The sequence below is a fragment of the Bacillus sp. BSL6 genome (genome assembly GCF_052928345.1).
The window spans coordinates 1-115,343 of sequence record NZ_JAVGCW010000008.1 but is presented as its reverse complement, the minus strand read 5'-3'; the positions used below and the strand labels follow the sequence as shown (position 1 = coordinate 115,343).

At 35.0% G+C, this 115,343-nt stretch carries 93 protein-coding genes, 16 tRNA genes, 2 rRNA genes and 2 pseudogenes (1 of these 113 running past the window's edge); 25 read left to right on the top strand and 88 right to left on the bottom strand.

Translation table 11 applies throughout. From position 1 onward, the window contains the following. The 6 genes from RCJ96_RS22500 to RCJ96_RS22475 all read right to left on the bottom strand — a co-directional run. Nucleotides 1-349, bottom strand: partial view of an amino acid ABC transporter permease gene (locus tag RCJ96_RS22500; protein ID WP_074607396.1) — the 5' portion only. 308 nt of this gene lie to the left of the window's left edge; only the first 349 of its 657 coding nucleotides appear in the window; its start codon is at nucleotides 347-349; its stop codon lies off the left edge, out of view. A gap of 62 nt (nucleotides 350-411) precedes the next feature. Further along, on the bottom strand, nucleotides 412-1,242 hold the full coding sequence (glnH, locus tag RCJ96_RS22495) for a glutamine ABC transporter substrate-binding protein GlnH (RefSeq protein ID WP_000916480.1): 831 nt from the start codon (nucleotides 1,240-1,242) through the stop codon (nucleotides 412-414). A gap of 12 nt (nucleotides 1,243-1,254) precedes the next feature. Then, nucleotides 1,255-2,049 (bottom strand): amino acid ABC transporter ATP-binding protein, encoded by a 795-nt coding sequence (locus RCJ96_RS22490; RefSeq protein WP_270795597.1) that lies wholly within the window; start codon nucleotides 2,047-2,049, stop codon nucleotides 1,255-1,257. A gap of 70 nt (nucleotides 2,050-2,119) precedes the next feature. Beyond that, the gene (locus tag RCJ96_RS22485; RefSeq protein WP_000387150.1) at nucleotides 2,120-3,580 is read right to left on the bottom strand and encodes an alanine/glycine:cation symporter family protein; all 1,461 of its coding nucleotides are present in this window, start codon (nucleotides 3,578-3,580) and stop codon (nucleotides 2,120-2,122) included. A gap of 157 nt (nucleotides 3,581-3,737) precedes the next feature. Beyond that, complete coding sequence (locus tag RCJ96_RS22480; RefSeq protein ID WP_074607399.1) at nucleotides 3,738-4,709, bottom strand: phosphotransferase enzyme family protein; 972 nt, start codon at nucleotides 4,707-4,709, stop codon at nucleotides 3,738-3,740. Between the two features lie 23 nt (nucleotides 4,710-4,732). Then, nucleotides 4,733-5,419, bottom strand: coding sequence for a CPBP family intramembrane glutamic endopeptidase (locus tag RCJ96_RS22475; RefSeq protein ID WP_074607401.1), 687 nt, complete (start codon nucleotides 5,417-5,419; stop codon nucleotides 4,733-4,735). A 149-nt stretch (nucleotides 5,420-5,568) separates the two neighbouring features. Between RCJ96_RS22475 and gerKA the strand changes: the two genes are divergently transcribed. The 3 genes and pseudogenes from gerKA (at nucleotide 5,569) to gerKC (ending at nucleotide 9,262) form a co-directional block, all read left to right on the top strand. After that, complete coding sequence (gerKA, locus tag RCJ96_RS22470) at nucleotides 5,569-7,071, top strand: spore germination protein GerKA (RefSeq protein WP_074607403.1); 1,503 nt, start codon at nucleotides 5,569-5,571, stop codon at nucleotides 7,069-7,071. After that, entirely contained in the window at nucleotides 7,052-8,158 is a 1,107-nt protein-coding gene (locus RCJ96_RS22465) for a GerAB/ArcD/ProY family transporter (RefSeq protein WP_074607406.1), read from the top strand. Before gerKA ends, RCJ96_RS22465 begins: the two co-directional genes overlap by 20 nt. Beyond that, nucleotides 8,139-9,262, top strand: a pseudogene (gerKC, locus tag RCJ96_RS22460) (spore germination protein GerKC). Before RCJ96_RS22465 ends, gerKC begins: the two are co-directional and overlap by 20 nt. Before the next feature lie 45 nt (nucleotides 9,263-9,307). Here the strand turns inward: gerKC and treC are convergent. The 3 genes from treC to treR form a co-directional block, all read right to left on the bottom strand. Then, a complete protein-coding gene (gene treC / locus RCJ96_RS22455) occupies nucleotides 9,308-10,969 on the bottom strand; it encodes an alpha,alpha-phosphotrehalase (RefSeq protein WP_416504384.1) in 1,662 nt (553 codons plus the stop codon). A gap of 13 nt (nucleotides 10,970-10,982) precedes the next feature. Next, complete coding sequence (treP, locus tag RCJ96_RS22450) at nucleotides 10,983-12,410, bottom strand: PTS system trehalose-specific EIIBC component (protein ID WP_270795540.1); 1,428 nt, start codon at nucleotides 12,408-12,410, stop codon at nucleotides 10,983-10,985. 138 nt (nucleotides 12,411-12,548) lie between these two features. Continuing rightward, a complete protein-coding gene (gene treR / locus RCJ96_RS22445; RefSeq protein WP_270795539.1) occupies nucleotides 12,549-13,259 on the bottom strand; it encodes a trehalose operon repressor in 711 nt (236 codons plus the stop codon). 448 nt (nucleotides 13,260-13,707) lie between these two features. Between treR and RCJ96_RS22440 the strand changes: the two genes are divergently transcribed. After that, nucleotides 13,708-15,105 (top strand): amino acid permease, encoded by a 1,398-nt coding sequence (locus RCJ96_RS22440; protein WP_000448464.1) that lies wholly within the window; start codon nucleotides 13,708-13,710, stop codon nucleotides 15,103-15,105. Nucleotides 15,106-15,136: 31 nt separating this feature from the next. On the opposite strand, the gene RCJ96_RS22435 is transcribed toward RCJ96_RS22440, so the two are convergent. The 3 genes from RCJ96_RS22435 to RCJ96_RS22425 form a co-directional block, all read right to left on the bottom strand. Next, entirely contained in the window at nucleotides 15,137-16,840 is a 1,704-nt protein-coding gene (locus RCJ96_RS22435; protein ID WP_074607413.1) for a putative bifunctional diguanylate cyclase/phosphodiesterase, read from the bottom strand. 459 nt (nucleotides 16,841-17,299) lie between these two features. Next, complete coding sequence (locus RCJ96_RS22430) at nucleotides 17,300-17,638, bottom strand: cobalt transporter (RefSeq protein WP_416504382.1); 339 nt, start codon at nucleotides 17,636-17,638, stop codon at nucleotides 17,300-17,302. Between the two features lie 30 nt (nucleotides 17,639-17,668). Beyond that, on the bottom strand, nucleotides 17,669-17,905 hold the full coding sequence (locus RCJ96_RS22425) for a hypothetical protein (protein WP_416504399.1): 237 nt from the start codon (nucleotides 17,903-17,905) through the stop codon (nucleotides 17,669-17,671). A gap of 183 nt (nucleotides 17,906-18,088) precedes the next feature. Here RCJ96_RS22425 and RCJ96_RS22420 point away from each other — a divergent pair, with 183 nt between their 5' ends. From RCJ96_RS22420 to RCJ96_RS22410, 3 genes are all read left to right on the top strand, one after another. Further along, nucleotides 18,089-19,618 carry a cardiolipin synthase gene (locus RCJ96_RS22420; RefSeq protein ID WP_416504381.1) on the top strand — a complete coding sequence of 510 codons (1,530 nt, stop codon included), beginning with the start codon at nucleotides 18,089-18,091 and terminating at the stop codon, nucleotides 19,616-19,618. Between the two features lie 127 nt (nucleotides 19,619-19,745). After that, on the top strand, nucleotides 19,746-20,639 hold the full coding sequence (locus RCJ96_RS22415; RefSeq protein ID WP_416504380.1) for an ATP-binding protein: 894 nt from the start codon (nucleotides 19,746-19,748) through the stop codon (nucleotides 20,637-20,639). Nucleotides 20,640-20,642: 3 nt separating this feature from the next. Beyond that, nucleotides 20,643-22,526 carry a vWA domain-containing protein gene (locus RCJ96_RS22410; protein WP_074607423.1) on the top strand — a complete coding sequence of 628 codons (1,884 nt, stop codon included), beginning with the start codon at nucleotides 20,643-20,645 and terminating at the stop codon, nucleotides 22,524-22,526. Nucleotides 22,527-22,566: 40 nt separating this feature from the next. On the opposite strand, the gene RCJ96_RS22405 is transcribed toward RCJ96_RS22410, so the two are convergent. The 3 genes from RCJ96_RS22405 to RCJ96_RS22395 all read right to left on the bottom strand — a co-directional run bounded on the left by RCJ96_RS22405 (nucleotide 22,567) and on the right by RCJ96_RS22395 (nucleotide 25,302). Beyond that, complete coding sequence (locus tag RCJ96_RS22405) at nucleotides 22,567-22,989, bottom strand: NUDIX hydrolase (protein ID WP_029437435.1); 423 nt, start codon at nucleotides 22,987-22,989, stop codon at nucleotides 22,567-22,569. Between the two features lie 112 nt (nucleotides 22,990-23,101). Further along, entirely contained in the window at nucleotides 23,102-24,067 is a 966-nt protein-coding gene (locus tag RCJ96_RS22400) for an L-threonine 3-dehydrogenase (RefSeq protein WP_000723139.1), read from the bottom strand. A 44-nt stretch (nucleotides 24,068-24,111) separates the two neighbouring features. After that, on the bottom strand, nucleotides 24,112-25,302 hold the full coding sequence (locus tag RCJ96_RS22395; protein WP_000095906.1) for a glycine C-acetyltransferase: 1,191 nt from the start codon (nucleotides 25,300-25,302) through the stop codon (nucleotides 24,112-24,114). Between the two features lie 213 nt (nucleotides 25,303-25,515). Between RCJ96_RS22395 and RCJ96_RS22390 the strand changes: the two genes are divergently transcribed. Further along, nucleotides 25,516-26,247, top strand: coding sequence for a class I SAM-dependent DNA methyltransferase (locus tag RCJ96_RS22390; RefSeq protein WP_416504379.1), 732 nt, complete (start codon nucleotides 25,516-25,518; stop codon nucleotides 26,245-26,247). A gap of 31 nt (nucleotides 26,248-26,278) precedes the next feature. Here RCJ96_RS22390 and RCJ96_RS22385 read toward each other — a convergent pair whose 3' ends face one another. The 3 genes from RCJ96_RS22385 to RCJ96_RS22375 are packed head-to-tail and all read right to left on the bottom strand — an operon-like array spanning nucleotide 26,279 to nucleotide 29,172. Further along, complete coding sequence (locus RCJ96_RS22385; protein WP_061131300.1) at nucleotides 26,279-27,100, bottom strand: ABC transporter ATP-binding protein; 822 nt, start codon at nucleotides 27,098-27,100, stop codon at nucleotides 26,279-26,281. A gap of 12 nt (nucleotides 27,101-27,112) precedes the next feature. Continuing rightward, on the bottom strand, nucleotides 27,113-28,171 hold the full coding sequence (locus tag RCJ96_RS22380; protein WP_000760066.1) for a FecCD family ABC transporter permease: 1,059 nt from the start codon (nucleotides 28,169-28,171) through the stop codon (nucleotides 27,113-27,115). Beyond that, on the bottom strand, nucleotides 28,168-29,172 hold the full coding sequence (locus RCJ96_RS22375; RefSeq protein ID WP_416504378.1) for a FecCD family ABC transporter permease: 1,005 nt from the start codon (nucleotides 29,170-29,172) through the stop codon (nucleotides 28,168-28,170). Before RCJ96_RS22375 ends, RCJ96_RS22380 begins: the two co-directional genes overlap by 4 nt. A 172-nt stretch (nucleotides 29,173-29,344) precedes the next feature. On the opposite strand from RCJ96_RS22375, the gene RCJ96_RS22370 reads away from it, so the two are divergent. Beyond that, nucleotides 29,345-30,310, top strand: a complete 966-nt coding sequence (locus tag RCJ96_RS22370; protein WP_001010263.1) for an ABC transporter substrate-binding protein — start codon at nucleotides 29,345-29,347, stop codon at nucleotides 30,308-30,310. A 381-nt stretch (nucleotides 30,311-30,691) separates the two neighbouring features. Next, nucleotides 30,692-32,077, top strand: coding sequence for a peptide MFS transporter (locus RCJ96_RS22365; protein WP_000338322.1), 1,386 nt, complete (start codon nucleotides 30,692-30,694; stop codon nucleotides 32,075-32,077). A 41-nt stretch (nucleotides 32,078-32,118) separates the two neighbouring features. On the opposite strand, the gene RCJ96_RS22360 is transcribed toward RCJ96_RS22365, so the two are convergent. Both RCJ96_RS22360 and RCJ96_RS22355 read right to left on the bottom strand, forming a co-directional pair. After that, entirely contained in the window at nucleotides 32,119-32,298 is a 180-nt protein-coding gene (locus RCJ96_RS22360; protein WP_000382683.1) for an acid-soluble spore protein H, read from the bottom strand. A gap of 191 nt (nucleotides 32,299-32,489) precedes the next feature. After that, entirely contained in the window at nucleotides 32,490-32,777 is a 288-nt protein-coding gene (locus tag RCJ96_RS22355) for an ArsR/SmtB family transcription factor (protein ID WP_000081427.1), read from the bottom strand. Nucleotides 32,778-33,612: 835 nt separating this feature from the next. Between RCJ96_RS22355 and RCJ96_RS22350 the strand changes: the two genes are divergently transcribed. Beyond that, nucleotides 33,613-35,232: an L-lactate permease gene (locus RCJ96_RS22350; RefSeq protein ID WP_000109110.1), complete on the top strand. Its 1,620-nt coding sequence runs from the start codon at nucleotides 33,613-33,615 to the stop codon at nucleotides 35,230-35,232. 39 nt (nucleotides 35,233-35,271) lie between these two features. On the opposite strand, the gene aspA is transcribed toward RCJ96_RS22350, so the two are convergent. From aspA to gloA2, 3 genes are all read right to left on the bottom strand, one after another. Then, nucleotides 35,272-36,705 (bottom strand): aspartate ammonia-lyase, encoded by a 1,434-nt coding sequence (aspA, locus tag RCJ96_RS22345; protein WP_416504377.1) that lies wholly within the window; start codon nucleotides 36,703-36,705, stop codon nucleotides 35,272-35,274. A gap of 162 nt (nucleotides 36,706-36,867) precedes the next feature. Beyond that, entirely contained in the window at nucleotides 36,868-38,166 is a 1,299-nt protein-coding gene (locus RCJ96_RS22340) for a hemolysin family protein (RefSeq protein WP_000353305.1), read from the bottom strand. A gap of 107 nt (nucleotides 38,167-38,273) precedes the next feature. After that, entirely contained in the window at nucleotides 38,274-38,660 is a 387-nt protein-coding gene (gene gloA2 / locus RCJ96_RS22335) for an SMU1112c/YaeR family gloxylase I-like metalloprotein (RefSeq protein WP_001027459.1), read from the bottom strand. 91 nt (nucleotides 38,661-38,751) lie between these two features. On the opposite strand from gloA2, the gene RCJ96_RS22330 reads away from it, so the two are divergent. From RCJ96_RS22330 to RCJ96_RS22320, 3 genes are all read left to right on the top strand, one after another. Next, entirely contained in the window at nucleotides 38,752-39,930 is a 1,179-nt protein-coding gene (locus RCJ96_RS22330) for a NupC/NupG family nucleoside CNT transporter (RefSeq protein WP_416504376.1), read from the top strand. A 260-nt stretch (nucleotides 39,931-40,190) separates the two neighbouring features. Beyond that, nucleotides 40,191-41,207 (top strand): LCP family protein, encoded by a 1,017-nt coding sequence (locus tag RCJ96_RS22325; RefSeq protein WP_416504375.1) that lies wholly within the window; start codon nucleotides 40,191-40,193, stop codon nucleotides 41,205-41,207. A 234-nt stretch (nucleotides 41,208-41,441) separates the two neighbouring features. Continuing rightward, a complete protein-coding gene (locus RCJ96_RS22320; protein WP_000777348.1) occupies nucleotides 41,442-42,704 on the top strand; it encodes a VanW family protein in 1,263 nt (420 codons plus the stop codon). 47 nt (nucleotides 42,705-42,751) lie between these two features. Here the strand turns inward: RCJ96_RS22320 and RCJ96_RS22315 are convergent, their stop codons facing one another. Continuing rightward, the gene (locus RCJ96_RS22315; protein ID WP_076869640.1) at nucleotides 42,752-43,024 is read right to left on the bottom strand and encodes a hypothetical protein; all 273 of its coding nucleotides are present in this window, start codon (nucleotides 43,022-43,024) and stop codon (nucleotides 42,752-42,754) included. 15 nt (nucleotides 43,025-43,039) lie between these two features. After that, complete coding sequence (locus tag RCJ96_RS22310) at nucleotides 43,040-43,558, bottom strand: RNase A-like domain-containing lipoprotein (protein ID WP_000822717.1); 519 nt, start codon at nucleotides 43,556-43,558, stop codon at nucleotides 43,040-43,042. A gap of 397 nt (nucleotides 43,559-43,955) precedes the next feature. On the opposite strand from RCJ96_RS22310, the gene RCJ96_RS22305 reads away from it, so the two are divergent. After that, complete coding sequence (locus tag RCJ96_RS22305; RefSeq protein ID WP_074609054.1) at nucleotides 43,956-44,504, top strand: TVP38/TMEM64 family protein; 549 nt, start codon at nucleotides 43,956-43,958, stop codon at nucleotides 44,502-44,504. A gap of 63 nt (nucleotides 44,505-44,567) precedes the next feature. On the opposite strand, the gene RCJ96_RS22300 is transcribed toward RCJ96_RS22305, so the two are convergent. The 3 genes from RCJ96_RS22300 to RCJ96_RS22290 form a co-directional block, all read right to left on the bottom strand. After that, the gene (locus RCJ96_RS22300; RefSeq protein ID WP_416504374.1) at nucleotides 44,568-46,268 is read right to left on the bottom strand and encodes a M4 family metallopeptidase; all 1,701 of its coding nucleotides are present in this window, start codon (nucleotides 46,266-46,268) and stop codon (nucleotides 44,568-44,570) included. A gap of 167 nt (nucleotides 46,269-46,435) precedes the next feature. Further along, nucleotides 46,436-46,564: an NprX family peptide pheromone gene (locus RCJ96_RS22295; protein ID WP_000726843.1), complete on the bottom strand. Its 129-nt coding sequence runs from the start codon at nucleotides 46,562-46,564 to the stop codon at nucleotides 46,436-46,438. A gap of 1 nt (nucleotide 46,565) precedes the next feature. Beyond that, nucleotides 46,566-47,837: a tetratricopeptide repeat protein gene (locus RCJ96_RS22290; RefSeq protein ID WP_416504373.1), complete on the bottom strand. Its 1,272-nt coding sequence runs from the start codon at nucleotides 47,835-47,837 to the stop codon at nucleotides 46,566-46,568. Nucleotides 47,838-48,037: 200 nt separating this feature from the next. On the opposite strand from RCJ96_RS22290, the gene RCJ96_RS22285 reads away from it, so the two are divergent. Then, nucleotides 48,038-49,501: a nicotinate phosphoribosyltransferase gene (locus RCJ96_RS22285; RefSeq protein WP_416504372.1), complete on the top strand. Its 1,464-nt coding sequence runs from the start codon at nucleotides 48,038-48,040 to the stop codon at nucleotides 49,499-49,501. A gap of 203 nt (nucleotides 49,502-49,704) precedes the next feature. On the opposite strand, the gene RCJ96_RS22280 is transcribed toward RCJ96_RS22285, so the two are convergent. From RCJ96_RS22280 to fdhF, 7 genes are all read right to left on the bottom strand, one after another. After that, nucleotides 49,705-52,071: a heavy metal translocating P-type ATPase gene (locus tag RCJ96_RS22280; protein WP_416504371.1), complete on the bottom strand. Its 2,367-nt coding sequence runs from the start codon at nucleotides 52,069-52,071 to the stop codon at nucleotides 49,705-49,707. Between the two features lie 24 nt (nucleotides 52,072-52,095). Beyond that, a complete protein-coding gene (locus RCJ96_RS22275) occupies nucleotides 52,096-52,473 on the bottom strand; it encodes an ArsR/SmtB family transcription factor (protein ID WP_000918377.1) in 378 nt (125 codons plus the stop codon). A 266-nt stretch (nucleotides 52,474-52,739) separates the two neighbouring features. Next, nucleotides 52,740-54,155 carry an amino acid permease gene (locus RCJ96_RS22270; protein ID WP_001284877.1) on the bottom strand — a complete coding sequence of 472 codons (1,416 nt, stop codon included), beginning with the start codon at nucleotides 54,153-54,155 and terminating at the stop codon, nucleotides 52,740-52,742. Between the two features lie 103 nt (nucleotides 54,156-54,258). Beyond that, nucleotides 54,259-55,392, bottom strand: coding sequence for an alanine dehydrogenase (gene ald, locus RCJ96_RS22265; protein WP_001219742.1), 1,134 nt, complete (start codon nucleotides 55,390-55,392; stop codon nucleotides 54,259-54,261). Nucleotides 55,393-55,760: 368 nt separating this feature from the next. Next, nucleotides 55,761-57,632, bottom strand: a complete 1,872-nt coding sequence (locus RCJ96_RS22260) for a glycerophosphoryl diester phosphodiesterase membrane domain-containing protein (RefSeq protein ID WP_416504370.1) — start codon at nucleotides 57,630-57,632, stop codon at nucleotides 55,761-55,763. Between the two features lie 155 nt (nucleotides 57,633-57,787). Beyond that, the gene (locus RCJ96_RS22255) at nucleotides 57,788-58,270 is read right to left on the bottom strand and encodes a DUF1641 domain-containing protein (protein WP_001040528.1); all 483 of its coding nucleotides are present in this window, start codon (nucleotides 58,268-58,270) and stop codon (nucleotides 57,788-57,790) included. A gap of 12 nt (nucleotides 58,271-58,282) precedes the next feature. After that, a complete protein-coding gene (gene fdhF, locus RCJ96_RS22250; protein ID WP_327923666.1) occupies nucleotides 58,283-61,219 on the bottom strand; it encodes a formate dehydrogenase subunit alpha in 2,937 nt (978 codons plus the stop codon). Nucleotides 61,220-61,519: 300 nt separating this feature from the next. On the opposite strand from fdhF, the gene fdhD reads away from it, so the two are divergent. Both fdhD and RCJ96_RS22240 read left to right on the top strand, forming a co-directional pair. Beyond that, nucleotides 61,520-62,326 carry a formate dehydrogenase accessory sulfurtransferase FdhD gene (fdhD, locus tag RCJ96_RS22245; protein ID WP_000529215.1) on the top strand — a complete coding sequence of 269 codons (807 nt, stop codon included), beginning with the start codon at nucleotides 61,520-61,522 and terminating at the stop codon, nucleotides 62,324-62,326. A 225-nt stretch (nucleotides 62,327-62,551) separates the two neighbouring features. Beyond that, the gene (locus RCJ96_RS22240) at nucleotides 62,552-63,058 is read left to right on the top strand and encodes a GNAT family N-acetyltransferase (protein ID WP_074609044.1); all 507 of its coding nucleotides are present in this window, start codon (nucleotides 62,552-62,554) and stop codon (nucleotides 63,056-63,058) included. Between the two features lie 357 nt (nucleotides 63,059-63,415). Here RCJ96_RS22240 and RCJ96_RS22235 read toward each other — a convergent pair whose 3' ends face one another. After that, on the bottom strand, nucleotides 63,416-63,538 hold the full coding sequence (locus RCJ96_RS22235) for a hypothetical protein (RefSeq protein ID WP_001068392.1): 123 nt from the start codon (nucleotides 63,536-63,538) through the stop codon (nucleotides 63,416-63,418). A 329-nt stretch (nucleotides 63,539-63,867) separates the two neighbouring features. Between RCJ96_RS22235 and RCJ96_RS22230 the strand changes: the two genes are divergently transcribed. From RCJ96_RS22230 to RCJ96_RS22220, 3 genes are all read left to right on the top strand, one after another. Further along, on the top strand, nucleotides 63,868-64,539 hold the full coding sequence (locus tag RCJ96_RS22230; RefSeq protein ID WP_446699845.1) for a response regulator transcription factor: 672 nt from the start codon (nucleotides 63,868-63,870) through the stop codon (nucleotides 64,537-64,539). Nucleotides 64,540-64,604: 65 nt separating this feature from the next. Next, nucleotides 64,605-66,068, top strand: a complete 1,464-nt coding sequence (locus RCJ96_RS22225; protein ID WP_416504369.1) for a HAMP domain-containing sensor histidine kinase — start codon at nucleotides 64,605-64,607, stop codon at nucleotides 66,066-66,068. 146 nt (nucleotides 66,069-66,214) lie between these two features. Then, nucleotides 66,215-66,727, top strand: coding sequence for a GNAT family N-acetyltransferase (locus tag RCJ96_RS22220; protein WP_000351212.1), 513 nt, complete (start codon nucleotides 66,215-66,217; stop codon nucleotides 66,725-66,727). Nucleotides 66,728-66,761: 34 nt separating this feature from the next. Here RCJ96_RS22220 and pdxR read toward each other — a convergent pair whose 3' ends face one another. Then, complete coding sequence (gene pdxR / locus RCJ96_RS22215; RefSeq protein WP_416504368.1) at nucleotides 66,762-68,162, bottom strand: MocR-like pyridoxine biosynthesis transcription factor PdxR; 1,401 nt, start codon at nucleotides 68,160-68,162, stop codon at nucleotides 66,762-66,764. 120 nt (nucleotides 68,163-68,282) lie between these two features. Between pdxR and RCJ96_RS22210 the strand changes: the two genes are divergently transcribed. Together RCJ96_RS22210 and RCJ96_RS22205 are read left to right on the top strand one after the other, a co-directional pair. Continuing rightward, the gene (locus tag RCJ96_RS22210; protein ID WP_416504367.1) at nucleotides 68,283-69,209 is read left to right on the top strand and encodes a DMT family transporter; all 927 of its coding nucleotides are present in this window, start codon (nucleotides 68,283-68,285) and stop codon (nucleotides 69,207-69,209) included. Between the two features lie 115 nt (nucleotides 69,210-69,324). Beyond that, nucleotides 69,325-69,858, top strand: a complete 534-nt coding sequence (locus RCJ96_RS22205; RefSeq protein ID WP_416504366.1) for a DUF4871 domain-containing protein — start codon at nucleotides 69,325-69,327, stop codon at nucleotides 69,856-69,858. Between the two features lie 44 nt (nucleotides 69,859-69,902). Here RCJ96_RS22205 and RCJ96_RS22200 read toward each other — a convergent pair whose 3' ends face one another. The 14 genes from RCJ96_RS22200 to RCJ96_RS22135 all read right to left on the bottom strand — a co-directional run bounded on the left by RCJ96_RS22200 (nucleotide 69,903) and on the right by RCJ96_RS22135 (nucleotide 83,059). Then, on the bottom strand, nucleotides 69,903-70,640 hold the full coding sequence (locus RCJ96_RS22200; RefSeq protein ID WP_270795522.1) for a C39 family peptidase: 738 nt from the start codon (nucleotides 70,638-70,640) through the stop codon (nucleotides 69,903-69,905). A 13-nt stretch (nucleotides 70,641-70,653) separates the two neighbouring features. After that, on the bottom strand, nucleotides 70,654-71,475 hold the full coding sequence (locus tag RCJ96_RS22195) for a transporter (RefSeq protein WP_074608292.1): 822 nt from the start codon (nucleotides 71,473-71,475) through the stop codon (nucleotides 70,654-70,656). A 206-nt stretch (nucleotides 71,476-71,681) separates the two neighbouring features. Continuing rightward, on the bottom strand, nucleotides 71,682-72,932 hold the full coding sequence (locus RCJ96_RS22190; protein WP_416504365.1) for a sensor histidine kinase: 1,251 nt from the start codon (nucleotides 72,930-72,932) through the stop codon (nucleotides 71,682-71,684). Then, on the bottom strand, nucleotides 72,929-73,600 hold the full coding sequence (locus RCJ96_RS22185) for a response regulator transcription factor (protein ID WP_416504364.1): 672 nt from the start codon (nucleotides 73,598-73,600) through the stop codon (nucleotides 72,929-72,931). The genes RCJ96_RS22190 and RCJ96_RS22185 overlap by 4 nt, the downstream gene beginning before the upstream one ends. A 212-nt stretch (nucleotides 73,601-73,812) precedes the next feature. After that, nucleotides 73,813-74,517: a metallophosphoesterase family protein gene (locus RCJ96_RS22180; protein WP_416504363.1), complete on the bottom strand. Its 705-nt coding sequence runs from the start codon at nucleotides 74,515-74,517 to the stop codon at nucleotides 73,813-73,815. A gap of 400 nt (nucleotides 74,518-74,917) precedes the next feature. Beyond that, on the bottom strand, nucleotides 74,918-76,294 hold the full coding sequence (locus RCJ96_RS22175) for an ABC transporter substrate-binding protein (protein WP_416504362.1): 1,377 nt from the start codon (nucleotides 76,292-76,294) through the stop codon (nucleotides 74,918-74,920). A gap of 21 nt (nucleotides 76,295-76,315) precedes the next feature. Further along, nucleotides 76,316-77,137 carry a carbohydrate ABC transporter permease gene (locus tag RCJ96_RS22170; protein ID WP_000635931.1) on the bottom strand — a complete coding sequence of 274 codons (822 nt, stop codon included), beginning with the start codon at nucleotides 77,135-77,137 and terminating at the stop codon, nucleotides 76,316-76,318. Further along, entirely contained in the window at nucleotides 77,134-78,066 is a 933-nt protein-coding gene (locus RCJ96_RS22165) for a carbohydrate ABC transporter permease (protein ID WP_416504361.1), read from the bottom strand. Before RCJ96_RS22165 ends, RCJ96_RS22170 begins: the two co-directional genes overlap by 4 nt. Next, a complete protein-coding gene (locus tag RCJ96_RS22160; protein ID WP_416504360.1) occupies nucleotides 78,066-79,163 on the bottom strand; it encodes an ABC transporter ATP-binding protein in 1,098 nt (365 codons plus the stop codon). Before RCJ96_RS22160 ends, RCJ96_RS22165 begins: the two co-directional genes overlap by 1 nt. Then, on the bottom strand, nucleotides 79,160-79,726 hold the full coding sequence (locus RCJ96_RS22155; protein ID WP_000472011.1) for a glycerol-3-phosphate responsive antiterminator: 567 nt from the start codon (nucleotides 79,724-79,726) through the stop codon (nucleotides 79,160-79,162). Before RCJ96_RS22155 ends, RCJ96_RS22160 begins: the two co-directional genes overlap by 4 nt. 306 nt (nucleotides 79,727-80,032) lie before the next feature. Beyond that, nucleotides 80,033-80,713 (bottom strand): GNAT family N-acetyltransferase, encoded by a 681-nt coding sequence (locus RCJ96_RS22150; protein WP_416504359.1) that lies wholly within the window; start codon nucleotides 80,711-80,713, stop codon nucleotides 80,033-80,035. Between the two features lie 147 nt (nucleotides 80,714-80,860). Further along, complete coding sequence (locus RCJ96_RS22145) at nucleotides 80,861-81,730, bottom strand: ankyrin repeat domain-containing protein (protein WP_002035701.1); 870 nt, start codon at nucleotides 81,728-81,730, stop codon at nucleotides 80,861-80,863. Between the two features lie 436 nt (nucleotides 81,731-82,166). After that, nucleotides 82,167-82,670 carry a nitrous oxide reductase accessory protein NosL gene (locus RCJ96_RS22140; RefSeq protein ID WP_416504358.1) on the bottom strand — a complete coding sequence of 168 codons (504 nt, stop codon included), beginning with the start codon at nucleotides 82,668-82,670 and terminating at the stop codon, nucleotides 82,167-82,169. A gap of 134 nt (nucleotides 82,671-82,804) precedes the next feature. Then, nucleotides 82,805-83,059, bottom strand: coding sequence for a hypothetical protein (locus RCJ96_RS22135; protein WP_074608280.1), 255 nt, complete (start codon nucleotides 83,057-83,059; stop codon nucleotides 82,805-82,807). Between the two features lie 252 nt (nucleotides 83,060-83,311). Between RCJ96_RS22135 and RCJ96_RS22130 the strand changes: the two genes are divergently transcribed. After that, a complete protein-coding gene (locus RCJ96_RS22130) occupies nucleotides 83,312-84,616 on the top strand; it encodes a CitMHS family transporter (protein WP_416504357.1) in 1,305 nt (434 codons plus the stop codon). A gap of 43 nt (nucleotides 84,617-84,659) precedes the next feature. Here RCJ96_RS22130 and RCJ96_RS22125 read toward each other — a convergent pair whose 3' ends face one another. The 7 genes and pseudogenes from RCJ96_RS22125 to colA all read right to left on the bottom strand — a co-directional run bounded on the left by RCJ96_RS22125 (nucleotide 84,660) and on the right by colA (nucleotide 94,614). Beyond that, complete coding sequence (locus RCJ96_RS22125; RefSeq protein ID WP_074608277.1) at nucleotides 84,660-85,352, bottom strand: response regulator; 693 nt, start codon at nucleotides 85,350-85,352, stop codon at nucleotides 84,660-84,662. Further along, complete coding sequence (locus RCJ96_RS22120) at nucleotides 85,352-86,962, bottom strand: ATP-binding protein (protein ID WP_446699844.1); 1,611 nt, start codon at nucleotides 86,960-86,962, stop codon at nucleotides 85,352-85,354. Before RCJ96_RS22120 ends, RCJ96_RS22125 begins: the two co-directional genes overlap by 1 nt. Nucleotides 86,963-87,113: 151 nt before the next feature. Then, complete coding sequence (locus tag RCJ96_RS22115) at nucleotides 87,114-87,974, bottom strand: methyl-accepting chemotaxis protein (RefSeq protein WP_371746605.1); 861 nt, start codon at nucleotides 87,972-87,974, stop codon at nucleotides 87,114-87,116. An 81-nt stretch (nucleotides 87,975-88,055) separates the two neighbouring features. Continuing rightward, nucleotides 88,056-89,090 (bottom strand): annotated as a pseudogene (locus RCJ96_RS22110) (HAMP domain-containing protein); the annotation flags it as partial. 236 nt (nucleotides 89,091-89,326) lie between these two features. Beyond that, nucleotides 89,327-90,907, bottom strand: a complete 1,581-nt coding sequence (locus RCJ96_RS22105) for a flotillin family protein (protein WP_416504354.1) — start codon at nucleotides 90,905-90,907, stop codon at nucleotides 89,327-89,329. Nucleotides 90,908-90,919: 12 nt separating this feature from the next. Next, complete coding sequence (locus tag RCJ96_RS22100; RefSeq protein ID WP_000242434.1) at nucleotides 90,920-91,468, bottom strand: NfeD family protein; 549 nt, start codon at nucleotides 91,466-91,468, stop codon at nucleotides 90,920-90,922. A 248-nt stretch (nucleotides 91,469-91,716) separates the two neighbouring features. Continuing rightward, nucleotides 91,717-94,614 carry a collagenase ColA gene (colA, locus tag RCJ96_RS22095; protein WP_416504353.1) on the bottom strand — a complete coding sequence of 966 codons (2,898 nt, stop codon included), beginning with the start codon at nucleotides 94,612-94,614 and terminating at the stop codon, nucleotides 91,717-91,719. Nucleotides 94,615-94,882: 268 nt separating this feature from the next. Between colA and opuD the strand changes: the two genes are divergently transcribed. Then, the gene (opuD, locus tag RCJ96_RS22090; RefSeq protein ID WP_000591594.1) at nucleotides 94,883-96,433 is read left to right on the top strand and encodes a glycine betaine transporter OpuD; all 1,551 of its coding nucleotides are present in this window, start codon (nucleotides 94,883-94,885) and stop codon (nucleotides 96,431-96,433) included. 103 nt (nucleotides 96,434-96,536) lie between these two features. Here the strand turns inward: opuD and RCJ96_RS22085 are convergent, their stop codons facing one another. From RCJ96_RS22085 to RCJ96_RS21940, 30 genes are all read right to left on the bottom strand, one after another. Beyond that, nucleotides 96,537-97,403: a GNAT family N-acetyltransferase gene (locus tag RCJ96_RS22085; protein ID WP_416504352.1), complete on the bottom strand. Its 867-nt coding sequence runs from the start codon at nucleotides 97,401-97,403 to the stop codon at nucleotides 96,537-96,539. A 156-nt stretch (nucleotides 97,404-97,559) separates the two neighbouring features. Beyond that, nucleotides 97,560-100,670, bottom strand: a complete 3,111-nt coding sequence (locus RCJ96_RS22080) for a leucine-rich repeat domain-containing protein (RefSeq protein ID WP_446699843.1) — start codon at nucleotides 100,668-100,670, stop codon at nucleotides 97,560-97,562. A gap of 129 nt (nucleotides 100,671-100,799) precedes the next feature. After that, complete coding sequence (yhbH, locus tag RCJ96_RS22075) at nucleotides 100,800-101,975, bottom strand: sporulation protein YhbH (protein WP_000503513.1); 1,176 nt, start codon at nucleotides 101,973-101,975, stop codon at nucleotides 100,800-100,802. A 446-nt stretch (nucleotides 101,976-102,421) separates the two neighbouring features. Beyond that, a complete protein-coding gene (locus RCJ96_RS22070; protein WP_000353280.1) occupies nucleotides 102,422-104,317 on the bottom strand; it encodes a PrkA family serine protein kinase in 1,896 nt (631 codons plus the stop codon). A gap of 393 nt (nucleotides 104,318-104,710) precedes the next feature. After that, a complete protein-coding gene (locus RCJ96_RS22065; RefSeq protein WP_416504783.1) occupies nucleotides 104,711-106,780 on the bottom strand; it encodes a sensor domain-containing protein in 2,070 nt (689 codons plus the stop codon). Nucleotides 106,781-106,907: 127 nt separating this feature from the next. Further along, nucleotides 106,908-107,396: a tRNA (uridine(34)/cytosine(34)/5-carboxymethylaminomethyluridine(34)-2'-O)-methyltransferase TrmL gene (gene trmL, locus RCJ96_RS22060; RefSeq protein WP_000538147.1), complete on the bottom strand. Its 489-nt coding sequence runs from the start codon at nucleotides 107,394-107,396 to the stop codon at nucleotides 106,908-106,910. Between the two features lie 58 nt (nucleotides 107,397-107,454). Then, nucleotides 107,455-108,342, bottom strand: coding sequence for an amidase domain-containing protein (locus RCJ96_RS22055; protein WP_416504782.1), 888 nt, complete (start codon nucleotides 108,340-108,342; stop codon nucleotides 107,455-107,457). A 44-nt stretch (nucleotides 108,343-108,386) separates the two neighbouring features. After that, on the bottom strand, nucleotides 108,387-109,529 hold the full coding sequence (gene queG / locus RCJ96_RS22050; RefSeq protein ID WP_000345218.1) for a tRNA epoxyqueuosine(34) reductase QueG: 1,143 nt from the start codon (nucleotides 109,527-109,529) through the stop codon (nucleotides 108,387-108,389). Between the two features lie 198 nt (nucleotides 109,530-109,727). Beyond that, nucleotides 109,728-109,801 (bottom strand) — tRNA-Gly (locus RCJ96_RS22045). Between the two features lie 115 nt (nucleotides 109,802-109,916). Beyond that, the gene (locus tag RCJ96_RS22040; RefSeq protein ID WP_000842719.1) at nucleotides 109,917-110,570 is read right to left on the bottom strand and encodes a DsbA family protein; all 654 of its coding nucleotides are present in this window, start codon (nucleotides 110,568-110,570) and stop codon (nucleotides 109,917-109,919) included. 188 nt (nucleotides 110,571-110,758) lie between these two features. Further along, the gene (locus RCJ96_RS22035) at nucleotides 110,759-111,535 is read right to left on the bottom strand and encodes a transglycosylase domain-containing protein (RefSeq protein WP_000664707.1); all 777 of its coding nucleotides are present in this window, start codon (nucleotides 111,533-111,535) and stop codon (nucleotides 110,759-110,761) included. Between the two features lie 486 nt (nucleotides 111,536-112,021). Then, complete coding sequence (locus RCJ96_RS22030; RefSeq protein ID WP_074608259.1) at nucleotides 112,022-112,483, bottom strand: NUDIX hydrolase; 462 nt, start codon at nucleotides 112,481-112,483, stop codon at nucleotides 112,022-112,024. A gap of 121 nt (nucleotides 112,484-112,604) precedes the next feature. After that, complete coding sequence (locus tag RCJ96_RS22025) at nucleotides 112,605-113,324, bottom strand: YebC/PmpR family DNA-binding transcriptional regulator (RefSeq protein ID WP_000532946.1); 720 nt, start codon at nucleotides 113,322-113,324, stop codon at nucleotides 112,605-112,607. 332 nt (nucleotides 113,325-113,656) lie between these two features. Beyond that, nucleotides 113,657-113,738, bottom strand: a tRNA-Leu gene (locus RCJ96_RS22020). 10 nt (nucleotides 113,739-113,748) lie between these two features. Then, nucleotides 113,749-113,819 (bottom strand) — tRNA-Cys (locus RCJ96_RS22015). A 14-nt stretch (nucleotides 113,820-113,833) separates the two neighbouring features. Beyond that, a tRNA-Gly gene (locus tag RCJ96_RS22010) sits at nucleotides 113,834-113,908 on the bottom strand. Between the two features lie 5 nt (nucleotides 113,909-113,913). Then, nucleotides 113,914-113,988 (bottom strand) — tRNA-Gln (locus tag RCJ96_RS22005). 63 nt (nucleotides 113,989-114,051) lie between these two features. Then, nucleotides 114,052-114,127 (bottom strand) — tRNA-His (locus tag RCJ96_RS22000). A gap of 19 nt (nucleotides 114,128-114,146) precedes the next feature. Beyond that, a tRNA-Trp gene (locus tag RCJ96_RS21995) sits at nucleotides 114,147-114,220 on the bottom strand. A 7-nt stretch (nucleotides 114,221-114,227) separates the two neighbouring features. Beyond that, nucleotides 114,228-114,311, bottom strand: a tRNA-Tyr gene (locus tag RCJ96_RS21990). A 10-nt stretch (nucleotides 114,312-114,321) separates the two neighbouring features. Further along, nucleotides 114,322-114,397 (bottom strand) — tRNA-Thr (locus tag RCJ96_RS21985). 18 nt (nucleotides 114,398-114,415) lie between these two features. Continuing rightward, nucleotides 114,416-114,491 (bottom strand) — tRNA-Phe (locus RCJ96_RS21980). Nucleotides 114,492-114,500: 9 nt separating this feature from the next. Beyond that, nucleotides 114,501-114,576, bottom strand: a tRNA-Asp gene (locus tag RCJ96_RS21975). A 3-nt stretch (nucleotides 114,577-114,579) separates the two neighbouring features. After that, nucleotides 114,580-114,656 (bottom strand) — tRNA-Met (locus RCJ96_RS21970). Nucleotides 114,657-114,680: 24 nt separating this feature from the next. Then, nucleotides 114,681-114,756, bottom strand: a tRNA-Val gene (locus RCJ96_RS21965). A gap of 5 nt (nucleotides 114,757-114,761) precedes the next feature. After that, a tRNA-Glu gene (locus RCJ96_RS21960) sits at nucleotides 114,762-114,836 on the bottom strand. Nucleotides 114,837-114,853: 17 nt separating this feature from the next. Continuing rightward, a tRNA-Ser gene (locus tag RCJ96_RS21955) sits at nucleotides 114,854-114,945 on the bottom strand. A 2-nt stretch (nucleotides 114,946-114,947) separates the two neighbouring features. Further along, nucleotides 114,948-115,022 (bottom strand) — tRNA-Asn (locus RCJ96_RS21950). A gap of 8 nt (nucleotides 115,023-115,030) precedes the next feature. Further along, nucleotides 115,031-115,146, bottom strand: a 5S ribosomal RNA gene (gene rrf / locus RCJ96_RS21945). 100 nt (nucleotides 115,147-115,246) lie between these two features. Continuing rightward, nucleotides 115,247-115,343 (bottom strand): 23S ribosomal RNA (locus tag RCJ96_RS21940); the annotation flags it as partial.

Genomic DNA, 115,343 nt, shown 5'->3' with positions numbered 1-115,343 from the left:
GGCCTTTCGCGACTGATAAAATACCAGCGCGAATGACTTCCGCAATAAACGCTGCAGTATATACCGTAAGCGTAACTGTTCCTGCTACAAAACCATTTAAAGTAATTCCTACTACAGGTAAAGCGAAATAAAATATAAAGGCAATTAATACGAGCGGAATATTTCTTACAAATTCTACAATAGCAGCTCCCAACCAATTTAAAATACGAATCGGTGCAATACGCATTACCGCCAAAATTACTCCTAAAATAAAGCTTCCTATTAATGCAAGTACACTAGACATAACTGTATACTTAAAGCCTTCTAAATACATATCCATGTTATTCGTTAATATAGAAAAATCAGGCACATACTCTCCCCTCTTTCTTTACAAGAAGAGGATGAGTACTCTCATCCTCTCACTCTTACTATCTACTTTTCTGGTTTTTGTCCAATCCATTTTTCATACAGTTTATCGTATTCCCCATTCGCCTTCATATCTTTTATCAAGCTATTAATCTCTTTCGTTAAATCATCTGCACCTTTTTGCACTGCAATTCCGTACGGCTCATCCGTAAAAATTTTCCCGACAACTTCATAATTCGAATCTTGTTTTGCCATACCGTAAAGAATTGCATTATCTGTCGTTAACACATCACCTTTTCCTGCTTTTAACGCTGTAAACGCCTCACTGTAATTTTCAAATTCTAATACAGTCGCTTCCGGTGATTTTTGGCGAATGTTATTTGTCGATGTTGAACCTTTTACTGCTAACACTTTTACGCCCTTTTTCACATCATCAATACTTTTAATATCGCTTCCTTTTTTCACGAGTAACGATTGCCCTGCTTTAAAGTATACATCTGAAAAATCGACCTCTTTTTTACGTTCTTCTGTAATTGTCATCGTGGCGATAATTGCATCAATGTCACCATTTTTCAGGAGTGGAATACGTGTTTTAGACGTTACCTCTTTTAATTCTAATTTCTTTTCATCTCCAAGAATTTTTTTCGCAAGCGCCTTTGCAACATCAACATCAAATCCTTCTACCTGCCCTGTTGAAGGGTTTTTCAATCCAAATAAGTTCGTATCATTCTTCACCCCAACTACTAATTTCCCGCGCTTCTTAATTTGCTCAACAGCCCCGCCTTGCTTCGTATTCGTTTCTTTCGCCTCATCTTTTTTACTTCCGCATCCAGCAACGACAAGTACGAATAAACATGAAAATACGATTAACGTAAACAACTTTTTCATTTTAAGCATAAAATTCCTCCTTTAATGATTTAACACTCGACTTAAAAATAAACGTGCTCTTTCTTGTTCAGGGCTCGCAAAAAATTGCGCCGGTGTTGTATCCTCAATGATCTTGCCATCATCCATAAATAAAATCCGATCAGCTACTTCTCGTGCAAATCCCATTTCATGCGTGACAACGACCATCGTCATCCCTTCTTTAGCTAGCTTTTTCATAACATCAAGTACTTCCCCGATCATCTCTGGATCAAGAGCAGACGTAGGCTCATCAAATAGCATAATTTCCGGCTGCATCGCAAGTCCTCTAGCAATTGCCACCCTTTGCTGTTGTCCACCAGATAATTGATGTGGATATACGTTAGCCTTCTCTGGAATTCCTACTTTCTCTAAATAAAACATCGCTGTTTTTTCTGCTTCCTCTTTTGAAATTTTATTTACTTTAATAGGTGCTAGTGTAATATTTTGAAGAACCGTTTTATGTGGATATAAATAAAAATGCTGAAAGACCATCCCAATATTTCGGCGTAATTCATTCATATCTGTTTTTGCATTGTGTACCTCTGTATTTTGTACAATTAACTCTCCATCTGTAATTGTCTCTAGCTGATTTATACAACGAAGCAACGTGCTTTTTCCTGATCCTGAAGGCCCAACAACTACTACCACTTCACCTTTCTTCACTTGCACATTAATATCTTTTAACACTTGAAAGTTGCCATAATATTTATTTACGTTACGAAACTCTATCAACATACTCCCCCCTTCCCCTAACAAAGCATGTACATTCTTTTTATATTCAAAAATAGGCAAAAAAATAACTTACAGCCTCATTTTGTCCATAAAAAAAGCAAAGGGATTTCCCCTTTGCTTTTTCATTTCTATTCCATTAAGATACTTCTTCTTTCTTATCTTTTCCGTATTCATGTTCCCAGAAATCAGCATTTTTAATTCCTAATGGCCCTGGATCGAATACTGGATCTTTTCCTTCTTTCTTCTGCTTTTCATAATCCTTTAATGCAACTAATGCAGGTTTTTGTAACAATAAAATCGCAATGATATTTACCCATGCCATAATTCCTACACCGATATCACCTAAAGCCCAAGCCGTTGCTGCTGTTTTTATACAGCCGTAGAATACAGCACCTAAAAAGACAAATTTTAGTACCATAGACAACCAAGGGCGGTCTTTATCACGGTTTAAGTACGCGATATTCGTTTCTGCAATGTAGTAATACGCCATAATTGTTGTAAATGCAAAGAATAGTAACGAGATTGCAACGAAACCGTTTCCAAATCCAGGGAAAACAGATTCTACTGCTGCCTGTGTATATCCCGGTCCTGGCTGTGCACCATTTAATTTATTTACGATAAAGTTTTTTCCGCTTGCATCAAATACGTTATACATGCCTGTAATAATCATCATAAATGCTGTTGCTGAACAAACAAATAATGTATCAATGTAAACGGAAAATGCTTGCACTAAGCCTTGCTTAGCTGGATGTGATACTTCCGCTGCTGCTGCTGCATGTGGTCCAGTTCCTTGCCCTGCTTCATTAGAATAAATACCACGTTTTACTCCCCAAGAAATTGCTAAACCGATAATACCACCAAATGCTGCTTCTAATGCAAACGCACTTCTTATAATTAACATAAATGCTTCTGGCAGTTTTTCAATATTCATAGCGACAATAACACAAGCTACTAAAATATACCCAACAGCCATAAACGGTACGACAACTTGCGCTACGTTAACAATTCGCTTTACTCCACCGAAAATGATAAGAGCTAATACGACTACTAATAAAGCACCTGATAATGAAGTGTTAATTCCAAAAGCCGTTTCTAAACTTACAGCAATACTATTTGCTTGCACACCTGGTAGTAAAAGCCCCGTTGCAAGAATTGTCGCTGCAACGAATACTAATGCATACCATTTAACCCCTAAACCTTTTTCAATGTAATAAGCAGGTCCACCGCGAAACTGTCCTTGATGTTTCGTCTTATATATTTGTGCGAGTGTTGATTCTACATAAGCTGACCCTGCTCCTAAAAAGGCTACTGCCCACATCCAAAATACAGCCCCTGGTCCACCGAAGGCAACCGCTGTAGCTACCCCAGCGATATTCCCTGTCCCAACGCGCCCTGATAACGAAAGTGCTAACGCTTGGAATGAAGAAACACCAGCCTCTGATTTTTCTCCTTTAAATGTCAGCTTCACCATTTCTCCTACATGCCTTACTTGTAAAAACCTCGTTCGAATAGAAAAATATAAACCTGCTCCTAAACATAAATAAACAAGTGCTGGACTCCAAACAATATTATTTAACCAATTTACGAAAGCTTCCAATATTCCTCCTCCTTTTTATCAAGAATATTCAGAATATATAAAAATTATAAGTGTATACCGAACCTATGACAATATTATTTTAATAAAACAAACATATTTTTGTATAAAAAAACAAAGTATACATTTATTTTGTATACTTTGTTTTGAACAAAATGTATTATATATTCACAATTGATTCTTCGCTTATAATTCTTTCATATAACTCTTCACATAATTTTTGGAAGTTATCTGGCATATCTTTCCCCTTAAACTTCTTTTGGAGTGTGCCGTATAGACCTATGTCACGCAAACGTAAAAATAGTGGTAATGATTCATACCAACTATCCGCCAGTCTGTGCTCATACTCATAGCCTTTCCGTAACACTTGTAGCTGTTTACGAGCAAAATCTGTCTTCTCTTCCGCTGTCCACGGTGTAAATAGAACAGAGTAATAAAGAACCATCGCTAAATCATGTATAAAGTAATTATAAGCCGCATCATCAAAATCAAAGATCGTTAGCTCTTTACCATCATAATGAAAATTGCCTGGATGAATATCCCCATGCATAAGGCCGAACGTTTCTCTTTCAATTGGAAGGGCCTTTATCTCATCCATTAATACCGCAGCGATCTTTTTCACTTGATCATTTTCTAATTCATTAACAATCCCACTCTCATCTTCTTCCCACGTATCACGGTAGTCTGTTTTAGGATAATCCATTGTAAGGCGATGCAGTTGTCCAATCGCTTTTCCCCATGCTTCAAAGTAAGCGTCTCCCCAATAAGACGATTCCGCTCCTTTTACTTGCTCACCTTTTGCATATGTAAATAAAGAAGCAAAAAAGAAAGTCCCATCCTCTGCTACGATTTCTTCTACGAGATTTCGAGACGTTGAATAAAGAGGTCCTGCTACCTTTGCCCCATTCTCCGCAACATATCGTAAAAAATCTAGCTCAGCTTCGACTTCTTTTTTAGAACGATGAGAAGAGTGGGTTAAACGCAATACGTAATCTTCACCACGATCACCCTTTGCCTTAAAAATATAATTCTCAAAATCTCCAAGTGGCTTTTCTTCCACTGTTACATGAAACAAACTCGCTGCTCTTTTTACAATCTCTTTCGTAAAAACACGTTCTACAGCTATTTCCATATGTATCCCTCCTATATATCTTCTTAATTCGACATAAATGTTAAAAGTACTGCTATGAAATTGAATAATACGTGTGCAATCATAGCTGATAAAATAGAATTTGTTTTCTCATATAACCATGCAAATACTACTCCACTCAAAAAATTCACCGGTAATGTGTTATATGTAGGGATATGGACAACGGTAAATATTATGGAACTAATAAACATACCGCTCCATATGCCATATCTATTACGAAAAAATGTATAAAAAACACCTCGATATAAAATCTCTTCATAGATTGGTGATATAATTGCTGCTCCAATTACGGCGATACAGAATGAATAGATTGATTTATCATTTTGGACCGTCTCCGTTTTACTATTTTCAAAGGAAATACCCATTTTCTCCATTATCACTAATACAGCAATACTAGCTACAATTAAGAAAATAACCGCTCCAACTGTCCATAAAAGATCTTTCCATGAAAGCTTCCGAATTCCAATATCTTTCCACGAGAGTTTATATCTTTTGATACAAAAAAGATAAACTACAGTAGTAAATATCACTGCCATTATAAAGCCCATTAATACTCCAGCATATAGTGAGTTACCTATTACTTCTAAAATATATTTATAAAAAAGGGATTCGACAGTTACTGGAACAATAACAAATACAAACATAAATAAATATAAAACTTCTTTCCATCCCCACATATACCTCAAAGTCATTTATATCATCCCCTATATCCTATTTTCTATAGTATAAAAGATGACGTAACGTAACTTTCAAGCTACTTTGTCAAAAATAATCCAAGCATAAATTTCTCACAAAAAGCAAAAATTAACAGGAGTAACTTTATCTAAAAGAGGTGGAAATTATGACAGAGCAAAAAGAACAACAAGAGAGTACGGGCCAAAAGCATATGTTTCCATCACTTCCGGAAAACATTAATTATATCGAAAATAAGCTCTGTCACTCAGACGATATAAAAAAATTAGATCTCCCTTTTCAAAACGGAAAAGGAACAATTTTATATATCGAATCTTTAGCAGACCCAAATTTGATTCACCAATTAGCTCTTGAGCCTTTATTAACTCGGTCGGATTTGTCTTTAGATAAAGCTTTTGCCACATTAAGTATGAAGAAAGAAACAAATTTAAATTACGGTGTGCAACTTTTATTACAAGGCAAATCATTATATTTTCATGAACAAGTCGACAGTTTTTGTATTTTCGAAACAGCTTTATCTTTAAAGAGAGATATAGCTGAGCCTGATAATGAAGGAATTGTGCGCGGTCCACATACTGGTTTTGTAGAAGATTTAGCAACTAATTTAACTTCGATCCGTAAGCTCATAAAAAGCCCAAATATCGTCGTTAAATATTTCACACTTGGTGAAGAGATGCACACGAAAGTGGCAATTGCTTATATGCAAAACATAGCGAATGACGATTTAGTTACAGAAGTAAAAAGAAGATTAGAAACGATTAAGACAGATGCACTTATGCCTCCAGGATATATACAAGAATTTATAGAGGATACGTCTTTCTCACCCTTCCCGCAGCAATTAAATACAGAGCGTCCAGATAGAGTCGCAGCTAATTTAATGGAAGGACGAGTTGCTATTTTATCTGATGGAGATCCAACAGCGCTCATCGTTCCTGTTACATTATTTGCTTTCTATCAATCACCAGATGATTATAATAACCGCTGGATTGTCGGTTCTTTCGTCCGAATGATTCGCTTAGTGAGTTTCTTGATTGCTTTTCTCTTACCAGCTATATATATCGCAACCGTAGCCTTTCATCCTGATGTATTGCCACTTGAACTTGTGTATACAATTAAAGCTTCATTAGAGAAAGTACCTCTTCCTCCTATTTTCGAAGCCCTCTTAATGGAGCTAATTTTCGAGTTATTGCGGGAAGCTGGTATTCGCTTGCCGAGCCGAGTTGGACAAACAATCGGTATTGTAGGCGGTTTAGTAATTGGTGATGCGATTGTAAAAGCTGGACTTGTTTCTTACACAATGATTATCGTTGTAGCTTTAACTGCAATCTCATCTTTTCTCGTTCCATCAAACGATATGAGTTCAGCTGTTCGAATTCTTCGTTTTCCATTAATGCTCCTTGCTGCCATATTTGGATATGTAGGAATATCATTCGGTCTCATTATAACTTTCGTTCATTTGTGTCAGCTACATTCATTTCATACACCATATCTTTCTCCTGTTGCACCAATGCGGATTAAAGATATGAAAGATTCTTTTGTAAGACTACCAATTTGGTCATTTTGGGAACGACCACATGATCCAAAACCGAAAAAAATGCAACGACAACATGTAACGAGAGAGGAGGAGGACGGTGACAAACACGCAAAGTAAAATTTCACTTGTTCAATTTACCTTTTTCGTTATTCAATGCCAAATTGGGGTCGGTATACTCTCTCTACCGAACCGTCTTCATCCGATAGCAAAAGGTGGTGGATGGATTTCCGCTCTCATCGCTGGGCTTGCAATTCAGCTTATTATTTTACTTATGTGGCTTTTCTTAAAACGATTTCCTGATGCAGATATGTATGAAAGTGTTTGTATGCTATTTGGTAATACGTTTGGAAAACTATTAGGCTTTGCTTATGTTTTTTATTTTACTCTTATCGGTATGACGGTTATGTTAAACGCTTGTAATGTCATTAAAGTATGGGTTTTGCAAGCGACCCCTTGGTACGCAATTCTCTTACTATTTACGATAGCTTGCTGCTATATAGCCTATAATACGTTTAAAGTTATCGTACGATTTTATGTCATGGCTTCTATTCTCATTTTGCCCATGGCTCTTTTAATTGCACTAGGGTTTTCACGAGCTGATTTTTCTTATATTTTTCCAATTACAGAAGCCGGATGGTGGAATATTATTCAAGCATCAAAAGAAACAATTACAGCTATGTATGGTTTTGAAATTATTCTTATCGCTTTCCCAAAAGTAAACGGGAGTTCTGTAGCCAAACTAAAAGCAATTTCTATAGCTAACGGATTTGTAACCCTTTTTTATGCTTTTACTGTTTGGATTTGCTTTATCGTATTTAGTCCAAAACAAATTGAGCTTATTCCAGAACCAGTCGCTTACTTATTACGCTCCTTGCATATCGGGATTATAGACCGAACTGATTTACTATTCATACCAATTTGGATGATAACAGTTGTAGCTTCTATCGCTAGTTATTACTGCGCTGCTTCTATAGGAATTGGACATATATTCAATCTTGCTAATCATAAAAAGGCTGTCCCAATCGTTGGTATTATTGCCTTTAGTGTAGCTTTATTTATCGATACACCTGAAGAATTAAAAGTAATTGCAACTTTCACTGATAAGTTCACGTATATTTTCATCGTTGTCCTCCCTCTTTTATTTCTACTTTATTCAGTAATAAGAAATAAGAAAGGAGAACAGTATGTTCAAAAAAAGAGTTAAACTACTTTTTATATTATGTACTAGTGCATTCCTTTCTGGCTGCTGGGATCAAGAACCATTAAGAGAAGCAAGGTTAGCTTATAGTATTGGATCTGATATTACGGAAGAGAATAAACTCCAGCAAACAATTGAGCTCGTAAAAAGTTCAAGCGGAGAACAAGCTTCATTCGAGAATGAAATACATTCTGCAACCGGGCATAACATAAGAGATACGAGCGATGCACTGAAAAAAAATGTAACGGGAAATATTCGTTATTTCAAATATGGTGTTCAATTACTAGGAACCAAAATTCTAAAAAAAGGTGTACTACCTTATTTAGATGTCAGCTTTCGGGACCCAACAAACCCAACTGCTTTAGTAAAACTTATTGCAGTAGATGGTGAAACATCCGAGATACTAGAAAAAAAGAAAGTAGGAAATTTACTAATTGGAGATTTTCTAAAGAAAAAAGTGAAAAGCTTAGAAGATATGAGTGTATTTCCAAAAGAAACTTTAGAGACAGCTGCTACAAAAATGTTAGATCCCGGTAAGGACTTTACCCTCCCTTCTATAAAAATAAAAGGAAAGGAAGTAATTACAAACGGATTAGCTTTATTTAACAATGATAAATTAACTGGACATTTACCTTTGAAACAATCTGTTTTATTCGTGTTATTAACCGGAAAAATGGGAACAAGTGCCCGTATAACTCAAAAACTTACTAGCGATGAATCCGAGAAGACATCTGACTATTTAACAATGGAAGTGAGCAATCGGAAATTAAAACGAGATTTAAAAATAACAACAGATAAAAAAGGAAATGTTTATGCTCATATTAAGCTTCAGTTAAAAGTTATAGCGCTTGAAGCTCCAAGAGATAACCTTTATAAAATGGATGAAAGAAAAAAGCTAAATAAAGAATTATCGAAGCAACTTACAAAAGAAGCGAAAAAAATAACAAATAAACTACAAAAGGCAAATTGTGATGCTTTTGGGATTGGTAGACACCTTATCGCGTATCACCCTGATTTATGGAAGAAAAAAAATGGAATAAAGATTATGCAAAAGTAAAGTTTAAACCAGAAGTAGACGTAAATATTTTGTATAGTGGTGTCTTAAAATAAAAGGTTGAAAATAAAAGGTTGTATGCCACGCAGGCATACAACCTTTTATTTCGTATATCGATATACAATTGATTCGTATGGTCTTAAGTTAAGTTTTGCAATATCCTTACTGGAATCTTTATAATTCGACAGAAGTACTTCTTGTTTCATTCCATCTAATTGAACATGAGCTGGTACAGAATACGTTATTTCTTCTCTATAGAAGTTATTGATAACAAGTAGCACTTCACTCTCTGTAGTACGAGTATATGCCCAAATTTTAGGATCATTTTCATCCAAAATAGCATATTCTCCTTCTGTAATTACATTATACGTTTTTCGAAGTTCGATTAACTTTTTATAATGATAAAATACAGACTCTTTATCTTCTAGTGCCTTCTCTACATTTATTTCTTTAAAGTTTTCAGCCACCGAAATCCAAGGTGTACTTGTCGTAAAACCACTGTTCACCTCTTCATTCCACTGCATTGGAGTTCGGGAGTTGTCACGAGATTTTTGTTTTAAAATCCCAATAATCTCTTCTTTTGATAATCCTTCTTCCAGCTTTATATCGTATATATTTAACGATTCTACATCGCGATATTGCTCAATAGACTCGAATTTAGGATTCGTCATACCGATTTCTTCACCTTGATAAATGTAAGGTGTCCCCTGCAACATATGCATAGCTGTCGCTAACATTTTCGCAGATTCATTTCGGTACTCTTTATCATCACCAAAGCGTGACACAATACGAGGCTGGTCATGATTACACCAGAATAACGCATTCCATCCCCCGCCCTTTTGCATTTCAATTTGCCAATTAGACATAATCTCTTTTAATTTAATGAAATCAAAATCAGCCTTCGTCCACTTATCACCATTCGGATAATCAACTTTTAAATGATGGAAACTAAACGTCATACTTAATTCATTACGCTCAGGGTTTGAATATTTAATACAATTATCAATTGTCGTAGATGACATTTCTCCAACTGTAATTACCTCTTTCCCTTCAAAAACATTTCGGTTCATTTCTTGTAAATATTCATGAACACGTGGGCCATCTGTATAATATTTACGGCCATCGCTTGTCGCCGTACTTCCATTATCATTTAAAAACTGTTGATCTTTTGAAATTAAATTAATAACATCTAATCGGAATCCAGTTACCCCTTTATCAAGCCAAAAGCGCATCATATCATATACTTCTTCACGAAGTTTTTCATTTTCCCAGTTTAAATCTGCTTGTGTCTCATCAAATAGATGTAAATAATATTGCTCTGTCTTCTCATCATATTTCCAAGCAGACCCACCAAACTTAGATTGCCAATTATTTTTTTCATCACGCCAAATATAGTAATTACGATATGGACTATTTTTATCTTCCTTCGCTTCTTTAAACCACTTATGCTCCGTCGAACTATGATTTACAACGATATCAAGCATAATTTCAATGTTACGTGCTTTTGCTTCTTCTAAAAGCTCTTCAAACTCTTCCATCGTTCCGTAAGATGGATCAATATTGTAGTAATCACTTACATCGTATCCATTATCATTTTGTGGCGATTGGTATATCGGTGTTAACCAAATATAATCTACTCCGAGTTCTTTTAAGTAATCTAGTTTTTCTGTAACCCCTTTTATATCACCGGTTTCTTTATTGTAATAGCTATTAAAGCTCTTCGGATAAATTTGATAAACTACACTTTTATGCCAATCCTTCATGTTTAACTTCCTCCTACTTCTGTTTTACTCTTTTTGCAAATAACCACGTTAACGTGAATGGGATGACAACTGCGATAACCATTCCTACAATAAACATTGGAATCGATTTCGGAATGATAGAAATAAATGCTGGTAATCCACCAATTCCGATAGCAGGTGCTAATACACCATTTAATGTAATGAATATCGCCGCCACAGCCGATCCGATAATCGCTGCATAGAACGGGAATTTATTTCGTAAGTTTACACCAAACATAGCTGGCTCTGTGATACCGAAATATGCCGAGATTGCTGATGTCGATGCCATACTTTTATCATTTTGATTTTTAGAAATCCAGAACATCGCAAGTGCCGCACTACCTTGCGCAATGTTAGAAAGAGCAATCATTGGCCAAATGAATGTACCACCGTGTTGTGCAATTAATTGTAAATCGATAGCAATAAACATATGATGCATACCTGTAATTACAAGTGGTGCATACAATGCTCCAAATAATACTGCTCCAACTACTGGTACTGTTTCATATACACCTACTAATCCTACTGTTAATAAATCTCCAATATGACGTGTAACCGGACCGATAATTCCTAATGCTAATACACCTGTCACAACAATTGTTGTAATTGGTACAACTAATAATTGAATTGCATTTGGTATATGTTTCTTTAAAAAGATTTCTACTTTACTTAATACAAATGCTGCTACTAAAACAGGTAAAATTTGTCCTTGATATCCTACCTTCTCAATTTGGAACAGTCCTAAAATATTGAAGTACTCAATCTTTTGACCATCTAAACCAGTCGCTGCTTTTCCATAGTCCCAGGCATTTAATAAGGCTGGGTGCACAAGCATTAATCCCATAACAATCCCTAGTATTGGACTACCACCAAAACGCTTCGTTGCTGACCACCCGACAAGTGCCGGTAAGAATACGAATGCTGTATTGGCCATCATATTAATTAAATCCCAAAGCCCGCCTAAGTTTGGATACACATCTAATAAATTTTTCCCATCAAAAAATAAGTCCTTTGCGCCTAATAGATTGTTAATACCCATTAGTAAACCAGCTGTTACGATTGCTGGTAATATCGGCATAAATACATCTGAAAATACTTTTACAAACCTTTGAGCTGGATTTAACTTTTGGTTTCCGGAATCTTTTACGTCAGCTACTGTCGCTTCCTTCATACCTGCAAGCGTTATCAATTCAGCATATACTCGATCAACATCTCCTGGACCAATTACAATTTGAAATACCCCAGCGTTATGAAACGCTCCCTTTACTAATGAAACAGACTGCAATTTATCGTTATCTATTTTACTTTCATCTTTTAAAGCGATACGGAGTCTCGTTACACAGTGCGCAGCTTGTTCAATATTGTCTTTCCCACCAATATACTGCAACACTTCCTCTGCTGTTTTACGATAGTCTTTCCCCATATTCCCGTCCCTCTTTTCTTTTTTTGATACCGTTTACAATTACATATTAACTCGTATATATAAGTTAGTCAACACTCGTATATATAAGTTTGTAATTTTTTTATAAAAAAAAGAGATGAAACATTTCGTTCCATCTCCTTATTTTCTCCGCGCCACATCCGAAAAATGAAAAATATCTAAGCGGTGACGTGATTCTGTATATTCGAACTGACTTCCATCATAAAAATGCGTAAAGTTTTTCACGACAACAACATAGTCTGTTCCATTTAAATCTAAATACTTTCTATCGTCCTCTGTACATGGTTGCACTTCAATTACCCTCTGTGAGTAACTAATAGGAAGACCTAGTTCTTTCTCAATATATTTATAAATGGACCCTCCTGCAATTTCACTCGTTAATCCAGGGATATGTTCTGATACAAAATGATTAATATCCAAAATTACTTTTTCTCCATCAATATTTCGTACGCGTTTAATATGATCTATTTCTGTTTTCTCTTTCACATTTAATAGCTTTGCAATCTCTTTTGTCGCTTTTATTTTCTCCATTTCCACGACTTCTGTAATACAATGGCGCCCTAAACGTTCATTTTCTTCTTGGAAACTTACAATGCCACCAAAGTTGAATTCAATGTTTTTACGCTTTAAAACAAAAACACCTTTTCCGTGTATTTTTTGAACATATCCACGTTCTTGTAATAAATCCACTGCTTTTCTTACAGTACCACGGCTCGCTTCATACTGTTTCATTAATTCAGTTTCTGATGGGATTTTGCATCCCTCTTTTAATTGTTTATTATCAATAGACTTGCTGATTGCTGTATAAATTTGTTCATACTTACTCATCATCTACAATAGCCCCTTGTCACCTTCTAATTCTATATGTATTATAACATGCTACACTCTTCTGCCAATCTCTCACTTATTTTCCAGTATAGGAAAAATAAAGGTAAATATTTAATCTCTAAAACGTATTTTTATAAAAATTTTTATATTTTTCTTTTCATTCAAAAAAACATGTAGTATACTAACTTCAAAATCAGAGGAGAAAGGGAGCAAAGAACTATGCTTACTTATACAACAATTGTAGTTACATTTGCACAAAAACATCATCATCATACGTAACCCTTGAAACCTAGCGGAAAAATTACGCGTAGGTACAAGGGTTATTCCCGTTGTACCTACGTTAGGCGAAGAGCCATGTAGGTATTTTTTATCTACATGGCTCTTTTTTATTGCCAAAAAGCTAGTAAAAAATGATGTTTAAGCAAATCTTACTACAAAGGAGTTAACAAAAATGGAAACGAAAAAATGGGGATTATGGGTTTTAACAGCTTTTGTTATCGGGAATATGGTTGGCGGTGGCGTATTTATGCTCCCAGCGAATTTAGCACAAGTATCAGGTCCAATGGGTTCTACACTTGCATGGAGTATTACAGGACTTGGCGTATTTATGATTGCACTCGTATTTGGAAATTTAGCAATCCGAAAACCAGAATTAAAAGCGGGGCCACAAAGCTATGCTCAAGCGATGTTCCCTTCAAAAAAAGCGGGTAAAGTTGCAGGCTATAGTATGGCATGGGGATATTGGGCTGCGAACTGGGCTGCAACAGCATCTGTTATTATTTCCTTTGCTGGATATTTATCAACATTCTTTCCAGTTTTACAAAGTAAGCAAATTCTCTTTTCAACGAACGGATTTTCACTAGAACTTGGAAAAGGATTAACGTTCCTCGTATGTAGCCTTATGTTATGGGGAATTCAATATATTCTTTCTCAAAATATTGATCGTGCTGGAAATATGAATCTTCTTGCTACTATTGCAAAAATTATTGGATTTACAATGTTTATTGTAATCACATTATTCATTTTCAACGCCTCTAATTTCGGAGACGGGCAAACATTTATGAATGAAGCAGGACAATCAATTTCGTTAGGTGGACAAATCAATTCAGCTGCTATTGCAACACTTTGGGCATTTATCGGTATTGAATCGGCTGTCATGCTTTCTAATCGTGCAAAATCTCAGCGTGATGTTAAAAAAGCGACTATTTTCGGATTAATTATCGCTCTTCTTATTTACATGTCAATTACGCTACTTACAATGGGAGCTCTCTCTCAAGATGCTTTAAAAGACTCTCAAAAACCATTAGTAGACGCATTAAATTTAGCAATTGGCAATAAAGGCGCATATATAATGGCTTTACTTGCACTTGTATCTTTATTTGGATCTACAGTTGGCTGGATCGTTGTTAGTTCAGAGGTTCCTTATCAGGCAGCAAAAAATGGGCTTTTCCCTAAATTTTTCGCGAAAACAAATAAAAAAGGTAGTCCTTCAAAATCATTATTTATTACAAATGTGATGACGCAAATTTTCTTATTCTCAACGATTTCTGGTACCGTATCAGAAGCTTATAATTTCGCTATCGTTGTAGCAACATTAGCTTATTTAATTCCATACCTTGTTTCTACGCTGTACCAATTCAAATTAGTTATTACAGGAGAAACGTATGATATAATGCCTGGCTCTCGAATAAAGGACGGCATCATTACTACATTAGCATTCATATATTCTATTTGGGTTATCAAAACGGGAACTGCTGATTTAAAAACGTTCTTCTTAGGAATCGGATTGTTCGTATTAGGTCTTATTCTTTATCCTGTACTAATGAAAGACTCACAAAAAATGAATTAAAAAAGGAGAAGCTTCTGGCTTCTCTTTTTTATTAGAAGTCTATAATTAACTTTTCCTTTAACTCTGCTACAGATAAAGGTTTTGCATAATAAAATCCTTGTACATAATCACAGCCCATCGATTTTAATAAGCTTTCTTGCTCTACTGTCTCTACCCCTTCAGCAACTACTGCTAAATGTAAGCTATGGGCAATTTCAATAACAGATTTTACAATCGTTCGCTCTGGTTGTGCATGATCATAATGAAATTCACGAATAAAATTACGATCAATTTTTACTATATCCAGCGGTAGTTGTTTTAAATAATATAAGGAAGAATAGCCTGTTCCGAAATCATCTAAAGCAATTAAAATACCCATATTTCTTAATTCTTGTAATGTAGCAATAATATAATCAAAATGACGAACAGCAATGCTTTCCGTTATTTCTAAAATTAAACGATTTGCAGGAAATCCAGTTCTCTTTAAAATGCTACGTACAGACAAAATAAAACGTTTCTGCATTAATTGTTGTATAGATAAATTCACAGATAACTTTAATCCTTCTTGATAATTTGGTAATGTTTTAAATAAGCGACACGACTTTTCTAATACCCAATCTCCTAATTTTATAATAAGTCCTGATTCTTCAGCTATAGGGATAAATTCACTTGGGGAAATAGGCCCTTCTTCTGTCGTACAACGTACTAAAGCCTCGATACCAGTATATTTCTTCGTTTTCAAATCAATAATAGGCTGCAGTGCCACATCTAACTCTTCATCACGAATTGCCTTTTGCAAAGCAAATTCAATTTTCATTCTACGATTTATTTTCGCACGTAACTCATCTGTAAAGAAACACGCTGCATTTCTTCCCTGTTCTTTCGCACTATACATAGCTAAATCTGAATTCTTCAATAGAGTTTCTACATCTTGTCCATCTTGCGGATATGAGCACAGTCCTAGACTAGCTGAAATGTATACTTCATGACCTTCAAGTATAAATGGCGCCTGAAAGCATGACAACACAGATGTCGCTAGCTGCCTCATCTCATCTTGTGTATGATTTTTTGTTAACAACACAAATTCGTCGCCACCCAGCCTAGCCAGAACATCTTTCTCTCCTAGCACATAATGCAACCGTGAAGCAACTTCGCTTAAAAGTAAATCTCCTATCATATGACCTAGCGTATCGTTTACTAATTTAAAACGATCCAAATCAAAATAAATCATACCAAACTCTCTTTTATCTGCAATTAATTCGTTAACAGTCGTTATTAATTGTAAACGGTTCGGTAAACTCGTTAAAGCATCATGATACGCAAGCTCCCTATAACGACTTTCGCTTAACCGTAACCTCTGTTCTGCTTCTTTCCTACTACTAATATCATTTCGAATCGCAATAAATTGATATGGCTCTCCTTTTTCATTTAAAAATGGAACAATTGTTGTTTTAACCCAATAATATGTACCATCTTTTGCTTGATTTCGAATCTCACCTCTCCATACTTTTCCGCTCAAAATACGCTTCCATAGCATTTGAAAAAATGTTTTCGGGTGATATCCTGAATTTAAAATACGATGATCTTTCCCTATTAACTCTTCTCTTGTATATTTGGAGATTTCACAAAACTTATCATTTACATATGTAATAAGACCCTTTCGGTCTGTAATCGCAACAATTGAAGACTCATCTAATGCTAACTTTAAATCTCGCAATGAAGATTCATATAATGCATGACCTCTTTGTTCTAGCATGCGCATCTCTCCTTGCTTCCTATCTGACTAAAACATAACTTGTTTCTTTTTATAGAAATAGAGATATTTCATTTCCTAATAATCGTCCTTTACATAAATCAAATTTTGAAATATGTCGATTAAAATAACATAATATTATTTGTAATAAAAAGCAATATAATACCGTTTCAATTATACATAGCAGTTTCTTATAGCTAACTCTATACAACTCTTCAAGAACATATATATAAAGTGAAACTTTAATCAGTGGGGAGTGTTGATCTCCGCCTAACTTCCTTGCTTCCGCTGAATTTCGAGGTGGGGGGCTTACTGCCTTTTAATGCGGGATAAATTAAAATTATTATATATGTTTTTTGAATTATAATAACAAAATATTAACATATTTTCACCTTAATTTTGGAAGTATTTTATAAATAAATACCGTATTAAACAAAAAAAGAGGATAGCCTCTTTTTTTGTTTAATACGGATATGTTGTTTGTTGATACCCCGGATATGGTGTTGGATATGGAACTGGATATGGCGCTGGATAAGTTACTGGGTACGGTGCTGGATAGTATCCTCCACCTGCTGCACCCGTTAATGCGCCAGCTGTAAGCCCACCTAACACACCTCCAGCAAAACTTCCAGGGAAAAATCCACCGCCCCATGAGCCTCCACCCCAGCCCCATCCACCTCCGTGATGATGGTGGTGGTAATCATGGTGATTGTGCCCTCCATGGTGGTGATGTCCCCCATTATGATGGTGACCTCCATGATTATGACGATAATACAATCCGTTATTTTCTATATAATTCATATTTCCCCTCTCCTTCTCCATTTTCTCATCTTAATAGGTATTGTAAGAATAATATGGATCTTGTTGGTAACCTGTATAATAAGAATAATCCGAGTAATACGGATAACCATATCCACCATAACCAAATCCAGGGCTGAGTAATGCTCCTGCTACAAACTCTGGAAAGAAACCTCCACCAAAAAATGGTGAATGTCCAAAACCACCATGAAAACCTCCGTGACCGAAACCACCACCGTGACCAAATCCTCCAATTGGACGACCGTACATTTTATTCACCTTCCTTTTCTCTTTAAAAACGTAACAATACACTGTATGTAGGACAAATGCGGAAAGTATGGGGAGATACCTACATTTTGTAAAAAATAGAAAACACTTTATAATAAAAATGTCACAGTACATCTGCTATTTAGGAAATCTATATTGAGGAAAGATTAGAGGAATTATATAGAAATGAAGAAACCTATCATCCAATTACTATTAATATTTACAATTGTATCTATCGTTCTTTTCCTATTAAATACATCTTATATTTCGTTATATACATTTGTCGGCGTTCTCTGGTCCATCACAATTGTAGGAATTTCATTCGTTATTTTTATCGAAAATAGATCTCCTCAAAGTACCTTAGCGTGGTTTTTAGTATTAGCACTTCTTCCCGTTATAGGTGTGCTTTTATACTCTATTTTCGGGCGTAGCCGTTGGAGAAGAAAAAAGCATCTCCATCGTTCAGAAGAGCAAAGAAAGTTATTCCGTGAAATATTAGAAGGAAGACGACTAGAGTTATCACTCAAAGTCCCATTAAGTGAACGCTCTGTCCATTTAACAGAAGTCGTACAAAAATTTGGAGGCGGGCCTGCAGCAGATAGAACAACTACCAAACTTTTAACAAACGGAGATCAAACATTCTCAGAAATTTTGCAAGCGATCGAGCAAGCAAAACATCATATACATATTCAATACTATATTTATAAATCTGATGAGATTGGTACAAAAGTCCGGGATGCTTTAATAAACAAAGCAAAAGCTGGTGTTATTGTACGCTTCCTTTATGATGGATTAGGAAGTAATACGTTAAGAAGACGCTTTTTAAAACCTATGAAAGAAGCTGGGATTGAAATTGTTGAATTTGATCCTATTTTTTCAGCTTGGTTACTTGAAACCGTCAATTATCGTAACCACCGTAAAATCGTCATTGTAGATGGAGAAATCGGTTTTACTGGAGGACTTAACGTCGGTGATGAATATCTTGGCCGTTCAAAAAAGTTTCCCGTTTGGCGTGATAGTCATTTAAAAATCGAAGGAAAAGCGTTATATAAATTACAAGCAATCTTTCTAGAGGATTGGCTCTATGCATCTAGTGGATTGAATACTTATTCTTGGGATCCATTTATGAATAGACAATACTTCCCAGGTAAAGAAATTTCAAATGCAGAAGGTGCTGTGCAAATTGTAGCGAGCGGGCCAAGCTCAGATGATAAGAGCATTCGTAATACGTTATTAGCTATTATGGGTTCTGCAAAAAAATCTATTTGGATTGCTACACCATATTTTATTCCAGATCAAGAAACTTTAACATTATTACGTTTAAGTGCAATATCTGGCATAGATGTACGCATTTTATATCCTGGTAAAAGTGATAGTATTATTAGTGATCAAGCATCCCAGTCCTACTTCACTCCACTTTTAAAAGCTGGTGCCTCCATCTATAGTTATAAAGATGGCTTTATGCATGCAAAACTTGTACTTGTTGATGATAAAATCGCAACAATCGGAACAGCAAATATGGATGTACGAAGCTTTGAATTGAATTATGAAATTATTAGCGTACTGTATGAATCAGAAACTGTTCATGATATTAAACGTGATTTTGAAGAAGACTTTAAGCATTCCACTGAAATTAAATGGAACGCTTTCCAAAAGAGAAGTATCAAAAAACGAATATTAGAATCTTTTATGAGGCTCATTTCTCCTTTACTATAAGCAATCAATGTATTATTGATTGCTTTTTCTTTTATATTTGTCCCCTCTCCTTTTCTTTGCATACCATATTAAAACAAGTTATCATAAGATGTATTACTTTATGAAAATAATGTTAGGTGGGACATACATGTTAGAACAATTTCATATACATGCTGATTTAAACCAGCAACTTTCTACAATTCACGAAAAGAATAAACAAGAAGCTGGTGAAAATGCACATTTGATCGGTACAAAAATATATAAAGCATCTGATAATAGCATTATCGAAGATGCCATTACAGCACTTCTTCTTGGCAAAAATATTCTATTAAAAGGGCCGACTGGTAGTGGTAAAACAGTACTAGCTGAAACACTTTCTTCTTTATTCCAAAAACCAATGCATAGCATTAACTGTTCTGTCGATTTAGATGTAGAAGGTATTTTAGGATACAACACACTACAAACGAAAGATGGCGCATCTGAAGTTACATTCGTTAACGGTCCTCTTATGAAAGCAATGAAGAACGGCCATTTCCTATATATTGATGAAATCAATATGGCAAAACCTGAAACTTTACCACTTCTTCACGGTGCATTAGATTACCGTAAAATGATTACAAATCCATTTACACAAGAAGTTGTATACGGTGATAATGAGTATCGTGTAATCGCAGCAATTAATGAAGGCTACGTTGGAACAAGTGAACTAAACGAAGCGTTAAAAAACCGTTTCGTTATTATTGAAGTTCCTTACATCCAAGGTGATACATTAAAAGAACTATTATTAGCAGAATCAAAACTAAAAGATGTTGCAACAATTGAAAAGTTCGTTGCATTTGCAAGCGATCTTATGCCTTTAGCTCGTGATGGCCGCGTAAGTGAAGAAGCAGCAAGTATTCGTGGCATTATCGATGCATGTGATTTAGGTGTATATATTCCCGTTATGCGTGCAATTGAACGTAGTATTATCGCAAAATTAAACGATGAAACAGAACAAATGACTGTCCGTGAATTAGCAGAAAGTTATTTCTTTGAGGGATAATTCATGAGACAAATTTTTAGTGACAAAAAAATTGATGCGTCGCTGTTTCTACAAATGGAAAACTTAATGTATGCCCTTCTCAAAGAAGATGATGCCTACCTTGAGTATGGCTATAAAGCATACTACGACGAAATTGAAAAAAAGGTTGTCATTAGTCACTTTTGGGATGATCGAAAAGAAGAGGATACAGTAATCGGATTAAAAAGCGAAGTGTTTTTAAAAGCACTTGGTAATAAACATTACTCGGACATGACTTTAATTCGTTCTTATGCAATTGAATTGCAAGAATCACCCTTAAAAAAGTTTTTAACACAATTATTTGTTCTATTAGAAGATTTACGTGTTGAGGAAATCGTAAAAAACTTACGCCCTGGCACAAAGCATGTTTTTAAAAGAAGAAAAGAAATGTATCGCAATTACTTTAGCTCACAAAATGAAATCAATCGCGTTCGTAACTATCACGGTGATCGTCTATTTTGTCTATGCTATCTTTCATTAACGAGCGATAAATATGAAATGTTTAATAATGAATATTTCGAGCAAATTGAAGCTATTTTGCATGAAACATTCCAAGCTCGTAATACGGAAGATATTATGTATATCGTTGAGAAAATTCGCTATCGTTTAGAGGAGCTTCTTGAAAGTGATATGCTGAACAATTATTTCGGACATGCACCGCTTTATTTATCTGTTATTGCAGATGAAAAAAACTGTCGCGTCGAAGATTTAGCAAACGATGATACGCAGCTCATAGATGACGATGAAAATAAAAACAAAATGGATGAAAGCTTCTCAACATGGCATCGTGAAAATAAAAACAATGAAAACGAGAACTTTTTACGCTTTGAATTAGAAAGCGGAACAAAAACAAATATGATGGGTGACACTGCTCGCGAATCAGAAGATGGTGACCAAGCACTTGGTTCTGTACAAGGTACTTCTCAAAAAAGTACACAATCTAACTTTGATGGTGCTGATACAGAAGAAGCAAGAGCTTCACACGCTTCTAGTCAAAATGATGGTGCATACGGTAAGTATAACGTTGGTGCTTCTCATACATTTAAAGAAGCTCGCAAATCAACTCCTGACGAGAAAAAGGATTACCAAGCCATCAAATCAGTCGTTAATAAAGATGTAAAAGAATTAAAGAAAATTATCGAAAAAACGATTGAAAATAAGACGAATGCAAATAGTGATAAATATTACGGAAGACTTCGTAAGAAATTCCTTCGTATTTATACTGAAAAGCAGCCGCGCATGTTTTATAAAAAAGGACAAGAATCGCAAGAGCTTGACGTTGCATTCCAACTGTTAGTGGACTGTTCTGGTTCTATGTATAACAAGATGGAAGAAACGAAAAAGAGTGTGGTCCTATTCCATGAAGCGTTGAAATCTTTAAAAATCCCGCACGCTATTAGCGGATTTTGGGAAGATGCTTCTAGTGCGAAACCTGAAGATAAGCCGAACGTTATCCATGAAGTTGTAACGTATAAAAACTCAACGTTACCAAACGTTGGTCCCGAAATTATGCAGCTTCGCGAAGAAGAAGATAACCGCGACGGATATATCATTCGTATCGTTTCTGAAAAACTTGCAAAAAGACCAGAAAAGCATAAATTCTTACTTGTCTTCACAGACGGTGAGCCTTCTGCTTTAGACTATCAACAAGACGGTATTTTAGATACGCATGAAGCTGTCAAACTTGCGCGTAAGAGTGGTATGGAAGTAATCGGTATCTTCATCGAAGAAGGCGAAGCGAAAGAAGCAACTTATCAATTAATGAAGAACATTTATAACCATCACTTCTTAGTTGCAAATCACGCTGAAGATTTACGTTTGAAGATTAAACCACTATTGAAAAAATTATTACTGAAGACGATTGAATAGAAAAAACAGGAGCGACAACGCTCCTGTTTTTTCTATTCAATCATTTTGTTTCTGGTTGAAACTTATATGGAATGGCTACTTCTAATAATGAATCGAATCCTCCATCGTAGAATGGGAATCGTTCATTTGCGATTGTTCGATCCACCCACTCTATTGCGGAAATTTCCTCTTCATCTTCTGCTATAAGTTCACCTTTTACTACACTCGCTCGGAATGTAAATAATAGTGCATGATTCCCGGATTCTTCAAAGAATTTTTCATTAATCGCAACAAGTCCACCTGCCATAGCAGTTAAACCTGTCTCTTCTTTTACTTCCCTTACTAGAGCTTCCTCTAACGTTTCAGCCTTTTCAACAGCCCCACCTGGCAATGACCAAACATTTTGTTCTACATTATGTACCATTAATATTTTATCTGTTTCTTCGTCATGTATTAGTGCATATACGACATCAACTCTTTGCATGTTGCTTCTCCCCTTTACACACAAATTAACTCATTCTATCACACTTGTAATTATTTGTATATTCCTAAAATACAAATAAAAAAGGTCGATTCCTAAGAATCGACCCTTCCTATTAATTCATCACTAACTCAGCTGTGAGCTTTTTTTTTAACTTAGCCAACATGTCCGTTGTCATTTTGTCTAAATCGTATTCTGCTTTAAAGCCCCATTCTTTCATTGCTGCTGTTGCATCAATAGAGTTTGGCCAACTATCAGCGATTGTTTGACGAGCTGGATCTACAGCGTAGTCCATTGTAAACGTCGGAATATGTTTACGAATTGATGCTGCGATTTGCTCTGGCTCAAAGCTCATTGCTGTAATATTAAATGCATTTCTATGCACAAGTTTACTTGGATCAGCTTCCATTAATGAAATGATCGCTTGTAAAGCATCTGGCATGTACATCATATCCATGTATGTTCCTTCTGCAATGTATGAGGTGTATGTGCCTTTTTTAATCGCCTCATAATAAATTTCAACTGCATAGTCAGTTGTTCCGCCTCCTGGAGGAGCTACGTAAGAAATTAAGCCTGGGAAACGGACACCACGCGTATCAACGCCAAACTTTTGATGATAATAATCACATAATAATTCCCCTGCTACTTTGTTTACCCCATACATCGTAGTAGGACGTTGAATTGTATCTTGTGGCGTATTATCTTTCGGCGTTGATGGACCGAATGCACCGATAGAACTTGGCGTGAAAAACTTACAGTTTAATTCACGAGCTGCTTCTAATGCATTTACAAGTCCGCCCATATTTAAATTCCATGCAAATAACGGATTTTTTTCTGCTGTTGCTGAAAGTAAAGCTGCTAAATGAATAATTGTATCTACTTCATTGCGCTTTGCGATATCATGTAGTTTTTGTCCATCTGTTACATCTAACGTTTCAAATGGACCAGACGTTACTACTTCACTATCTGTTTCACGAATATCTGTTGCAATAACATTTGATGCGCCGTATACATCACGAAGTTTCATTACTAGTTCAGAACCAATTTGCCCTAAAGAACCGGTTACTAGAATTTTTTTCATTTTCCCCACTCCTCATTTGCAAGCTATTCAAAAGATGTCGTTACTTAAATGATGCCCATTTCTTTCCCTACTTTTTCATACTTACGAATTGCTTCATCTAACATTTCTTTCGTATGAGCTGCTGTTGGCATATTACGAACACGTCCTGTTCCTTTAGCTACAGTTGGGAACACGATAGATTTTGCATATACGCCTTCTTCATTTAGACGTTTACTAAATTCTTGTGTTAATACTTCGTCACCAATAATACAAGGTGTAATTGGTGTTTCACTTTCTCCGATGTTAAAGCCAAGTTCTTTTAATCCTTGTTTTAAATAGCGACCATTTTCCCATAAACGATCGTGCAACTCTGTGCTTTCCATTAAGATTTCAATTGATCTCATGCAAGCTGCAGCATCAGCTGGTGTTAATGCTGTAGAGAATAAGAATGGACGTGAACGAACTTTTAACCAGTCAATTAAGTTTTGTTTCCCTGCTACATATCCACCAATTACCCCAATTGCTTTTGATAATGTACCAATTTGGAAATCAACTTTATCAGACAGACCGAAGTGCTTTACAGTTCCTGCCCCTTTACCAAGTACACCTGAACCGTGTGCATCGTCTACGTATGTCATTAAATCTAATTCTTCCGCAATCTCAACAATTTCTGGTAGTTTTGCAACATCTCCATCCATTGAAAAGACACCGTCTGTAATTACCATTAATTTATTGTAAAGTCCTGATTCTTTCGCTGCGATTGCTTTTTGGCGTAAATCTTCCATATCAGAATGTTTATAAACAATAATTTTTGCTTTTGATAGACGACTACCATCAATAATAGAAGCATGGTTTAACTCGTCTGAAAGAATCGCATCATTTTTATCCATAACAGCTGAAATCGCTGCCATATTACAATTAAATCCTGATTGATAAGCAATCGCTGCTTCTGTATGTTTAAACTTTGCAATTGTTTCTTCTAATTTAATATGCAAATCTAAAGTACCGTTAATTGTACGAACCGCTCCTGCTCCAACGCCGTACTTATGAATTGCACCAATTGCAGCTTCTTGCAAACGGCTATCTGTTGCTAATCCAAGATAGTTGTTTGAAGATAAGTTAATATATTCTTTTCCGCCAATTGTAATGATCGGTCCATTTGAACTTTCGAGCGGATCAATTACGTTATAAAGCCCCTTTGATTTTAAATCCTCTAAATTTTCTTCTAAAAATTTCGCAAGTGTTTTACTAGACATCGTGAAGCCTCCCATCGTTCATGTAAGCGAATTATTGTCTTAATAGTTCTAATAATCCCTCTACTAGCTTAACACGTTTTCAGAATTTATTATAGAAAAATAGTTTAAAGTAACCGCTTACAATTCTAGATTATATATGATTCATTACAAGAAATCTATCATTTACTTTTCATATTTGGTAGAATTAAAAAAATATGTAAGGGGGCTTCAATCATGGCATTTACTGAATCTGATGTATATAATAACGAAGCGTTTTTTGAACAATATATGAAACGAAGATACCGGGAAAATAGCCCAAATGAATCACTTGAAAAGCCAGCCTTTTTTCAACTCATTGGTGATGTGAAAGGAAAGCGAATTCTCGATTTAGGCTGCGGTGACGCAAAATTTGGCAAGGAATTATTAGAAAAAGACTGCCACTCTTACACCGGTATTGAAGGCTCCGAACTTATGTATGAAAAAGCTAAAAAACAACTAGAAAACAAAAATGGCGCCGTTCATTTTTTAAACCTCAAAGACTACACATACCCTCCTTCTACTTTTGATTTAGTAACATCTAGACTTGCCTTACATTATATCGAACATCTTACTATCATTTTTCAAAATGTGTACGAAACTTTAAAGACAAATGGAACCTTTACTTTTAGCGTTCAACACCCTGTTATTACTTCTTCATTTGAAAGCTTGCAAACGAGCGGAAAGAGAACGAGCTGGCTCGTCGATGATTATTTTAAAACGGGAAAACGCGTTGAACCTTGGATTGATCAAGAAGTTATTAAATATCATCGTACAACGGAAGAATATTTTACACTATTACAACAAGCTGGATTTACAATTACAAACTTAAAAGAAGCTACACCAGATCAAACTTATTTTCAAAGCGAGGAAGAATATGAACGTCGTTTACGTATTCCCCTCTTTCTCTTATTCTCTTGTCAAAAATAAAAAAGACGATGATTCCTCATCGTCTTTTTCTTTATCTCATTGCATGAGCAACCTCTTTACGTACACGTCTTCCTTTTCCATGTGGGATACAAAGTGGCGTCCCAAATAACGGATCCGTACTAATTTGACATTCCATTCGGAATACATCACGTACTAGTTTCTCATCCACTACTTCTTCTGGCTTACCTTGTGCATATATTTGTTTATCTTGAATGGCTACAATATTATCTGCATAACGGCATGCTAAATTTAAATCGTGTAGTACCATAACAATTGTTCTTTGTTCTGTTTCATTTAATTCGAATAATAAATCTAGCACTTCAATTTGGTGAGTCATATCTAAATAGGTAGTAGGCTCATCCAATAAAATAATATCTGTATCTTGTGCAAGCGTCATTGCAATCCAAGCACGTTGACGTTGTCCACCTGAAAGAGCATGTACATCACGCTCAGCAAATTCTGTCATACCTGTTGCTGCAAGTGCTTTCTGTACCATTTCCTCATCTTTTTCTGACCATTGCTTCAGCCATGTTTGATACGGATAACGTCCTTGCTTTACAAGTTGCAATACTGTAAGCCCTTCTGGCGCTTGCGGTCCTTGCGGTAAAATTGCCATTTGACGAGCGATTTGCTTCGTTTGCATATTTTGAATGGCTTGATTATCTAACAAAATGTCACCAGCTGTTGGTTTTAATAATCTAGCTAGTGAACGTAATAAGGTCGATTTCCCGCAACCGTTAGAACCGATAAAGATGGTAATTTCACCTTTTGGAATTTCTAAATTCAACTCATCAATAATAATTGTTTCACCGTAAGACAACGTCAAACGTTTCGTCTCCAATGCTTTTTGCATATTCATCTTCCTTTATGAATTCCGACTTTTATAAAGTAAATAAATAAAATAAGGTGCACCAATTGCTGATGTAAATACCCCTGCTGGAATTTCAAGTGGGGTGAAAACTGTACGCCCAATTAAATCTGCAGCAAGTACTAAAATTGCACCGACAATAGCCGCAACCGGGAGTAATGCACCGTATAAAGAACCAACTAGTCTTCGTGAAATATGAGGTGCCATTAAACCGACAAATCCAATTCCACCAGCAAAGGCAACTGCTCCACCAATTAAAGCTGTACTAAGTAATAACATAAATATGCGTGACTTCGTTAAAGGAACACCAAGCCCTACCGCAATATCATCCCCTAGCTCTTGCGCATTTAAATGTCTAGCAGCTATAAATGATATTACCGTTAAAATGAGAACCCACGGCGCAAGTACCATGACGTTTTGCCAAGAAGAACCATAAACAGTGCCTGTAATCCATACATTCGCTTGACTCGCTTGGTAAATTGGCGCTAACAACATAAACAAAGTCGTTGCCGCTTTCGTTAATGCCCAAAAGCCAACACCAATTAAAACAAGACTAATCGGTGATAATCCGTCATTTCTCCATGCAAATAAATATACAAAAAGTGCTACAATCGTTGCCCCAATAAATGCTGCTAACGGCATATAATGAATGCTTACAGTTAGCGCATTATTTTTATCACTAAATATAGCTAAAAATAATACCACTGCAACACTTGCACCACCTGTAATCCCGATGATATCCGGAGAAGCAAGTGGATTTCGAACGAGCCCTTGTAAAATACATCCTGCTACAGCAAGTGCGATTCCTACAAGGATAGCAATTAAAATACGAGGCATACGAAACTTATTTACAACCATATTGGACATCGCATCGCCATTTCCAGTAATCGCTTGCCATACATCATAAGGAGCAATTTTCATGTCTCCCATACCTGCACTCGCAAAAAACAATCCTATTAAAACAACTAGTAAACTGAATAAGACGAGACAAGCTCGTTTGTACATTAAAAACGAGAGCCCGCCTTTTCCTATACGAAACGGAATATACTTCTTCATTTGCTAAGCCCTCTCTTACGTGCAATATAAATAAAGAATGGAGCCCCAATAAATGCTGTCATAACCCCTACTGGTACTTCTTGTGGCATAATGACATATCTTGCTGCTATATCAGCTAAGATTAATAGTATTGCACCTAACAAACCACTATACGGTACTCTCCATCTGTGATCGACCCCAACAAGAAATCTGGCAAAATGCGGGGTAACAATACCAATAAACCCAATCGGACCGGCGACCGCAACTGAACCACCAGATAACAGGACAATAATAAGTAGTACGAATGATTTCATTAAAATCGTTCTTTGACCAAGTCCTTTTGCAACGTCTTCCCCCATCATCAATGTATTTACTTTCCCTGCCATCATAATAGATGCCATCCAGCCTATTAATAAATACGGGAATACTGATTGTAAAATTTCTAACTTTCTTCCTTGCACAGATCCGGCAAGCCAAAATAATACTTCTTCAAGCGCCTTTTCATTTAACACAAGTAATCCTTGTGTTAATGATGAAAATAACGCACTAATTGCCACCCCTGCTAATGTTAACTTAAGAGGTGTTGTCCCCTCTTTTCCTAAAGAACTAGAAGCAAATACAAGTACAGCTGCAACTGCTGCCCCTAAAAAGGCAATCCAAGTGAAAGCTGATAATGATGTCACGGAAAAAATAACAATTGCTACAACTATGAAGAAAGCAGCACCTGAATTTAATCCAATAAAATCTGGAGAAGCAAGTGGATTTTTCGTTAAAGTTTGCATAAGACAACCTGCAATGGCTAAACTAGCACCAACACTCGCTGCAATTAATGCCCTTGGTAGACGCACATTTTGAATAATAATATGTTCATTGGACCCATTAAAATGGAAAAAAGCATCTAACGCTAATTTCCAACTCGTATTTGTATATCCGAAAATAATACTTCCCCAAATACAAGTAATGACTGCAATGATCCCAACAAATAATCCAATCCATTTTGCTCGATTTGTTTTTAATAACATGCAGCGTTTCCCCTTCAATGTATAATGATACGTTGTAAGTGTATTTCAACTTAATTCTCATTGTCAACGGAAATGAGAATTATTTTCAGCCGTATGTATTGACAATCTAAAGATAAAGGCTTAATATCATGCTTGCTATTGAAAAAAATTCTCACTATGTAGGGGGTACATAATGAATTTCATGCGAAAGAAATCGTTTACAGTATTTGTATTTTTATTAGCCTTTTCACTACTTTTAAGTGCTTGTGGAAAATCAAATACGAAAGAAGAATCAAAAGAAGATACGAAAAAAGAAATGATTCCTGTGGAACATGCAATGGGTAAAACAGAAGTCCCTGCTAATCCAAAACGTGTAGTTATTTTAACAAACGAAGGAACTGAAGCTTTACTTGAATTAGGTGTTAAACCAGTTGGTGCTGTAAAATCTTGGACTGGTGATCCATGGTATCCACATATTAAAGATAAAATGAAAGATGTAAAAGTTGTTGGTGATGAAGGACAAGTGAACGTAGAAACAATCGCTTCTTTAAAACCAGACTTAATTATCGGTAACAAAATGCGTCACGAAAAAGTGTACGAGCAACTAAAAGCAATTGCACCTACTGTGTTCTCTGAAACATTACGCGGTGAATGGAAAGATAACTTCAAGTTTTATGCGAAAGCATTAAATAAAGAAAAAGAAGGCCAAAAGGTTTTAGCTGATTACGATAAACGTATGAAAGATTTAAAAGCCAAACTAGGTGATAAAGTAAATCAAGAAATCTCTATGGTTCGCTTCATGCCTGGTGATGTTCGTATTTATCATGGTGATACATTCTCTGGTGTTATTTTAAAAGAACTTGGATTTAAACGTCCTGGTGATCAAAATAAAGATGACTTCGCAGAGCGTAACGTATCTAAAGAACGTATTTCTGCAATGGATGGCGATGTATTGTTCTACTTCACATTCGATAAAGGAAATGAGAAAAAAGGCTCTGAATTAGAAAAAGAATATATCAATGATCCACTATTTAAAAATTTAAATGCAGTGAAAAATAATAAAGCATACAAAGTTGACGATGTGATTTGGAATACTGCTGGCGGTGTAATGGCTGCTAACCTACTATTAGATGATATCGAAAAACGCTTTGTTAAATAGTATTTCCTTAACCAGCTCCCCTTCTGTGGAGCTGGTTATTTTTCAATTCACTTAAATGTCACATTATTTCGTTTTGTATTTTTATTCCCAATATGTTATATTATAAAAGTAAATAGAATATATTTTCTCTATATCAGAATAAATATTTTAATCTAAATTTTCTGATTAATCACTATTTTATTTTCTTTTAGAATTCAATTATTACATTTGAAAACGCTTATCATCTCATTTTCAGGGCAAAATACAGTAACGGTCGAGGAACAATAGAAATTTTTTAGAAATTTTCTTTCTATTTCCATATAATTCTATTGACTTCTAAATATTTTGTAAATTAAAATGATTACATAAATATCCGTTATACAGGATTAGGGGGAAACAAAAATGGATGCAGCTTTAAAATTAGACAAAGCTGGAGAGCAACAATCACCAAAAAAACATCCACCAGGATTGTACTTGTTGTTCTTAACAGAAATGTGGGAAAGATTTAGTTATTATGGAATGCGTGGCCTTTTAGTTCTTTATTTAACGACTGCTGCGGTTAGTGGCGGGTTAGGATTTGATAAGGCGTTTGCAGTGCAATTATATGGTACTTTTACAGCGGCAGTATATTTCATGCCAATTATAGGTGGATGGCTAACGGATCATTATATTACAAGACGTCATGCCATTACTCTCGGCGGAATTATTATGGCAATCGGCAACTTTGTACTATTCTCAATGAATACAAAAACAGGACTATTTCTAGGATTAATACTATTAGTTATTGGTAATGGGTTCTTCAAACCAAATATTTCTACACTGTTAGGTGAATTGTATAGTGAAAATGATTCACGTCGTGACAGTGCATTTACTATCTTCTATATGGGTATTAACGTAGGTGCTTTCTTCGCTCCACTTATTTGTGGATTTTTAGCAGAAGATTTCTTTAAAACAAGCGTTGATGGCGTTATGGTTATGGGATATAAATACGGATTCTTAGCAGCTTGTATCGGTATGATTATTGGACAAATTGTTTTCAACTTATTAGCTCCTCGCTATCTTGGTACAGCAGGAACAACAGTTGTTGGTAAAAAAACAAAAAATCAACCTGCAGTCGAAAAGAAACCTTTAACAAAACAAGAAAAAAACCGCACTTGGGCAATTGTAATTTTAACTTGTTTCGTAGTATTCTTCTGGGCAGGCTTTGAACAAGCTGGTAGTTCTTTAACACTTTATACAGATAAATTTGTTGATCGTACAATTTTTGGATGGGAAATTCCAACATCTTGGTTCCAATCCGTTAATCCAGCGTTCATCGTACTACTTGCACCATTCGTATCTATGCTATGGTTAAAACTTTCTAAATCAAAGCGTGGCGATTTAAAAATACCAACAAAAATGGCATTTGGTATGATTTTACTAGGTATAGGTTACCTTGTTTTAACATTAGCGGTTCTAAAAACTGGAAGTAGTGAAGCTGATATAACTGTTAAAGCAAACTTATTATTCATCGTTATCACTTATATGTTCCATACAATTGGAGAACTATTCTTATCACCAATCGGTCTATCAATGGTAAGTGCAATTGCACCTGTTAAATTAGCATCATTACTAATGGGTGTATGGTTAGCTGGTTCAGGTATGGCTAACTGGTTAGCTGGTAAACTTGCTTCCTTTACACAATCATTAGGATACCTTGAAGTATTTGCAAGTATTGGCATTATCGTTATCGTCTTAGGACTTGTACTCCTTCTCTTCTCTAAAAAAGTTGCGAGTATGATGGAATAATACAAAAACAGACGCTTCTAAAATCAGAAGCGTCTTTTCTATTACTTCTCCTCTAAAGCCGTCACGTTCACGTGAACGCTTTCTCCAGGATTAGATACATCATACACTTGAGCAACCCCGCTCTGCTCGTCACAGCTCTCAATCCATACTGGTACGCCCTCATATGTAACGTCAATCCTACTTGAAGAAGATAAAATTTGTTTCACACGTTTTACATCCATACTACCATTCCTCCTTTTACTTGCTACACTCCTTTCTATCTTTTCTTTTCCCTTTAGAATATATTCCATATAGCAGCATGTTAATTAATAGCCTTTTCTTCCTTACATTCCAACATTTTCTCTCATGTTACCTTTCTGACAAATAAAAAAAGACGTATATCCTATACGTCTTTTTCCATAATATTCAAATTTTAAGAAAATAATGTTTTTACTACTTCACTTACTTTATCATTATGAATTTGATAATACACTTCTAGTCCTCGTCGTTCAAAGCGTACTACTTTATTTTGTTTTAATTTCGTTAAATGTTGCGAAACTGTTGATTGCGGAATTTCTAACACTTCCTGTAATTGTGTTACATTACATGTTCCACGTTGCATTAGTTCCATTACTAGGCGTAGACGCAACGGATGCGCTAACGCTCTTAACATTTGTACATCTTCTTCTGAAATATGACATTCGAATTGATTTTGGCTCATAAAGTTCCCCTCATTTTCGTTTTTATTTTCTTTTTATTTATTTATATATCTGTTCTTATATTTCCTGTTACGACATAACTTTATCAACCTATAAAGCTGAAAATTTTTTCCACCTTAACCAACAAAGAACTCAGGAAAAATTCCTTGCTGATTTTGAATATTATACTATATGATATAACGAAAAAGCAAAATAACGGACTGCAAATACTTTGCTTGCAAACGTTGTTTTATCAGGCTTTTTGTTATATTTTCACCTCATTGCAACGTGCAGTAATGATATTGTAAAATACCGTCTATAATTGATAACCTATCGTAACGTATTTGGGTTATATTTAACCTCTTTGTTACGCTAAAAGGAATTTTCAGTAAAAAGAGATATCATAACATTAAATTTTAACTTACTGCTTTTTAAATAGTATTCAATAGCTTAAACTGTGATGAAATCCTTCCTATTAAATGTATTTATTTCCCCTTTCTTACTTGATTAAATGAGGCAAGCTGTACCAACCTAGCAAATATTACATACTTCAACATACTTTCTCATATTCGATAAAAAGACGATCTCTACTAGAGAACTGTAGAATCAATAATATATAAACAACTGAAAGAAAAGAATATGCAAATAATTTATCCCGCCCACTCAAATAGACTTGGGTGGGCTTTTTGTCTACTTTATGAACAAAATGTTTCTTTTAACACTATTATGGAATAATTATACTTTTTCACGTTGACAATAGTGTTGAAGGAGAATATACTAAGCATGTAAGTTGATTGTGAATAGTTTCACAAATAATGTGAATTTCTTCACATAAAATAGATAGGAGTTGTCATTATTATGAGTACTTGGACACAAATTTATGACCCATTAAACAATATTTGGTTATCTGCTCTAATCGCAGCACTTCCAATTTTCTGCTTCATCATTTGTTTAATGGGACTAAAAATGAAAAGTTATATCGCTGGTCTTTACAGTGTGATTGTCGCTATTATTCTTGCTATATTCGTTTATAAAATGCCAGCAACAGTAGCTGTAGCATCTGCCGGATTCGGTATTTTATCTGGATTTTATCCAATATGTACTATCGTTATCGCAGCAATTTTCCTTTACAAATTAACTGTTAAAACAGAACAATTCAACATCATTCGTGATAGCATTTCAAGTATTACAAATGATCAACGTTTACAAGTATTATTAATTGCTTATTCTTTCGGTGCTTTCTTAGAAGGCGCAGCTGGTCTAGGTGTTCCAGTTGCTATTACAGCTGCACTACTTGTAGGTATGGGCTTTAACCCATTAAAAGCAGCAGGTATTTGTTTAGTAGCTAATATCGCTGGTGGTGCTATGGGTGCTATGGGTATCCCAGTTACAGTACCAGCACAATTAACTGAACTTGATGCATTAACTATCGGTCGTCAAACTGTTCTTATTTTACCATTCATTAGTATTGTATTACCTTTCTTACTTGTTTCAATGGTCGATGGAATTAAAGGTATTAAAGAAACTTGGCAAGGTATTCTTGTAAGTGGTATTTCTTTCGCAATTACTCAGTTCGTTGTAACTTACTTCTTAGGTGCAGAACTTACTAATATTTTCGCAGCCGTTGTAAGTATGATCTCTCTTGCATTATTCTTACGTGTTTGGCAGCCAAAATCTTCTACTAAAGAAGAAAAACAAGAAGAAAAAGAATCTCATACATTCAATCAAATTTTATATGCTTGGTCTCCATTCGTATTCTTAACTGCATTCGTAACAATCTTTAATTTAAAACCAATTAAAGCTTTATTTGCTCCGGATGGCGCACTAGCAAACCTAGTGTTTAACATTCAATTCCCTGGTCTTCATAACGCTGTTATGAAAACTACACCAATTACAAAAGCTGATACACCTTTCGCAGCTGTTTTCAAATTTGATGTATTCTCATCTACAACTACTGCAATCGTATTAGCAATTATCGTTTCACTTATCGTGTACCGCGTTAAAGGTAAAATGGTTAAAGAATTAATGGTTGAAACAATGAAAGAGCTAAAAGCTCCAGTATATACAATCTGTAGCGTTATCGCGTTAGCTTACGTAGAAAACTACTCTGGTATGTCATCTACACTTGGACTTGCATTCTCTTCTACTGGTAATGCATTCCCAATTCTTTCTCCAATCTTAGGATGGATCGGCGTATTCATTACAGGATCAGTAGTATCAAGTGGTTCATTATTCGCACCGCTTCAAGCAGTAACTGCAGATCAATTAAACATCGTTCCTTCTACTCTTGTTGCCTTAAACGTAGTAGGTGGTACAATGGCAAAAATGGTTTCACCTCAATCTGTAGCAGTTGCTTGTGCAGCAGTTGGACTAGTTGGTAAAGAATCTGCCCTATTTAAAACAGCAATGAAATACAGTTTAATCTTCTTAGCTATCATTAGCTTACTTCAATTAAACGCTGTATTTAATATCTTTTAAAAATAAAACACCGATCCAAATGGATCGGTGTTTTTCACATTACATCTTCTTATCCTTTAATAAAGAAGCCCCAGCAATTTCAGGATGCGTCATTTCGAATGGATCTAAAATAATATCCAATTCTTCTTCTGTCAGTACACCATGCTCTAAACATAGCTCCCTAACAGATTTTCCTGTTTCAATTGCTTCACGTGCAATGCGAGATGCTGCTTCATAACCAATATGAGGGTTAACTGCTGTAATAATTCCAACACTTTTCTCAACATATTGCTTCAGCAGTTCTTCATTTGCTGTAATTCCTTTAATACAATATTCACGGAATACACGGAATCCGTTATTCATAATGCTAATAGATTGAATTAAATTAAATACAAGCACAGGCTCCATTACGTTGAGCTCCAGTTGTCCTGCTTCTGACGCTAAGCAAATTGTATGATCATTACCAATTACTTGGAAAGCGACTTGATTAATTACTTCTGCCATAACAGGATTTACTTTACCCGGCATAATAGATGAACCTGGTTGACGAGCTGGTAATTGAATTTCCGCCAATCCAACACGTGGACCAGATGCCATAATACGAAGGTCGTTCGCAATTTTAGACATATTCATCATACATACTTTTAACGCTGCAGATACTTCTGTGTATGCATCTGTATTTTGTGTTGCATCAACTAAATGCTCTGCACCAACAAGTGGGAATCCGCTAAATGTTCGTAAGTGTTTAACCACTTGTTCAATGTAGGTAGGGTTTGCATTTAATCCCGTACCAACAGCTGTCGCCCCCATATTCACTTCATATAAATGTTGGCGAGATTGTTTAATTCTTTTTATATCACGCGCAAGCACTCTGCTATACGCTTCAAATTCTTGTCCAAGACGAATCGGAACAGCATCTTGTAAATGCGTACGTCCCATTTTAATGACGTGATCGAACTCGTTTGCTTTTGCACGGAAAGCAGCATGAAGTTCTTCCATTGTAATAAGAAGTTCTTCTAACATCATAAGAGTTGCAATATGAATTCCCGTTGGAAACGCATCATTCGTTGACTGAGCCATGTTTACATGCGTATTTGGGCTAATTTTTGCATACTCGCCTTTTTCATATCCCATACGTTCTAACGCTCGATTAGCAATTACTTCATTCGTATTCATATTAATAGAAGTTCCAGCACCGCCCTGAATTGGATCTACGATAAATTGATCATGAAATTTCCCATCAACAATTTCTTGCGCTGTCTCTGCAATTTCGTGCCCAATGTCTTTCGCTAAGTAACCAGTATCGATATTTGCAAGTGCCGCCGCTTTTTTCACAATTGCCATTGCCGTAATGAGTGACGGATGGATGCGATATCCTGTAATCGGGAAGTTTTCTACCGCACGTAATGTTTGTACACCGTAATAAGCTCTACTTGGTACTTCCTTTTCACCTAAAAAATCTTTTTCTATACGTATATCCTTCGTTGCTATCATTTTCATCACCTATACTTTTCATTCTAAATCCCTATTTAAAAAATTCGCCCTCTAAAAATACGAGTATCATTCAGAAGAATTTTTCAGTGTCCACCTTCACTATATAGTACCTCTTTTGAAAGCGCAAACATTTAATTTTCTATATATACCTTTTATAGAAAATCATTCTTCTCCCTTCTTTATTTCCACTCGTTTAATTTGATGCATATCTTTTTCCAGAACTTTAAAAGAAAAGCCGTGTTTTTCAATAATATCTCCTTCAGCAACGATTTGCTTTTGTACCATAATCCACCCACCAATTGTATCTACATCATCAGCGATTAAGTGTATGCCAAATAAATCATTTACTTCACTAATAAGCACTTTCCCCTCTACGATTTTACACCCTTCACTTATATGCTCTATAGGCGGGTGTTCATCTTCATCGTATTCATCTCGAATTTCCCCAACAATTTCTTCTAAAATATCTTCTAATGTAACAATCCCAGCTGTACCACCATATTCATCATACAACACAGCTAATGGAATGTGTTTTCTTTGCATTTGTAATAGTAAATCATGAATTGGAATATTTTCTAGCACTTCAATGACCGGCCTTGTATATGGCATAATCGAGCACTCCTCGTCCCGATTACCATCCATATAACGAATAAATAAATCCTTTACATTAACCATTCCAATGATTTCATCTTTATCTTCACCAAATACAGGATACCTCGTATATTTTTCTTGTGCGATTATTTTAATATGTGTTTCAAATGGTTCGTCCTCATATAAACCTACAACTTCCGTACGAGGCACCATAATTTCCTTTGCCACTCTATTATCAAATTCAAAAATATTATTTACATATTTAAATTCCCTTTGATTAATCTCTCCACTCTCATAACTCTCAGATAAGATTAATCGTAATTCTTCTTCCGAATGAGCAACTTCATGTTCAGAAGCCGGATGTAATCCGAATAACCCTGTTACAAGCCTTGCTGAACCATTTAAAGCCCAAATAAACGGATACATTACTCGGTAAAAATAAATAAGTGGTTTCGATAATAATAAGCTAACTTGCTCTGCTCTTTGTATGGCGAACGTCTTAGGAGCAAGTTCACCAATAACAACATGTAAAAACGTAATAACTGCAAAAGCAATAATAAATGAAACGGTACTTGCAATTGCAGAAGATAGGTGTAGTTTTAAAAACAACGGCTCTAGTAAATGTTTTATAGTCGGCTCGCCTAACCACCCAAGCCCTAAAGCGGTAATGGTAATACCTAACTGACATGCTGATAAATATTCATCTAAATTTGAAGTTACTTTTTTTGCTGCCAATGCTCCTCGTCGTTTCTCACTAACGAGTTGGTCAATACGACTGCTACGCACCTTAATAATTGCAAACTCAACAGCTACAAAAAAACCTGTTAATGCAATAAGAATGACTACCATCAGTAATTTTAAAATATCCACATATATCCTTTAGCTTTCTTAGCTAAAGTGACACCTCCTTTAAAAAAGAAGTTTCACTTTAGTTTCTTCATTTACTCAAAAGCAACCCTATATAAAATTCACCAATTTCAAACCTCATACAATTCTAACGGTAGACCGTCAGGGTCTTGGAAAAAAACAAATTTTTTCCCGGTTATCTCATCAATACGTATCGCCTCAGTTTCAACGCCACATTGACTTAAATGTTGCACGGCTTCTTCTATATTTGTAACAGCAAATGCTAAATGTCTAAGTCCAGCCGCTTCTGGGAAGCTCGGGCGCTTCGGCGGATTCGGAAATGAAAATAATTCAATTTGATACTCTTTTCCTACACATAAATCTAACTTATAAGAATCTCTTTCCTTTCTATATACTTCATTTATCGCTTTAAAACCCAATATCCTAGTATAAAAATCCTTTGACACTTCATAATTCGAACAAATAATTGCAACGTGATGCACTCTACTTATATTCATGACTTCTTTATTCCTTTCTTTACCAAAGATGCATATTCTCCCTTGAAATGAAAAACATATATAGCAGAATATCTCTTTTAGGGGGCTTACTATGAAATTTATTACTTTTTTCGTAGGACTTATCGTCGTCTTCTTCCTTGCTTATATCGCTAGTAACAATAAGAAGCATATTAAATTGAAACCTATTTTCATCATGCTTCTTATACAGTTAATTTTAACCTATTTATTATTGAATACAGAAATCGGTCTCATACTTATTCGGGTCATCTCCAGTTTGTTTACAAAACTACTCGAGTATGCTGCTGATGGTATAAACTTCGTATTTGGCGGCCTTGCCAATAAAGGTGAAATGCCCTTTTTCCTTACTGTCTTATTACCAATTGTCTTTATTTCCGTCTTAATTGGTATACTACAACATTTCAAAATACTACCATTTTTTATTCGTTGGATCGGTTACTTCCTCAGCAAAATAAATGGTCTTGGGAAATTAGAATCTTATAATGCTATCGCCTCTGCCATTGTCGGCCAATCAGAAGTTTTTATTACGGTCAAAAAACAATTAGCTCAAATTCCAAAACACCGTCTTTATACACTTTGTGCATCTGCCATGTCAACCGTATCTATGTCTATCGTAGGTGCCTATATGACAATGATTGAACCTAAATATGTAGTAACCGCACTCGTTCTCAATTTATTTAGCGGTTTTATTATCGTACTTATCATTAACCCTTACGACGTTAAAGATGACGAAGATATTTTAGAGATTAAAGGCGAAAAGCAAAGCTTTTTTGAAATGCTTGGAGAATACATTTTAGATGGCTTTCGCGTAGCTATCGTTGTCGGCGCTATGCTTATCGGATTCGTCGCATTAATTAGCTGCATTAATGATCTATTCCTCATTATATTCGGCATTACTTTCCAGCAATTAATCGGCTACATCTTTGCGCCTGTTGCATTCCTTATCGGTGTACCAAGTTCTGAAATTGTCACAGCTGGTAGCATTATGGCAACGAAGCTTGTAACAAATGAATTTGTAGCAATGATGGACCTTAGTAAAATCTCTAATAGCCTTTCTCCTCGTACAGTTGGTATTATTTCTGTCTTCCTCGTTTCTTTTGCCAACTTTTCTTCTATCGGCATTATTTCAGGTGCGGTAAAAGGGTTAAACGAAGAACAAGGAAACGTTGTTGCCAGATTTGGCCTTAAATTACTATATGGAGCTACTCTCGTTAGCATTTTATCTGCAATTATCGTAAGCATTATGTTGTAATTAGGTAAAATTTTATCATTTTCTTATCCCTATCTTTTGTATACAATAACGAATAGGTGTCTTATAAAATGAAACTTTAATCAGATTCGGCTATCCCTACTCTAATTATTAGCCCTCACCAATCGGGTATTTACCGGATAAATAATCAAGACATCTATTTTTTATACATGTACAATCGCTTTTATTTAGCGTACAATATTTTTTATGTGTTTAAATGCGCTTCTAGATGTATACACTTTGATAGTTTTAAAGGAGAAAAAATGATGAAATCCGATATGAACAAAGATACTCGAGCCAAAAAAGGACGCTCAAAGAAAAAACGTCTACTTTGGTTCCTTCTTATTCCATTACTGATTATAGCACTTGGAGCAGGGGGATACTCCTTCCATATATACAGTAAAGCAAAATCAATTTTAAGTAATGCCTATTCTGAACTTGGTCGCGGAGATAAATCCAGCAAACGTGAAAAAGCCGTTAAACCTATGACTGACAACATTTCCATACTTATTATGGGTGTTGATGAAAGTGATATTAGGGACAAGAATTATGGGAAAGCCACTCGTACAGATGCACTATTACTTGCCACAATTAATAAAAACGATAAATCTGTTAAGCTTGTCAGTATTCCACGTGATTCACGTGTCTATATTAAATCACGTGATAAATACGATAAAATTACACATGCGCACGTATTCGGTGGTGTAGATAGCACGATTGATACGGTAGAGAACTTTTTAGATGTTCCAGTTGACTACTATGTAAAATTCAACTTTAAATCCTTTATCAAAATTGTTGATTCTCTTGGTGGGATTACTGTAGATGTTCCAGTGGAGTTCACAGAACAAAATAGTAAAGATGAAGCAGATGCAGTTCACCTTAAAAAGGGACGTCAACATTTAAATGGAGAGGAAGCACTGGCACTAGCAAGAACTCGTCATATCGATAGTGATTATATGCGCGGTCAACGACAACAACTTGTTTTAGAAGCTATCGCTCAAAAAGCACTATCACTTAATTCCATTAATAAGATCGGTGGTCTATTAGACGCTGTCGATAAAGACTTAAAAACAAATTTAACTTTTGATGATATGATGACAATTGCAAAAAATTCAATGGATTCCAATTTAAAAATGGACAAAATGCAAGTAGAAGGTACTGATAAATATATAGGTGGTATTTATTATTACGTTCCAAACGAAAAAAGCGTCAATACGATTTCGACAACACTACAAGAACATCTCGGTGTTACGAATAAAAATGAACATAAAAAATTATAATAAAAAGGCTGCTAGAACTTTCTAGACAGCCTTTTTATTATAATTTTCAACATATTTTTCGTACACATTGTGACAAAAAGAGACAATTATTACAACAGTGTAACATTTTTTATAAAAACATTACACACATAGTCAAAATAATAGTATACTAGTACGTACATAATGTTATTTTCATCATTTTTATACAAAAAATGTAATACATATATTTATACAAAAATTTCTGGGGGGAAATAAATGAAGCTAAGTAAAATACTGATCGGTTCTGCAATTGCTGGAGGCATATTACTTTGTGTTGGCGGTGTTGGCGGATATCAATATGTATCCAAACTAAATAATCAATTAGATACTACTGCATTACCCAATACTACATTTGAAGGTATTTCTCTCGATGGAAAAAATAAAAAAGATATTCAAGCTATTATTAATCAAAAAATCACTGAATTAGATCAAAAATCACTTACGTACATATTCCAAAACGATAAACAAACTTACACATGGAAAGATTTAGGGATAAATTATAAAGAAAAAGATATTATCGACAAAATCTTTAAAGAACAAGAAGGCAACGCAATAAATCGTTACAAAATGCGGAAACAAGCTGAGAACGGTGAATTAAAACGTGACTATAAATTAACACCTCAATTAAATACAACTGCTTATAAAAGCTTTATGAAGGATAAATATAATGAAACATTAAAAAATCCTGTTAATGCAGAATTAAGTATTGAAGGCACTACAGTAAATATTAGCCAGAGCCAAAATGGAGAAAAAATCGATAAAGAAAAGTTAACTGATTTAACGCGGCAAGCCATTACTTCTGGCACATCTGACGTTACATTACCCGTTACACTATTAAAGCCTGAACGTTCTACAGAAGATATACAGAAAATGGGGATTAAAGAAGTAATTGCTGAATATTCAACTCCAATGGCTGGCCGTAATGGGAATCAATCCTTTAACGTAAATAAGTCAGCTAATACTTTAAGTGGAGTGATTGTCGCACCTGATGAAACATTTAGTTTTAATGGCCGCGTTGGCGTAACGGATGCTGCTCATGGTTATAAATCCGCAGCTGTATATTCACAAGGGAAAGTTATACAAAGTGCAGGCGGAGGCGTTTGCCAAGTGAGTAGTACTTTATATAGCGCAGCTTTAAGAGCAGATTTAGGAATTGTTTCTCGAAGCAACCATTCTATGCCCGTAAATTATTTACCACTTGGGCAAGATGCAGCAGTAGCAGATTATGGTCCAGATTTAAAATTTAAAAACAATACAGGCAATCATATTTATATTCAAGCATTTTCAAATGGAGGTAGTATTACTACACGTATTTTCGGCACAAATACTGGTAAAAATGTTGAAGTTTCTTCTCAAGTAATTAGTAGGACTAATGATAAAATAACAGCAGTTACATATAAAAAAGTTACACAAAACGGTGAAGTAATATCTAATGGGCAAATTTCAAAAAGCGTATATAAAAGCGCTCCAAAACAATAAGACACTATTAAACGAACAAATTCCAAAAAGAAAAAGGCGTGAGTAGATCACGCCTTTTTCTTTTGCAATAATACTAAAAAGGTTGCAAGATGGTCTTTCGTTTCTTCTAACGACCACATACGATTTCCTTGCTTCGCAGCTAATACGCACGCCTCTTCCCAAACATCCTTTTTCTTCATATATAATAATTCATCGCGTAATTTCAAAACAATTTCTTCGTCTTCTTGCTCTATAAACTCTTCCATCACGCCTACTATTTCATCTTCATGGATACTTAACGTACAATACGATTTGAAAAAATATTGTAATGTCGTATACATATTTACTCCCCCTTCTTATTTATCAGATGGATAAGAAGTAATGATCTTATATCCTAAATCCCCTGACTTATCTCTTGCTAAAACAGTAACAGTTTTGACTAACTTGTCTTTTACATTCATATTTTTCTTTATTACCGTTTTTCCAACCGGGAATGAATGTGTTGTATTTAATACGAGACGAGCCTCTTTAGAATTTTTTAACCAATCTTGAATTTCCTTATCATGCTGCTTCAAACTATCTTTTACAGCTTTCGTTGCCGTTTCCTTGTCATAGTATGTACTTGCTGCTGATACTTTATCTGTCTTCAAGCGATTCTTTAAATCTTCTTCTGATTTGCCTACATGTCTTTCAATCGTATGACCATTTTTAGGTGGCCCTTCCATTTCATCTAAAATATTATCACTAATTTTTTCTACTGATGCCGATTGATTCCCTGTTTGTTTCTCTGTTTTTTGTTCTTTTCCTGCACATCCACTTAAGATCAGCATGAGTGCCAATAAACTACTCACGAAAAGACTACTTATTCGTTTCATCATATCACCTCTTTCATGATTATTATCGTAACTTCACTAAAAGTCAATTTCACATCGAAAAAACATACACATTTTTCAAATTCCTCATCTATTTTGCCATATTACCACCCGTTTTTCATAAAACCGCTATTTTTACCTCTTACATAAATATACCCCTATGTTTTTATGATTATTTCCCGAATTAAACCTCCCCATAAAACTATCTATTAACCTTTTAAACAAAGGCTTTATTTTTATTTTTTTAAAAAACAAAATATACCCCTCACTTTATATACCTAATACCCATATGAGGTATAATAATGGTGTTTTTTAGCGTTTTTCTACATTATGTAAATTTGCACTTGCCTATACAATGGAAATATGGTGTAATGCAAAAAAAGATAAAGGATTTTAAACAATGGCTGAAACAATTCAAAACTTCTTAACAGACTATTATTCAATCGCAATTCCACTTAGTATCTTAATTAACATCATCATCAGTCTTTTAGGTTTTATCCCTAGTATTTTTTTGACAGCTATTAACATACAGCTCTTCGGTGTAGCAAATGGAACTATTATTTCGATCGCAGGTGAGGCATTAGGGGCTATTATCTCGTTTTATATTTATCGTATAGGCCTTCAGAAATTCACTCACAGCAAAGTAAATAAGTACCCAAAGGTAGAACGCCTACTTTATGTAGAAGGTAGAGAGGCCTTTCTACTCGTCCTATCATTCCGATTGATACCTTTCATCCCATCCAGTATCGTTACTTTATTTGCAGCTCTAGGTAAAATGTCATTACTATCCTTCAGTATTGCCAGTACAATAGGTAAAATACCGGCTTTATTGATTGAAGTATATTCGGCATATCATGTCATGAATGGAACAAATGAAGCGAAGTGGATTGTGACAATCGCAGGTTGTATCGGATTATATTATTTGTGGAAAAAATGGAGAAAAAAATAAAGAAGGAGCATAGGCTCCTTCTTTATTTTTGAGGTATTTTATTAATAGCTATCCTTTAAATCGTTAGTTAATACCAACAGCACTAAATGATTGCTTAACTGCATTTACTTCAGCAGAGTTCGCACCATATAAATCAGCTGCAGCTTGTACTGCACCAGCACGCGCTTGACTAAATGTAGTAGATTGCGTGTAATATTGTGTGTTTGCACGGTAGTAAATTGCACCTAGCTTATCTTTACCGATACCAGTTACAGTTACACCGTAATGTGTACCGCCATTTGCTAATAAATAAGCTTGTTTATTAATAATACCACTGTTTGTATGAACTCCACCGTTATCACTAGTACCAGTGTAACGCTTAGAATAATGATCTGGATCACCATACTTAGTAGGGTCACTCATAGAGCGAAGCGCATCTCCTGCTTTACCAGGCGTATAAATATCTTCACCAATTTCCCAATCTGGGTTACGGTTATCATAGAATTCTACTAAAGTACCAAAAACATCTGAAATAGCTTCATTTAATGCTCCTGATTCATTTTGATAGATTAAATCTGAGCTATACTCTGTAACAGCATGCGTTAATTCATGGCCAATTACATCAATTCCACCAGACAATGAAGTGAATGTTACACCATCACCATCTCCGTATACCATTTGAGAGCCATTCCAGAACGCATTATTATATCTACTTCCATAATGAACTGTTGATTTTAATGGCGCTCCTGCATCATTAATAGAGTTTCTATTAAAAGTAGCTTTATAGTAATCATATGTTTTACCCGCATAGTAATGAGCATCTACTGCCGCTGCATCATACGCTGCATTGAAAACATTATCCGCATCTACCCATAACGTACCTGGTAATGTTGAGCGGTTTTTCGCATCATATGTGAAAATCGTTGCTCCGCGCGTATTATCTTGTAAATAGTAAGATGATGCAGATAACGTTGTATTAAGTGACTTCGTATCTCCTAATACACCTTTACCAGTACCCACTGCATTTGTGCCTGTTACAGGCTTTACAGCCGGTTTCGCTTCTTGTTTAGGTGCCTCTTGCTTAACTGGTGACTTATCTTCATTTGCTACATGATCCAATTTATTATATTTATTTAATACTTTACCGCTATCTGCTTCAATAAAATAGTAGTAGTTTCCTGGGCTTGGCTCTAAGAAGTTTAAATTTACAACGTATGCATATGTTGTTTCTTCACCGTTTTGATATACATATAAGTCCGCTTTTGGTTCTACCTCATATTTAGGTGTTACCCCTAAATCTTTTTGCGCAATTTCAATTGCTTTTGCGCCTTCGATCTTATTTTTATTTTTCAACTTTTCTTTTTTGTCTAAATCAGGTGCAACTGTTCCAGACAATACTTTTAAAGAACCATCTTTACTTACGTGAGCTACTTGCGTAGAACCCCATACAGGTACTCCTTCGTATACTTGTTGCAGACGTAATACTGTTGAATCAGTTACAGCATCTTTCTTCGCTTGTTTCACTTTGAAAGAATCTTGCGCACTCTTTTCCCCTAACTTATAATCACCTTTTGCTGCATTTAAGTAATCAAACACAACAGATTCCGCTTTCTTACCAGTTGCTTCAGTTAAATCCCCAGAAACAAACTCCGGTGACTGTACTGTCTCATTGTACTTCTTCGTAGAGAGCACATTTTTAGAATCTGCAAAAGCAGAGCCTGTCCCTCCAAACGTTGTAACTGCCATTCCTGTCGCTAACACTAACGCTAAACTTTTCTTTTTCATGAATCTTCCCCCTAATAAATTATTTTTTGAAAAAGAGTAGTTTCATATTAGCATTATGTTTTCACTATTAATATACTAAAAATTCAATTAATTTATTTCTCAAGTTTTGTAGAATTTTGGGGAACAAATATTGAAAAAACCCCTTTCCGGTTGGAAAGGGGTTTTTATTAAGAATTTACCAATTCAACTACTTTTTCTCCTTGACCATAGATATCCGATGTCCAAGCATATTGTGGTTCCAATACCACCAATACAGCTACCAAAGCCAAAGCACCAATAATTATTTTCTTTTTCATACTATTTTCCTCCCTTTTCTTCTAATAAATTAATTGCTAATTTATAATAATTATTACTTTCTCTAAACTCTAATAATTCTTCGTGGTATCCTGCTAGTTCTAAATAAACCAGTTTTAATTCTTTTTTATTTTCTTCGCCTCTAAAAAATGGGATTGCCTCAACTTCTAAAAACTTTTTATAAACATCTTTAGTTTCAAAGTATTTATGCTTAAGCATTAAAAGTATATATAGCATATTTTTATACTTTTCATCCCTCTTCGCGATATCTATCCCTTTATCAATCCACTCTTTCGCTTCTTCAAATTCTTTTAATTCAATACACTGTAAAGCGATTTCATACACTGCATCAATATAATTTAAATCCTCTTCCTTCTTGTACTTTAAGCATTGCAAATAATAATCTTTAGCTTTTGCATAATCTTTTAAGTTGTAGTACAGGAAGCCTAAATTATTTAAAGCAATAGCTGTTATGTTTTCTTTATCGGCAAAAGAATTTGCTTCCCTCAAAATATTATTATAAATAGATAGCGCTTCATTATATTGTTTTTTTTGTATATAACTCAATGCAATAAGTAACTGGCAATTTATCACATAACGAAACTTATATTCATTCTTGAATCCTTCCATTGCTACATTAGCAAAATGTAAAGTCATATGTTCAACTTCCAATTCATTATAAACAAGAGCTAAATTGAAATATATTCCATTTTCGTGATAACCTTGTTCCTTTGCCATTACTTCTGTTCGAGTCAAGTATTCCAATGCCCTCTTATATTTATGCTGTAAAAAATAATATAGACCTTTACTATACGTATATAATAATTTCTGGAATGGTGAATACTTTTTGTACATCTTTTTTAAGCTCTCTAATTCTTCTTCAACAGCAGGAAAATCTCGTTTCATAATTAAATAACGCGTATAAAGCAGTTTATAATAATTTATAATTTCAAAATCCAAAACATGCTTCATTTCACCTTGTAATTCTTCATATATGTGCTCTACTTGTGGCTTGTCCAAATGAACTAATGCATTTAACCATTCATCCAGCTTCCCCTTCACATCTTCTTCTACATCTCTCAAATCCGTCACGGCAATTTCTAATCTTGCGCAGAGCAATTGTAGAATCTCTTCTGATGCTTCGATCTTTCCATTTTCGATTTTACTTAAGTATGAGACAGAACAAATGCCCTGACATAATTCTTCTTGTGTCATTTTTTGCTGTAGCCGTTTGTAAAAGACTTGTTTGCCTATTTTTTCTAATGTTTGTTGCATTGTCCTCCTCCATTCTCATTTACCCCCATTACTTTAATAATACATAAAATCTTGAGAAATATAAATTGATAAATGTTAATTTTCTAAAAAATATGCATTATTTCATTTTTTTCCCTCTTGACTCTTCTTTCATATCCATTCTTTGCTACGATGGGTGAAAAATTGGTATACTATAACCAAATTATGGAGGTGTTTTCGCGATGACTTATTATAAAGACGATAGCTATGCCTTACATACAGATTTATATCAAATTAATATGGCTTATACATATTGGAAAGATGGTATTCATAATCGACGCTCGGTGTTTGATTTATACTTTCGAAAGCTTCCATTCGAGAACGGTTATGCTGTTTTTGCTGGTCTTGAAAAAATTGTAGAGTACATAGAAAACTTCAGCTTTACCGAAAGCGATATCGCTTATTTAGCAGAATTACAATTTGAAGAAGAATTTCTTCATTATTTACAAAATATGAAATTCACTGGTACGGTTCGTAGTATGCAAGAAGGTGAAGTTGTGTTTAATAACGAGCCTTTATTACGTGTCGATGCACCGCTTGGTGAAGCACAAATTATTGAAACTGCCCTGTTAAACATTGTGAATTACCAAACATTAATTGCAACGAAAGCAGCTCGTATGAAGCACGCTGCAAATAACGATGAACTTTTAGAGTTCGGCACAAGACGTGCCCACGAGTTCGATGCAGCCCTTTGGGGCACACGCGCTGCCTTTATTGGTGGTTTCTCCTCTACAAGTAACGTACGGGCTGGAAAACGCTTTGGGATACCTGTAGCCGGCACACATGCGCACTCTTTTGTTCAAGCTTATCGCGATGAATATGTTGCCTTTAAGAAATACGCTGAAACTCATAAAAAGTGTGTCTTTCTCGTTGATACATATGACACATTAAAATCTGGTGTTCCAAATGCAATTCGCGTGGCAAAAGAGTTTGGGGATTGCATCGATTTTTATGGCATTCGCCTCGATAGTGGTGATATGGCTTATTTATCTAAAAAGGCAAGAAAACTACTAGACGAAGCCGGGTTTACAAATACAAAAATTATTGCTTCTAGCGATTTAGATGAATACACAATTATGCACTTGAAATCTCAAGGAGCAAAAATTGATGTATGGGGCGTTGGAACAAAATTGATTACGTCCTTTGAGCAACCAGCGTTAGGAGCTGTTTATAAACTAGTTGCGATTGAAGATACTGATGGAAAATTAAATGATACAATTAAAATTTCATCTAACCCTGAAAAAATTACTACTCCAGGACTTAAACGAATTTATCGCATTATCAATCGAGTAAACGATCATGCTGAAGGCGATTATATTGCATTAGATTATGAAGAACCCGGAAAAGAAGAACGCTTAAAAATGTTTCATCCTGTTCACACGTATATAAGTAAATTTGTAACAAACTTTGAAGCTCGCGAACTGCATAAAGACATTTTCGTTAACGGTGAAAGAACATATGAACTACCAAGTATATTAGATATTCAAAAATATAATGAACAGAGCCTCTCTCTATTTTGGGAAGAATATATGCGAACTTTAAACCCTGAAGAATACCCTGTCGATTTAAGCCAAGAGTGCTGGGATCATAAAATGAATTACATTCAAACAGTTCGAGAACAAGTTGAAAAAAATATACAAAAATGAAACAGAGAAGCTTCTCCTTCTCTGTTTTTCACTACTATATGTATCTTTGTAGAAAATATATTAAAATAATAAGACAAATATTTTTTATTTGTAAATTTTAATATTACATTATTCATTTATAAAATAATATTTGTTATTATTTTATTGAATCAATTTCAACGAAATAGCCAATAAAAAAGAGGACGCGGGTTGCGTCCTCTTTTTTATAAATCTTTCACTCGTAATACACGCATTGCATTTAACACTGCAAGTAGTGTCACGCCCACATCTGAGAAGACAGCTTCCCACATTGTTGCAATACCGAAAGCACCCAGTAATAAAACTAATCCTTTTACACCTAATGCAAAGATAATATTTTGCCATACAATGCGTCGTGTACGTTTTGCAATGTGTACAGCTGTCGCAATTTTTGAAGGCTCATCAGTCATAATAACGATATCTGCCGCTTCAATTGCCGCATCTGACCCTAAACCACCCATCGCAATACCAACGTCTGCACGGGCTAATACTGGTGTATCGTTAATACCGTCACCAACGAAGGCAATTTTTTCTTTTCCGTGCTTCGCTGCATCAATTTTTTCAATCTCTTCTACTTTTTGTTGCGGTAGTAATTCCGCATGAACTTCATCTAAGCCTAATTCTTTACCGACAGCTTCACCAACTGGTTTTGCATCACCAGTTAACATTACTGTCTTTTTAATACCTAGTTCTTTTAACTTTTGAATCGCTTGTTTTGAATCCTCTTTTACCTCATCAGAGATAACAATATAACCTGCATATTTTCCATCTACAGCAACGTGAACTAATGTACCTACTGTTTCTGGTTGCTTAAATTTAATATTTTCTTTTCTCATTAATTTTGCATTACCTGCAAAAATTTCTTTGCCTTGTACTTTTACGACTGTACCGTGACCAGAAATTTCGTTATAATCATCGATTATTTTTTCATCAATTGATTTTCCATATGCCTTTCGAATAGATTGGGCAATTGGATGGTTAGAATACACTTCAGCAAATGCCGCATACTCTAATAACTCTTCACTTGTAGTACCTTCGCTCGGTTCCATTTTTGTAACTTTGAAAACACCTTTTGTCAATGTTCCTGTTTTGTCAAAAACAATATATTTCACATCATTTAAAGCTTCTAAATAGTTACTACCTTTTACTAACACACCACTTTTAGATGCACCGCCGATACCTCCAAAGAATCCAAGAGGAATAGATACAACTAACGCACATGGACAAGAGATTACTAAGAACACTAGAGCTCTATAAATCCAATCAGCAAATGTAGCTCCTTCTAAAATAAGTGGTGGAATAAACGCCATGATTGCCGCTGTAATAACTACAACTGGTGTGTAGTAACGTGCAAACTTCGTAATAAAGTTTTCCGTTGGTGCTTTTTTACTGCTTGCATTTTGAACTAAATCTAAAATTTTTGATACAGTTGATTCACCAAATTCTTTTGTAACTTCAATTGTTAATACACCATTTTGGTTCACAAAACCACTTAATACATCATTTCCAATTTCAACTTCACGTGGTACAGATTCACCAGTCAATGCTGAAGTATCTACCATTGATGTTCCTTCAACTACTTTTCCGTCTAACGGTACTTTCTCACCAGGTTTCACGATAATATAATCGCCGATTTGTACATCTTCTGGTGATACTTGTTTCGTTTTATTTCCAATCTTTACATTCGCGTAATCAGGACGAATATCCATTAATGAAGTAATTGATTTTCGAGAACGGTTTACCGCAATACTTTGGAATAGTTCTCCTACTTGATAGAATAACATTACTGCAACCGCTTCTGGGTATTGTTGAATTGCGAAAGCTCCCAGTGTTGCAATTGCCATTAAGAAGTTCTCATCAAACACTTGGCCACGAGTTATGTTTCTTACTGCTCTCCAAACGATATCTCCACCAATTAATACATACGCAAGGACGAATAACGGAATTGTGATCATTTGTGATAAGCCAGCTAATGCAGCAATTGCTGTCAAAATTCCGCCAACCACTAATCGTCCTACCATCTTTTTCACATTTGCTTCTCCATGATCGTGACTATGTCCGTGGTCATGACTACCTTTTTCTTCACGAACAACTTTCACATCTGGTTCTAACTTTTGAACGACATTTGTTATATTGGCTACAGTCGTTTCTAATTCTCTTTTATTCGCTACTTCAACTCGTAATTTCTTTGATACGAAATCAACAGTTGCTGCTGAAACCGTCGGCATTTCCTTAACTTTATTTTCAATCTTCATCGCACAATTTGCGCAATCTAAACCTTCTAATATAAACACTTCTTTTGCCATTTTTGTGTTTTTTTCTTCTTGCACTTTAATGTGCGGTTCTAATTTTGTAACAAGTTGTTTTGCTTCTGTAACAACTTCGCTTTCTTTATTTTGCGCTGTTTCTAAAACCATTGTTTTTGTCGCGAAATTTACAGAGCAAGAATTTACTCCTTCTATATTCCCAACGCCTTTTTCAATTTTCATTGCACAGTTCGCACAATCTAAACCTTCTAACATCAGTTTCTTTTTCACTAATGCTTCAGCCATCGTTCTCCCTCCTCGCGCTCTTTTTTATTCTTCCTCGTTTACGTGTTCAAACGCTTGCTCGAAGATATGAATTACGTGTTGGTCAGCTAACGAATAATAAACGACCTTTCCTTCTTTACGATTCTTTACCAGTTTCGCTTGCTTTAACACACGAAGCTGATGTGAAATAGATGATTGTGTCATTCCTAATAAATAAGCTAAATCACAAACGCACATTTCAGCTTCAAATAGCGCATGTAATATTCTCGTACGTGTACGGTCACCTAACACTTTAAATAGTTCTGCTACTTTACTTAAACTTTCATCAGTTGGAATTGTTTGTTTTACTTGATCCACAACTTCTTCATGAATTATCGTTTGAGAACATGTCTCTTGTGGTGTTTCTACTTTATTTCCAGCCATTATAGCTCACCTCTTTATTTGAACATATGAACAATCATTCATATATCTTATACTTTTATTATATGAGCGCCTATTCATATGTGTCAATGAAATCTCATACATTTTTTTGAACATTTCGTTCACATTTTAAAAAGATCTACACATATTTTCCGCATCCATTACATTCTCATACAAAAAAGAATATACACTTTACACAAAAGAAAAAGCCTTGCGCGTTCCCTAGACGCACAAGGCTTACTATACTTATATCCCTTTTAACTAAGCTTTTAATTAGCTTGTTCTAAATTATCCTGCGAACTTCCATCGTCTTTTAAATGACTATGTTTTTTCGAATAAACAAAGTATACAACTACTCCAATTGCTAACCAAATACCGAAGTAGATCCATGTTGTTAATGGTAGGTTAAACATTAAGAATAGACAACATGCGATTGAAATAAGCGGTAGCGTTGGTACAAGTGGTACCATAAAGCCACGTTTTAAGTTCGGATGTGTTTTACGAAGAATAATAACTGACACACCTACCATCGCAAATGTTAACAATGCTCCAATATTCGCTAAATTCGACAATTCTTTTAAATCGATAAATCCAGCAATTAAAGCACTACCAATACCTGTTAACCAAGTTGAGAATACTGGTGCTTCTGTCTTTTTATTAATTTTCGCAAATGATTTTGGTAATAAACCATCACGGCTCATCGCGAAGAATACACGTGTCGTTGCATAAATGTAAGCAAAGATTACAGCCATAATACCAATTACAGCTCCAACTGCGATTACACCCGCTACTTTATCTTGTCCTACAACTTCTAACACATATGCCATAGCTTCTGGTACATCTAATTCTTTATAAGAAACCATACCTGTCATAACGAGACAAACTACAACATAAATAATTGTACAAATAACTAACGAAGCAATAATACCAATTGGTAAATCACGTTGTGGATTTTTTACTTCTTCAGCAGAAGTTGCTAATGCATCAAATCCCAAGAAAGCAAAGAATACTGCTGCTCCGCCGGCAAAGATTCCGCTAATACCGTATGGTGCAAATGGTGTCCAGTTTTCTGGTTGTACGTAGAACGCACCAACTGCAATGAATAAAATAACAATACCAATTTTAATTAATACCATTATGTTATTCACACGCTTACTTTCTTTCGTACCTCTTGATAGTAACCAAGTTAAAACTAATGTAATGACTACTGCTGGTAAATTCACGATCCCACCTTGTGATGGAATCTTTAACAACTCTGTTGGAATTTCTAACCCGAATCCACTCACTAAGTTATTAAAATAACCTGTCCATCCACCTGCTACTGCGGCAGTTGTTACGACATATACAGATAGTAATGTCCATCCCATTAGGTGGGCAATAAACTCACCAATTGTCGCATATGAATATGTGTACACACTACCTGAAACCGGAAGTGTAGATGCAACTTCTGCATAACACAACGCTGCAAATCCACAAACAATCGCTGCAATCATGAATGAAAAAATAACTGCTGGACCAGCATCTCTTGCTGCTACTAATCCTGTTAATACTAGTACTCCTGTACCAATTATCGCACCAATCCCTAGCATTGTTAGGTCAAATGCCCCTAGCGTTTTCGTTAAAGTTTTACTTTTACTTTCCCCTAACAATTGCGTAACGGATTTCTTTTTAAATAGGTTGGCCACGATGTATGCCCCCTTTTGCCAAGAAGAGCTAAGAGATATTCACTCTTAGCTCTTATCATGTTGGTTTATATATTGTTCGATTTTGTTTTGTATAATGCTTCTATTAGCAAGATACTGTTTCTGCTTCTAATAATTCTTTAGCACCTTTGTACTCTACACCGTGAGCTTCTGCAACTGCTTCGAATGTTACATAGCCATCTAATGTGTTAATACCTTTTAGTAATGCAGAGTTGCCTAAGCAAGCTTCTTTGTAGCCTTTGTTAGCAATTTGTACTGCGTATGGTACTGTTACGTTTGTTAATGCAAGAGTTGATGTACGTGGAACCGCACCTGGCATGTTTGCAACTGCATAATGAACAACGCCGTGTTTTTCGTAAGTTGGGTTATCATGAGTTGTAATACGGTCAGTTGTTTCGAAAATACCACCTTGGTCAATCGCGATATCTACAACAACAGAACCTGGTTCCATTGATTTAATCATTTCTTCTGTTACAAGTTTTGGCGCTTTTGCACCTGGGATTAATACTGCACCGATTACAAGATCAGACTCTTTTACAGCTTCTGCAATATTGTACGGATTAGACATTAAAGTTTTTACTTGGTTTCCGAAAATGTCATCTAATTGACGAAGACGTTCTGCACTTAAGTCGATGATTGTTACATCCGCACCTAGTCCAACTGCAATTTTAGCAGCATTTGTACCAGCTTGTCCACCACCGATGATTGTTACTTTACCACGTTTAACCCCTGGAACACCTGCAAGTAAGATACCTTTACCGCCTTTGTTTTTCTCAAGGAATTGTGCACCGATTTGTGCAGCCATACGACCAGCTACTTCACTCATAGGTGCAAGTAATGGTAGAGAACGGTTTTCTAATTGTACTGTTTCATATGCAATAGAAACAACTTTCTTTTCGATTAATGCTTTTGTTAATTCTGGTTCTGGAGCTAAGTGTAGGTATGTGAATAAGATCAAACCTTCGCTGAAGTGTTTGTATTCGCTTTCAATTGGTTCCTTAACTTTCATAACCATTTCCATGTTCCAAGCTTCTTCAGCTGTATCAACAATTTTCGCTCCTGCTTCAACATACTGAGCATCTGTGAAACCTGATCCTAAACCTGCACCCTTTTGAATGAATACTTCGTGATTGTTACGAATTAAATGTACAACACCTGCTGGTGTCATTGCCACACGGTTTTCGTTGTTTTTAATTTCTGCTGGTACCCCAATACGCATAATGAAATGCCCCCTTATAATTAACAGAAAAAAGAAAGTCTTTTTTCTTTTTGTAATAATTAATAACTTATGTCCTTATTCTAGCATAACTTAAAAGTTATGAAAACGCTAACATATCATTTTTTTAAAGTTTATATATTTAGAATAGTGTAAATATATAAAACATTGATTCTATTAGGATTCTCGTTTCACCCCATTATCTATCACTCTATTTTTATTATACTCCTTTAAAATAAGTACCAATCATTTATTATTCGACAATAATGTAACAATGTAAGAAACCCTAATGATGTCGTATACATATACAGTTATTAATTTACACAATACTTTAGAGATATATTCTTTTTATAAAAAACAGCTGCTAGCATTTAGCTAGCAGCTGGATAACTTATAAATAACTCGGAAAATAAATCATCTGTTGTTTCCGTAATTTTATCAAACAGATCACTTTCTTCCTCTTCTTGCTCTTTTAACATCTTAATTGTTTCACGTGCCGATTCAGGATAATCGGTAATGATACCATCTACGTTTAATTTATAGTATCCCTTTAAACTTTCCATATCATTTACCGTCCATACGTAAATTGGCTTGTTTAACTTCCTTGCTTCTTTTACTAATTTCTTATTTAGCATGTATTCTTCTGCTACATAAAAATCAGCCTTCACATTCTTTAAGTGAGCTCTACTTGCATACAGTATATATCCTACTTTTATATTTGGATTTGCACGCTTAAATTCTTTTATAAGCGGATAGTGTAACGTTTGAATGACACATTGCTTTTCAAATTCATTATCTTTAATCGTTTTTAATACTTTGTTTACAAAATCTTTTTCGCCCCCATGAAGCTTCACTTCAATATTGAGTTTGATTTTGCCTTTTGACAGCTTAATAATCTCATCAAGTGTACTTATTTGTCCTGAAAACCCATCTTGACTCAGAGTAAGTTGTCTTAACTCGTCCATCGTTAAATCTGACACGTGAACATTAGCATTAGCAAGGCGTTTCAACTTCAAATCATGTATAACTGCTAATTCACCGTCTTTTGTTTGCAGAACATCAATTTCAGCGTAGTCTGCTTTTGCATCAATAGCACCTTGAATGGCTTCTTTCGTATTTTCTACACCTTTTGAAATATAACCGCGATGAGCCATAATAATTGGTTCTTTATACGTATTTGTAATAAAGGTTACAATGAAGGCAACAACCATTCCCGCAGTAATAATTCCTACAATATATACGCCAATAAATTTCCAACGATGTTTTTGGAAGAAACATTTATCTGCTTTCGTTTTCGAATAATCTAATCCTTCTTCTAATAAAACATCTTCAACTGGAACCTTTTGTAGATACAATCTCGTAATCGCCATAATATAAAATGGTGTCACGATAAAGCTAAATAAATACAATGTACTCGTTAGAAATACAGACATTGTTGATTCCGCTAATAATACAAATGTCCCTTTTGGGTTTGTAAATTCATAAACACCCCATAGACATAATAAATATATTCCTAAAAATAGGACATAGACAATTCCTATCGAAATAAAAAATCCTACTAAAAAGAATAGTACTTTAAAAAAGCTTTCTTTTACTAACTTTGCACTTTTACGTGCTGCCACACGAAATGGCTTTTGTTCTAAAACAACAATAGGTAGAACAAAAATCCAGCGAAGGTTCAAATACGCAACTACAGCAAAGAATGTGTAATAACCCACTTGTCCCATCGTTGTCTTAAACAGTTCTCCTGTAATGAAGTTAGGAATTTGAATTTGCGGGATTAATGCTGTTTCATATCCCATATTTAAAAGAGGTAATAATACGACAGCATATAAAATAAATCCCGGTAAGCAATATGTGAAAAGAGTAGGTAAATACGTTACTGTTTTATATAAAATTGGACGTAATCTCACCTTTTGCCTTTTATGAGCGAAGTACGAAATGATAATAAGTACTGCAAACTCTGTAAAGATCAGGAACAATGCCAATATAGATAAAATTACAATCGCCAAAATTCCGTATGGTGTTTTCAAAAATGCTAATAACTCATCATTTGTTGCGTTTGCATACCCACCAAAGTACAACAACTTATTGAAAATAATACCAAAGAGCGGGATAAACACAATCGCTGCTAACAATTTATAAGCAAGTTGGAATGTTAACACATTCCAAAAGGCAAATCTAACAGTTTGAAAGGAATGTCTCATTACTCCTGGTATAGATAGTCTTTTACGGTGTTGCATATATTCCTCCACATTCTAAAACGATATTTGAGATGGATTCCACATTTCCATTTCTAACCCATCCCTTTAATAATAATATATTCCGCTTAACATGAACACTCTTATACATACAATGAAAAAAGTGATGGCTACTTCCCATCACTTTTTCACTTACTCTATTTTTTCTCTAACCCTTGTCCAAATGCTTTCAAGAAGCTAAATCCGAATGTGATGGCTCTATTGATATCTGGATCTTTTAACACTTTAAAGAAGTCCATCACTTTTGTTTTTTTACCACTCTTTAATTCATCTGTTGCAAATTGCAATCCAGTGACTAAACTCGATGTGATTTGCTTTGTTACTTCTGGGTCAACTGAGGACAGTGCTTCCCCCGCCCCCATCATGTTGTTAAGTGCATTTTTAACTGGTTCACGATTTAATTGCTCCACAGCGATTTTTGAAACATCTTCCTTCGCAGCAAGTAAACTAATCGCCGCATCTAATATTCCAGCCTTCTGTAACTGCGCTAACAGCTGCATCGTTTCTTCTACTGCTTCACGATTATTAGATAGCTCATTTAGAAGTTCATCTGCTACTTGCTGTTTCTGTTCTTCCTCTGTTACAACTTTCTTTTTAATTAAAGTAATTTCTTTCGCCACTATCTCCGCCCCCTAGTCCACGAGTGATACGTATTGTTTTCTTTGCCATTTTTGCTCGATTTCAACACCATTTTGCGGATTACGCTTTTTATCTCGCGGGTTTGAAGATGGTAACGGACGATTTCCTTTTTCACGTAATACACGCATTTTCACCATCGTTTGTTTGTACGCCGGTGTACACGTATAAAGGTCTGTTGCCGTCCCAGTTAAAATATTGATCGCTTCTTCATTTATCGTTGCATGCATCGGTAAGTATAGCTCTTTCCCCGTTACACGCTCAGTAATAAGCGCTTGTACTTTAATTTTGCCAAATGGTGATGCTAATTCTACAAGACCACCATCTTTCACATTGCGCTCTATAGCAAGTTCAGGTGAAATTTCAACGAACACTTCAGATACTTTAGATAAAATACCAGCCGACTTATTCGTCATATTCCCTTCATGGAAATGTTCTAGCATACGTCCATTATTTAAAAGTAAATCATACTCATCTGGCGCTACAACTGGTGGTACCCATTCATCTAATGATAAACGAGCTAGTTTATCTGGGAAGTTAAATCCGTCTACATATAATAGCGGTGTATCACTACCATCATGACTACCCCAACATAAACTATTCCATCCTTCTAGACGATCGTACGTTGCTTGAGAGTATAACGGTGCAAGCGATGCGATTTCGTCCATAATTTCACTTGGACTTTCGTAATTCCAATCCCCGCCGAGTGCACGAGCAACTTTTTGTAAAATCCACCAATCCGGTTTTGAATCACCTAGTGGTTTTAATACTTCATATAATCTTTGAATACGTCGCTCTGTATTCGTAAACGTTCCTTCTTTTTCTAAGCTTGGTGCCGCTGGTAAAATAACATCAGCAAAACGAGCTGTTTTTGATAAGAACATATCTTGAACAACGAGGAAGTCTAAATTCGCTAAAATATGTTGCACATGGTTCGCATTGGAATCGACTAAAGCCATTTCTTCCCCCATGACATACATACCACGTAGTTTTCCTTCTTCTGCCGCAAGTAACATTGCGATATTATTTAATCCTGGTGCTTTCGGAATCGTTGTGCCGTATGCTTTTTCAAACTTAGCACGAAGCGTATCATCCGATACTGCTTGATAACCTGGAAGCCAGTTTGGTAATGTCGCCATATCACAAGCACCTTGTACGTTATTATGACCTCGTAATGGATATGCGCCTGCACCAGGACGACGATAGTTCCCCGTAACAAGCAGTAAATTTGAAATGGCAGCAGATGTTGTACTTCCTCCTGTATTTTGCGTTACACCCATTCCCCAAAGTATACAAGTTCCATCTGCTTCATATACCATACGAGCCATTTCTTTCAGGTTTTCTTTCGAAATTCCCGTAATTTCTTCTGTATAATCAAGCGTATACTTTTCTAACATTGTGCTATATTCATCAAAGTTCTTCACATTTTCAGCTATGAACTTTTTATCATGCCAATCTTGATCAATAATATATTTCGTAATACCAGCAAGCCATACGTAATCTGTACCTTGGCGCGGATGAATAAATAAATCCGCACGCTCTGCCATTTCATGTTTACGAAGATCTGCTACAATCAGTTTTTGCTCGTGTAATTTATGAGCACGTTTTACACGCGTCGCGAGTACAGGATGTCCTTCTGTTGGATTCGCACCAACGATAATGACAAGGCCTGCTTCAGCTATATCTTTCACTGTTCCAGCATCACCGCCCATACCGACAGTTTTAAATAAACCATCAGTTGCTGGAGATTGGCAATAACGCGAGCAGTTATCTACATTATTTGTTCCATATATTTGACGAGCTAGTTTTTGCATAAGATAATTTTCTTCATTCGTTACTTTCGAAGAAGAAATAAATCCAAATGCATCGCTGCCGTATTCTGATTTAATATGTTGCATGTTAGAAGCCACAACTTCTAATGCTTCTTCCCATGAAGCTTCAACAAACATATCTCCTTGGCGAATTAATGGCTTCGTAATTCGATCTTCACTATTTACAAAGTCCCATCCAAATTTACCTTTTACACATGTGGAAATGCCATTAACCGGTGCATCAGAAACAGGTTGCACTTTTAATATATGGCGATCTTTCGTCCATACTTCGAACGAACAACCGACACCACAAAATGTACAAACAGTTTTTGTTTTATTCACTTTCGTCTTACGCATCGCAGCCTCTACTTCTGAAACTGCTAAAATACTACTATATCCAGGCTCTACATCCTTTACAAAATCAATCATCGGATCTAACACATCTGATTTTAATCCTGTCATGAATCCAGCTTCACCTAACATTGATTTTTCCATTAACGCATTACATGGACATACTGTTACACACTGCCCACAACTTACACAAGATGAGTCATTTATACTTACACCATGATCCCATATAACACGCGGACGATCTAAGCTCCAGTCTATCGATATCGTTTCATTAACCTGTAGGTTTTGACATACTTCTACACACTGTCCACAAGCAATACATTGATTTGGATCATACCGATAAAACGGATGTGACATATCCACTTCACAAGCACTTACTTTCGGCTCATACGGATATTTCTGTTCTTCAATTCCCATCATATGTACTGTATTATGAACCTTACAATTACCGTTATTGTTATCACATACGGTACAATACAATAAATGATTCTCTAATATTCGATCCATCGCCTCAGTCTGCGCCTCTTTCGCACGCTGTGACTGTCTTTCAATATGCATACCGTTCTCTAATTTCGTTGAACAAGCACGCATTAACTTCCCATCTACTTCTACAATACACGTATCACAAGTTTGAATTGGATCTACTTCTGGTACATGACAAATTTGAGGATGTTCCAAATTACTCTCGTTAAATAATTGTAGTATCGTCTTTTCACCTGATGCTGAAAATTCTTTACCATCTACGGTTACACGGACTGTCTGTTCTGCCATAGTTTCCCCTCTCCTTACAACCAACTGTACAACACATTTGTGAATCCGTTTTCATAAATGAATTATTGTACATATTTTTGAAACGCCCTGCCTAAATACTTTTCTTATGAAGTCGATTCTAGATGTTTATAAGGTATCACTACGAAAGCTTGAAAATTTCACTATTCTACATTTCTATTATATCGTATATATACAATAATAACCAAAATAATCTGATACCTTCCTTCTAATAGATGTTTTTATTTTTTCAATGTTTTATGATGAATGTGGGAGAAAATACATATAAAAGGGGAATTTCATATGGGACCTACACAAGAGAGTTATACAATTGTACGCTATCACTCTGGTACATTTTCAAAACAAACTGATGAGATTGTTACAGAATCTCCTATTACTATTAAATTGAATGGTGAAGAATATGTAACAGTCGTATGTACACCAAATTATATTGAAGATATGGTAATTGGTTTTTTAATTTCTGAGGGGATTATTTCTTCCTATAAAGATATTGAAGAACTATGGGTTCAAAAAGATAACGGAATTGTCCATGTAACATCATCAAAAATAAATCCGCTCTATCAAAATTTATATAATAAACGATACATCACTTCCTGCTGCGGAAAAGGTAGACAAGGTTTTATTTTCGCTAACGATGCCGCAAAAGCAAAAGATTTACATGATATACATGTAAAAATTACTCCTGAAGAATGCTTTTACTTAATGAATACTTTACAACAATCTTCCACTACCTTTCGCCAAACCGGCGGTGTTCACAATACCGCGCTATGTGATCGAAACAATATCCTCCTATCAAGAATGGATATTGGAAGACATAATGCATTAGATAAAATATATGGACATTGTTTACGTAACGATATATCTGTTAAAGGAAAAATCATTGCATTTAGCGGGCGTATTTCATCCGAAATTTTACTCAAAGTTTCAAAAATCGGATGTGAAATTGTTCTATCTAAATCCGCTCCAACAAAACTAGCATTGCAACTCGCCCATGATTTAGGCATTACAGTCGTAGGGTTTATTAGAAATGAATCCTGCAATATTTACACACATCCACATCGAATTGATGGTTATCAATCGAATAACTAAAATAGCTCCTCGATTGAGGAGCTATTTTAGTTATAAAAATGTAATATATTAAACACTTGAATAGTTAATAAAGTTAATATATAATTTCATTACATATTAAAAAACAAAACATTGTAGCATATATCTTTTCATTCTTTTACAAATTAAAAGAGACTGCTCACAAAACACATACACAATCTTATAAAAGGTTCACTTTATTTGAAATCAACCAAGGAGGTTACAACTATGGAAATTCGCTTATTAACGACAGAGGACGCAGAAATATATTTAAAAGTTTGTATGGAAGGTTTAACGAAGAACCCGGAAGCTTTTAGCTCTTCTTATGAAGATGTTCTGAAACATGAGGATCCTGTAGCTGCTATGGCAAAACGATTAAGCAATCCGGATAAGTATACTCTAGGTGTCTTCAAAGATAACGATTTAATCGGCATTGCTACTTTAGAAACAAAGCCTTTCATTAAACAAGAACATAAAGCAAAAATCGGTTCCGTTTTTGTTTCCCCTAAAGCACGTGGCCTTGGAGCAGGACGAGCTCTTATTAAAGCAATTATTGAAAATGCCAATAAATTACATGTAGAACAACTTATGCTCGATGTTGTAGTTGGTAACGATGCAGCAAAAAAATTATATGAGTCATTAGGTTTCCAAACTTACGGCGTACAAGAGCGTTCATTAAAACATAACGGTCAATATTGGGACGAGGAACATATGGTTCTGTTCTTAAATGATTAATACTTCAATCTAGTTTTCCAAAAGCATCTTTTTATTAAGAAAGATGCTTTTTTCATTACAACAATGTAATCTTCCTGTCACCTTTATCGATCGTACCAAACCTTTCCATTCATTATACTAAAAATATAAAGTGAAACTTTACTCAGTGGGGAACTACATCCCACGCTGATCGCATGTACTTGATATGTAGAGGAGAATGTGACATGAAACAAAACAAACGAGCTATGCTTTTAATATTTACTACAGCAATTGTAACTTCTGGATTAGCAATTTTACCTTGGTTTATTATATAAAAATACTCCCCCTAACAACGAAAAAAGCTTATTGCTTCTTAAGAAGCAATAAGCTTTTTTTATATTATAAAATCCCCAAAATTTTATTTACACAACTTATAATAATAACCATAGATACGGCAACGCACATGACAACCGTATTACGATCTTGCTTTTCTTTTTTTGAAATTTCTTCTTTTGGATTCATGTGTATGATCTCCTTTTAAAAAAAGTGTGAGATAGGAAATTTTTCTTATCCGATGCGAGGTGAATACGAAAACCCTCTCTATCTCACATACACAATAGAATGGAATTGTCATTTTATAAATAAAATGACATGACGTTATGTCGCAACATAGGGTATTTTGTGTCGCTACGTTTTCTATTATAAAAAATAGTTGTGCAAAACTAGTGCATTTTTTATGTCAATTACTCTGAGCGAGAAATCACTCTCCCACTCAATCACATAAAAAGAGTTTTTTATCATTTTCATGTAAACTATACAAGTAGAATGAACAGTTTGGGGTGCACAAGATTATGGTAAAAATTTTATTAGTAGACGATGAAGAACGTATGTTACGATTATTAGATCTGTTCTTAAGTCCTCGTGGCTATTTTTGTATGAAAGCTACCTCTGGCCTTGAAGCACTAAAGTTAATAGAACAAAAAGACTTCGATATTGTTTTGTTAGATGTAATGATGCCAAATATGGATGGATGGGATACTTGCTATCAAATCCGTCAAATTTCCAACGTTCCAATCATTATGCTAACAGCTCGTAATCAAAATTACGATATGGTAAAAGGCCTTACGATCGGCGCAGATGACTATATTACAAAACCATTTGATGAGCATGTATTAGTTGCACGAATTGAGGCTATATTACGCCGTACAAAGAAAGATGGATTTGTTAGCTTCAATGGTATTGAGTGGGATAAAACGAAACATACTGTCACAGTGTATGATGAAAAAATCTCACTGACTCCTATCGAATTTTCGTTACTTGGACTATTTTTACAAAATACAAACCGTGCTTATAGCCGAGATGATTTAATCGAAAAAATTTGGGGTTATGAAACAGACATCGAATATAGAACAATCGATTCACATATTCGCAATATCCGTGATAAATTACGTAAAAAAGGATTTCCAGTTAAAAATTACTTAGAAACTGTTTATAAGGTCGGATATAAATGGAAAAGTGAATAATTACTTCGGTCAGTGGAAACTAGTATACCACTGACCCTTTATTATGAATAAGGTATGGTGAGAAAATGAGTAAACTTTCACTTAAAATCGGGACATACTTTTTAATATTAGCTTTATGTATTGAAACAATTGCTTTCGTATCTTTTTACAAAAGTATTTCTAAAATGCGCATTGAAGAGGAAACACTCGCTCTCTTAGAAAAAGGTAATCGCTATAGTAACAAAATTACACAACGCGCAAAGTGGAGTGCATTTGCTAAAGAAAAGAAACACGGCGAACGCGCTGAATACAATAAAAATCCTAAGCGTCCTATATACCCAGAGTTCGATATCGCTGATGAGGCTGAACACTTAGTTGAATCAGAATCAATTGCTAACTCTGATATAGCTATCATTATAACGGACAATAATGGAAAAATCATTTCCACTTCAGAACCTGTAACAAAGGCGATGCAAAAACAACTTACTTGTAAAACAGAACATATTCCAGCAAACGGATTAGTTGTCGAAAAGAACTGGAAAAAATCAAAATTCATCACAACGGTAAGCCCACTTAATACAGCAGAGTTTCAAGGAAAGTTATATATGTTATTAAAAACATCTTTTTTAGAAAATATGTTACTTAAACTCATGAACCAATTTCTTATCATTAGTGTTTTGACTGTTATTTTAACGACTATTTCTGTCTTTGTTTTTTCTCGTGTTATTACAGAACCGCTTATAAAAATGAAGAGGGCAACAGAAAAAATGTCAAAATTAAACAAGCCAATTCAATTAGGTATTAAACGGAATGATGAACTTGGAAGCTTAGCAAAAACGATTGAAGATTTGTCCAGTGAACTAACTTATATGAAAAAAGAACGCAATGAATTTCTTGCTAGTGTCGCCCATGAACTATTAACTCCATTGACCTATATGAAAGGTTATGCGAAAGTAGCAAAGAGAGACACTTTAACGAAAGAAGAGCGAGAAGAATACTTGCAAATCATCGAGGATGAAACAGATAGTGTAACCGACCTCGTCCAAGATTTATTTATGCTGGTACAATTAGAACAACACCAGTTTGTTATAAAAAAACAAAAAGTGACCCTTCAACCATTTTTAGAACGAATGATTGAAAAAACAAAAACAACATTAACAAATAAACAAATGCAACTCCATGTATATTGCAAAGATGATTTAGAAGTTTGCATAGACGAAAGACGTATGGAACAAGTTATGTTAAATTTATTACACAATGCTTATCAACACTCACTAGAAAACACTACTATTACGATACGCGTACTCGCAGAAACAAATTCTTTTACAATAAGTGTACAAGATGAAGGTGAAGGTATTCCTGAAGAAGATATTCCGCATATTTTCGATCGTTTTTATCGTGTTGATAAATCTAGAACGAGAGCTACTGGGGGAAAAGGTATCGGGCTAGCTGTTGCTAAAGAAATTGTGGAATTGCATAACGGTGCCATTCTAGTAACAAGCAAATTAGGGGAAGGAACAACCTTTATAATTGAGCTACCTTTTGAATAATATGTGTGTGAAAACACCAGTAGTAGTAAAAACTACTGGTGTTATTTTGTTCATAAAATCAGCTTATATAAGCTAAGCTTTTGAAATTATTCTTATTTCAATATAAAATAAAGATACATTTGTCAAAGATTTGGAGGGTGATATAATTGGATATCCATGTATTAACAAAAGATGAAGCGGAAATTTACTTAGAACTTCGTGTAGAAGGTTTAAAGCAAAACCCTGAAGCTTTCAGCTCTTCTTATGAAGATATTATTAATAAAGAGTGTGCGATTGAATATAAAGCACAAAAATTAGCACAAGATGAAAACTATACGCTAGGCGCATTCAAAGATGGAAAATTAATCGGGGTTGCAACACTGGAAACGAAACCATATGTAAAACAAGAACATAAAGCTAAAATTGGTTCTGTATATGTATCTCCAAAAGCACGCGGACTTGGAGCAGGGAAAGCACTTATTAAAGAATGTCTTGAGCTTGCTAAATCTTTAGAGGTGGAACAAGTTATGCTTGATGTTGTTGTTGGCAACGATGGAGCAAAAAAACTTTATGAATCATTAGGATTTAAAACATTCGGTGTACAAGAACGTTCATTAAAATATAACGGACAATATTGGGACGAAGAGCATATGGTCTTATTCTTAGACGAAAATAAATAATAAAAAACATCCTCTCATGTATGAGGATGTTTTTTTACTTTTTTCTAAACCACGCTGTATTTAATAGTTGAATCGCTTTCGCAATTTCTTCTTCTGATAAGATCGCAAACCCAAGTAAAACGACATTTTCAGGTGCAGTATCGGCTTTGTAATACGTAGAAACAGGATATATTTTAATACTATATTTTGCAGCTTCTTTAATTAATTCTTCTTCTCGCATTCCATTATGCACTTTTAATAAAATGTGTAATCCCGAATCTTCTCCTATCACTTCAACATGATTAGAGAAATACTTCTCTATTTCAAAAACAAGTCGATCCCTCTTTTTCCGGTAGACGACACGCATTTTATGAATATGTTTTTCCCAATAACCTTCATGTAAAAACTTTCTAATCACTTCTTGATCCATTCTTGAAACACTTTGTGTATAAAACAAATATTCTTTTTGATACTTTTTAATTAAATTCTTCGGTAATACTATATAGCTCATCCGTAATGAGGGCAACAAAGCTTTTGATAACGTCCCCATATAAATAACTTTCCCATCTGTATCTAACCCTTGTAGTGCCGGAATTGGCCTTCCTGAATAACGAAATTCACTATCATAATCATCTTCAATAATATACCTGTCTTCTTCTTTCTTTGCCCATTGTAAAAGCTGCGTCCTTCTCGTAATAGGCATAATCATTCCATATGGGAATTGATGAGAGGGCGTTACAAATACAACATTTGCATCGCTATTTTCTAAATCTGCCATACAAATCCCGTCGCTGTCTAAAGACAACATTTGAACCTTCTTTTCTCCCTGTTCAAAAACGACCATTTTCCTATGGTACCCTGGATTTTCAACAGCATAATTACTTCCCTTCAACAATTGAAAAAGTAACTTCACTAATATTTGTGTTCCCGCCCCTAATACAATTTGACTAGCTGAACAACGTACACCTCTAGATTCATACAAATAGTTCGCAATTTCCTCCCTTAAGCTCAATTCCCCTTGAGGGTGTCCAAGAAAAAGCAACTCATTATTATGTGGCTGCCATACATCATTAATAAGCTTGCGGTACGTAGTGAACGGAAAAGTATTCGTATCAACCCCTGTTTGTGTGAAATCAAATGTATAGTTCTCCTCCCGAAACGATACTTCTTCTACTTTCGCTTCGCTTCCTTCTACATCAATCATTTGTTCAAATTTACATACAAAATAACCTTTTCTTGATATCGACTCAATGTAACCTTCTGCAAGTAATTGCTCGTAAGCCGCTTCTATTGTATTCTTACTCACTTGTAAATAGCCCGCCAGCTTTCTCTTTGCAGGTAATTTTGTAAAAGCGGAAATCGTTCCATCCTTAATCTCTTTTTTTATATACTCATACAATTGCACGTACAATGCCTTTTTACTATTCATATTTAAATTAGGCGTTAATTCTAACATAATATCTGACCCCTTAATAAAACTAAAATCTGATACTTTTTACAGTACCAGAAGTTATATATAATTCCTTTTATCATGTCACACATAAAAAATCAAATACTCGAGAGGAGATGCATGATTATGAACAATAGTAGACGGATTGGACTCATTATGATTATTATAGGAGCTACCTTATGGGGATTATCTGGTCCGATGATTCAGTGGCTATTTCAACATACTAACGTATCATCAATTGATTTTTTAACAATTCGCTTGTTGCTTGCGGGATTATTTATTTTATCTTTTTTACTTATAAAGAAACAAAACATATTTCAAATTTGGAAACACTCTAGACATTCTATACAACTTATTATTTTCTCTATTCTCGGCATGCTCGGTGCACAATACGCTTTTATCGAAACAGTTCATATTAGTAATGCGGTCACAGCGACGTTATTTCAATTTCTAGGTCCTGTTCTCATTACCATTTATGTCGCATTTGAACAACGAAAATTCCCTGCTTCTATGCAACTACTCGCAATTATAACTGCGCTAACGGGAACGTACTTTATTATTACAAACGGTTCAATTGAAAATATTGTTTTATCGAAAGAAGCCATTATTTTTGGCCTATTAACAGCAATTGGATTTGCATTTTATACCCTCCATCCAGCTTCCCTTATTAAAGAATGCGGAACAACCATAGTAATTGGCTGGGGGATGCTAATCGGCGGCATCGCCCTGCTTATTTGTAATCGCTCGTTTGGATGGAGTCAACTTTCACAAACCTTTACACCAAAAACTTTTTCTATGCTTATCCTTATCATTATAAGTGGCACTCTTTCTTTCCTTCTTTATATCGGTAGTCTGAAATATTTAGCAGCAACAGAAACGAGCATTTTATCTAGCATTGAACCACTTGTAGCAGCTATCGTTTCAATCGCTTGGCTAAATGAATCATTTGGAGCGTATCAATTACTAGGCGGCGTATGTATCGTTCTTTCTGTTATTTTCTTAACGATGCCTCAAAAAGAACGAGAACCAACCTTTTCAACTGAACAAATATAAAAAATGTCAAAAGAGGTCGTACAAAACTTACGACCTCTTTTTATACTTTAAAGGAATTGTCCCGCTTTCTAGCAAATACAATTACACTAACAGTAAAAATTAGGAGTGTGACACCATGAAAAAAATTGGAACTATGCTACTTTTCTCCTTTCTCATCGCTGGATGCTCGCAATTGCAGCCTGATTCAGAAGCACCTAAAAAAGAAGCTATCGCTACGTCATCCACCCAAGTTAATGCACCTTCCTTCTTTCATCTTAGTGTTTTAAAAGATGTGAATTGGGAAGAAGCTCCATCCTTCGTAGATGGAAAAATACCTTTAAAAGGCATCGAAGGAAAAATCGCAATGGCTGATACCTCTATTATCTCAAATGAACAAAATGAAATAATGTGGTACTTTTTAGATTCTGAAAGGCCAACTGGAAAACTCTCTATTATTGCACTAAAACAAGGGTCAGTAACGCCAACACCCGTACTCTTTCAACAAGAAACTTCTAAACCAACTTGGACTACTTCAAATACAATTGATCCCACTACAAACGAACTCCCTCTCACTATGTCACTACCTTCATCTGGATTATGGGTATTAAATATATATGTGAATGAAAAATATTATGATCAGTTTGTAATCAATGCCACAGAAAATAAATAAAAGGAAGGAGGCTGTTTCAGCCTCCTTCCTTTTATTTACCCATCTTATATGTAACTAATCGCCTGACTCCCCATTTGCACCCATGCCTGTTCAAAACTTTCTCTCGGTACTTTTACATCTAAACTTTCATTAAGAGGATCTCGAATATATACAAATTCCTTATCATATCCAATAAGTACTACACAATGTTCATTATACGTAATAGAAACATCTCCAGTATTTGTTTCCCATGTAGTAAATTCATCTTCATCTAATGGCGCAAATGTTGCATTTGTAATCATAACTACCGGTTGTCCTGATTTTACACTCTTATAAAGTTCTCCTATACTCTTCCCCGTTAAGTCCACAGCTTTATTAGGTAAATACTGTTTCGCTAATTGAAATAGCGGTCCATGATATACACCATATCCAGATTCAGAAAAGGTATAAATATTCCCTACAAATCCTTCATTTGGGTTCCCACGTATACCATCGTTCATAAAATCAACTTTCTTTATTTCGTTTGCTAATTTCATCTTATCCACTGTAATACCTGCGTATTGTAACATCATCGCTAAGCTCGTTACTTCACAGCCTCTATCTAACTCTGGTAACTGCTGAATTAAAGGTACATTTGATAAGATGACCTTTTCACCATTATTACTAAACTCCGCTTCTTTTTCACTTTGTATATTGAAGAATGTTAACTTTTCCATATACTTTGTAATTCCATTTGTATATACATTCCATACTGCTATAGCTAGTAATGCTATGCATATATACCACTTAAACCTTCGTATCACTCTCACGCCCTTCTTAGTTCGTTAAATAAGAATAAAACGCGTCAGCATCCGTGCGAATCACCGGTACAAAATTTAGTTCTTTTCCTTTTTCAGGCTGATCTTTTTTTATTTTTTCTGCTAGTTCTTGAGTGTTCATATTCGTTTTATCCATATTAAGCTCATCTGCCATTTGTAACACCTTTTGTTCATTAATTTCGCTTAATACTTGATATATATCTTTACCATATAAATCAATATGATATTTTTTTGCCTCTTCTTGCACTTTTTGTTCGTACACTTCTTGTGCTAACTCTTCTATCTCTTTTCCTTTTTGTGAAATACCTAACTTCCCTGCTTCCTCTCTTACTTTCGTTCCATAGATTTCTTCCGCAATTTCCTCTATTTCTTTTCCATTTGTTGAAATATCTAATTTATCCGCTTCATCGCTAATTTTAATCGTATTAATTTGAGTAATCAAATTTACAATTGATGTATTTTCTATTGATATGCCTAGCTTTAACGCTTCTTGCTTCACTTTTGTTTCATAGATTTCTTCTGAAAGAGTTCCAACATCTTTTCCTTCAATCAAAATTCCTAACTGTTCTGCTTCTCTTCCTACTTCCGTCTCATGGATTTCTTTTTCTAGCGTAATTTGTTCTTTCCCTGCCGTTTCAATCCCTAAATTCTCCGCCTTTTCTTCTGTATGCACAGCATGTATCTTTCCATTGTTTAATTGTTCTTTGCTGCGCTGCTTGTAATCTGTCTTTCCTTTTGATGTTTCAGAAGGAGAGGCACCCCCTAATATACTTAAACTCATTACTCCAATAGTGAATACCATCATCATTTTCTTTTTCAAAATTAATTCCTCCCTCTTACACTTTCTTTTCCATCATTCCCTATTCATAATCGAAATAACATTATGATCGATGTAATCTACTCAAATACCTTTTTATAATCGCTTCTTTATAGGGCGAACTTTCCGTATACAATACATGTTAAAAATAGTTTCTTAACTTTCCCTTAAAAAAAGACGACCTTGTAAAAACAAGATCGTCTTCTTACTTATATTTTTTGGTTTTTAGGGAAAATCACTTCAAAACAAGTAGCATCTCCCCATTTACTCTCTACTGATATTTTTCCGTAATGTTTTTCTACAATCCAATTTGCGATTGAAAGACCTAATCCCGCTCCTTCTGACGCACTTCTCGCTTTATCTCCTTGATAAAAACGATTAAATAGTTTTGGAATATCTTCTTCTTTCACTCCTATCCCATCATCTTTCACTCGTATACGAATCGAACTGTTCGTTTGCGTACAATCGATTTGAATATGACCACCTTCATTCGTATACTTCATCGCATTATCTAACAATATAACCATCATTTGATGAATCCGCTCTCTATCACCCATAAAAGATACGCCACGTTCTACTTTTAATATCATTTCTTTTTCTTGATAAGAAGCAATCTCCTTATATGGAGCTACTATTTCTTCTAACAATTTATCGAGTTCAAATGTTTTCTTATCCATCTCAATTTGATTAGAATCAGAGCGTGCTAGCAATAATAAATTACTAACGAGTTTTGATAACCGCCTACATTCTTTTGAAATTGTAGAAATATCCATCGCTTTTTCTTCTATCGTAGCGGATGGTGACTGGAATAAAACATCTGTTTTTGATTGAATAACTGCAAGCGGTGTCCTTAGTTCATGTGACGCATCAGAAACGAATTGCTGCTGTTTTTCCCATGAATTTTGAATGGGTACGAGTGCCCTGCCAGCTAAGAAAAAGCCGATTCCTATTGCACATAAACTTCCTACGCTACAACCTATCACAAGAATTAAAAATAAAGTATGTAACATTTCTTTTTCAGCTGTTATATCCCTTGCAATTTGAACTATTTTTGCATCTTTTTGAAATGAAAATATTCTAAAATATTGTCCTTGTACTTCTATATCTTGCAAAGTTCCTAATTTCTTTGGCGAAAACTTTTCCAAATTGTCTTCAAAGATAAAACGACGTTTGCCGTTTTCAATATCTATCTCCACCGTGTTTCCAAGCCAAGTTAACTCCATTATCCTTGGATCCCCAATTGAAGGATATCCTCTAATTTTTTTAGGTAGTTTTTTATCATCTGCATTCTTTCTATGTTGAACGGCTTTTTCTATCGATTCATTTACTCCACTATAAATACGCTTATATGTGTAAGAATAAATGATACTACCTAATACGCCTATCAAAATGATAAATACTAATGAATTCAATATAGTCAATCGAATACGCGTCTTCTGAAACATACTTCCCTTTTTCATTGTTCTTTTAATATATATCCAATACCTCGAACGGTTTGAATATCTTTCTGATAACCGAATGGCTCTAATTTTTTACGTAAATGATGTACATACACTTCTACAATTGCCACTGTCGTATCTGAATCAAATCCCCAAACACGATCAAAAATTTGTTCCCTCATTAAAATCTTTCCGCTATTTTGAACAAGGTACTCTAGAAGCTCATATTGTTTTAATGTTAGCTTCATACTTTGTCCATCTACTTGAACATCTTTATCTTTTCCGAACAGTTCAATCCCTTTATATCGAATAGTCTGCTTTGTTGTTAAACTACCACTTCTGCGTAGTAAAGCACGAATTCTCGCTTTTAATTCAGGGGCCTGAAATGGCTTAACGATATAATCATCCCCGCCAAAATCCAACCCTTTCACGCGATCTTCTAAAGAATCTCTCGCTGTCAAAAATAAGACAGGTGTTTCAATCTTTTCATCACGTATTTTTTGAATTACTTCAAACCCGTCCATTTCTGGCAGCATCACATCCAGCAAAATTGCATCATATATATTTTGAAGCGCTAGAAATAATCCCTCTTCTCCATTCAATGCTGTATCTACTTCAAATTCATCACGCAAAATTTGTACGATAGACTCTAATAAAGAAGCATTATCTTCTACTACGAGTAAGCGCATATTCTCACCTTCCACCATATTGTTCGATTCTATTTATAATTACATTCCTGCTTTTCCTAACAAAAGAATATCATTATATTTTGTAACTTCATTTTTAATTCGTTCTTTCTACACTTTTTCTTGATACAGAATTTTAAAGATTAATTATAAAGACTCTTTCTTAAATTTAGCTTAATAAAAAATTGAAAGAAATAAGATTTCCCTTATCTCTTTCAATTTTTTACTACATATACCTTTTTACTTGGCAATTCCAAACAATTTAGCTGACCACCATACACAGCCCCGCCATCAATTCCAATAATTCGATTACTACCAAAATACACGCCACAATTCTCACTACCGTGAAGCGTTTTTGTTTCCGTATGGCCAAATACAACAACCTTTTCGCCACTATATCCATTATGAAACTCATTACGGATCCACATTAACGTATATGGTTCACATTCAGAAACTCGTTTCATAGGCTCAACACCAGCATGTACAAATATGTACTCTTCTGTTTCAATGTAATGATCTAATTCTTGAATAAACTTTACATGATTTTCTAAAACATGCGATTGTAAAATTGGTTTTTGGAAGTCTTCCTCATTAACTACAATATCTTCTTCTACAAATCCATAGCTATATAATGTCTTATCTCCACCATTCCTTTTTACCCAATGGTTCCATGAACGTTCCTCATCAGTCGTTAACGCCTTAATCATCATATCTTCATGATTTCCCTTTAGAACGAGGGCTCCATCTTCTTTTAACTCTTTTACCCTTTCAATTACTGCACGTGCATTTGGACCACGATCTACATAATCCCCTAATAAAATTAGTTGATCCTGTTTTGCATCGTATTGAGCTTCTTCTAATAACTGTTCGAACTTTTTTATTTCTCCATGAATATCACTAATAACAAGAATTCTTTTCATATTATCACCCCTCTTTCTAATTATAGTTCAAAACAACAGAAACTTCAGAATTGTAATTTAAAACCGTATTTATTACAGATACAACGATTATCCTTACAACAATGTAAGTCTCTTGTCATCCAATTCGATAGTTGCGATCGCTATATTTCCTTATACTAAAAGTAAGAAATGAAACAAAAAACAAGGAGAGATGAGATATGAAAAAAGTGATGGAAGTTATGGTAGCAGTGGCAGAGGTTTTCGTAAATGGCAAACAAGTTGCAATGGAGTTAAACAAATAATGAAAAGGACAAGATTCATTCTAGACCCTTTACTCATATAAAAGAGATAAGACTTCTTCATTTTTTTGATCCCTTATCTCCTAAAGAAAGCCGTATCCTTTTTCGGATACGGCTTTCTCTTATTTTTGACTCGTACGAGCTGAAATGCTAATTGCTCTATCTGTCGCCTTGGCAGCTTCATCTAACGCTTCTTTACTATTCTTTCCGTCATACATTGCTTCTAATGCTTTTACAACTGCATCTCGTGATTCTGGGAATACACTAATTAAAGCGCCTTGTGTTGCTGGAGATTGTTTCGTCGCTTGCAATTGATCTACTGTTACTTTTAACTGTGGATATTTTTCATATTGCTCTTTTACTAATGGTTCATTATATGCATCTGGATTAATAGAGAAATAACCTGTTGCAGTATGCCATTTTGCTTGTACGTCTGGCTTCGTTAAATATTTCATAAAGTCCCAAGCACCTTGTTGTGTTTCTTCTGAAACCATATTCGTCATCCATAATGATGCTCCACCAATAACAACACCATTTTGTTTCGAATCCTCTGGATATGGAATATATGACACGCCTACATTAAACTTAGATGCATCAATTAAGTCGCGAACACCAGCTGAAGAATCTAAATACATAGCAACTTGTCCAGACTGGAACGCGGCACGAATATCATCCCAACTTGCTCCATACTTTCCTAGTGCACCAGCTTTATTTAACTCATCTAGCATCCCAAATACTTTCTGTCCTTCTTTACCGTTAAATACAGCTTTCTTTGCAGCATCTTTACGACCATTTTCATTATCTACATATAAAGCGCCTTGTGTCGCTAACAATTCTTCAAAGAACCAACCATAATTCAGCATTGAAAATCCATATTGTTTTACATTTCCGCCTTCTTTAATCGTTAACTTTTTCGCTGCTTCTTGCAATTCCGCATATGTTTTTGGAGCTTTCTCTGGATCTAAGCCCGCCTTTGCGAAAGCATCTTTATTATAAATTAATACTGGTGTAGATGAATTAAATGGCATAGAATACATTTTTCCATCAACTGAATAATAATTTGTAATTGCTTTTTCCAATTTTGAAGTATCATACTTATCTTTTTTTATCCAACTATCAATTGGCGTAATCTTTTTGCTATCAATCATATATTTTGTTGTAATTTCACTCGACTGAACAAGAGCTGGTGCTTCTTTCGTAGCAGACATCGTTTTAAATTTCGTTAAAGACTCTTCATATGTCCCTTGGAACTCTGCCTTTATCTCATATTTATTTTGTGACTTATTATAGTCTGCAACAAGCCCATCTAGTACGCCTTGTGTTTTTCCACCCATCGCATGCCAAAAACGAATTACAGTTTTATCACCATTTTTTTCAACTGGTGCTACTTTCGCCTGTGCTTCAGGTTTTCCTTCTGTTTTACTATTTGAACAAGCAGCACTAGATAATGCCATTGTTGCTACCATTAATAGAGCAGCACCTTTTTTAACCAGACCCATTTTAATCTCACCTTCTCTTAATTATTTAATTGCACCTTTTGTTAATCCTTGTTGTAATTGCTTTTGTCCTAAAAATAATAGAATCAATGTTGGTATAACGATAACCGTAACGCCAGCCATTACGCTTCCCCAATCAGTTGCAACTTCTTGAGATTGAAGCTGCTTCACACCAATTTGAACTGTTCTTACCTTTTCATCAGTGGTCACTAAAAGTGGCCATAAGTACATATTCCATGTTGTTAAAAAACTATATACTCCAAGCGTAATAAAACTCGTTTTACAATACGGAATTACAACGCTGAACAAAAATCTTACATTTCCAATCCCTTCAATAAAAGCAGCTTCTTTCAGTTCATTCGGAAGTGTCATAAAATGTTGGCGTAACAAGAAAATACCGAAAGCTGTTGCAAAAAACGGCACTGTCATCCCAGCGAAACTATTGATCCAGCCAAAGTTTTGAATCGTTAAAAAGTTAGGTACCATCGTCGCTTCCCACGGAATAAGCATCGTTGAAATAAACAGGAAAAAAATAAGATTTCTTCCTTTAAACTGAAGAAAGACAAAAGCATACGCCGCTAAGCTTGACACGATAAGTTGTCCAATCATAACAACTGTCGATACAACTAAGCTGTTATATAAATATGTAAAAAGTGGTACTTTCTGAAAAATATTAATGAAATTATCAAAAGTAAATTGAGTTGGAAATATCCTTCTCATTTGAATATCGTCTGGTGTCATAAAGCTTATTAAAAACGCATACAGCACAGGAAAAAATACCATTACTGCACTAATTATGAGCAGCATGTATAGCAGGAAATTTTGTTTCCACTGTTTAACTATCATTTATAATGCACCTTTCTCTCAGCAAACTTAAATTGAAGTAATGTAGCAATGAAAATGAAAACAAATAGTACCATCGCTTGTGCACTTGCTGTCCCAAATTGATGATTCACAAATGCCTCTTTATAAATCGAATATACAATTAAATTTGTTGCATCATTCGGTCCACCGTGCGTTAAAATATCAATCTGTCCAAAGCTTTGGAACGCACTAATTAACGTTACTGTCACGATAAAGAATAAAGTTGGTGATAGCATCGGTAATGTAACACGACGAAGCTTATATAAATAGCTAGCACCATCTATAGATGCACTCTCATATAAAGACGTATCAATATTTTGTAAACCACCTAATATAACTAAAAATGCAAATCCTGTATTCACCCAAACCGTTGTAACTGATACAGAGAACAATGCCCAATCTGGGCTCGTTAACCATGCGATTGCAGGTAGATTCATAGAGGCTAATATATTATTAAATAATCCGACACTTGGATGAAATAAAAATAGCCAAATCACCGCACTAGCAGCTACTGATATTCCCATTGTGGAAGAAAATAACACACGGAATACCCCAATACCCCTTACTTTTCCATTTGCAATCAATGCAAGAAATAAAGCGATTATAATACTCGTAGGCACTGTATATAAAACAAATAGTAAAGTTGATTTTATACTTTTGTAGAAGGCAGGATCAGAGAATAAATATTGATAATTTTCTAAGCCAACGAAAAGATTAGCTTCTCCGTGTATATCTGTTAAATAAAAGCTATAGTAAATCGTCCTAAATAATGGATAAAAAAGAAAAATCGAGAACAATAAAATAGATGGCGCTAAAAATAATAATCCTATTCTTAAATCTTTCGTTCTACTCCATAAATTCTTCTTTTTTGCCACCTTTGCTTGGGCTGGTAACTTGCCTACTTCAATCATTATTTCGCCACCACTTTCAGCTCTTCTTCAGCTACCACTTTTAAGCGTTCATTCGTATCTTGATGAAAGAAGCATAACTTATCTTGTGAGAATAATAATTTTACTTTGTCACCTTTGTTCAGGATTAGCTGTCCAATGACTTTTGCACTCCAAGTTGTTCCATTTATTGCGAAGTTTAATATAGATTCGTTGCCTAATACTTCTACAGATTGTAGCGTAACTTCTTGTCCTTCCTCAGACAGGGCAATATGCTCAGGACGCATGCCTATGCGAATTATTCCTTCTGGTAATTGCTTTAGCTGTCCAATAGATAACGGAATTTGCAATTGCCCTATATGTAATACACCTTTTTCTTTGTTTACTTCTCCATCATTTATATTCATCGAAGGAGACCCTATAAAACTTGCAACAAATTCATTTGCTGGTTCGTTATAGATGTCAAGCGGTGTTCCAACTTGCTGTATGCTTCCTTTATTTAAGACCATAATACGATCTCCCATAGTCATCGCTTCTATTTGATCGTGAGTAACGTAAATCATTGTAATTCCTAAACGCTGCTGAATTTCTCTAATTTCAATCCTCATTTGCGCACGTAATTTCGCATCTAAATTCGAAAGTGGTTCATCCATTAAACAAATCGGCGCTTGACTCACAATCGCCCTAGCAAGCGCAACACGCTGTCTTTGTCCACCTGATAATTGGCCTGGTTTCATTTTCACATACTCTTTCAGTCCCACCATTTCCACAGCTTCCATTAATCTCTTTTGTCGCTCTTCTTTTTGTACTTTCCTTACCTTAAGTCCGAATAAAATATTTTCTTCTACAGATAAGTGTGGATATAGTGCATAATTTTGAAATACCATTGATAGATTACGATCTTTCGGCTCTAAATCATTTGCAACACATTCATTAATAATTAAATCCCCCGAAGAAATTTCTTCTAAACCAGCAATCATTCTTAATAATGTACTTTTTCCACATCCTGAAGGGCCAACTAAAACAAAAAATTCTCCCTTCTTAATATGAACCGATACACCTTTAACCGCTGTCTCCTCTGCATTTTGATATACCTTTGAAACATTTTTCAATTCAATCACAAGATTGCACTCCTTTTTTCTTCTTGTATCCATACTTCATAGTGACTCGTCGAAATCGCGCTCGCTCCCGAACGAATAGCAATTTCTGCATCTTCTCGCGTTTGAATCAATCCGCCTGCAATGATAGGAAATTCTATTTCCTCTGCTAACTGCTTAATAATTGAAGGCATAATACCAGGCATAATCTCTACTGCATTCGGTTTAGTCGTTTTACAATTTTCAATTGATTTTGTAAGAGATAAAGTATCGACAATAAAAATACGTTGGATCGTTTTTAATCCAATTTTATTGGCATTTCGAATTGTCGATCCTTTTGTTGAAATAATGCCTTGCGCTCCAATAACGTCTTGAATATACGAAAGTGCTTCCTCTGTATTCGTATTTAAACCTTGTATAAAATCACAATGAAGAAAGACATCATGTCCATGTTTCTGTAATTCATATACACGCTCTGGTAATTCCAGCATTGAACCGGTCATAAGAAAAACTGTTTTCGGTAACTTTTTGTATGTGTTGTATCCTTTCCAATCCTTTATCATCGCAATATAAGGTTCCTTAAACATTCATTCCACCTAGCTTTTCTATTTTTATCCAAACTAAAAACACCTACTTACATAGAACACCTTTCTCCTTATTTGAACTCTAGGGAATAGAGCACACCTAAGAAAGTGGCACGTTATATGTAAGCGGGTGTTCTCAAATGTTCTCTACCCTAGTTATTTTGTTACCTTTACTATATTACGCATTTATTAAGTCAGTTTTGATAGATTGTTAATTAGCTGTTAATCGAATGTTAATATTCATCATACTTTTTAACAATAATCTAGATATACGGATGAACCCCAACAGCAAACAACTATTTTTAAAATTTAAGTGATATGCAAATCCATTCCATAGTTAATTAGTTTTAGTTTTCTTGCAACTGCTTTTGAAGCATAATTATCCCAAGAAGTGCTATAAAGTGGAATGCGCTTTTCTTCTTGTATGGATATCGCCCAGGCTGTCACAACATCAGTACCATATCCATTCCCTTGAAACTCCGCTAAAGTTTCCACACTCGCCTCAGCAGCTACAGGTGTACTCCTAGCACTGCAACATATAGAAACTACTTTTTCATTTTTTACAATTGCAAAGTAAGGTTGCCTCCACTCCATCTGTTCTATTAGATGGGGAAAATTTTCTCGCAAAAGCTCTTTATTCTTCTCTGTTATCTGTATTGTTCTAGTTGGCTTATGTAAATTATTAGAGAACATGAAAGCAGGGCCCATCCAAATATTTTTTACTGTTCTTTCTTCATTTAATACATGAATAATCTTTGCTATCTCTATATGATTTGAAGGTTCTCGAATTAATTTCTCAATCTTACCTACCGTTTCATCATCCAGATCACAATGATATCTCGTTATACTCCCTTCACGAGTTCTGCCAAGAAAAAAGCGTGGTGCTTTCGGATTTCCTTGTTCATTTACATATTTCATTTTTCCTACTCGATTATGAACAAATAAAACCTCTACCTGAATTGCTATTAAATCAAGTTCTGAGAGCCTCATTTATATCCTCCTTAGTTACTCCATATACCATTCATAATCTATTTTTCATGCCCAAAACAAAAATCCCATTCAAATACACATTACTGAATCCATCATACTCACTGATTTCTTCATTCTGTCTATCTAAATGGGATTATTTTTCATTTTTTATTCTACTGGTTGTTGTGGTTGTACTACTTCATTTGCACCAGCTGCCCTCAACATATTTGCAATATCTTTAAAACCTCTTTTTTCAGCAAATTGCAGTGGCGTAATATTTTCCTTATTGGCCGTATTTACATCTGCCCCGTGGTCAATAAGCATTTGAATTACTTTCTTGTGATTTTCACTACCATTTCCTAATACAATTGCTTCTACTAAAGCTGTTCCACCACGAGCATTTTTATAATTGACATCAATATCTGTATGCTCTAACAATTCTTTTACGACCTCTACATGGCCACGCTCAGATGCAGAAATAAGTGCTGTTCCACCTGACTTAGTCGTTTCTTTCGTATTAACTCCTGCATCAATTAATACTTTTACAATATCTGTATATCCTTCTCTACTTGCATAAAGAAGCGGATTGCTTTGTTTCTCATCTTTAATTTCAATATTAGCACCTGCACCAATTAATGCTTTAACTGTCTCTACATGATTTTGGTACGTTGCTGCAAGGACGGGGGTTTCTCCGTTGTCACCTTCTACGTTTATATTCGCTCCATCTTGAATCAACTTCATAGCTGTTTCTGTGTCTCCAAGAGTGGCAGAAAGTAGCAACTGTTTGTCCATTAAATTTATACTTTTTTCTTCTTTAGATTCTTCCTGTTCTTTATGCTTCTCTTGTTTCTTTTCGTTTTTCACATGAACCGGTTTCGATTCTGGCTCTTCTTGCTTATCGCAAGCCACTACCGTCATTAAAAGTCCTAATAACATACATAATAAAATTTTTTGTTTTCTCACAACTACAGCTCCTATGAAAGATAATGTTTTCTTAACCATTCCTCCATCACATACAATAACTCTTCTTGAGTACATTTATCCATAAGCACTTTATATTCCTTCTTTAATTGGATTATCTTAAACTTATATGATGTTTCTCAACCTATTGGAATGATACGCCTAATGGCCTCATCATTAACATTATGAAGCAATTAGTTTAGCACGTTTTCACCGCATTTGTATACATTTCTAAAAAGTACATAAAGTGAAACTTTAATCAGTGGGAGGATTCACCCCACTGATTATTAGTTGAACCAATCGGGTATTTACGGGCTGTTGATCTCCCACCTAACTTCTTTGCTCCTGCCTAATTCTGAGGTGGGAGTTTTACTGCCCGTTAATACGGGGTAAATGATTGCTTTAGGTCACTACATTCCATTGTAACCGTTCTTCTAAAAATTTTACACCTTTTCTATATTTGCACCTGAGTAATACTAGAAAAAGACAACCATACAGTTGTCTTTTTCTAGTATTAATGATGCCCGCTGTGATTTCCCTTTTTCGGGTTCCCCATCATTTCTTTATTCATTTCCCATTTATGCTCTGCTAGCTCTTTATACGAAAGAACTTTCCCCTTATAGTTAGATACAAAGTTCTCTGCATCTTTTTTGTTTTTAAATGAAATGACATTATAAGCCATTGGTGTTGTAATTGTTTTATCATATACGTAAGTAGCGTCTTCTAACGAAACCCAATCTTTCGAATCATAATCTCGAACAAATTTTTCTTTCGTCTTTTCGCCTTGATTAATCTCCATCCATTTATACATACAACCGATATCATCAAACTTTAATGCTTTTCCATTTTCTAAAATAATTTCCGTTGCAAATTGATTATCCATTACTCCAATTTGGCAAATATCACACTTATCATGTTTCTCATCAATTGCCACTGCCTCTGCTTGTTTCTTACCACACCCTACAATTGTAAAGACAAAGAATAAGCATATAGCAAACATTACATACTTTGTTCTCATTGTATTATTTCCTCCCTAACCCTATCTTCTACAAGGAGCATATCAAAAACTTGTGTGCGATTTGTGAAAAAACAATGTGTCTTTTGTAATATATAGAACAAAAAAGATGTGTAGTCATATCTACACATCTCTCATTATTCACAACCTGTAATTAATAAATCATCTTCCAACCTAACTAATAATGTATCTGTATGAATTTGCTGCCCAACAACTACATTTACTAATCTTATATTTCCACTGATGCCGACTGCAACCTTTTCAAGCTCACCGTTATTTTTTCGGATCATCATTAATTTTTCCCACTCATATACGTAAGAAGATTCATTAACAAAAATCTCTTCTACTCTTCCTTCATAAGAACTACAAATCTCTTCCATTCTTGTTTTCATATAAATCTACTCCCTATTTCACACTTCAATATTGTCATCTTATTCTACCATTCTTATGGAGAGCAGCTTACTTTTTAAAAATTCAAATTAACTCCCGTGAACAAAATGACCAAAATAAAAATTATGCTTCTAATGATGTTATTTTTCAAATTATTTACCATTCGAATGAATGCTTTTATGATAAACAAAAAAACCTTTTTCTGAATTTTTATTTTATTTTGAAAGCGCAATCATTTTTGAGGGGGAGATTACATGTTAGCACTACTTGGATTTGCGATGGTGTTTGTCTTTATGTTTTTAATTATGACGAAACGTATGTCAGCACTAGTAGCATTAATATTAATTCCAATTACGTTCGCATTAATTGGAGGCTTTTATGCAAACATGGGACCTATGATGTTAGAGGGAATTCAAAAACTAGCACCTACTGGTATTATGCTTATGTTTGCTATTTTATATTTTGGAATTATGATTGATAGCGGTTTATTTGATCCTGTCATTAGTAGGATTTTGAAATTTGTAAAAGGAGATCCTTTAAAAATTGTTGTTGGTACAGCAATTCTTACTATTATCGTTTCATTAGATGGGGATGGAACGACAACGTATATGATTACTGTTTCCGCAATGTACCCACTATATAAACGCCTTGGGATGAATCCACTTATATTAGCTGGGGTTGTTATGTTAGGTGCAGGGGTGACAAATCTTACACCGTGGGGTGGACCGACAGCTCGTGTTATGAGTGCACTTGGACTAGACGCATCAGAGCTCTTTACACCACTTATACCAGGAATGATTGCTGGTGCACTTTGGGTAGTTTTCGTTGCTTACTATCTTGGAAAAAAAGAAAGAAAACGTTTAGGAATTATGGATATACAATATTTAAAACAAATGCAAACAACAGATGAGCAAGCTGCAACAGTAGAAGCTGCTGTTCATAAGCGCCCTAAACTTCTATGGATTAACTTTTTATTAACTGCTACTTTACTTGTCTGTCTCATACTAGAAGTTATGCCGTTACCCGTTTTATTTACAATCGCTTTCGCTATTGCTGTTATGATTAACTATCCGAACTTAGAGCAACAGAAAGAGCGTATTGCTTCTCACGCAGGAAACGTATTAGCGGTTGTTTCTCTCGTATTTGCCGCTGGGATTTTCACTGGGATTTTATCAGGAACAAAAATGGTAGATGCAATGGCTAAAAGTATAGTAACTCTTATACCAGACGCTCTTGGCCCACAACTACCAATTATTACAGCTCTTCTTAGTATGCCATTCACATTTTTCATGTCCAATGATGCATTTTACTTCGGAGTATTACCTATTTTGACAAAAGCTGCTGCTACTTATGGAATTAGTGCAGCTGAAATGGGACGCGCTTCCTTACTGGGACAACCTGTTCACTTATTAAGCCCCCTTGTTGCATCCACTTATTTATTAGTTGGGATGGCAAAAGTTGATTTTGGTGAACATCAACGTTTTACTTTATTTTGGGCAGTTGGAACGACAATGGTCATGTTGATTACTGGAATTTTAATTGGGGTTATTCCAATATAAAATAAAAAAACAGTAGCGGACATATATCCTCTACTGTTTTTTATTATGAAGGAATAAGAAAATATCTTCTTTCTGGTCTCCCAACACTCCCATATATAAGCTCCGCATGAACTTTCTTTCCTGATATTAAATATTCTAAATAACGCCTCGCTGTCGATCTGCTTACTCCGACCATTGAGCTTAGCATTTCCGCAGTAATACCTTCTTCATTTACTGTTAACATATGCTTTTTTATTTTTGCTAAAGTTAAGGGGTCTATACCTTTCGGGGCATATTCTATTTCATTTCCCTTTACGCCTCTTTGAGACCATAGATGTTCTATTTGTTCGATAGATAATTGGTTATTTTTCTTTAACTGCACAAGCTTTTTTTGGTAATTTTCCAAACTTGCTTTAAATCGATCAAACATAAGTGGCTTTACGATATAATCTGTTACTCCGCCCCGCAGGGCGTGTCTCACTATATCTGTTTCCGATGCAGCTGTAATCATAATAATATCTGTATCATGCAAGTTATGCCTAATATATGTGACAAGTTCCGTTCCTTGCATATCAGGTAAGTACACGTCTAATAAAACGAGCTGTGGCTTCACAAGATCTAGCCATTCTTTCGCTTGTTCGCCAGTTGTTGCTGTTCCAATTACTTTAAATCCCTCAATCTTTTCAGTAAAACGACGATGAATGTCTGCAATTCGAATATCATCTTCTACAATCAATACTTCAATCTCCTCACCCATTACAATTCGCCTCTCTCTTTTGGTAATGCAATAATAAACAATGCACCACCTAAATCCCCTTTTTCGATTGCGATACTTCCATTTAAATCTTCTACTAACTCTTTCACTTTTGCTAATCCATATCCTCGCTTCTCGCCTGCTTTCGTCGAGAAGCCTTTATAGAATATGCTAGTAATGACCTCATCATGAATCCCTTGTCCTGAGTCTTCCACTTCAATGACTATTTCTTCTCCGATATCAGTTACAAACATTCTTACTTTCTTATCATGTTCTTCATTTCTTTCAATCGCTTCAAATGCATTCGTAATTAAATTTCCTAAAATAGAAACGACATAATTACTCTCAATGTGTGTGCTTAATTTGTCTAAGCTACTTTCTCTATCTAGCATAAAATCAATCTTCAACTCTCTTGCTCTATTATAGAATCCAATTAAAATCCCACCTAACCATGGATTTTGAATTCGTTTCATAATAAATTGAACAAAATCTTGATATACCGCTGTTTCCTTATGAATAAGCTCCAAAGCATCTTCATATAATTCTAGCTGGATAAGACCTGAAAGCGTATACAATAAATTGTTATATTCATGTGTTTGCGCTCTTAATGCCTCTGTATATTGCTTCGTCTGAGATAACTCTGCTGTTAACTGATCCATTTCAGATTTCAAACGCAAGCTCGATACAACGCCAGTTACTTTATTTTTCACTTTAATGGGTAGACGGTTCGCAATAACAGCCTGCCCTTTTATATTTAATTGACGATCAAACTGTTCTTCACCAGTTTGAAGTACATCTAATATCGTTGAATTAGGAATTATATCTAAAATAAATTCTCCAATAATATTTCGTTGTTCATCAAGCGCAAGAATATCATAGGCTGCTTGATTGACTAAACTAATCGTGCCATTTTGATCAATGACAATAATCCCTTCACGTACAGATTGAATCACTGTACTATGCTCTTCATATAAAGATGAAATTTCTTCTGGCTCCATCCCAAACATCATTCTTTTTATACTGCCAGCTAAATATATAGAGCCGATTACTCCAATTAATAGACCTATTATTGTAATCCAAAACACACGCTTTCCATACACTTCTACCGCTCCATGAATATCATCCATTGAAAATCCAACAGACACTACACCAATGATTTCATTTTCCTGATTACGGATTGGAACTTTTCCGCGTAATGAAGGGCCTAATGATCCAGTTGCTTTCGAAACGTAAGATTTCCCTTCTAATAAAACTCCTTTGTTATCTCCGCCAACCATTGCTTCTCCTATTTTATCTTTCCTAGGATGTGCATAACGAATCCCTTCTTTATTTCCAACTACAATGAAGTCCGCCTCTGTATCCATTCGAATTTTTTCCGCAATCGGTTGAATAATAGAAGCTGGATTTTCTGTTTGAAAAGCTTCCTTTATTTCAGGTATAGCAGCAACTGTTTTCGCAACATGCAAAGCTCTTTTGCCAATTTGCTCTTCTACTGTTTCAGATAATATGTAATAAAATAAATAACTCGTTAACATAAGTACAACTAAAATAAGTGCACTAATAGTTAATGTAATTCTCGGTTGTAGTTTTAATTTTTTAAATTTCAAAACCATTCCCCTAACATGATTAAAGATAGAATTTAAAGAATATACAGTCTCTTCAATTATACTTAATCATAACACGGTTACTCTATATTTCTGTCTTTTTCTCTTCATAAAAAAAGAAACGAAGTAAAATTATTACCTCGTTTCTTAACATTTATTATTACACTTTAAACTTACCAATCATCTCTTGTAATTCCTCTGCCATTTGTGATAAGTGAACTGCTGCTGCATTTATTTCGTCTACTGAAGCTAATTGTTCTTCAGAGGAACCAGCAATATTTTGAACGCTTGCTGCATTTTCTTCAATCGTAGCTGCAATTTCATTAATGGATGCACTTACTTGTCTTGCATCTACCGTCATTTGCTTCGCTACATCTACCATATTATCAATTTGTACAACTGTATCATCCGTAGATTTCAATATTTCAGCAAAGCTTTGCTTCGTTTCATTTGCAACTACAAGCCCTGATTGTACTTCTGTCCCAACTAGCTTCATAGAACTTACCGTTTCTTTTATATCAAATTGGATTTCTTTCACTAGTTTTCCAATTTCCGTAGAAGACTGTCCTGATTGCTCAGCTAATTTTCGTACTTCATCTGCTACAATTGCAAATCCTCTTCCTTGTTCTCCGGCTCTTGCAGCCTCAATTGCCGCATTTAGCGCTAATAAATTTGTCTGCTCTGCAATATGTTGAATCACCTCAAGGATTGCCCCAATTTGTTTTGATTTATCATCTAACAAAACAATAACCTTATCTGATTGTGAAACAGACTCATGGATTAATTGCATTTGATTTACAGTTTGTTCAACTAACTTCCCACCATCTTCAGCCTTTTTCTTCGTATACATAGATGCTGTGGATACTAATGAAGAACTGTCTGCAACACGCTGAATTCCTTCTGTAACTTCTTCTAATAATGTTGCGCCTTCTTCAACTTCTTTCGTTTGTATTTCAGCCCCACTCGACACTTGCTCTATTGCTTGTGTAATTTGTTCCGTCGCTTCACTTGTCTGCTTCATACTAGCTGTTAATTCTTCTGAAGATGCCGCCACGTGACTTGCTGAAGTATTTATATTGGAAATGACATGATGTAATGATGCCGCCATCTCGTTAAAACTTTCTCCTAGCTGTCCAATTTCATCTTTAGAATGAACTGTAATTGTTTCTGTTAAATCACCTTCACTAATCTTTTTTGATGCTATAACAAGTTGTTTTAACGGACTAATAATAGAAGCAATTATGAAGTAAATTAAAACCCCGCCAATTATTAATGAAATACCAATAACAGTTAGCGTTTTATAGAAAATAGGATTAGCTGCTTCAATAATTTCTTTTGAAGGCATAATTCCTGCTATTTTCCATCCAGTCTGCTTATTTGTTATAAAGGTAATATTGCGATCATCACCATCGAGTTTGAATTTAAAATCACCTGTTTCCTGTTTGTACAATTCCTTCTCAAGTTTTTCTTCTATTTTGTCACCCGGTTTCATCGTCGGATGTGCTATTACATGTTTAGATTGGTCGAAGATTGCTACATATCCTTTTTTGCCGATATTGACCATTTTTGAAGTATTTACAATGTCATTAATAATTAAATCAATACCGAGAACACCGCTCTTATCCTCATTTTGTTTTGCTATTGTAATAACAATATTCCCTGTTGTACTTGACTTATATGGGGCTGTGATAACCACTTCTCCGCTTTTTTTCGCTGCTTCTTTATACCAATCTCTTTCAGTAGGATTATATCCATCTGGCATTTGAATAGACGGCGATTGAATAAATTGCCCCGTACTAGATCCCGTATAAATTGCTTCTATTTCTGGATGTAATTTATTATATTCTTCTAATTTATTTTGCACATTTTGGAGCTGATCAGTTCCGTAACTTACTCCATTAAATAACTTTGTAAAATATACTGCGTCTACCTTTTTACTGTCTATCTCTTTATTAATAACATTATTTAAAATCTTTACGTTATCTTCCGCTGATTGTAAAATTGTTTCATTAAAATTTGTCTTCGCTTGTTGATAAGACGTCCAACCAATTACAATACTTGGAAGAATTAAAACAATAACAAATGATATAAGTAACTTTGCTTTTAAACTACTTCTTCTTAATTTCCCTTGAAACATATCTCTACCCCTCCATACCGTTTTAAATGTAATTGTTTTACATTTAATTTCTTTATATAAATTATACGATTAAAACGTATCAACTCTTTATCTCTTTTTCTATTAAAGAATTAATACATACCTTTTTCATTCTATATAAATTAAATAATTAAAACAATATATTAAAATGTAAATTATTCGAACAATTCACAGAAGAACCTCTAGTATCTCACTTACTAGAGGCTCCATTCACTATACTATTCTTTATCTTTATCTTTTTCTACTTCTTTTTTCTCATCTTCTAATACAGATACAACAGGTTTATCACTTGATAATTGTTGTACCGCTCCTTTTCCTGCAAATCCTTCTAATAGCTCTTTTAAGTCAATTCCAGAAGAAGCTTTTAACGTTTCTTGCATCGTTGCCATTAAATCAGTTGCATAGCCCGCAACTTTTCCGGCGCCGCTATTTTTCCCACCGCCGCCTGTATCGACAACTGTAATTTTATCAATGTTGCTAAGTGGACTTGCAACTTCCTTCGCATAACTTGGAAGCATTTTAAGTACCATATCCATAATTGCCGCTTGGCCATATAATTCAAATGCCTCTGCAATTTTTTGTTTCGCTTCTGCTTCTGCTAAACCTTTTAACCTAATAACATCTGCTTCCGCCGTACCTTGTGCTTTTTGTACTTCTGCTTTCGCTTGACCTTGCGCTTTTTCGATTTCCGCCTTCGCTAAACCTTCCACACGTACTTCTTCCGCACGAGCTCTCGCTTCCGCTTCAATCTTATATTGATCCGCATCTGCCTTTTTAATTTGTTTTACTTTTTCTGCTTCCGCTGATTGCTCAACAGCATAGCGATCTGCATCCGCTTTTTTCTTTACTTCTGCATCGTATTGCTTTTCACGACGCGCAATCTCTTTTTCTTCTAATTCAATTTGTTTCTCACGCTCAATAATTTTAACGCGCATTTGCTCTTCTGTAACACCTTGTTGCGCTTTCGCTTGTTGTAATTCGTAAGAAAGATCCGCATCTGCACGAGCTTGTTCTTGCTCTCTCTTATAAGATTGTACTTTTAATTCTTTATGTTTTTCAGCTTCAGCAATTTGAGCATCACGTTGGTATTCAGCTTCTTTCGCTTCTTTCTCAGCACGAGCTTTTTCAATACGTGCTTCTTTTTCACGCTCTGCATTTGCAATTGTTGCATCACGCTTAACCGTCGCAATTTGCGGCTGACCAAGTGCATCTAAGTAACCGTTCTTATCCATAATTTCTTTAATTGTAAAGGAAACGATACGAAGACCCATTTTCTTTAAATCTGTAGAAGCTACTTCATGTACCTTTTGAGCAAATTGCTCTCTATTACTATACGCATCTTCTACTGTCATAGAAGATAAAATCGCACGTAAATGACCTTCTAAAACTTCTTTCGCTTCTACCTTTAACTCTTCTGTTTCTTTTCCTAAATATTGCTCAGCTGCTGTAGATACTTCTTCAATTGTAGAACCTACTTTAATAATAGAAACACCATTTACTGTAACTGGAACACCTTGCTTCGTATACGTATCACGTGTACCTACTTCTAACTTGTAGTTTAATAGGCTTAAAGGTTCTGCTCTTTGCATAATCGGAACTACGAATGTACCGCCACCGCGAATAATCTTAATCTTCTTTCCATCATCAGTGGTAACTACATTTTTCCCACCACCAAGCCAGTTCCCTGTCACAATTAACGCTTCATCTGGCCCAACTGTTCGATACTTCGTAATGAATACTAAAATGAGTAGAATTAAAATTGCGAGTAAAACTCCACCAATAATTAATGGAATCGTCATGTAAATTCCCCCTTATAATTTTGGTTTTTTTAAAGAATAAGCGATGTTTTGTACAAGCAAAACACCGTCTTGGACTCCCTCGATAATAACTTCAGTTCCTTGTGAAATATCTTTTTTCCCAATTGTTTTAGCTGGAATTGCATTACTTCCAAATTGGGAGGAGATTAATACTTCACCAAATCCTTCTGTAGGAATTGTCGTAATGACTTCCCCCTTGCAACCAATGAATTCATCCATACGTTGCACAGTATTTTGTTCTGCTTCTGCAATCGGCTTTAAAATTAATATTTTCATTATGAATACACCAATAAAGGAAATAGCAAATGCAGCCACGAAAATAAGAATACTATTAAAGGAAAATAAATATTCTCCTATATAACTAAGTCCACATAACATGGCGAAAAAACTAAGTAATAAAGTAACAATGGATACAGATCCGCCTCCAAAACTAAATATGGATTCAAATATATCCCCAAAAAAGATATAAATCACAGTGAGTATAGTAGCAATAATAAATCCGTATAAATAAATTGTCTCAAGTGGATAACCAAACAAAACCATTTCTTATCCCCCTCTCTTAAACAATCCCTTTTTTGTTATGTGTATGCCCCACCTCTTTCAAAGATTATTGTTCTTAATTTTCAGTTATTTATCCTTTAAAGAAAAGCCTGCAGTACAGGCCTCTAAAAAAGAACAGGAGAAGCCTATTGTGACAGGCTCCTCCTAGAAAATAACCGATATATTATATATATCTATATAATATACTATTTTCCACAAAAAGTAAAGTTAAACATACATTGGAAAAGCACTTATTTTACTGATAATTCATATGTTCCATTACCATTATCATATTTATATACATACAAGTAATACTTACCTGGTTTTGCATTAAAGTTTGCCTCTATATGATTTCCATTTGCTTGACCGTAGGCAGCATAATTTTGCATATCTGATTCATGGTGAAGTACCCATGTCATCCCGATTCCATATTCATTTAAAACGGAAATATCAATATTTTTCGCTGATACTACATTAAATGTATAAACATCAGTGTGATCTCCGCCGATAAGACTACCTTTTATCGTATTGTTTAGTCCAATACGATTTGCTTCCTCTGGGCGATTATTTGGTTCTGATTCTGTTAAGCTTCCATCTTTAACCGTAACCGTTGTTTCGCTTTTGCTCTCTTTTCCTTTATCATCTTTTACTATTAACGCTACTTTATATGAACCTTCTCTTTCATATACATGTACCGGATTTACTTCTGCACTTGTGCTTCCGTCTCCAAAGTCCCATAAATAAGAAACGATTTTTCCATCTTCATCTTTTGAGCCGTCGCTTTTAAATTGAATACCTTCTTTTACAAGTCCATTATAAGGGCCATTTATATTAACCGTTGGAGCTTTATTTTCTTCTTCATCTTTTGCGATACCGTGGAAGACTACATCATATTCAAATTCATTTGAGCTATTTACACGATAATTGACGAAATATGCTGTAACAGTTTTGTAGCCACTCCATTCTTTTTGCGCAAGTTGTTCCAAAGTTTCATTTACTTTCTTACTCATTGCGTTCCAATCTTCTGACTCACCTTTTGTTACATTACCTGTATACGTACCTTCTAATATAAATGTATTAAAGAATTGGGAGCTATGTTTTGTCATTTTTGCATCTTTCATCGGCAACGTTTCAGTCATTTCTTTCTCTACTGCCGTTAATGATTTTGGGGCATGTTCAGCTAAATAATCATCTGCTACTTCCGGTACATTATATTTATCTTGATTATCGATTAGGTGCTGCATATACTCTTGATACTCTTCGTTTAGTTTAAGGTCTTTACTTAAATTCTCACGATAGGCATCATAATTTTTCACGTCATTTGCACGAATTAAATCTTGAATTTTATCAAACGTTTCAAATTGATGTGTATATAAGTAAGATTGCAATGCGAACGAGTAATTATAGAAATCCCAAGAACCATATTTAGCAAATAATGTGCGCTCTGCTGTATAACGGCTTGCAGGATCAGATGATAATCCACTAATGATGCTCTTTCTCGGCACTACATTATTTGTTCGAGTAGACCCTGCGAAAAACTCTGCATTGCCTTCTTGGAACCAAGTTAACCTTTCATTTTGATACATATCTCCTCTTCCGAATAAACCTGGCACTTCATATCTCCCTTGAAGATAATGAGTAAACTCATGACGGAATAACTCTTCTAAACTATAAATGCTTTGTTCTGGCGTGCGCTCATATGTAAAGAACGTTCCTGTTTCTTCAATATAAATTCCACCGTTATTTGTTTCGTATCCATACAGTTGTCTATTTAACTGGTACTCTTCTGGACTGTTATAAATTACTATCGTTAATATATCATCTGCATTGCCCGGCTCTAACGCTTTGTCATTCCCAATTACACGATGATACTGTGCTTTTACTTCCTTTGCAGCCCAGTATAGTCTCTTAATTTTTTCTTCCGATACTTTATCTCCTGTTTTAAATACGATAGATCCATCATCAAATGTATACGTTTTTGGTAAGTACTGCTCTTTTCCTTCTTTACGTATTTTCTCTAAATCTACTGTATTCCCGCTATAATCTTTTCCATTATAATTTGTTGTAATTTGTTCTACTGCGACAAAGTACGGCTCACTTAAGCGCGGATACATATGCATTGCTTGTGTAACAACTTCTAAACCTTTATTTGGATTACTGTGAAACTTCCCTAAACGACTTGCAAAATAAATTCCATTATTAACGAGCCATTTATTTTCTTGTGTTACTTCATTTAAAAGAGCAATACGATTTATTTCATTAATAAAACCATCTACTTTCCCGTACCACATCGTTTCATTCGCTTCTTTACGAGCTTCAATTAAGTAAGACTGTATATCATAGTCAATCCCTTGCATAATATCGTATATTGCTTGTCCCTTCATTCGATCATTTACATACGTAGTAAAATTATCATTGTATTGCTTTAAAATATTCGATGCGTATTGAACTGTCTCAACATCGCTTGACGCATTACTAATTAATTTACCATATGCAGATACGACTGTATCTTGTTCAGCTGTACCAAGCTTAAAGTTTGGATTTTTTGCGATTGCTTTTAAAGCAGGTAAACATTTGTCCTGGAAGCTTCTTTCATTTAATTCACTTAATTCGTTATTATAAAATGCCAAATAAAAAGCTGAACGTAGCACTTCCGTAAACGTTTGAATTCCTTTTGAATCATCTTTCGTAAATGTACTACCCCGATGAGCTAATTCATCTATAACGACTTGCATTTTCCTTTTATCTTTATAAAAGGCTTTTGCATCTTCATTAAACTGGAATAAGTCTGTAATTTGGTGCCACTTAATACTGCCTAACGTTTCAACTAATTCTTGATTATTCATTTTGTTTAAATCAGCCATTGAATAGCTTTCTTTAACTTGCTTTACTGTCGCTTTGTTCGTAATAGGTGCTGGTCGCTGTGAAAAGTCTCCTACTTTTAACCGTTCTTGAAACGATAATGTTTCCTCCGCTTTAGAAACGTGTCCAATCTCATCTACTGGTTTTTCAATTCCAACTGGTTTCGTTTTCAACACATTATACGGTACTTTTTCTTCCGCTGATGCAGGAGCTTGAAGCGTCCCTAATGATAGAGCCATTGTACTAATGCTAAGCATAACTTTATTAATCTTTGATTTCTTGTTCATATCCTTGCCCCCTATTCAAATATTCCATTCACGAATTTAACATAAAATCTGGATACAACAATATAAAATGCAATATTTCATATTATTTCTTCTTACATTTTGTACATATCGTGAACAATTTCCCCACTATCTAACTTCCAATAGTTATGAATCTATAGCGATTAAACAGTCCTTTTACACATGTTGAAAATCGAATTTTTTGACAATTACCCCTTCAATTGTTATGATTAATATAATTGTTAACTTTATTAAACAAGGGTGGGATTCTATGATAAAAAAAGAAAACAGTGTATTCTATATCTCCATCTTGCTAACAACATTATTCATCATATGGGGAATTACCCCGGCAAGTTGGATACAAGGCTATGATTTACAAAGCGTTACATCTTCTTTAAACTCATTTATCCTCAATAAATTTGGATGGTTTTACTCTCTACTTATGACTGCAATGATTATTTTAGCCACGTATTTAGCATTCTCTAAATACGGTTCTATTCGTCTTGGTAAAGATGGAGAAAAACCAAAGTATAGTTATCCATCTTGGCTATCCATGTTGTTTGGAGCAGGAATGGGAATTGGACTCCTCTTTTATGGAATCGCTGAACCGATTTCACATTTTACAGATCCATTAACAGGAAAAGCAGGTACAGAGGAAAGTGCCAAACTCGCTATGCAATATTCATTTTTCCACTGGGGCCTCTTTCCATGGGCACTATACGCAATGGTTGCTTTAACAATTGCATATTTCACATTCCGCAAACAAAAAGGTAGCACAATTGGCGCTACAGTTACTCCATTATTTAATCGATCGAAAAATTCTCCTATCGGAAAAACAGTTGATATTTTAGCTGTTTTAGCCACAGTATTTGGTATTGTGCCATCTGTTGGGATTGGTGCTCAACAAATCGCCGGAGGATTAAGCTATTTATTCCCTTCTATTCATAACACTTTACTTACACAGCTCGTACTTATCGCCATCTTCGCTGTTTTATATTTAACAAGTGCACAAACAGGCTTAGATCGTGGGATTAAATATTTGAGTAACTTAAATTTCTCTCTTGCAGGTATATTACTCGTCTCCTTTTTACTTTTAGGACCAACTGTATTTATTATGAAATATTTCACATCTACACTCGGTTCTTATATTGGAGCTTTACCTAGTATGGGATTAAATTTAGGAGCATTTAATGAAAAATCTTCTTCTTGGATAGAAAACTGGACTATTTTCTATTGGGGATGGTGGATCTCCTGGTCTCCATTCGTCGGTACATTCATCGCCCGTATTTCTAAAGGGCGCACAATAAAAGAATTTATTTTTGGAGTTGTATTAGTCCCAACTCTCATCTGCACATTTTGGTTTGCAGTATTTGGCGGCACCGCTATCCATATGGAAATGTTCCAATCCCTTGGAGTAGCTGATGAAATCGCAAAAAACGGGACAGAGATTGGACTATTTGCTGTTATTTCACATCTACCGTTCTCTACATTTTTAACAATTATCGGGTTAATTTTAGTAGCCACATTTTTCGTTACTTCTGCCGACTCGGCAACATTTGTTGTTTCTATGCAAACGAGTAACGGAAGCTTATCACCGAAAAATAGTTTGAAACTTATATGGGGATTGACAATCGCGATAATCGCAGCTATTTTATTACAAGCTGGAGGATTAAATGCACTACAAATTGCAGCTATAATCGCAGCACTACCATTTTCTATCGTAGTCGTTCTTATGGTTACTTCGCTCTTTAAAGAGCTCCGAAAAGAAGATATTAATTCGCAAACGAAAGAAGTTCCGAAAAAAATAAAAAAGGTTATGTAACAATTAGCGCCTCAAATTACTTCTAAATCCGTGATGAATGAGGAAAAAAGTAAATGAATAAAACCCATTCATATGAAATATCATTTTCATATGAATGGGTTTTTTACTCTATTACATAGTGCTGTAAACAGGCTTTCTCTTCAAAACCTACTTTCTTGTACAACTTCATCGCACGATCATTATTCGTATTCAAACATAGTTCTATCTCTCTCATCCCTTGGAACGAGAAAATATACTGAATTGCAACTTGTAATAACCGCTCTCCGACACCTTTTCTTCTACTATTTTCAGCAGTTGCAATAAATGCGATATTCGCTTCTTGAAACTCCGAATTTACTTCAACATATACGTAACCTTCTAACTTCTCTTTCTTCATACTTACAAATAATTTATTCGTATCACTTAAACGTTCAATAATTTCATTTCCTTCATAATATGTATTAGGAAAAACATAATTGTGTAAAGCGACAAACTGCCCAAACACTTTTGGTAAAGCTTCTTCTACATTACATATACTGCGCTCTTCCACAGTATTATAACTTAAACTGAAAATACTATGTCGATCTTGTTCTTTTGCATGTAAATTCTTCATTAAGCGGGCACAATTATTATTTTCCACATGATAAAAACCATAAAACTTTTCAATATGAAAAGGCACCTTTTCTATAAGTTCCTTCCACATATGTACAGCAACTTCTTCCCAATTCTCTGCTTTAATAAACGGTCCCCATATCTCTGCACATTTCTTTACTTCATCTACATCAAACCCTAATACACCAATTATTTTATTATTTTCATAAGTAACAACAAAAGATTTTTCCCAACCTATATGAGAAAAATCATGAAGAATTGTATGTAACAACTCCTCTTTCTGATCTCCACAATAGCCAACATGATGAATAGCATCTTTATTCATATTCGCAATAAATGATGCAATTTCTTCAACCTTTGAAATTGAACTAACATACATAATCTCTCCTCCTTCTCTAATATATTCACACCTTTTCCATTTATCTCCTTCTAAAAAAGACATCACCATAAGCATATTTCAAAATGAAATCGCCATGATAATGTCTTCTCACAAACCCCTATAATCATCTTACGTTATAATAAGATAAAACGTTTTTTATTTCTTAAATAATTTCTTTCTAAATACAAACATACTCATCGCTGAAAGAACTAACGCTATGCCTGAAAGTAATGTTGATGTATTCTCTTGTCCACCTGTTGCTCCTAATGATTTCTTACTTTCTTCTTGCTTATTAACAGCTGGTTTATTTTCTTTCATGTTTTGATTCTCTACTACTTTTTCTTTCCCAACTTGATTGTTCACGTTTGTTTCTTGAGCTACTGCTGATTGATTTATTGCATCTTTTGAACCTTCAACTTCTTTTCCTGGTTCTTTTACTTCTTTCGAGCCTTCAACTTCTTTTGTTGGTTCTTTCACTTCTTCTTTCGGACCTTCAACTTCTTTTGTTGGTTCTTTCACTTCTTCTTTCGGACCTTCAACTTCTTTTGTTGGTTCTTTCACTTCTTCTTTCGGGCCTTCAACTTCTTTTGCTGGTTCTTTTACTTCTTCTTTCGGGCCTTCAACTTCTCTTGCCGGTTCTTTTACTTCTTCTTTCGAGCCTTCAACTTCTTTTGCCGATTCTTTCACTTCTTCTTTCGGACCTTCAACTTCTTTTACCGGTTCTTTCACTTCTTCTTTTGTACCTTCAACTTCTTTTACTGGCTCTTTTACTTCTTCTTTTGTTTCTTCAACTTCTTTTACCGGCTTTTTTACTTCATCTTTTGTACCTTCAACTTCTTTTACCGGTTCTTTCACTTCTTCTTTTGTTTCCTCAACTTCTTTTACCGGTTCTTTCACTTCTTCTTTTGCTTCTTCAACTTCTTTTGTTGGTTCTTTCACTTCTTCTTTTTCCACTATACTCTGTATAACTGTTCCGTTAAACCTTATGCTAATTCCATCAGAATCTAAATCAAATTTATATACCTTTTCACCTGGGGTATTCCATTTTATTACTCCGTTATTAAACGTCCCTCCTTCGCTTATCAATTTAATATTCTCAATACTTTCTCCTTCTAAATCATATACAGGAACTTGAATTTCCTCATTTACTTTCGCTTCACTTAAAACGAGTTTTTGTCTTCCCACATCAATTGAAAACCACTGACCTAATTGTATTAACGGCCTTACATCACGAATCTCATTTCCAGATAATTTTAAGCTAAGTAAATCTAGCATGGAACCGAGAACCGATACATCTTTAATATGATTGTCCGCAAGATTTAACCATTGTAGATTTTTTAATGCAGATAGTGGTGTTATATCCTCAATTTGATTATGAGATACATTCACATCGTTCAACTTTTCTAAGTTCGAGATAAATTCGAGATTCTTTAAACCTACTCCTTCTAAAGTGAGTTTTTCTAAGTTCGTCATGTACTCTAAACCTGTTATATCTTTTATCTCTTTTCCTTTTTCTTTAAGTATCTCTAATTTTTTAATCTGTAATAAATCTTCTTTTGTGATAGGAGCGTTTAAATTCTCTCTACCTAAATTCTCTTTATTAATATGTTGTTGTAAAGTTTTATCGAGAATTACACTTTCCTTTTGTTCATTATCCTCTTTTATTTCATCTAACCTTTCAACAACATTTTGAATTACTGTTCCATTAAACTTAATACGATTCTCTTCTGGCTTTATATCTAACATAAATTCGTATGTTTTTTCACCGGTAGTACCCCATTTAACAGAACCATTATTAACTATTCCATCTTCACTATTCAATTGAATAGTATCAATTGGCTCTCCTTGTAAATTATAGATAGGTATTTTAACTTCCTTATCTTTTTCTACATCATCTAAAAAGATTTTTTGTCTTTGAATATCAATATACATTCTTTTTCCTAGCTCTTGAACCGGTCTAACATCACGAATTTCATTTGAACCTAGTTTTAAATCATATAAACTTGTTAATTGACTAAGTGGCGTTATATCTGAAATAAAGTTTTCTTCTAAATTTAGTTTTTGTAACCCTGATAATTTTGATAATGGTGTAAGATCTACTAATTCATTTTTGGAAAGCCCTAATTCAATTAATTTATTCATTCCATTAATATGTTCGACATTACTCAATCCATTATTGCTTATTTCAAATGTCTTTAAATTCTTTAATTGGTGAACTCCTTCAAGACCTGCATTACTAATTTGATTATTTGCTACAGTTAAAGTCCTTAAAGATTTCACTGTAAATAATGGTTTTATATCTTTTATATAATTACTATTTAAATCTAGCAATTTAATCTTCTTCATTTGACTTAGTGGGCTTAAATCTGAAATTTTATTATTTCTCAAGCTTAAACTCTCAATATGTTCTAACTCAGCCAAAGGTTCAATATCTTCAAGTTCGGCATAGGTTATACTTAATGATTTTAATTGCCTCAAATTCGAGATAAATTTTATATTTTCTAACTTAACTTCTTCCAACGTTAAGTTTTCTAAGTTCGTCATATATTCTAGACCGCTTACGTCTTTTATTCCTTTACTTTTAGCTTCAACGACTATTAAAGATTTAACTTTTAATAAATCTTCCTTAGTTATTGGCGCATTTAAATTCTCTCTATTCAAGTTATATTTATTAATATGCCTTTGTAATTGCTTATCTATTATTACATTCGCATCTTGTTGATCCACTTTATCCTCCTTATTTTCCTTTTGTTCTTCTGGAACATCTTTATCTAAATTCAATGTATTTACTTCAAATTGTACTTGGTACTTATTATCATAGGCCATTGTTGGAATATAAATATGCATTTGCATATTATATCTTTTTCCTAATTCCCCCACTTCAAACTGAATCACTTTCGTTCCGTTTTTCTTTTTATCTTCTGCTATTACTTTTACATCATGAAACACACCAGGAGTATGAATATCTTCTGTTTTCAAGTATTTGAAGAAATCACTATCACTTAACGTTGCCGTTACAATTTTCTTTCCATTCTCAATCGTTAACTTAGGATCCTTTATATAAACAGCTGCCATAGACTCCTCATTCGTTTTATCTTTATATGCTTTCATAACAGCATCATATGTACCATCTTCTAAAGCATATCCCTTTTTATTCGCCTCAATTGCCACTGCCGCTAAAGCAGGTGTTGAATAAACAGCAAACGGCAGTGATAACGCCGCCACTATAACCATTGCATTTATACGTTTTCTTTTATTTTGTTTCAACCTTACATCTCCTCCGAAATATATAATTCGAAATGTAATCATTTCTCGAATAAATGATAATGATTTTCATTATCATTGTCAATTAAAAAAATAAAAAGTTAACAAAAAAATAACCCCTTTTTAAGGGGGCTATGCCATTTTCTCTCCTGATTCTTCTCTAAAGAAGCTCTTCATCGCATGGAATACATCTGCTTTTTGCTTTAAAATATAATATCTGAAATTCTCATCTTTAATATTTTTATAGGCTGACATAAGTGTACTATGGCGGTTGTACTGATTCACTTCCCCATATCCAAACATGTTACACTTCTTCATTAACTCTTCAACAAGTTTTACACATCTAGCATTATCTGATGTTAAATTATCACCGTCTGAAAAATGGAATGGATAAATATTATAGCGGTCTGGTGAGTATTTATTATCAATTAGCTCGAGTGCTTTTTTGTATACAGAAGAACAAATTGTTCCACCACTTTCTCCTTTTGAGAAAAACTCTTCTTCTGGAACTACTTTTGCCTCCGTATGATGGGCAATAAATTCAATATCTACTGTTTCATACTTTGTACGTAGAAATCTCGTCATCCAGAAAAAGAAACTACGTGCCATATATTTCTCCCATATGCCCATCGATCCACTCGTATCCATCATCGCTAATACAACAGCTTTTGAATCTGGCTTTAATACTTCATTCCAAGTGCGGAATTTTAAGTCTTCTTGGTGAATCGGATGGAAAGATGCTTTACCACGCATCGCATTTCGTTTATATGCGGATATCATCGTTCTTTTCTTATCGATGTTGCCCCATAATCCTGTTTTTCTAATATCATTAAATTCAACATGTTCAATCCGGTTTTCATCCATTTCTTTTCTCTTTAAATTAGGTAATTCTAATTCTTTGAAAAATGCTTGCTCTAATTCCAAAATAGAGACTTCAGCTTCATAATAATCTTCTCCAGCCGCATCCCCTGCTCCTTGCCCTTTTCCTGGTCCTTTTTGCTTTTGACCACCTGATCCATCTCTCGCAACGACATCACCAACTTTGCTGTCACCATTTCCTTGCCCAACATGTTTGTTTTTATCATAATTGTACCTAATCTTATATTCATCTAAAGAACGAATCGGTATTTTGACAACATCCTTACCATTAGACATAACAATGCTTTCTTCTGTTACAAGATCGGGTAAATTATTCTTAATTGCCTCTTGTACTTTCTCTTGATGGCGTTGTTGGTCGTCATATCCTTTGCGATGGAGGGACCAGTTTTCCTGTGAGATCGTATAATTTGGTTGGTTTTCTTCACCCATTTCTTTCCCTCCTTACTGTAATTGTCTTCCTATATGAACAGCAAGCTAGAAATTTTGTTTTATACTGTGCAAGCTAGAATGAAAGGTAACTGCCCATCAAAAATCATCCCATAAACATATATAACGTTTTTCATATAATACTCCGAGCATCCTAAACAAAATTTTCCCACTCACATACTAGAAAGAAACATTCAGCCGTTGATAAGAAAGAAACACAATGCATAGTTGCACACATTTACACTTTGCAACATATTGTATTGTGTTGGCTTTTTTCCTATGAATGGTTGGTTACTCTATCATATGCATATTGTAAAAATAATTGACAATAAATTCATGAAATTGCATCTTAATTTATTACATTTGGACAAGGTATGACACTTTACACATATGAACGGATAATAAAACGCTGTCCCGCAAAATACAAGAGACAGCGTTTTGTTATCAAACTATCGGTTTAGCAGGCTACCTACATAGCGTAATAATTCATTTGCTGAAGAAGAATTATAGCCATGCTCATCAATTAAGCGTGCAACAACATCATTGATTTTCTTAAGCTGATTTTCATCCGGTGTTTTCGTTGATGTTGTAATTTTCACTATATCTTTTAAATCAGCAAATAGCTTCTTCTGAATCGCTTCACGAAGACGTTCGTGCGAATTATAATCGAAGCGTTTTCCTTTACGTGCATAAGCAGAGATGCGAATTAATATTTCTTCTCGGAATGCTTTTTTAGCATTTTCTGAGATTCCAATTTGCTCTTCAATTGAGCGCATTAACTTTTCATCCGGGCTCATTTCTTCACCTGTTAACGGATCACGTAATTTCGACTTATTGCAGTACGCTTCAACATTATCTAAGTAATTATCCATAAGTGTCTTAGCGGATTCTTCGTACGAATAAACAAATGCTTTTTGTACTTCTTTTTTAGCAATTTCATCGTATTCTTTTCTCGCTAATGAGATGAAATTCATATAACGCTCCCGGTCTTCATTACTAATCGATGGATGCTGATCCAATCCATCTTTTAACGACCTAAGCACATCTAATGCGTTAATAGATGGTACCTCTTTTCGAATAATTGTAGAAGAAATGCGGTTAATAACGTAACGAGGATCAATACCTTTCATACCCTCATCTTGATATTCGCGTTGCAACTCCTCTACATCAATCGCATTATAACCTTCTACCGTTTCTCCATCATACAAACGCATCTTTTTAATTAAATCAATATCTGGACGCTTCGGATCTTTTAATCTAGTTAAAATCGTAAACATTGCTGCAACCCGAAGTGTATGCGGTGCAATGTGCACATCGGACACGTCACTTTCACGAATCATTTTTTCATAAATATGTTCTTCCTCACTAACCCGTAAATTGTATGGGACCGGCATTACGATAATACGCGAATGTAATGCTTCATTTTTCTTATTTGCTATGAAAGAACGATACTCCGTTTCGTTCGTATGCGCTACGATTAATTCATCTGCTGAAATAAGCGCAAATCTTCCTGCTTTGAAATTCCCTTCTTGCGTAAGCGATAATAAATGCCACAAAAATTTCTCGTCACATTTTAACATCTCTTGGAACTCCATCATCCCACGGTTTGCCTTATTTAATTCTCCATCGAATCGATAAGCTCGTGGATCTGATTCTGAACCATATTCTGCGATTGTTGAAAAGTCCAGACTACCTGTTAAATCAGCAATATCTTGTGATTTAGGATCAGACGGGCTAAACGTACCAATCCCTGTACGGCGATCTTCCGAGAAGAAAATACGCTCTACAACTACATCCTCAATTCTTGAACCATATTCTTGTTCTAAACGCATCACATTTAGTGGTGATAAATTCCCTTCAATTCTTACTCCATACTCATCAAAGAAATCATCTCGTAAATGATGCGGAATTAAATGAAGTGGATCTTCATGCATTGGGCACCCTTTAATGGCAAAAATTGCTCCTCGATCTGTTCTTGAATATGTTTCTAATCCTCGTTTCAACATCGTAACTAATGTTGATTTACCTCCACTAACAGGACCCATTAATAATAAAATACGTTTTCTAACATCTAATCGTTTTGCAGACGGATGAAAATATTCCTCTACAAGACGTTCTAAAGCATCCTCTAACCCAAATAGCTGATTACTAAAGAAGTTATACTTTCTTCTACCATCAACTTCTTCAATTCCAGCATCTTTTATCATATTGTAAATGCGAGAGTGTGCTGTTTGAGCCACCCATGGTCTTTCCTTCACAAGCTCCAAATACTCCGCAAACGTACCTTCCCATTGTAAGCGTTCTTCTGCTTCTCGATGCTGTTCAATTTTTTTTAGAATATCCATTATAGCTCCTCCCCCATCTCCTTGTTCAATCGGATTATTATAAAAGGTATGCTAGGATGTCCTCAAACATTCTTTAAATCAAAATGAAATATACAGTAGTGCTATAAAATTCTCTCCAAAATTCAAAGAAAATTCTGTATAATATAGGTATTAAAGTTTTTACACCGCTATTCATTTTAAATAAATTCTTTTCTTCTAAGAACCTTACATACATTTCGATTCATATTTCAGATTCGTAAACTGAAAAAACAGGAGGGATATTAGTATGAAATTATTATTAATTTTAGGTGTATCACTCACATTTCTTACAGCTATTTTTACATCTGGTTACAATGATAAACCCGGTACACATAAAAAGTGATGTGCTTCTTAGCACATCACTTTTTTTATCAATTATTTATAATACACATTTTCCACATCATATTTTGATAAAGGGCGGCTATAATAATAACCTTGTACAAACTTCACATTCTTTTCCTTCAAAAATTGTATTTGTTCCGCTTTTTCTACCCCTTCTGCAATTACATCCAATTCTAATGTATGGGCTAAATGAATAATTGCAGCCGTAATATTCGTATCGCGTTCATCTACATGTATACCTTCCATAAAAGAACGATCAATCTTCAAAGTATCAATTGGATACGTTTTTAAATAACTTAAAGATGAATACCCTGTCCCAAAATCATCTAAATGAATCTTTAAATTTTGTTCTTTTAATTGTAGCAATACTCTTTTCGATATATCTTTATGTATAAGTGCTCCTTCTGTAATCTCTATCGCTAATAAATGAGCTGGTACATTGTACTTATGTAAAGCTCGTGTAATCATCTCTATTAATGTAATAGAGCGAAAATGTCTGGCTGAAATATTAACTGCAATCGGGACAACTTCATATCCTTTATTTAACCATTCACGTATTTGCCGACACACTTCATTTATTACCCATTCATCAAGCTTAATAATAAATCCTGTTCTTTCTGCTAGCGGAATAAATTGATTGGGAGAGACAAATCCTAATTCTTTATTCTCCCACCTTATTAAAGCCTCCATACTAGCTATTTTTTTCGTTTCAATATTCATTTGCGGCTGATAATATAAGAAGAATTCATTTTTTTCTATAGCACGATGTAATTGGTTTTCTATTATAAATCTTTTTTCACGCTCACAATCTAATCCATTGCCATAAAAATGATAATGCCCTTTTCCTTTTTCTTTTGCTTTTTCCAAAGCAGCATCAACTCTTTGAAATAATATTTTTTCATCTTCTCCATCTGTTGGGGCCATTACAATTCCAATTGACGCACTTAAATACACGTCCTCTTCTTCGATTACAAAATGTTCACTAATCTTTTTTTGTATGCTTTTTGCAAATACTTCTACACGTTCTTTCGTTATATTTTCTATTAACATAACAAATTGATCATCGTGTTCTCTAAATAAGTGCATATCGGGTATTTGAAAACTGCTTAAACATTCTGTAACTTTTTGTAACACTTTATCTCCTTCTTTATGACCAAACGTATCATTAATAAGGTGAAATTCATCTAAATCTATAAAGATAAACGCAAAAGCTACCTTCTCATTTAAAAAATCATTTAACTTATTTGTACATGAAATTCTATTCATTAATCCTGTTAGCTGATCATAATAAGCTAAATATTCCGTTCTCATTTCATTTAATACTTGCTTTGTAACATCCCTTGTAACAATATATACTCCAACAATTTCACCATTTACAATAATCGGGATAGTTCTCAAGGAAATATAGAGCTCGTACCCTTCTTTATGAACATATTTCTTTGAAACAATTTGCTTTGCTCTTCCTTGCATGGCTTCTTTAAATATAATTTGAAAATCTTTTTCATATTCTTTATTAATAAATTCAAAAATAAACTTATTATTTAATTCTTCAAATCGGTATCCAAATATTTCATACGTTGCTGGATTTGCATATGTAATTCTTCCTATAGAATCTATAGATATGATGGAGTCATTATTATATTCTAGTAATGACTTAAACAGCATTTGTTTTTCCTCTATCTCCATCTTCTCCTCTATTTGAGCTGTAATATCCCTTGTAATACAAATAATAAACTGACATACTCCTTCTTCGTCAAATACAGGATTCAGTGAAGATTCATAATGTAGCTCACCCTTTGGTAAACTAACTACATCACAAAAAGTATGTGCTTTCGCTTCGCTCGCTACTTTTGCATATTGCACTTGCAATATTTCCGCCGTATCTTCCGGTAATACTTCTGCAAAAGTTTTTCCATAACATTCTTCACTTAGCTTCGCATAATCCATACCTAATTTATTTACATAAATATATTTAAATGTTTCATCATCAATAACTTTCACAATAAATACTAAATCTTGAATAGCATGTAATAATCCTCTTCTTATTAAATCCATATCTATCATACTTAAAAAGGTATTTTGATTACTATATTGTTCCTTCATATTTATCTCAACCCGTCTGATCTATTTTTATTCATATATCCCATTTTATATGAATATGTACCCTTTTTTAAATGTATGATTACATATTATTTTTATTTTTAGAAAAAAAGTCGCCATATGGCGACTTTTAATAAACAATTTCTAAATCTAATCCTGGATAATTTTGTTGACGGAATGCTTCATAAATTAAAATAGCTGCTGTATTAGATAAATTTAATGAACGCACTTTATCAGTCATTGGAATACGTAAACAATGATCGAAATTTTCTTCGATTACATTAGCTGGTAAGCCGTTCGTTTCTCTTCCAAATACAAAATAGTAATCCTTCTCACGTTTGCTATAATCAAACGCTGTATGAGCTTTCTCGCCATACTTTGTTAAATAGAAGAATTCACCGTCTTTATTTTTCTCGTAAAACTCTTCAATTGAATCATAATACGTAATTTTCACGTGCTGCCAATAATCTAATCCTGCACGCTTTAACATTTTATCATCCGTTGAAAATCCAAGCGGTCTAATCAAATGTAATTCTGTTCCAGTTGCTGCACAAGTACGAGCAATATTCCCTGTATTTGCTGGAATTTCTGGTTGATATAAAACAACATGTACTCCCACGCGATATTCACCTCTGTTTTTTGTCTACTACGTATTATACCACTTGAGCGAAAAATCTCTACCCATTAATAATATGAAAGAATTTATATTTCATTTGTGGTGTATATTTACTAGAATCTTCATAGTTCCAATAACGCCGACGGCTATTCGCTGAATGTGCATTTACAAGTGGCATACCATCTGCGTCTTTTGCTACTACAATCGTCGTATGATTCCATCTACCATCATCCTCGAAATCATAAGCGATAACATCACCAAGAATAAGGTCCTCTGGTCTTTCTACTGCTTCTGCTCGAAGCCCTGTTGTAGCACCTGACAAATACCAATAAAAAGAGTGCGCGACAGCCCAGCTCCAACTCCATTGATTCTCCCTTTGCCACCATCCTTTACGAATATTAGGGTATCCATTCATTGGTACTTCTCCAGTATGAAGACATTGAGAAATAAAATTCGTACAATTATCAGGGAAATTACGATATGCAGGGTTTCGATCATCCCACCAACGCTCTGCATATTTAACTGCCTCTAAACGGTTGTACTGATAGGAACCGTACTTCTCTTTTGTAACTTCCCTTTCTAATGTCTCACTCATTCCAACTGCTTCTGGCACTTCAATAGCATAATCACCTATTACCTGGCTATTATTTAAACAAACTCTTCGTTTTAATTGTTCCTCTTCAATATAAAATAATTCTTTATGCTTAATTAAATATTTAAAATGTATTTGATAATCAATTTCTTGATGATTGCTATTATTTAATTGCCTCATGAAAGAAACATCCGCAGTTGCTTTTACTATCTCTGCATTACGCTTTTGAAATAATTGTTTCTTTCTCTTTGCTATTTGTAATAAATCTTCAGCAATCCCATCTACATTTGTTCGTTTCTCTGTTACATATGCTAAAAATTGTTGTACCTGCTTTTCAATATTTATTTTTACAACCATTTCGTCTCCCTCCCATATTACAATATGAAAAAGGGAGATATTATCTACTCTTTTTTCTGCGCTAACAGTTCAAGTCCGCGATTCATTTCATGAAGAACCTCTTCGTCTTTCTCACGTTGCATCGCTTTTTCAATAGCTTCGCCCACGCCGTCTCCACCAATTTTCCCAAGCGCCCACGCTGCCGTCCCGCGAAGCACTGGTCTTGGATCATCTTTCATAACACCTATTAAATCTGGAATTGCTGATGCTTCTTTAAAATGTGCAAGTGCCAAAATCGCATTTCGTTGCAACGGTTTTTTACCTCTCCATGAACCAGACATAATTCCATATTTCTCTTTAAAATCACGATTGCTAATTGTTAAAAGCGGTGTTAATAACGGCTTAACTAACTCAGGATCTGGTTCCATCTCAGGGTGATTATGAAAATCCATTCCTTTATTTTTCGGACAAACTGTCTGACACGTATCACATCCATAAATACGATTACCTATTTTGTCGCGATATTCTTCCGGTAGGAATCCTTTCGTCTGTGTTAAAAATGCTATACACTTCTTCGAATCTAACTGTCCTCCTTGTATTAAAGCACCTGTAGGACAAATATCAATACACTTTGTACAGCTCCCGCATTGATCTTCTATCGGCTGATCTGGTGGGAATGGAACGTTTGTAATCATTTCTCCTAAATATACATACGAACCAAATTCTGGTGTAATAATAGAGCAATTCTTACCGCTCCATCCAATACCAGCACGCTCTGAAACAGCTCGATCACTTAATTCACCCGTATCAACCATTGACTTAACTTCTATATCGGGAAGTTTTTCGATTAAATATGCTTCTAATTTCTGCAAACGATCTCGTAAAACTAGATGATAATCTTGTCCCCAAGAAGCACGACAAAAAATCCCACGGCGTTCTCCACGCTTACTTAATGGTGCATTTTTTAATTTTGAAGGATACGCTAATGCAATCGCAATAATTGATTTTGCACCAGGTAATAGAAGCTGTGGGTTCGTTCTCTTTTCTATATCAGGCTCTTCAAATCCAGATTGATAATTTAATTGTTGCTGCTGGATTAACCGCTGCTTTAATTCTTCAAATGGTGAAGCACTAGCAAAGCCTATTTTATCTATACCAATCGTTTTACTATACGCAATGACATCTTGTTTTAATTGTTCAAAATCCATTCCTAATGCCTCCTCAGATGAATTCACCCTTTATGTAACGTCTATATTAGTTAGCAATTCACTTTTGGAATACTATTCTTTACTTCTATTTTCGCATACAATGATGTTTTTAAAACATTAAAAAACGCAATGCCTCGTTTATCTCGGAAACGAAACACTGCGTTGATCACAATTTATAGAAAAACATTTAATAAAATTTGGAGCGGGTGAAGAGAATCGAACTCTCGACCAGAGCTTGGAAGGCTCTTGTTTTACCACTAAACTACACCCGCAAATATGAAATACATATAAGATATTGGAATAACTTATGTAAAGTAGTATAGCATGTTAGAAAAGTGTAAGCAAGAATTTTATCGAAAAAAGTCGAAAAAGTGATGAGAGGACTCATCACTTTTTCAATTCTTTATCAATTGCCGCCTTCATACTATCAAAATCAGGATTTGCAAGATTTCCATTCACATATACCGAAGGAGCACCTTGAACTTTTAATTTTTGAGCACGATCTGAATCTTTACGTACTTTTTCTTTTATTTCTTTACTGTGTAAATCTTTTTTAAATTGTGCTATATCAACTTTCGGAAGCTTCTCTTTCACAATGTTAAGAAGTAATTCTTCTGTAATCCATTCTTCTGTGTCTTTCTTTTGACTTTGATAAATCTCATCATAGAAAATCCAGAACGAATCTTTATCTTGTTTATAAATTGCTTCACCAGCTGCTGCACCTAAATCAGAGTCTTTTCCGATAAATGGGAAATTAATAAAGTATAACTGCACTTTACCTTTGTCGATATACTCTTCTTTTAATCGTGGTAATACTGTTACATCCCAAGTACGACAAGCGGGACATTTGAAGTCTCCAAATTCAACTACCTTAACTGGTGCATCATCTTTCCCTAAAGATTGTTGTGTGGAATAAGCAAACATCTCATTCCCTTTATCTTTTTTGTCATTTATGATGCTATACGCAATCGTCCCGATTACAATCAATACTGCAATGGAAAAAACTATACCAAGAGCCATGAGTTTGTTCGATGATTTCATATACATTCCTCTTTAAATTCATATTCTGTATACAGCATTGTACACAATACACATAATATCAATACTTACATACGTCACGCAATGAACACGCTCACATAAATTACAAAAATACAACAATTGTGACGATATTGTGTCACAATTTGTCACAATTTATTCAAAAAAAAGAAGCTCCTATGTAGGAACTTCCCTTAGCTTACTGCTTTTTCGCGCGCATGATTTAACATCGACCGCTCTGTTTTTATATCATGACGAATGACTAATTTCTCACTAACCGCTTGCATATACTCATCATGATTGATATAGCCTTCTTTCTCCATTAATCTCAAAACAACGTTACGTCTCTCAACTGCTTTATCGTAATTTTGTGCAGGTGAGTAATAAGCGGGTGCCTTTACTACAGCAGCCATCATTGCACTTTCAGCCAACGTTAATTGGCTCACCTTTTTACCAAAGTAAAGGTTTGCTGCTTTTTCAATTCCCCATGCTCCTTCTCCGTAATAAATATTACTTACATATAATTTTAAAATTTCATCCTTTGTAAATGTACGTTCAATTTTTTTCGTATAAAAAATTTCTTTCCACTTACGAGAAAATGTACGTTCATTCGTTAAAAAAGCATTTTTTGATAACTGTTGTGTAATTGTGCTACCCCCTTGCACAACACCACCAGCTTTTATATTCTCAACAGACGCCCTAATAATCGCTATATAATCTAAACCGTTATGATGATAAAACCTTTTATCTTCTGTCGCAATAAATGCATGTGTTAATGATTCTGGCACCTCTAACTTAGCCGGTACATGTAATTTACTAATATCACTTTGCTCGATCATTACATTTCCAATGAATAATAACGTAAAACTTAACAATAATAATAAAATAATGGCTTTATAAAAAAACTTAGTCATTGGATTTAATGCAACTTTTTGATGATAGTTCACCCTAGATAATACTCGTTCTTTCATCTTAAACACCTCTTTTCCACACAGCGTATAACTCTTACTTTAAGAATACCTTGTTGTAAAAAAATATCCCATCGATTTCTCTTACACGTACCTTACATCATTGTAAGGTATAAATTGAAACTTTAATCAGACCACAACAATCTGGCTGCCCGGCGAATAGCAGGATAAAAAAGTATTGTATCACAGTCCTTTTTTATCTACTATTCATCTGAAATATTGAATATAGATTATGTTAAACCCATAACAGGTTACACCTTAAAGCTATTATACTTTCTCTATTAAAGTGCTCTATTTTCATTATATCATCTACAAATATATATACTTTTAAGCATCTAGTAATCTAAATGTATATAATATATCATACATTATACAGAACGAATGTTCTCCAAATCAATACTAACACTACTATTATTTTGACCTTTTTCTTAAACAGTATACAAAAAAGAGTAGTGATTTGACTGTATCTCAAATCGGCTACTCTTTTCTTTACAATCTTCCTATTAAGTTATACGGCTGCACTTCCCACGTTTCATACGGAATAAAATGTTTTGCTCTCATCGCATCAAGCGTTCTGGATTTCATATGAGGACGCGTTACATACTCATCTATGTTCTCTTCATTTAAAGCAACAAATTTAGCCTCTTGTATTTCTTCATGTTGAATTTTTATTTCACCGCTCACATATGCAACTTTAAAAACGACAGCTAAAATATGCATAGAAGCATTATAGTAAACACCTGTAACTCCAATTGGCTTCACAGTTAAACCCGTTTCCTCAAGCATTTCCCTACAAACAGCTTGATCGAGTGCTTCCCCTTCTTCTACCTGTCCTCCTGGCAACTCCCACGTATCAGCTCGCCAGTGTACCTTTGCTAATAACACTTCATCTTTTTCATTTGTTAAATAGCCTGCTACAGCAACGATATGTTTTGGTGTTTTATGTTCCATGTTAAGCCTCCTAGCAATAATGAATATTTCATATATCCCTATAAGCATATTCCCTGTTTACAATAAAATACCTTTATTAAAAAAGCCCCTATTCGTTAAACGAACAGGGGCTTTTATCGTATTATTCTCCTAAGTCTACGTTGTGATAAACTTGTTGTACATCTTCTAAATCTTCTAATGCATCAACCATTTTTTCAAATTGTGCTTGTGCATCTTCAGGAAGTGTTACATCGTTTTGTGCAAGCATTGTTAATTCGGCAACTGTAAATTCTTCAACACCCGCATCTTTAAGAGCAGATTGTACTGCGTGGAATTGATCTGGTTCAGCATACACGATAACAGCATCTTCTTCTTCAAGAATGTCACGTGCATCTACATCTGCTTCCATTAAAATCTCAAGAACTTCATCTGATGTTTTCCCTTCAAGGCCGATAACAGCTGTTGCATCAAACATGTAAGCTACAGAACCGTTCACACCCATATTACCACCGTTTTTGCTAAATGCAGCTCGTACATCTGCTGCAGTACGGTTTACGTTGTTTGTAAGTGTATCTACAATTACCATAGCTCCATTTGGTCCAAATCCTTCATAACGAAGCTCGTCATAATTTTCTTCTGAACCACCTTTTGCTTTTTCAACTGCACGATCGATAATTGTTCTTGGAACATTGTATGTTTTCGCACGTTCTAATACAACTCTAAGCGCTTGGTTTGATTCCGGATCTGGCTCGCCTTGTTTTGCCGCTACATAAATTTCACGTCCAAATTTCGCGTATATACGGCTAGTATTTGCATCTTTTGATGCTTTTTTATCTTTAATATTATTCCATTTACGACCCATACTTTCCACTCTCTTTCCCGTTTTAAATCTACATAAAAATATTAATATGAAATATCATGTGTGTTCAACACATTTTTAAAAGAAATATAAAAAGTTCATTTTTGATTCATATTACAGACATAATATAAATCACTATCATTTTGTTCTTTCGACAAGTTATATTATACATGAATTCCTACGTTTATTACGAATTTTAGAAGCACATAACATAATTTAGCAAAAAAATTCTACCATTTCATCAACACACTATTTATGCTTATTTTGTAGTGTGATGAAAATATAAAAAGACCCTACACATTTGGTGTAGAGTCTTTTTATTACGCCGTTCGTGATACCGATGGTCGGGGTCGAACCGACACTCCCGAAGGAACACGATTTTGAGTCGTGCGCGTCTGCCAATTCCGCCACATCGGCACAAAAGAAAAGGCGGCAACCGGATTTGAACCGGTGATAAAGGTTTTGCAGACCTCTGCCTTACCACTTGGCTATGCCGCCATATAAAATTTTACTGGAGCGGAAGACGGGATTCGAACCCGCGACCCCAACCTTGGCAAGGTTGTATTCTACCACTGAACTACTTCCGCAAAAATGGCTGGGCTAGCTGGATTCGAACCAGCGCATGACGGAGTCAAAGTCCGTTGCCTTACCGCTTGGCTATAGCCCATCGAATTCTTACTTAATTATATGTAAGTATCCATTAGATTATTTATAATTTTTAAAATAAAAATGGGGCGACTGATGGGAATCGAACCCACGAATGCCGGAGCCACAATCCGGTGCGTTAACCACTTCGCCACAACCGCCATGTTGTGTAAATATATTTGGCAGGGGCAGTAGGAATCGAACCCACACTGGAGGTTTTGGAGACCTCAGTTCTACCTTTAAACTATGCCCCTATGTAAATGGTGGAGGGGGGCAGATTCGAACTGCCGAACCCGAAGGAGCGGATTTACAGTCCGCCGCGTTTAGCCACTTCGCTACCCCTCCGAAACTTACATGGTGCCGGCTAGAGGACTTGAACCCCCAACCTACTGATTACAAGTCAGTTGCTCTACCAATTGAGCTAAGCCGGCGTATTTTATTAAAGTAAATGGTGGCTCGGGACGGAATCGAACCGCCGACACGAGGATTTTCAGTCCTCTGCTCTACCGACTGAGCTACCGAGCCTTATTAAAATGGCGGTCCCGACCGGGGTCGAACCGGCGATCTCCTGCGTGACAGGCAGGCATGTTAACCACTACACCACGGGACCATTTGGTTGCGGGGACAGGATTTGAACCTGCGACCTTCGGGTTATGAGCCCGACGAGCTACCGTGCTGCTCCACCCCGCGATAATATTATTCATATAGTTTATATGGTGGAGGATGACGGGATCGAACCGCCGACCCCCTGCTTGTAAGGCAGGTGCTCTCCCAGCTGAGCTAATCCTCCAAAAGTGGTGACCCGTACGGGATTCGAACCCGTGTTACCGCCGTGAAAGGGCGGTGTCTTAACCACTTGACCAACGGGCCAAATATTATAAATCCTATGGCGGAGAGCAAGGGATTCGAACCCTTGATACGCTTGTGACGTATACACGATTTCCAATCGTGCTCCTTCGGCCAACTCGGACAGCTCTCCAATGGCTCCGCAGGTAGGAATCGAACCTACGACCGATCGGTTAACAGCCGATAGCTCTACCGCTGAGCTACTGCGGAATAATATTGCCTGGCAACGTCCTACTCTCACAGGGACAAGGTCCCAACTACCATCGGCGCTAGAGAGCTTAACTTCCGTGTTCGGTATGGGAACGGGTGTGACCTCTCTGCCATCATTACCAGACATTATTCTTTTGAGACAATCATTATTATAACTTATTTTCTTTAAAAGTCAACAAGTTTTTTATGTTCTCTCAAAACTAGATAACATTGCTACATATTATATGGTTAAGTCCTCGATCTATTAGTATTCGTCAGCTCCACATGTCACCATGCTTCCACCTCGAACCTATCAACCTGATCATCTTTCAGGGATCTTAC

Coding starts and splice junctions, on each gene's coding strand:
- RCJ96_RS22295 (WP_000726843.1), bottom strand. CDS start 46,564: ATGAAAAAGAAAATAATTATTGGTGCTTTGGCTTTGGTAGCTGTATTG.
- RCJ96_RS22035 (WP_000664707.1), bottom strand. CDS start 111,535: ATGAAAGAACGAGTATTATCTAGGGTGAACTATCATCAAAAAGTTGCA.
- RCJ96_RS22355 (WP_000081427.1), bottom strand. CDS start 32,777: ATGAGCCAAAATCAATTCGAATGTCATATTTCAGAAGAAGATGTACAA.
- RCJ96_RS22105 (WP_416504354.1), bottom strand. CDS start 90,907: ATGACGATTCCATTAATTATTGGTGGAGTTTTACTCGCAATTTTAATT.
- RCJ96_RS22290 (WP_416504373.1), bottom strand. CDS start 47,837: ATGCAACAAACATTAGAAAAAATAGGCAAACAAGTCTTTTACAAACGG.
- RCJ96_RS22100 (WP_000242434.1), bottom strand. CDS start 91,468: ATGGTTTTGTTTGGTTATCCACTTGAGACAATTTATTTATACGGATTT.
- RCJ96_RS22150 (WP_416504359.1), bottom strand. CDS start 80,713: ATGAGGCTCTCAGAACTTGATTTAATAGCAATTCAGGTAGAGGTTTTA.
- RCJ96_RS22275 (WP_000918377.1), bottom strand. CDS start 52,473: ATGGCTGGAAATAAAGTAGAAACACCACAAGAGACATGTTCTCAAACG.
- RCJ96_RS22375 (WP_416504378.1), bottom strand. CDS start 29,172: ATGTTATTAAAAACAAATCGAGCAAAATGGATTGGATTATTTGTTGGG.
- RCJ96_RS22395 (WP_000095906.1), bottom strand. CDS start 25,302: ATGTCTAGTAAAACACTTGCGAAATTTTTAGAAGAAAATTTAGAGGAT.
- RCJ96_RS22360 (WP_000382683.1), bottom strand. CDS start 32,298: ATGGATGTAAAACGTGTGAAACAAATTTTATCTTCTTCAAGTAGGATT.
- fdhD (WP_000529215.1), top strand. CDS start 61,520: ATGGGACCTACACAAGAGAGTTATACAATTGTACGCTATCACTCTGGT.
- RCJ96_RS22475 (WP_074607401.1), bottom strand. CDS start 5,419: ATGACTTTGAGGTATATGTGGGGATGGAAAGAAGTTTTATATTTATTT.
- RCJ96_RS22170 (WP_000635931.1), bottom strand. CDS start 77,137: ATGATAGTTAAACAGTGGAAACAAAATTTCCTGCTATACATGCTGCTC.
- ald (WP_001219742.1), bottom strand. CDS start 55,392: ATGCGTATTGGGGTACCAGCAGAAATTAAAAACAACGAAAACCGTGTG.
- RCJ96_RS22030 (WP_074608259.1), bottom strand. CDS start 112,483: ATGGAACATAAAACACCAAAACATATCGTTGCTGTAGCAGGCTATTTA.
- pdxR (WP_416504368.1), bottom strand. CDS start 68,162: ATGTTAGAATTAACGCCTAATTTAAATATGAATAGTAAAAAGGCATTG.
- RCJ96_RS22330 (WP_416504376.1), top strand. CDS start 38,752: ATGAAATTTATTACTTTTTTCGTAGGACTTATCGTCGTCTTCTTCCTT.
- RCJ96_RS22165 (WP_416504361.1), bottom strand. CDS start 78,066: ATGATTGAAGTAGGCAAGTTACCAGCCCAAGCAAAGGTGGCAAAAAAG.
- RCJ96_RS22025 (WP_000532946.1), bottom strand. CDS start 113,324: ATGGGTCGTAAATGGAATAATATTAAAGATAAAAAAGCATCAAAAGAT.
- RCJ96_RS22380 (WP_000760066.1), bottom strand. CDS start 28,171: ATGAAGAAGTATATTCCGTTTCGTATAGGAAAAGGCGGGCTCTCGTTT.
- RCJ96_RS22210 (WP_416504367.1), top strand. CDS start 68,283: ATGAACAATAGTAGACGGATTGGACTCATTATGATTATTATAGGAGCT.
- treC (WP_416504384.1), bottom strand. CDS start 10,969: ATGAAGGATTGGCATAAAAGTGTAGTTTATCAAATTTATCCGAAGAGC.
- RCJ96_RS22205 (WP_416504366.1), top strand. CDS start 69,325: ATGAAAAAAATTGGAACTATGCTACTTTTCTCCTTTCTCATCGCTGGA.
- RCJ96_RS22190 (WP_416504365.1), bottom strand. CDS start 72,932: ATGAAAAAGGGAAGTATGTTTCAGAAGACGCGTATTCGATTGACTATA.
- RCJ96_RS22175 (WP_416504362.1), bottom strand. CDS start 76,294: ATGGGTCTGGTTAAAAAAGGTGCTGCTCTATTAATGGTAGCAACAATG.
- RCJ96_RS22155 (WP_000472011.1), bottom strand. CDS start 79,726: ATGTTTAAGGAACCTTATATTGCGATGATAAAGGATTGGAAAGGATAC.
- RCJ96_RS22240 (WP_074609044.1), top strand. CDS start 62,552: ATGGAAATTCGCTTATTAACGACAGAGGACGCAGAAATATATTTAAAA.
- RCJ96_RS22365 (WP_000338322.1), top strand. CDS start 30,692: ATGGATGCAGCTTTAAAATTAGACAAAGCTGGAGAGCAACAATCACCA.
- glnH (WP_000916480.1), bottom strand. CDS start 1,242: ATGCTTAAAATGAAAAAGTTGTTTACGTTAATCGTATTTTCATGTTTA.
- gloA2 (WP_001027459.1), bottom strand. CDS start 38,660: ATGAATATAAGTAGAGTGCATCACGTTGCAATTATTTGTTCGAATTAT.
- RCJ96_RS22390 (WP_416504379.1), top strand. CDS start 25,516: ATGGCATTTACTGAATCTGATGTATATAATAACGAAGCGTTTTTTGAA.
- RCJ96_RS22325 (WP_416504375.1), top strand. CDS start 40,191: ATGATGAAATCCGATATGAACAAAGATACTCGAGCCAAAAAAGGACGC.
- RCJ96_RS22115 (WP_371746605.1), bottom strand. CDS start 87,974: ATGAAGCAGACAAGTGAAGCGACGGAACAAATTACACAAGCAATAGAG.
- RCJ96_RS22285 (WP_416504372.1), top strand. CDS start 48,038: ATGACTTATTATAAAGACGATAGCTATGCCTTACATACAGATTTATAT.
- RCJ96_RS22180 (WP_416504363.1), bottom strand. CDS start 74,517: ATGAAAAGAATTCTTGTTATTAGTGATATTCATGGAGAAATAAAAAAG.
- RCJ96_RS22440 (WP_000448464.1), top strand. CDS start 13,708: ATGGAAACGAAAAAATGGGGATTATGGGTTTTAACAGCTTTTGTTATC.
- RCJ96_RS22070 (WP_000353280.1), bottom strand. CDS start 104,317: ATGGATATTCTAAAAAAAATTGAACAGCATCGAGAAGCAGAAGAACGC.
- RCJ96_RS22235 (WP_001068392.1), bottom strand. CDS start 63,538: ATGAATCCAAAAGAAGAAATTTCAAAAAAAGAAAAGCAAGATCGTAAT.
- treP (WP_270795540.1), bottom strand. CDS start 12,410: ATGGGGAAAGACTATCGTAAAACAGCAGAGGAAGTGTTGCAGTATATT.
- aspA (WP_416504377.1), bottom strand. CDS start 36,705: ATGATAGCAACGAAGGATATACGTATAGAAAAAGATTTTTTAGGTGAA.
- RCJ96_RS22430 (WP_416504382.1), bottom strand. CDS start 17,638: ATGAATTATATAGAAAATAACGGATTGTATTATCGTCATAATCATGGA.
- opuD (WP_000591594.1), top strand. CDS start 94,883: ATGATAAAAAAAGAAAACAGTGTATTCTATATCTCCATCTTGCTAACA.
- RCJ96_RS22435 (WP_074607413.1), bottom strand. CDS start 16,840: ATGCTAGAACAAAGAGGTCATGCATTATATGAATCTTCATTGCGAGAT.
- queG (WP_000345218.1), bottom strand. CDS start 109,529: ATGGATTTTGAACAATTAAAACAAGATGTCATTGCGTATAGTAAAACG.
- RCJ96_RS22280 (WP_416504371.1), bottom strand. CDS start 52,071: ATGGCTGAAGCATTAGTGAAAAAGAAACTGATGTTAGAAGGTTTAGAT.
- RCJ96_RS22320 (WP_000777348.1), top strand. CDS start 41,442: ATGAAGCTAAGTAAAATACTGATCGGTTCTGCAATTGCTGGAGGCATA.
- RCJ96_RS22425 (WP_416504399.1), bottom strand. CDS start 17,905: ATGTACGGTCGTCCAATTGGAGGATTTGGTCACGGTGGTGGTTTCGGT.
- RCJ96_RS22085 (WP_416504352.1), bottom strand. CDS start 97,403: ATGTATGTTAGTTCAATTTCAAAGGTTGAAGAAATTGCATCATTTATT.
- RCJ96_RS22065 (WP_416504783.1), bottom strand. CDS start 106,780: ATGAAGGAACAATATAGTAATCAAAATACCTTTTTAAGTATGATAGAT.
- colA (WP_416504353.1), bottom strand. CDS start 94,614: ATGAACAAGAAATCAAAGATTAATAAAGTTATGCTTAGCATTAGTACA.
- RCJ96_RS22420 (WP_416504381.1), top strand. CDS start 18,089: ATGAAGAAACCTATCATCCAATTACTATTAATATTTACAATTGTATCT.
- RCJ96_RS22410 (WP_074607423.1), top strand. CDS start 20,643: ATGAGACAAATTTTTAGTGACAAAAAAATTGATGCGTCGCTGTTTCTA.
- RCJ96_RS22350 (WP_000109110.1), top strand. CDS start 33,613: ATGAGTACTTGGACACAAATTTATGACCCATTAAACAATATTTGGTTA.
- RCJ96_RS22125 (WP_074608277.1), bottom strand. CDS start 85,352: ATGGGTGAGGAGATTGAAGTATTGATTGTAGAAGATGATATTCGAATT.
- RCJ96_RS22120 (WP_446699844.1), bottom strand. CDS start 86,962: ATGGTTTTGAAATTTAAAAAATTAAAACTACAACCGAGAATTACATTA.
- RCJ96_RS22260 (WP_416504370.1), bottom strand. CDS start 57,632: ATGCAACACCGTAAAAGACTATCTATACCAGGAGTAATGAGACATTCC.
- RCJ96_RS22145 (WP_002035701.1), bottom strand. CDS start 81,730: ATGTACTCAAGAAGAGTTATTGTATGTGATGGAGGAATGGTTAAGAAA.
- RCJ96_RS22300 (WP_416504374.1), bottom strand. CDS start 46,268: ATGAAAAAGAAAAGTTTAGCGTTAGTGTTAGCGACAGGAATGGCAGTT.
- treR (WP_270795539.1), bottom strand. CDS start 13,259: ATGATGAGTAAGTATGAACAAATTTATACAGCAATCAGCAAGTCTATT.
- RCJ96_RS22230 (WP_446699845.1), top strand. CDS start 63,868: ATGGTAAAAATTTTATTAGTAGACGATGAAGAACGTATGTTACGATTA.
- fdhF (WP_327923666.1), bottom strand. CDS start 61,219: ATGGCAGAACAGACAGTCCGTGTAACCGTAGATGGTAAAGAATTTTCA.
- gerKA (WP_074607403.1), top strand. CDS start 5,569: ATGACAGAGCAAAAAGAACAACAAGAGAGTACGGGCCAAAAGCATATG.
- RCJ96_RS22385 (WP_061131300.1), bottom strand. CDS start 27,100: ATGCAAAAAGCATTGGAGACGAAACGTTTGACGTTGTCTTACGGTGAA.
- RCJ96_RS22480 (WP_074607399.1), bottom strand. CDS start 4,709: ATGGAAATAGCTGTAGAACGTGTTTTTACGAAAGAGATTGTAAAAAGA.
- RCJ96_RS22400 (WP_000723139.1), bottom strand. CDS start 24,067: ATGAAAAAAATTCTAGTAACCGGTTCTTTAGGGCAAATTGGTTCTGAA.
- RCJ96_RS22315 (WP_076869640.1), bottom strand. CDS start 43,024: ATGTATACGACATTACAATATTTTTTCAAATCGTATTGTACGTTAAGT.
- RCJ96_RS22135 (WP_074608280.1), bottom strand. CDS start 83,059: ATGAAAACAAGAATGGAAGAGATTTGTAGTTCTTATGAAGGAAGAGTA.
- RCJ96_RS22140 (WP_416504358.1), bottom strand. CDS start 82,670: ATGAGAACAAAGTATGTAATGTTTGCTATATGCTTATTCTTTGTCTTT.
- RCJ96_RS22310 (WP_000822717.1), bottom strand. CDS start 43,558: ATGAAACGAATAAGTAGTCTTTTCGTGAGTAGTTTATTGGCACTCATG.
- RCJ96_RS22055 (WP_416504782.1), bottom strand. CDS start 108,342: ATGGTTGTAAAAATAAATATTGAAAAGCAGGTACAACAATTTTTAGCA.
- RCJ96_RS22130 (WP_416504357.1), top strand. CDS start 83,312: ATGTTAGCACTACTTGGATTTGCGATGGTGTTTGTCTTTATGTTTTTA.
- RCJ96_RS22225 (WP_416504369.1), top strand. CDS start 64,605: ATGAGTAAACTTTCACTTAAAATCGGGACATACTTTTTAATATTAGCT.
- RCJ96_RS22305 (WP_074609054.1), top strand. CDS start 43,956: ATGGCTGAAACAATTCAAAACTTCTTAACAGACTATTATTCAATCGCA.
- yhbH (WP_000503513.1), bottom strand. CDS start 101,975: ATGGGTGAAGAAAACCAACCAAATTATACGATCTCACAGGAAAACTGG.
- RCJ96_RS22405 (WP_029437435.1), bottom strand. CDS start 22,989: ATGCAAAGAGTTGATGTCGTATATGCACTAATACATGACGAAGAAACA.
- RCJ96_RS22370 (WP_001010263.1), top strand. CDS start 29,345: ATGAATTTCATGCGAAAGAAATCGTTTACAGTATTTGTATTTTTATTA.
- RCJ96_RS22185 (WP_416504364.1), bottom strand. CDS start 73,600: ATGCGCTTACTCGTAGTAGAAGATAATGCTTCTTTATTAGAGTCTATC.
- RCJ96_RS22415 (WP_416504380.1), top strand. CDS start 19,746: ATGTTAGAACAATTTCATATACATGCTGATTTAAACCAGCAACTTTCT.
- RCJ96_RS22040 (WP_000842719.1), bottom strand. CDS start 110,570: ATGAAATCATCGAACAAACTCATGGCTCTTGGTATAGTTTTTTCCATT.